Raw genomic sequence first — 105,370 nt, 5'->3', positions numbered from 1 at the left:
GCTGCGGCTTGATCTGGCGGGTGAACTGCACCCGCTCCCGGCTCGCGCGCTCCAACGCCTGACCAGCAAGCAGCCGGGCGGTGCCCTCGTCCTTGACGCCGCCCTGCTGCTGGAATGCCTCCCACCGGCCCCACGGCGCGACAGCGGCCGGGTTGGTGACCTCGACTCGTAGCCCTTCCTCGCCAACGACGAGGATCGCCGATGCGGCGTCTTCGAGCGTCGCGTCGTCAGGGGCCTGGTCGATGTCGCGGCCCAGGATCAGCTCGACCGGCGCCGGTCCGGCGGCCAGTTGGCGACCCAACGCGGTGCCCTCGTTGTAGACCTGCAGAACGCGACCGGTCATCTGCCAGTCGCATACGCCCTGCTCAGACAGGTTGATGAGGAGCTGGAGGAGGTCGGTTCCGGGCTCCAGGCCGATCGTCAGCTCTGCCGACCACGGCTGGCCGGCAGAGTCGTGCGTGGCTGTGAAGTCCACGACCAGGCCGGGAAGGGTTCCGCGGCCGGACCCCTCGGCGATCAGCGTGGTGAGGATGCGGCCGACGCGGACGGCGTTGAACTGGCGCTTGCCGTCGACCATGTCGAGTGACGGGTAGAGGACGAGCTTGCGCAGCATCCACGCCCATCCGGGCAGCGAGAATCGCTGTGCGCCGGTCTGGTCGGTCGCATCTCCTGACCTTTTGATCCTCAGGAACCTGCCGTTGGCGGCCTCGCTCCACGCGCCGCCGTCCACGCTGTACTCCAGCGCAACTTCGCACGGCTCTCGCAGCCAGGCCGCGCCTTGAGCGTGGGCGGTGTAGGTCAGCTCCAGGCTTGGCACATCGTTCAGCGGAAGCCCGGCGTCCCAGCTCAGGGGCGCTCCAAGGAGTCCGAGCCGGGGCCCGTTGGGAGCATGGGCGACAAGCCGGACTCCGAACCGGGGCCGCTCCCCAGGGATGATCACTTGCATGGCGGCTCAGCCTGCGTTCTTCCGGATCGGTGCGCCGAGCTGCTGTTGCAGCTGGTCCACCGCGAGCGACAGGAGGACGTTCTCGTAGCTCAGCTCGTCGACGCGGCGGCGGAGGGCAGCGATGACCGCCTCTGCCTCGACGTTCAGGTCCTGCACTCAGTACTCCTTGGGTTACATGCGCCAGCCCCAGAGCTGGGCGGTGATGGCGACCACCTGCGTCGTGGTGGGGCTCACGAAGACGCTCGTCGTGGTCCTGGCCGACACGCACGCGCCGACGCGCGGACTGCCGGTTGCGCCGACGTCGATGGTGGCCACCACATACGGGGAGCTGGCCATGGTCGGCCCGTAGGTGAAGGTGGCCCCGGCCTGGTTGGCGGGGATTGTGACGGTGCTCATCACGAGTCCGGCGTCGCCGCCGCTGTAGGACCAGGCCCCGGTATGCCGGGTAGAGGTCGGGAGGAAGGTGAGCTGCTGAAGTTGGGTGGTGGCATGCCGGTTGAAGCCGACCCGCGATTGCGACTCCTCCAGCGCGAGGAAGCCGCCGTTGTCGAGCGTGGTCACCGGGTTTCGGACCCTCACGTGGTAGGCGCCCGCAGCGTGCATAACCCTGGTTTCGGCGGTATTGCCGCTGTTGGTACCCGACAAGCTGATCAGGGTCGCTTCACCAGGGAACAGGGAGGCGTCGCTGAAGATGCGCGAGTAGTTGGCTCCAGCGCCGGGGTAAAAGCGCAGCTCCGGGACCATCGCCCCGGACGGATTGATGACGACGCGCGCCCCCGTCACGCCCGAGGCGAGCTGGCCCACGAGCGACACGCTGCCGGTCGCAGAGGAGATGGAGACCGTCTGGACGCCGCCCGAGTCGTAGGCGGCCAGGCCCGTGCTGTTGAGCTCGACCCGAGCCCCGGCCGCGCTGCCCGCGACGATGCGGGTGGACAGCGTCAGCACCGATTCGAGCTTGGCCGCCGTCACCTGGTTCGCTCCGATGTGGGCCGCCTGGATCGCACCGACGTCGATCTTCGCCGCCGTGACGGCGTTGGCGACCAGGTGCCCAGTCGTGATCGAACTCGCCGCGGCGTCCCCGGACACCAGCTGGACGGCTGCGATCGTGGCCGAGCTGGACGGCGCGGACTCGTTGCCCGAGCGGTCCACCGCGGTCAGCCGGAACTCGCGGTCCTGGCCGTACGGCTGGCCGGGTACGACAATCCCGCCCGCCTGCTCCAGGTATCCGACCTCGGACCAGCCGGGCGAGAGCGGGTCCTGCATCCACACCAGGAGATGGGCGAAGTCGGACGGCATGAGAACGCCACCGACGCCGTGCCCGTCCCATCCGACGTGGATGACGCCGAGACGGGTCGAGAGCGAAGGAGGCGTCGGCACGGGTGGCGCATCGATGTCGTCGGGGACCGTGACCACCTGCTGTGCCGAGAATCCGCCCCGCGCACCCTGGTTGGTGGCCCGGACCTTGAACGCGTACTGCTCGCCGATCACGAGCGGGCTGTAGGTCGCGTTCCTGTCGTCGGCCTGGGTCAGCGCGACGAGGAACCACGGTGCGTCCGCCTGGTTGACGCGCATGAACAGCTCGTAGCCGTCGATCTCGACGGCTGTGCCGTTGACGTCGGTGACTACCGCGCCCCAGGTGGCAGTGATCTGGCCTTGGGGGACGCCGGCCGAGTCGATGTACGCCTGCGCGTCCACAATCAGCCCGGCAGGCGCGGTGGGGGAACGCGGCCGGGGTGATGCGGGCGCAGGGCGCGCCCCGGAGCCGCCGGACGCCGTCGAACCGCCGACGATGCCCGCTGTGCGTCGGGCGAGGCGGATGTCCTGTTCGAGCAGCCGGTCGTTGAGGACGACGTTGCCGGAGAGCACCCCTGTCTGGTCCCGGACCAGGGTGACCTGCCGGACCCGCAGCGGCTCTGGCAGACCTCCTGCGCCGGGCGCGAGAACCCGGTCACCGGGCCGGTAGTCCAGGATCGGGAACCAGCGTGCCGCCGCCAGACTGATCTGCCGGGTCCGTTGCACCCGTTCCCGTTCGGCGCGCTTGAGTGCCGCGTCGGCGAGCAGCGCCGCCGTACCGGGATCGGACACGCCGCCCTGGCCGACGTACTGCTCCCACCGCCCCCATGGCGCTACGGCAGAGGGGTTGGTGTAGGTCTGCTGGAACTGGTTATCGCCCACGACCAGGACCGCGGACGCGGCGTCCTCCAGGGTGCCGACGTCGGGCGCGTGGGTGATGTCACGGCCGTGGCGCAGATCTATCGGGGCGGGCCCGGTGGCGAGGTCGCGCGCCAGCTGGGTGTCGGCGTTGTAGGCGCGCAGCTGACGGCCCTGCATGGAGAAGTCGAGCACGCCCTGCTCGGCGAGGTTGATAAGCGTGGTGAGCGCGTCCAGCCCCGGCTCGTAGTAGATCGTCAAGACCTTGGCCCACGGCTGTCCCGCAGAGTCGTGGGTGGAGCTGAAGTTCCACGTCAAGCCGGTCAGCGTGCCGCGCGCGTGCCCTTCGGTCAGGAACGTGGCGAGGATCGCGCCCGGCGTCGCACTCAGAAACGCCCGCTTGCCGTCGACCAACGGCTGACTGCCGGGATAGAGGATTAGCTTGCGCAGCATCCACGCGTAGCCGGGCATGTCGAGCTGTTCGACGGCCGCCTTGTCGGTGAGATCGAGATGCCGCCGAATCAGCAGGAACCGAGAATCGGCAGGCTCAGCCCAGCTAGTTCCGTCTCCCGAGACCTCGACGGCGATCTCGCAAGGGTCGGAGAGCAGGTCGCTTCCTGGCCCGGCCTGGCTGTGGGTCAGCTTGAGGGCGGGCACGTCGTTGAACGGCCACCCGACCTCTGTGCCGATCGTGGTCGGCAGGACACCCTTCCGGGTTCCGTTGGGGGCGTAGATGGCGAGACGGAGGAGCATCTGCACCCCCGTCTCGGCTTTCGCGCAGCAGGACGAAGGTGCGTCAGATACCCCGGTATTCGCGAGACAATAGGCCGGTGACGAAGCCCTCGGCGGGACGATCCCGAGACGACTCTCTGCTCGCGCAGATCGAGCGGGACATCATTGATCCCAGCACGCCACTTTCGAACATTCTTCTAAAGTGTGTGACCTTGGGCGGGCATGCCCGTTCCGGGCCGCTCCGTGACTGGGCGAAGCGCGAGCTGAACGGCTACACCACCACGGAGGACGTTCCTGTCTACAGAAAGATCATCGGCACTCTCTGGGTGGTCCACGTTAATCGAGGCGGGTACAACCCCATGCCCCAGCCGGTAACGCCATCGTGGTTTCCCGAACAGCTTCGCGAGTACGTTACGGAGGAGGTCCACCTTACAGAATCGGTATCCGAGCTAGAAGACCTCGCCGCTCAGGGTAAGGATCTCTCCGTGAAGCGGCCACCGTTTGATGACATAGCGCGACTTGTCACGGAAGCGGGCTGGAAGGCTGGGAACATTCCCCAGATGCAGCGGGTTGGCGAGATCTACATTAAGTTCCAGCCCGTCACGATCAAGGGTGTTGTGAGCCGTATCCGAAGCACCCTGGCTGAGCTCGTCAGCGAGATGCGCGCGAACATGCCCGAAGGTGAGGAGACACCGTCCGCAGATGTCACCAACCAGGCGCTCGCCACTGCGGTGCCAGAAATCCGCATCGAAAACAGCCCGAATACGATCTTCAACTACGCAGGACACGACGCTGGCGGCATTTCGAATAGCGTGAACACCCCCGCAGAACCCAGGAGGGGGCGTTTCTGGCCCATAGTTGGTTGGACTCTCGCTTTCATCGCCACAGCCATCGGGACGTATGCCGGCCTCGGACAGTGGCTCGACTGGCCAGCCCCCTGGAAGTAGCCCTCACAGGTAGGCGCGGCGGGCGCGAACCTCCAACCCGGACGCGCCGGTCGTGGACGTCGCTGAGCTGGTGACCAGGACGACGCGCGAGAAGGGGTCGCCGACGCCCACCGCAGGAGTGAGGTGGAGCCAGTGGAACGCCGAGCCTGGGCCTGTGGCCTGGATCTGGCCGGTCACGTCCGAGCCCGCGCTCATGTCCCAGGTGTCCGTGGTGACCAGGCGTGCTTTCATCTGCCCGCAGTCGATGAGGAGTCGCTGTCCGGCGGTCAGGCCGGAGGGCCTGGTGATGGTGTCTCCCGTGGCCACGTCGGTGATCGCGGGGTTGACGGCCGGGCCGGTGATGCGCAGGAGCGCGTCTGCCACCGGGCCGGTGGACCCGGCGAGGGTAGTGACAGGCTGCTCAGCTGCGTTCGCGCTCCCCGCCCAAGTGGACGTGATCGGGTCACGCCAGAAGACGCCGGGGATCTTGAAGATCGCCGTGAGCCGCCCACGAGCCGAGCCGACGTCGACCTCAGGCTCCGACACCGAATCGAGCGCAACCTCCGCGACGCGGACGATCGAGCCCGCGGTGTAGGAGAGCGTCATCAGCCGGTGGCGGACACCAATCAAGGCGGCGAGTGCTTCAAGATTCGACTCCAGTTGTTCGAACCCGCCGTCCGTGCCGGACGGGGTCCGGCCAGTGAGCCCGAAGACGAGCGCGACCGAGGTGGTCTCCAGGTCCAGGCCCACTATGGGGAGTTCCCCCGACCGGCCGGGCATCTTGACCGACACCGACCGGGCTGCGGGAAACGAACGACGGCGGGTGCCGCTCTTCAGCCTCCAGCAGCCGGCCGGGTGGTCCAGTGCCACGCCGTCGAGTGTGTAAGTCGGCAAGGTCAGAGCACCCCCAGCATGCCCGCGTACGCCAGTCCGCGGTTGATCGTGGACGAAGTTGGTTCAGCTTGCGGGTTGTAGGTGTGGACGGTGATGTTGACCGGCCCTGCCGCACGGCTCGCGCCCGTCGCGACCACCCCGGTCGACCCGATGGACGCGGCTAGGTTGGGGGCGAACGACTTCTCCAATCGGGCCGCGATGTCCCCCGCCGTAGCCAAGACCTGCCTGGTGGAGCTCGTCATGCCATCCGCCATGCCGAGCATGGTGTTGCGGCCGATCTCGGCGAACACCCGGCTCGGGGAACGGATACCGAGAGCGTCGCGCACCCAGTCAGGCAGGATGCTGGAGAAGAAGCTGTAGATCGCGTCCCTGAACCACGCGGCGGCCGAGACGATGCCGTCCCACAGGCCGGTCAGCAGCAGGTAGCCGATGTTGCCCATGCTGTTCACGAAGCCGATGGCCGCGTACCCCGCCGCGGTGAGCGCTCCGGCGAAGTCGCCCGACAGCAGCCGGGCCACGCCGGTCACAAGGTCAGCGATGACCGGCAGCAAGTCGGTGGCGAGCTGGAGCAGCGGCGGCAGCAGCGGCAGGGCCGCGTAGAGCACGTCGGTGAAGGCGTACGCCATCCGGGCCAGGTCCGGCAGAACGTCCTGCACGCCGGCCGCCAGGCTGCGCACGATGATCGACGCCAGGTCGGCGACCACAGGGATCAGCGGGGCAACAGCCGCAAGCAGTTCCGCCAGCGTGATTGCGATGGGTGAAAGTGCGGGGCCGAGCTCCCTCACGGCTAGGCCGATCGCGTCGACGACGGCGATCACTCCTGGGCCGAGGTCGGCGAGCGCGGGCGCGACGGCGGAGATGGCTTCCGTCAGCACCGGCCCGAGCTGTACGGCCAGGTCGGCGACGACGGGCGCCAGCTCGGCCAGGCCGCTGGCTATCGCGAGTACGACCGGGACGAACGCCTCACCGACCCTGCCGAGCGCTGCGAAGACTTCGACGAGGACCCGCTGGCCCTGTGCCGAGTTGACCCACCGGTTGACCCCGTCGAGAACCTGCCCGATCACGCCGAGCGCGCTGGTTCCGGCGCTGCGCAGCGCCCCGAGGACGCCGGTCACGATGCCGCCTACGTCACGGGCGGCAGCGCCGAGCTGTTTGAACACCTCGACTGCGCCGGTCATCCACTCCAGGGCACGGCCGGAGGCGGCGGCCGTGCTCAGGAAGGTGCCGAGCCGGGCCGCGGCGCTCGCGATGCTGGGGGCGAGGCTGGCTGAGAACGACGCGCCGACTACGACAAGGTCTCGCAGACCTGCGGCGACGGGCTGGATCGCGGGGGTGAGCGCGGCGATGGCATCGGCCAGCGACCCGAACACGGCCTCCACAGCAGACGCGGTCTCCGCGGTGCGAAGGAAGTCCGCGACCGCCAGACCGGCGAGGCCGAACTGCGCCGCAACGGCTGACATGCCAGCGGAAACGCTTGCGGAAAGTGCGTCAGCAACGGCTGCGATTTGTCCCGCGAGCGGGGCGAAGAAGGCGTCTTGCACCGAAAGGCGCAGGCCGTCGACGACGGGCTTGAGCTGCCGCAGTTCCCGCGCTGCGCCCTGAGCTTCACGCGACAGGCCCGCGAGCGACTCCTGGAACGCCTCCGCGTCGTCGCCCAGAGCTGCGGTCGCGGCGTCACCGACACCCCGGAAGGCCAGTGCGAGCGTGGCCAGCCCTGCGGCGCCAAGGGCGGCCACCCCCGGGAGCGCGGCGATGATGCCGCCCGCCGGGGCCAGAGCGACGCCGAGGGCCTGGAGGTGGCCGGCGGTCGAAGCCGCGGCGGCGGCCAGGACAGCGAACTTGACCGCCGTGGCGGTGGCCGCCACGGCGGTGGAGGTGAGCGACTGGACCGCGCCGCCGGTCACTCTGCTGAGGCGGGTCCCGAAGTCCGTGGCCGACGTGCGGCTTCGGACGAACGCCCGCTGGAGCTTGGCGGACATGGTGTCGCGCAGGTCGAGCAGGATGAACAGCTCGCCGACGTTGATCGCCATCTCGCACCTCCCGTCCGGGCTGGCGTGGTGGGATCAGGTGAGGCCGAGCGTGGCGGCGTACTGCAAGCCTCGGTTCACTGTGCGGCTGGTGGGTTCCGCCTGGGGGTGGATGTTGGTGACGTTCACCGTCACGCTCCCGGGGACGGTGCTCCCGCTCGGGGAGACCGCGCGGCGCGTTGCCTCTGCGGGGATCTTCCCTGCCCGGCGGCCCCCCGCGCGGAGCGCTGATTTCACTCCGGGCGGGATGATGCCCACCTTGCCCGGGGTCGCGCCGTTGATGGCGTCGCCCAAGCCGCTGGCCTCGCGTTTGAGCCCGGCGCGGAAGGCAGCTCCGAATCCCCTTGTCGCCTGGTCTGCGGCGCGAAGGACGGCAGGCCGCTCGGCGGTGACCCCGTCTGCGAAACCAAGCATCGTGAACGAGCCGATGGCGGCGAACACGCGGCTCGGGGAGTGGATGCCGAGGATGTCCTTGACCCAGTCGGGCAGGAGGTTGCCGAAGAACTGGCCGATCTTGTTCAGGAACCACTGGACCTTGGTGCTGATGCCCTCCCACAGGCCGCTCAGCAGGTTCTTCCCCATGTCGATGATCTTGAGGAAGGCGTCCTTGATGACTTTGCCCGCGTTCGAGAAGGCATCTTGAACGACCTTCAGCGCGCCCTTGAAGTCTCCCTGAAAGAGCTTGACGACCGCCTGGACCAGCGAGATCAGCGGCGGTAGGAGTGCGGTCGTGATCTGGACCAGTGGTGCGATGAACGGCGTGATCGCTCCAACGATCTTGGAGAACACCGTGGCGAGCATGGTCAGAATCGGTGTGAGCGCCTTGACCAGCGTGACCACGACCGGGAGAAGCGCGGTGATCAGCTGAGAGATCGGCGGCAAGATCGGCAGCAGGGCCGTGATGACGGCCCCGAAGACCTCTGCCAGAGCAGCCAGCACGGGCTGGAGCGCCACGAGGATCGGCTGAAGAGCCGAGGCGAGCGCCCCGACGATCTGGGTCAGAACCGGCATCAGCGCCGACGCCAGCGTGGCCGCCAGCTGTAGAAAGGGCGGCAGCAGCGGGATCACGGCTGCCGCGATCTGCGCGAACTGCGTGATCAGCTGTCCGATCAGCGGGCCGAGCTGGATGAGGACCGGCCCAAGCTGCGCGGACAGGGTCTGGCCGACGGTGGCCAGCCCGCTCATGAGCGGGCCTGCGACCTGGGCAGCGAGCCCCACAAGAGCCGCAAGCAAAGGCGCTAGTGACTGAAGCAGACCACCAACACCGGTGACCAGCGTGGCCAGCAGTCCACTCGATTGCGAAAACGCTTGCGAGATGGGAGCAAGAAAGCCAGCGAGTTGCGACCCGAAGATCCCCATGGACCCGGCCAGGGCCGACAGCATCGGCGTGACCGCTGCCACCACGCCCTGGATCGCGGGCAGCATGGGCTTGAGAAAGGCGCCCAGCCCGGTCGTGAACTGGCCGATCAAGGGCGCGAGCGTCTTGAACATGTCCCCCAGCGCTGGCGCGATCTGGCTGGAGAACATGCCCTTGAGCTGGCCAGCAGCGGCGATCAGCGGCCCCTGGAACACCGACGCCGCGTCCGCCAGATCGGCCTGCACGGACGTCTTCAGGTCCGCGAAGGCGGCCTTCACCGCGGGCGCGGACATCGCCGCCTGGATGCCGATCTTCGCGATCCCGGCAGTGATGCCAGCGAAAACGCCAGCGAGAACGCCACCAACAGCGACGCCTGCCACGCCGACGCCCGCCAGCAGCCCGGCGCTCTTCGCGCCAGCCGCCGCCATCTTCGCGCCTGACGAGACGAAGGCGGCTCCGGCCCTCGACGCGCCGGATGCGACCGCGGCGGCCATCCGCGCGGCGGCCATCCCGACCATGACCATCGCCGCGTGGATGCCGGTCGCCTTGACCTTGATCCCTGCTGTGGCCTTTCCCAGCGGACCGGTCAGGCGGTCCTTCAGTTCGAGCGTCGCGTACAGCTCGCCCACGTTCAACGCCACAGCTCACCTCCGGTGGTGACGGTCTTCGGGGGTGAGAGAGCGGGCGGTCCGCGTGTCGGCGGACAGCAGGCCCAGGATGCGCACGCGTAGCCAGCGCCACGTGCGGGTGAGAAGAAGGCCGGGCTGGTCGACGTCGACGCCGTACTCGGAGTGGAGGTCGGCCTCGACGAGAGCCCAGCGTTGCAGCAGGTCGGCCCAGGAGACGGCGGTGCCGTCCACGGCCAGGCCGTCGTCTGCGTCATACCATTCGCGCAGCCCCGTCAGCGGGTCGACCGGCCCGCCCGAGCCTTCGCCTTCGGGGCCTCCGCTTCCGGGTCGGCCCGCCAGTGCTTGGCCGCGGTGTCCTCGTCGGTCGCGATCCACAGGAACGCCGTGACGCCGCAGTGCTTGATCTTCGCCCAGGACACCCCATCGGCGATGAGCTCGTCGTAGACGTCGCCGAGGACCCGCCTGTACAGGTCCTTCTCTCCGTCGTCGTCGAGGTCGGCGGCGTCGATCTCCTGACCGTTGGCGGCGCTGATCCCGGCCGCCATCAGCTTCTGGCAGAACAGGCCGACCTCGGCGGAGGCGGGCGGCACGTGGTAGACCTTGCCGCCAACCGGGAGCGCCAGGCCGTCGTTGAAGAACTCGTTGAGGTCTGTGAACTTCGCCATCGGGGTCAGGCCGCCGCCGGGTTGTCAATCTCGATGGGCTCGCCCTGGCCGGTCAGCTCGCACTCGAACGGCTCCAGATCGGTGACCTCGCCGCCCGCCCCCTTGTACTGCACGGCGGCAGTGCCCTGGAAGGCGTCCGGCGAGCCGTCCTTGCGGTACCAACGCACTTCGACGTTGGCGTTGATGCCGACCACGAGACCGGCCTTGCGCAGGAACTCCTGACCGGGGTCGGGCACGAAGGAGGCCGAACCGGTGTCGCGCTTGCGGCGCCCCTCGATCTCCAGCGCCCACTTGCGCTGGGTGACGACCTCGGACGCCCAGCCGTTGCTGTCGAAGTCGCTGTCGTCCTCGGTCTCGCTGTCGAGGGTGAATTCGAGCTTGGTCAGGCCCTTGACCGTGGTCCAAGCCGGTACGGCGGTGCTGGACGTGTTGACCTCCAGCGTCCAGTCCTTGGCGAGGAGGCTGCGAAGCGCCATGTGCTTGCTCCTTCAGGCATGCGGAGATCCCGCATGCGTTTTCGCTTGCGGTTTTCGTGTGGGTTACTCGGTGCGGTGGGGTGACGGGCGGTCGACGAGCAGCTCGTAGGAGTCCGCTCGGCCCCAGCGCCCGTTGGCGTCCCGGTCGATCGGCGCGACGATGCGGCGTTGCGCGAGCAGGACGTGCACGCCAGTGTCCAAGGTGTGGTTGGACAGCCCGTGCAGTGCGTCGAACACGAGGTCGGCCAGGTCGTCGACCACGCGGGGATCTGCCTTGCCGCGGATGCGGACCTGGATCTGGGTGTTCGTGTCGGACTGGGTCAGGTCGTCGCCGGCGCGGCCTGTGCCGTACACGGTGAGCGTGATAGCCATGTCCGGGCTGGCGGGCAGTCCGCCGATGGTGATGGCGGTCTGCTCGTCGCTGTAGATGCCGGACGGGTTCCAGTCGCCCGCTCCGGCGTCGGCCAGCAGGACGGCCAGCCCGGAGAGAAGGTCTCGGGTGAAACTCACGACAGCGCCCGCCGGATCTGCGCCGCGACCAGGGCCCGGACCGTGTCGGCCTCGTCCCGCGCAGGGTCCTCCAGGTACTTGGCCTTGCGGCCTGATGCGTGCTTGAGGTCCAGGTCCTCGTGCTGGACCACCGCGTAAGGCGTCTCATAGGAGACCGCGGCCGTCAGCTGCGACTCATCAACGGTGGCCGCGCCGGACCTCTCCAGCGTGGCCTCGTCGATCGGGACCTGCGTCCGCGACACCTGGAGCACGTGCTCGGCGCCCAGACGGAGGCCGCGTGCGGCGGCCCGGTTGACCTTGGTAGTCAGCTCCAGGGGGGTGACGTCCGCGTTGAACTCGGCACGGCTCATTGGCACACCACCTCCACGTGATCCGGAGTGGGGAGCCCGCCGCCGTCACGGGTGTAGGAGGCAAGGACGGTGGTCGTCCTGCCGTTGACCGTGACCTGGGACCCGGAAGGGCACCGGGTGCCCGGCAGCATGTAGATGGTGATCTCTGAGACGACTTCGAGGCCCTTGTCGTCTCGGACCATGCGGCGTTCGTCGTCGGCCAGGCATTTCACGGTGACGGGCGGGCCGTAGACGGGGCCGTAAGCCGAGTCGCCCTCGAACGGCTTGATCACAGCGGTGTGGCGCAGCAGCCAGCCAGGCAGGGTCGTCACGTGAGCACCCGCCCTTCTACCAGCGCGGGCCGTCGATGACGATGCCCGGCAGCAGGCCCGCAGTGCGCAGGATCGACAGCGCGTCCTGTGCGTACCGGGGCGGCCCGTCGCCCGCTCCCCCGCTGGCTCGGTCGAGCTTGACCGAGCCGATCGAGACGGACTTGAACGCGCTGGCCACGCCGTACGGGTCACCGACCGCGATCGACCAGGCGGCTTGCGCGCAGGTCGCCTGCCGTACCGCTTGCCGGACCTTCACATCCGTGGGCATCTCGCTGGCGTCGACCGCGTAGACCGCGCCCATCAGCAGCTCGTCGATGCGTTCCGACGCCCGTGCGAGGGCCTGCTCGATCCCGTCCGGAGCGTCCTGGCCGGTGTAGTCCGCGTAGTCCTGCGCGGTCGCGTACACCAGCACGGCTCAGGCCGGGAGCTCGTAGACGGCGACGGAGACGCCGGTGATGGCGGAGAAGTTGATCCACACCTTGCCGTCGGGGTGCCGGTAGACGGCGGGAAGCGGCGGGATCAGGACGTCCCCGGTGCTGGCCGGGATGATGTAGTCGCGGTCAGGGATCTCCTGGCCGTCGATCGCGCCGGGGATGACCAGGGTGACGGTCTTCGGTGCGGCGTCGGTGTTCTTGATGCGGATCATCCGCTTGTCCGACCAGGTGACCATGAGGCCGTCGACGACCGCCGGGTTGGCCGGCGCCGTGGCGACCGCGAGACCTGCGCGGGGCAGCGGTGTGATGGTGGCCTCAGCGCGAGCCATCAGTCATCCTCCTCGTCGTCGCGGCCGAACTCCTCGACGAGCGCGGCCTTGGACAGGGACTTGGCGTCGCCCTCGGCCATGCCGCGGGCGACCGCGTAGGCGACCCAGGCCGCCTTGGTGTCGTTCTCGGACGGCCGCTCGGGCCGGGGCTCCGGAGCAGGCTCGATGACCTGCTCGGGGAGGTCCTCGGGGGCGGGTTCAGCGATCAGTAGCCACACGTCCAGGTGGTCGAGCCGTACATCCCGCTCGGGAAGCTCGACCACCTGGCCGGTGCTGGAGTTGCGGTAGACGAACATCAGCCGTTGGCGTCCAGCTCGACGTCGATCTGGATGGTGAGGTCGGTCGGGTTGCCGTCCGCCGTCACGATCACCGCAGCGAGCGTGTCGCCTGCGGCGAGCTTGCCCACGGCCGCGGTGGGGCTGGCCGAGACCCAGGTCGCCGCAGGGGCGGCCGACAGGGGCGCAGCGAGCAGGTTGCCGCCGTTCTTCGTGGCGTTGACGGTCGCTCCGGTGCCGCCCACCCGGTAGGCGCGGACCGCCTTCACCTTGCAGGCGACCGGCGCTCGCCACAGGACGTGGGTGCCAGCCGCAGGGGTCTTCAGGGTCAGGACCCGCTCGGTGAGCCGAGCCTTGTACGACATCGCGTTTTCTCCTTAGAAATGCGAAAAGCCCGCCGGGTGGGCAGGCACAGGTGCGCGTGGGGGCGCTGACTACGCGACGTTGGGGCCCTTGATGAGCACCGCACGGTTGGGGTCGATGGTCTTCGTGCCGTAGAGGCAGTCGATGCTGACCACGTCCTGCTTGAGATCGATGTCGTAGTCCATGACCACGCGCAGACCGAACCCCTTGTAGGAGGCAACTGCGGCATTGGCCGCGCCCTGCGGCAGCACCAGCGGGCGGGTGACCAGCGCGAAAGCCGTCCGGTGGAAGGCGACGCCGACCTCGGTCGTGGACGCGCCGGTCACCTGGTCGGGAACCTTGATGTTCTGGGTCTGGTACGGGTCGAAGCCGAAGACCCTGCGACCCAGCGACGCCTCACGGAGACCGTCCGTGTCGCCGCGGGCGTCAGCGCGGTGGAACAGCTCGTCACCCAGCCACTTGGCCTCGATCTCCGGGCCGACGACCAGGTGTCGGTCAGCGGCCGGCACGTTGCGCTGGTTCAGGACACGCCGAGCGTCGATCGCGGTGCGCGGGTTGTCGTAGACGAAGACGTTGGCACCGGGCGGGTTCGCGGCATGCTGGCCGGTCCGTCCGACCTCCTGGACGATGTCGTTGCGGAGGGCGAGGATGTCTCGGTCGATCTTCTGGCTGATGGCCTCCATCGCCGGGTTGAGCAGCTGGACGCCGAAGTCCTCGATCCGCAGGGTCAGGTCCTCGGCGGTCACGGCAAAGGACACGTCTGCGAAGTGGTTCAGGGTGACCGGGATGCCCGTTTCCTGGGCGTTCTGGATCTCGATGCCGTTCGCGCGGGAGAACTCCTTGGCCTCGAAGACCGCGGGCTTCCTCACGTTCACGGTGTCGCCGACCTTGGACGCGAAGTCCTCGTCGTAGTCCCTGTGGACCAGCTGGGCCATGACGCAGGTCTCGTACAGGGTGGCAAGCGCCGCTCGCGCGATCACGTTCGGCGTCAGAAAGTTGTTAGGCACGAATGCCCCTCCTAGAAATCAAGAAAGCCGCGAGCGGAACCGCTTGCGGCTTAGTCAGAGGACTTCTTGTTGCGCCGGAACGCGCGGAAGTCGTCGGTGGTCATCTGCTCGGGATCGCTGGCCCGCGCGCCGGGACCGCCGGTGAATTCGCCGCCGCTCTTGGCGGGCGGACCGGACGTTCCGGCCGCCTTGAACTTGGGGTTGTCCTCGACGGCCTTCTGAATGGCCCCGGTCAGCGTGGCGCTGAACCCCTCGCCGTCCGGGTCCATGTCGCGCACGTTGCGCAGGAACGAGCGCGAGTCGAGCAGCGCGTCAGGGTCGGCGCCGAGCCGTGTGCTCGCCCGGTGCACAGCCAGCTCGATCAAGGCGCGACGATGCCGGTCCTTCTCCGCGTCCCGTTCCTTGGCCGTGCTGTCCTTCTCGGCAGTCAGCTTCTCGATCACCTGCTGCGGGTCGAGAGACTTCTCCTCCTCGGCTACGAGGCCGAGCGCCTTGCCGATCTGCTGGGCGAGGTCCTTCTGCGCCTGAGCGACCAGGTCTTCGGGGGACGGCCCCTGCTCGGTCTTCTGCTCCTCGGCGGCCTTGCGGGCGTTGACCGCTTCCATGCGGGCGCGGCGCAGCTCCGCCTGGGCCCATGCGGGCAGGTCGTCGATCTTGCGGGCGTCGGGCTTGGCCTTGTCGTCCGGCGCGGGAGCGGGCTCGGGCGTCGGCTCGGGCGCCGGTTCCGGGGCGGGAGGGTCCTGCGGCTTGTCGTTCTCGTCGGGGTCCAACTGTGCTCCTTGTTCAGTCAGTGCCGCCCGGCCAACGGGCTGCGCACGCCGCCCGGCCAACGGGCAGCCTGAAATACCGCAAGCGGAACCGCTTGCGGGAAGCCGCGCCCGGCCTACGGGCTGTCCGGCATCGGGGGAGACTGCTCGCCGCCGTCCAGCGTGCTGCGCGAGCAGGAGGCCGCCAGATCGTCCGGCGGCGGACATGCGAAAGGCCCGCACAGGGCGGGCCTTTCAGGGATGGACTCTACTTCTCGTTGTCGGCAGAAGGTTCGTCGTCCATCCAGTTCTCGATGGTCTTCTCGGGCTCGCTTGTCACGATCAGCGTGCCAGGCTTCTCGGCATCAGCCCACCGGTCCTCGATCGACCTGGGCTCCTGGTCCGGAGTGCTCATCGGGGGGACACCTCCACGTCCAGTTGGCGGATTCCACGTTCGTCGAATCCATGATCGGTCACCACCCGGTACTTGATGTCCCGCTGGTGCATGAGCTCCGCTTCCTCCTTTGTACCAGGGTCCGGAGCGCGGTCGGGGGGTGCGAGGTCGGACAAGCGGATCGCCGAAACCCCCGGCGGGGTGACGATTCGCATGATGACGGGCGGATCCCCGCCCGCTGCGAATCGCTCAGCGATGCGTAGATCCACGGTGGTGCTGGCGTAGGACAGATCGATCCACTCCAGCCCGGCGACATCGACGTCATCCCAGGCAGACCCGAATGCCTTGGTGTCGCGGATGCCCCGGTACGACAGCACAGTCTTCTTGAGCTCCGACAGGGGCATGACCTTGTCGATGTCTCTGATCTGGCTGTGGTCCGGATCGTTCTCTCGCAGCCGCTTGTTGATGTCCTTGTAGTCGGAGCCCCGATAGCCGCCAAGTGCAAACGTGCTGCGCCTGACCTGCTCGTCAGTCCACCCGGCAGGTTGAGGAACCAGCTTGGACGGATTTCCGTAGGAGTACACGGTCAGCCGTGTAGGCGCGGCGTCCAGTGCGTCCCGACCTGTCGCTGCCGTGGCGCGCTTCTTATCGTAGGCGCGCTGCCGTTGAGCAAGCTCCCGTACCTTCTTGAGGCGCCGCATGAGGTCCGCACGACGGGCGATGAGCCGATCGGCTACGTCCTTGTCGAGCCCCGACTCGGAGATGATCCGGCGGATCTCAGCGGGTGTGACCTGCTCAATTCGTTCGAGCGCCTTTTCCTGCTCGACCGGCGTGAGCCCTCCGAACAGCTTTTCGGCCTGCGGGGCCTGCTTGCGATGGCGCAGGGTCCGCCACTCGGGGACGGTGTTGCCGAACTTGTCGCCCTTCGGGCCGCCCTGAGCACGGAACAGCATCGAGCCGCCCGTGTCGATCCGGGTCACGGACCCGTCTGGCGACAAGAGCATGTTGTCGAACGTCAGGCCCGCGGTGTCCCAGTTGGCCAGCCAGGCGTCGGCGCCGAATCCTTCACGGGCAGGCCCGCGAAGCTCCTTGGCCGTGACCTGCTTGCCTTCCACGACTCGGCTTGCCGTCTGCGGCCCGTCCGGAAGGCCCGGTGCGCCACTCCCCCGGCGAACGTCGGGAGTTCGGATCCCGGCCGCCCGGTACAGGCGGGCTGAGGCGACTTCGTTGGCGGCGTGCGTCTCGGACTGCTGGGTCTTGACGTACCAGCGGTTGCCGTTCTCGTCCTCGAACATCCCGCCGGGGTTCGATCCGCCCTGTTGCCCGACCTGGCGCAGTTTGCTGAAGTCGCCGGCTTCAACCCCAGTGGCGTTCTCCTGCTCCTCGACCTCTCGGCGTGCTCTCTCCTCCGCGACCAGTTGCTCACGCTGGGCCTGCTCGTCGACCTCTCGGCGCACGGTGGCTTCGGCGTTCGGGCGCGGCTGTTCTTGAGCGGCGAGCTGCGGCTTGTCAGGCTTCTTCGGCGTCGGCTTGGGCTTGCCCGCTGACGGCTTCGGCTTGGGCTTGGTCGGCGGAGCGGTCGGCTTCGCCGGAACCGTCGTCACACCCGGCAGGTACGCCGACAAGCTGTGACGGCACTGCGGGTGGAAGAGCCCCGCGATGCGGGCCCCGCTCACCGTCGCGGCCACCTCGACCTCGACCTGCACACCGTCCTCGAGGGCGTGCTCCACCGAGATCTTTCCGGCCGCACCGGACTGCGTGAGGACCTTCCCCTCCCAGGGGTCGCACTTCTCGCAGTTCCACGGCGTCGTCGAGACGATGACCAGGTCGATGCCCGCGTCCTGCATGACCGCGAGATGGCCGTCGACGGCCGCGCGCGCCGTGGCGGTGCGCATGGCCATCTCCACGTAGGTGGACATCCGCCACTGGCGGCCCGACTTGTCCCGAAACGGCGCCACCGGGGTCAGGCGCTTCAGCGCGTCCCGAGCGGCCTCCTTCCGGGTGCGGGCACCGGTCAGAACCTGGCCAGCGGTGTCGGCGACCACCTTGCGGTAGATGTCGTCGACCACGCGCAGCGCCGACAGGTGGACGGCAGACAGCTTCTCCACGGTCTGGCGGGCGAGCTCGTTAACGCCCTGGCCAGGGTTGATCAGCTTCTTCGCCCCCAGTTTCCGGGCATCCCGCAGCACCTGGTCCAGGCGCTTGCGGACCTTGTCGTCGTGCACCTGCGACAACGCGGCCACCACGGCGGAGTCCATGCCATCGGCCCAGGACTGGAGCACTGCCTTCTCGGCAGCCTTCTTGGCTACCGATTCGAGCCGCTTGATGATCTGCTGGGCTTCCTTGCGGAGCTGCCCGATCTCGGCGAACCGGCCTTCTTGCCACCGGCCAGCGTCCTGCTCGTCGTCACCGCCTGTCGCGCGCTTGGCGATCTTCTCGGCGAGCAGCTGCTCGGCCTCCGCATACATGCGGGCCACGAGCTTGGCCTGTTCCAAAGCCTGCTCGATGGCCTGCTCGGGCGTGGGTCCGCTAGTCGTCGTCGCCATCGCCCGGGACGTACGTCTCGTCCAGCTCGGCCGGGTCCGGCAGGTTCAGCCCGAGTTCGTCGCGCAGGCGCCGCACCTCGGCCTTGACCTGGGTGTCGTCCCAGTCGGGGTGGAGCATCCGGACACGGGTGTCGAGGCTGGCGGACTGGGCCCGGTTGAGCATGTCCAGCGTCCGGCTCAGGCTCTCCGGATCGGGCATGACCCCGTCTGGCCACTCGATGGTGGCCTTCTCCGCGACGACCTTCGTGCCGAACACGGCCAGGTCGATCGACAGGAGAGCCTCGGCGAGCCACGCCAGGGCGGGCGTCCAGTAGTTCAGCTTCTTGCCACGGGTGACGAACGACTTGCGCTCACGGGAGTGGATCTCCGTCGCTGTGGCCGCCTGGCCGTCGCCCGCCTCGCCGAAGGATTGCACCGAGTAGCCCGCGCCGCGCAGAATCTGCGCCAGCAGGGTGCGAGCGGTCTCCTTGTGCTCGGCGACGCGAATGTCGAACTGGGAGATCGTGATCATGCTGGGCCCGCCATTGGCGGGCGGCATCATGCCCAGGCCGGAGTACACCTCGCGGTCCGGATCCCACGTCGACCCCCGGCCGCGACCGGTGTTGGCCAGGTAGACCTCCGGCACGATGATCCGGCCCTTTCCGAGCCGCAGGTCCCGCATCCAGGACGTGTAGGTCTCGTCCAGCGCGTCCATGAGCGGCTCGACGCCGCTGTAGTCGCTGCGGCCGAGCGAAGTGCCGCGCAGCAGCCGGTGAGGCTTGATGTTCGGCACGTAGTAGGTGAGCAAGCCTTGTCGTAGCCGGTGTCCAGGCCGCCCTCGGCGTCTACGATCTCCGCGAATCCGGCGGTCTCGGGGTGATCCTCCAGAGGCACCTGCATGCCGAGCCGCTCACGGTCACCGCGGTACAGCCCGTGGTAGATCCGGCCGGTCTCGTGGCGTTCCAAGTGCCGCCAGACCGCCTTCTCCTCCTCATGAACGACCTTCCAGAAGGTCACCGCGCGGAGCCTGTTGTTGGCGAACTCCGGCACCGCCGCATCGGCGGGGACCAGGTCGAGGATGGGGTAGTCGGCGATCTCGCTGTTCCAGCCGACGCGCAGGTAGACGCCGCCGTACGCGGAGCCGATCTCGGCGGACTCCAGCAGCATGCTGTAGACGCCGCCGTCAGCGAGGATCCGGTCTAGGCGCGACTGGCCCTTCTTGCCCGGGACGCGGAGAGTGGGCGGCTCGGAGAACAGCAGGTCGGCGCTGGTCGCGCTGATGTCGGCGGCGATCGGCACGTGCAGCTTCGTGCTGCGCGACTGGCCAGCCGGAATCGGCGAGCCCCAGAACCAGCGGGCCACGCGACCGACGACGCCGCCGGCGTATTGGAGCGGCCGGTCCCAGCCCTTCAGATCCAGGCCGAGGCCCGGTGTCACGCCCGCGCCGTACACCTGTGACAGCCGGTCGGGGTCGCCTGAGTACCAGGCCCCCCACTGGGCGTAGAGCTTGTTCTCTTGCCGTGTGTGGGGCGGGGGCCATTCCATATCACGGTCGGGAAGCGGCACCGCCACCTCCCTTCTTGCAAGCTGAACCGCTTGCGGGAATGGCGAGCCGGTAGAGCTCGTGCTACGAGATGGGAAAGGGGATCAGGCTGCGGGTCAGACCTGCTCAGGCCAGTGCCAGGTGCCGCCGCGGCGGGCGGGCGGGTTCACGCCGTACGTCTCGTGGTGCTCGCAGCCGCCTTGCGCGAGGGAGTGGAAGAACAGGCCCGTGGGGCTTATGACGGCCAGGCCCACGGTGTTCCCGTCGGGCGCGACCTCCGTGATCTGTGCGGCCCGGCACTGGGAGGTGTACTCACCCCCCGGCGTGCCGTAGGAAACGTAGTGGACGATGCGGCCAATGCTCGGCGTCGCGTACATGAGTGGACTCCAGTCAAATGATGGGGATGAGACCGCTGGGAAGCACGGGCCGCTCGTCCTGCCGGACAGTGCGCACCCATACCTGGTAGGTGCCGTCCGCCAGCGTCACGGTGCCGTTCGGGCCGACGAGGATGTGTGCGATCGCACCTCTATTCTTCGTCTCGGCCCAACTGGCGGTCTTCCAGTCCGCAGGCCCTGGCTCGACGCCGGGTGTGGTGAAGGCGATCTCCACGGGTTCGGTTCCGCGAGCGTGCTTGACGAAGACGCGCACGTACTCCAGCGATAGTGACGAGATGGGGTCCACAACGACTCCTCTCAGCAGCTCAGGCGCGCTCACGCCCCACAGACGGTGAGGTAGGTCAACCGCGAGTGGCGGAAGGAAGGGCGAAAAGACGCCCGGCAGGCTCCGGTCGAGCACGAACCCGACGGTCTGGGTCTTGGTCCAGCGCAACCTTGTGGCGATGTCGTTGGTCACCGTTTGGCCGGGGGCGCGTCCGCGTCCCAGTGGGAGCGGTTGAGCAGCATCGGCATGCACGGCGGGATGGAGCGTCTTCACCCGTCTGGGGACGAGCGGCAAGGCTCGGGATTGATCGTGGGCCAGCCCGAGGCTGATGTCAGCGAACAGGCGCCGTCCTTCATTGACCTCGACGACCGTGCCCAGTGTGAAGATCTTCGTTGCGTGCAACGGGCGGGCGTGGTCCAGGTTCCTAGCGGCGGCGAGCCGCCAGCCCTTGCTTCCGTGCAGCATCCGCGCTGCGGCAGCATCGGTCGAGGCTGGCAGCAGACGCTGCCTAGCGCCGTGCAACGACTGCGCGACCTCGGCGCCGCTGGCGGACCCGATGTCGCCCTTCGCGAGCCGAGGAAGGGGTTGCGACGTGTCCGACGCGACCACCGCGGCGATGGCTTCGGTGGCGGGCGGCCCGACCGGGCCCAGTTTGACCGACCCAACGGCGATGTCGTCGAGGAGCCAGTGTTTGCCCAAGCTGTCGCGCTTGACGTAGAAGGAGTATTGGTTGGGACGCGGGTCCTCGAAGGTGATAGTCCCGCTGGTGACATGCACGTCGGGAACTGTGGCGTCGTGCTGGTAGTAGACCCAGGCTTCGGCGTGGCCGACACCCGGGGAGTCGAGCAGGAGTGCCAGTTCGATGCGGATCCACTGCCCGGCAGGAGCCTCGCCCACCGTCAAGCGTGAGGCACGGACATCCAGGTACAGGCTGCCGCCGCTGGCCCAGAGGTCGAGGAACCAGATGGTCGGGCCGTACAGGGTGAACACGGACGAGCTTGTGTCGACGTCTTCAGCGCGGTACCAGTAGGCCCGCACGTAGAACGCGTTGCTGCTGCTCATCCCAGGCGGGTCAGCCCAGGAGAAGGTCGCCGAGAGGTCGGGGCCGGGGTTGACCGCCGCAAGCCCGCCGGGCAGGCGGGGAGCCTCGTCGGTGTAGTGGACGTTTCCGGATACAGAGAAGGGGAGGCCGTTCTCGCCGCCGGAGCTGTCCGGGGTGAGGGGTTGGCCTGCTACGCCGTGATTGAAGTTGTTGGCCACGGCCGCAGGTGGTGAAGGCGCGGCGGTGAAGAAGACAATGTCGTCGACGAAGACGGCGTTTTCGCCCCCGCCGTCGCTGCTGTCCCTCGAGTAGCGGAAGGCGACTGCGGTGTACGAGTCGACGGGAACGGCAGTGAGCCACGTGTACCAGTCGAGCACGCCCCACGCCTCATCGAGCAGGACGTATGAACCGACCGCATCGATTCCGTAGAGCTCGAACGGGTCGTAGGCGCCGCCCTCAGTCGACAAGCGGATCTTGAACGATAGGTGCGTGGCGCCAGCCGGGACCTGGACGACCATCTCGGTCATCTGGTTGTGGTCGATGGGCGCACTGCGCATCGACCAAGAGCCGGTCCCCGCTGTGGCGTTTGTCCTGGTCCACGTGCCGGTGATGGCGAGGTCGAGGGTGTCGTCCTCAAAGTTCTCAGTGACGAAGACCATGACGCCGTCAGGTGGCGCGGTAGAAGCCGATGGCGTCGGTCTGCACCACGATGTTGGCGCCGTCCGGGTTCATGGGGAAGTCGTGCGCAGTCAGCGGGATGATCTGGGAATCGGGGACGACCGAGCCCGGCCTGTGGCAGATGAGGATCTTGCCCCAGGCGCCGCCGGCTGCCTGGACGTTGATGTACGTCTGGTCGGGGATGTCGAGGTCAACCCGGTCATTGGCGTTGTCAACTGTGACCTCAGCCAAGTCCGCGGCCAGCAGCGACTTTCGCTCGTATCCGGCGTTGGACGCCTCAGTGGAGGCCGACAGCACGTCGGCGAGGGTGGTGCGATTGTTCATCAGGCCGTCTGCCTCGATGGCGGCGGCGGCGATGACCACCATGACTAGTGCCGATCCGCTGGGAGTGTTCGCTTTGATCTGCCGGTAGAACTCGACCACGCGGCCCTTGGCGATATTGAAGGTGAAGTCAGCCACGCGGGCCCTCTCCTTGATGTGTGCGGTGATGGTGGATGCCTGGTCGCGCGCTGCCCCTCAACAGCACGCGGCCAGGCACCCGGCGGCTCGACGCGCGGACTGGGAAGGGTCCGGCGGAGCAATCCCGCCCAGGGCCGCGAGACTCTGGGCGGGCGTCTACTTGTAGTTGGGGACGGGCTCCAGCAGCTGCGCCCATGCTGCCTGCGTGGTGTGCAAGCCGTACCGGGCGGCGTCCAAGGAGTGGTCGTCGAGCTTGATGGGTGCGTCGTCGCCGCGTTCGGCCTTCTTCTCGTCCCAGCTGTAGGAGCCGACTTCGCCGAGGAAACCTGCGCAGGAGCGGTGCACCCGCAGGTGGTCGGCGGCGATGAGGTTGCTGACCGTGCGGATACCGTCCAGGACGGAGTTGTCGCCCATCATCGGCAGGAGCCCGTCACGGTGCAGCTGCGTGATGAAGGAGGCGGCGGACGGGTCGACGATCAGCCACTCCGGCCGCACTCCTCGGGTTCCGGGACCGTAGGAGTCCGGCATGCCGTCGAGCCATTCCTGAAGCCGGGATGAGTACTCGGCGTCGGTCAGCTGCTGGCGTTCGACGCGGGAGTCCCACCGCAGTTCGGAGGCCAGGTAGAGGCGCCGCTGGCCCACCTTGTCCGGGGTCGAGACACCGATGAGCAGCGCCGCGAAAGGATTGACCGTGCCGTAGTCGACGCCCACCGACAGCCAGCGCTCCATGAGCGGGATGTGGTCGACGATGTGCCGATCCGGATCCCACATGTCATAGATCGCGCCCTCGGCCATGCACCACTCGCCGAGCACGTACCGGCGGTACCAGAGCCCGGTGTACTCGGCCTTGAGGTTGGTGACGTAGACGGGGTCCAAGCTGTGGTTGTCGTCGAGTTGGAACTGCCACCACCGCAGGTCCAGCTCGTGACTCCGCAGGAGAAAACGCTTGCGAAGCCAATGGTTCGGAGCGTCGGGGTTGGTCGTGCAAAAGATCTTGGAGCCGGGTACCGAGCAGCGGGCGAGGAGCTGGTCCCAGAAAGCTTCCGGGATCAAGGTGGCCTCGTCCACGTACGCGCCCGCACAGGTCATGCCTCGCAGGCGGGACTCGGCCCTGACATCGTTCGCGCTGATGATCTCGATCCGGCGGCCCAAGATGTTCGCGGTCGGCGCGCCCCGGTTGTAGAACACTCTGCGCGCCACCGGCCCGGTCAGCGCAGGGTCCATCAACGGCTCGAAGACGTTCCGGCTGATCGTGTCGCTCGTCTTGCCGACGATCACCAAACTGCCTCCGCGCGGCGCACGGGAGACGTACATCAGCCACCTGAGTAGCGATGCGATGGTCTTGCCCGACCTGACCGCGCCCGTCCAGATGTTGATGCGCGCGGTGGACTCCGCGATGGACTGCTCCTGCTTGGGCGACAGCCGGACCAGACCCAGACTCACCCGTCGTCCTCGTCGTCCAGGTCATCCTCGTCACCGGACTCGATCTCGCCGACCACGTGGGCCTCGACGACCTCGTCCGGGGTGTGACGGCCGCGCAGCGAGTCGAACAGCGACCCGAGCAGAGACAGGACGTCGCCGTCCTGGGCGCCGTTGCGGTTCATCTGGTCCAGGCCGAGCAGGTAGCTGCGGCGGGTGATGAGCTTCTCGCACGCCTCGACGGCCTTGACGTCGCCGTCGAGGGCCTTCGGCCAGAGGGCCTGCATCAGCCGGTCCAGCCGCTTGATCTCGATGTCGAGCAGCTGCTCCGACGACTCCTGCTGCGCCTTCGCCGCGGAGGCCAGCGCGCGCGTCATGTCCTTGGACACTGCGCGGGCACCGCCCTTGATGCCGAGCTGCCGTGCGATGGCGTCATGGCTCATTCCAGCCAGACGCATCTGAACGATTTTCGCTCGCCGCTCAGCGACCTCAACTCGCTTTGCAAGGGGAACACTCATTGAGCAGCACCCCCTAAAAATGTCAAGGTTGGTCTGCGTCTAATTCGCTTACCGGTGAGCTATCCTGCGATAATGCGAATGATTAAAGCGATTACCATTAAGCAGCCCTGGGCGGCGCTGATCGTCGCCGGCCTGAAGGACGTCGAGAACCGCTCATGGGACACCCGCTACCGCGGTGAGCTGCTCATCCATGCCGGCCAGAAGGAAGACTCCCGCGGCTGGGCTCGGGTGGCCGAACTCGGGGTGACGCTCCCGGAGGAGCTGCTCCAGTTCGGCGTGATTCTGGGGTCGGTCGAGCTCAACGACATCGTGCGCGAGCACGACTCGGCGTGGGCCAATCCCTACCAGTGGAACTGGGTCCTGTCCGGCGCCCAGCCCGCGACCCGGTTCGTCGAGGTCAGCGGCAAGCTCGGGCTGTTCGCGCCGCCGCTCGACTGGCGGCGCGGCTTCACCGACGTGGACGCGCCCGGACTGACGGGCTGGTCGAAGGTGCGGGACCTCGCGGTCACCGGGGGCTGATCGGGGCGTACTCGAACGACACGGTGCCCAGCCGCCGCGGGTTGAGGGAGTGCGCGTGCAGGTGCTTCTCCTTGCTGGTGGTGCGCAGGCTCTTGTCCTGCCCGACCAGCCTCCAGCGCGGCGACCGGGAGCGGTAGGCGATCAGCGCCGGATGCGACAGCACCGCGCGCAGGCGATAGCCGCGCTCGTACAGATGTTGCCCCATCCATTCCGTCAAAGCGCCGCCAATCGACAGCCCCTGATAATCCGGCAACACCACAGTCCGATGAGCCATTTTGATATTGCGTGTCTTCGGGTGCGGGAAATGTCGGTACGAAGTAAACGCCACCAATTCTCCGGCGATAAATCCGCCGAAGCATCTTGCGGCCTTATGCAGGGTGCCGGTCAGATAGTGATGACGGCGAAAGACTTCCCAGGCCGACCGATCGACCTCGCGGACGTCGAGCTGGAGCGCGGGCCGGGGTTGAACCGACCTCCACTCGAAGGTGCTGGTGGCGACGTCGAGCATCCAGTCGGGCTGCAACCAGTCGAGCACGTCGTAATGGCAGGTCACGGCCACGAGCTGACGCTTCCCACGTCGCACGGCCTTCGCCACGGCGTGGCTGGCGACCTTGGCGACCTGCCGGTCCACGACGCTCGTGAACTCGTCGACGACGACCAGGCCGTCAGTGTCGGCCAGCGCGCGGGCGATCGACGCTCGAAAGGCTTCCCCGTTGGAGAGCGTGCCGTACGGCCGGAGCCACGCCGGCGGGCTGGACAGGCCAACCGCACCGAGAAGCGCGACGATGTCCTTGATGCCCATCCCCTGCGGGAAGTCGTCCACGAGGGCCTGGTCGGTCCAGGTCTGGGCGCCCATGATCTTGTCCGGCCATAGGTGCCGGGCGATCGTAGACTTGCCCGCGCCGGATGGCCCTACGATCAGTCCGACGTTCCACGGCTTCTGCTCGATGGGGAGCTCGATCGCCCAGGAGTTGGCCAGTTTCTCCTCGATGGCGACGTCGAACATGCCTTGTAGCTGGAGGACTCGGGCCGACGGCTGGACCGGGGACGACAGGGTGATGTCAGCGCGCACCGCGCACCGCCTTTCGAGGGGATGAGGGATGGAACAAGCCGTAGCGAACCCATTCGCGCCGTTCGAGCTGCACGGCCGGTGCCCCCGCGGCCACTACTTCGGCCCGATCGGCTGGGACTGGCCGGAGCGCTGCCCGACCATCGACTGCGATCAGCCGGGCGAGCTGCTGCGGAAGATGCGGGTCCGGGAGAAGGTCACATGAGGGCGCGGACCTTGTATCCCTGCTTGACCATGCGCTGGAGCAGCTCGACCTGCTGATCTTCGTTTTCGCAGGTGACGACCACGCCCCATACGGTCGGGCGGTCTTCCTCGTCGGCGTCGCCCGGCTCGGGGAGCGGCTCATCGTCCTCGTCGAATGTGGGCCGGTCAGCGTTCAGCGCCTCTTCGAGGTCGGCCAAGTCGTCGGTGTTGTAGCCCGTCGCGGCCAGTAGCTGCGCGTCGATCGCCGCAATTGAGGCGAGCATGTCCGCAAGGCCCTGCTCATGCCAGCCGCCCTTCTCGGACAGGTGGTTGTTGGCGATCAGGTATGCCTCGGCGTCGGCGTCGGACCGGGACTCCCAGCCGCGCAGGATCGGGACCATCCACTCGCCATCGTCGGCCAGTTGCACCCCGGAGGGCGCGCCCGCGCGTTCCGCCTTCATCGTCTCAAGGACTTCGAGCCGGCCGTGGCCGACGACCAGGCGGCCGGTCCGGTCGTCGAGTTCGCCCGCGATGAGGAGGCCGAACTGCTCGATCGCGGCGCGGATTCCCTCGAGGTCGTGGTCCTTGGGGTTGCGAGGGGCGCGCGGGATAGAGGCGAGCGCCATGTGCTCGATGTAGCGGGATGCCGTCAAGGTCCACCTCGTTCGTGCAGAGGGGCGATGTTGGGTTCCCGGGCCGGTCGCGCGCTTCACTCCCCCAAATGAGCAGCGCGACCGGCTCAGGACCACTGTGCAGGACATGCCCGCGTCCATGGTGAGGGCCCCGAACCTGTGCAGGTCCGGGGCCCGTTCAAGGGTTAGATCATGGCCGTGGAGACAGTCGTCTCACGATGGGCGTTACCCTACGCACGCTTGTCAAGTCGCCGCAATCGCGATTGCGCGTGAACCCTGCCGAACTGTCGGATTCCGCGGCGAGAACGGCGATCCCACCTCTAGCGTTGACTGAAATGACGCCACTGTTGGGCGACCAGACTCTAATCGTGCCGTCAGAAATCGGGGAAGAGCCAACAACTCGAGGCACGATGCCTGGTCCCAGAAGATTGATCACAACCGCGGGAGGACATGGTGAGCAACGATCGGCGGGGCTGGGTAGACGACGACAGCACCGTCAACGCGCGTACCGCTGAGGGAGAACGCGCCCTCCAGGCGCGGCGGGCCGACGAGCCGAAAGATGAGCTGGCTTCACGGCGCAGATACGACGAACTGGCAAGGCAAGTGCAGCTGCTTGGGTACGCAATTCGAGGTCATGGTCTGGACCTCATCGATGCTCCCGCTCGCATTGCAGCGCTACGCCAAGCAGTAGCCGCCGCCGAGGGCATCGGCGATCTGACCAGGCTAATAGGTCACCTCGACAGGCTGTCGGAACAGGTCATGTCTCGCCAAGCGTACGAAAGGGAGCAAGAGCGGGCCGCCCGTGAGCTGGACCGCATCGTAGCCAAGGCCCAGGAGTTGGCATCGTCCACCGATTGGAGCACCACCTCCGACGCCTTCGACGAACTCTCACAACAGTGGGCGACTGCTATCAAGAAAGCCCCAAATAGGGTTCAGACGGACACGTGGCGTGGTTTTCGCTCCGCCCGCGACCGCTTCCGCAAGGCACGCGACGCTGCTCTCGCCGAGCGCGAGTTCTCCGACACGCTCCGAGCCTGGGCAGCAACGTTCTCCCCGAAAGGGGAGTATTCGTCGCATTCCACTTCGACATCGGTTACCGCCGAGACAGCCGCCCAGTCGATGATCGAGGAAAACATGGCGGCCCTCCTCAACCGCGATTTCGTTCAGGAGCCCAGGATCCTGGTGTATGTCGGAGGTGAAGCCGATGACGCTTCCCTGGCACCCATCGAGGAGGCATTGGAAGAGGTTCTCAACGCCTATGGGTACGACATACGTACCTGCAAGGGACCGTTCCGTGGTTCGATCACGAAGCTGTTCAAGGGCCTCTGGCGTCGCACCAAGGAGATCCGCGACTGTGACCTTGGACAGGACCTGGCCGCCGAGATGCAACGCGCCATTCAACTCCGTGCGGTAGATCTTGAACAGGCCAAGGTGGATGACGCCAAGGCAGCCGCAGTTGCGAAACTCATGGAGGCTGCTGCTCCGCATGCTGTCGTAACAATACAGGTAGGAGCAATGCTCCTTCTGAAGGCTCACGACATGCTAGTGGTTCGAGATCTGACGCCGCGAGAAATGCTCTACGTCCGGAGAAACTCGCACTTGGTCACGGAGCCCAGGGCGCTCCTGGCTGGTCTTAACTCCTGCGATCTGCCCACAAGCGTCGAGTTCAGCGATGCGCATGCCCCGTTGTCTGGGGAGCGTAGGGCGGCGCTGGCCGAAGAAGTCGAGGAGTTCAAGTAGGAACGAGGGCCCCGCATCCTTGCCGAGAAGCCTGTAGAGTCGTACTCGACATAGGTCGAGAACGATTCTCGGAGGGTGAATGCCTGTCCCGATTCGCCTCACTACACCAACCCGCGACGTGCTCGGCGTTCTGCTTGAAGCAGCAGCGGAGAGCACGCCCACGTACGGGCTTGAGGTCATCCAAGCCACCGGCCACGGTTCCGGCACCGTCTACCCGATCTTGCGACGGCTAGAGAGCATCGGCTGGGTCCGCTCTCACTGGGATGAAACCGAAACGACCGGTCCTCGCCGACGCCTTGTTGAGCTGACCGCGGAGGGCGAGAGCCAAGCTACTGCGGCATTGGCGAATCGCCAGCGTCCTCGCCCAATACTTCGATGGATTGAGGCCTTGTGAGCAAGCGCTTGATTGCTGGCGGCTATGCCTACACGTTCTCTATCTGGACAACTGCCGAAGCAGAGGACCAGGCACGGATCAGTCCTGGAGTTCAGCAGGAACTCGGTGATCTGGCGCGCAAGGTGATCGAGTTTGCGGTGGCGCGTGGGTTCGATGGGCGGGGCGGAGAATCCTTTGTCGTAGGCGAACAGGGCCTCGTCTCGGAGTCCAGCCCCCTCTTTGGGATGCGCATTCGCCGTGCCTCCGACCAAACCCATCGTGGACCCACGCCTTGGATGCACGGTTACGTGCTCGTTCTTGAACGCCGAGCCACAGTTCGGTGGGAACCCCTTGCCTACCTATTGATCGACGAACCGCGGTCGCTAGCCGAGGACCGCTTCAAGAGCGCCATCGACAAACAAGCGATGAAGAAGCTCCGCGCGGACCTGCATAGCCTCGGCGTCACCAGCACATACAAAGTGGACGATGACCCTACCCTCTCGGTCGGGATCGGCTTGGTAGTGCGCTCCAGCCATGGTTTCTACCGATGGCAGGAAGGCTCGGTGACACGTCGGCATCTGAATACGGATCCGATTGGATGTGCCATAAGAGTGGCGCGTCGCTACACGGAACTGCAGGCTGAAGACACGGAAATCCCGCTGCGCCGGACTGCCGCCGGTCGCATCTCGCACATCGCGTCGTACCTTGCAGCCGAGCCCGAAGCTGACGAGATATGGCGGCGGGATCTTCTGGAGATCGCGACAGGCGGATCACGTACGCAGTTGCTCCGCTACTCGGCCGGGCTCCTGTGGGCAGGGCTGGAATCCCGCTCGGCGTGGGTTGGGCGACGCCTCGCCCACCCTGCCAGGTGCCTGCTGATGTGGCTGCTCCGATCTCAGAAGCGCACGTGGTTCCTGATCTCCGGTCTTATGCTCTGGGGCGGCCTGGAGACCATCTGGGACACTGGACTGGGTGCTGCGATCCTTGTTGTGATGACCAGCGGCTTGGCTCTTCACCCCCTGGTGGAGTGGGCACGCAAGAGGCTCAAGATCGAGCCGAAGGCGCCCGACCGGGCGGCTGAGTAGGGCCTGAACAAGCCCTACTCAGCCATGGTCACAGGCCGAGTCCCGCTGCGGCGTTGTCAGCCCAGCGATCTACGATCTGCATGTAGCCGAATAGGTCCCTTGACGTGGGTGACCAACCACCCTGTGCAGCGATCGACACCGAGTCATGCCCGGCGCGACGGGCCTCTGTCGCCAGGCCCGAGCGCAGGCCATGCGCCGTCCGGCCTGCCAGCCCGGCCCGTCCAGCAACGCGGGTCACCACGTCCCCGACAGCCTGACCGGACAGTTCCCGATCCCGGAGCTTGTCGTGCCGGTCGATCCACCGGAACGCCGGGCCCTCCACGAGCCCGGACGCGGCCAGCCACGCCCGCCACGCCCGGACCGGGCACGTCAGCGGATTCGACCCGTACGGCACGGCCACCTCGCGGGCGCCGCGCTTACCGAACCGGACCGTGACGATCAGGCCCTCCTCGACCTCGACGACGTCGGACACGTGCAGCGAGGCCAGCTCGGACCGTCGTGCCGCGATGGCGAACCCGATCAGGAGCAGCGCCCGGTCGCGGATCCCGGCGAGCGTGTCGCTTGGGCAGGCCCGGCACATCAGCCGCAGCTGCGCGACCGTGACTGCGGGGGCCTTCCCCCGGCCACGTCGCTCGTTGGCACGGGCTAGGTTGTCCGCCTCCGCAGCCATCGCCTTCCGGGCGGCCTGCATGACCGGCTTGTCGATCGGCCTGCCCGCGTCCCGGAACGTCACCGACACGCCCGCCAGCCGCCGGTCTACCGTGGAGGGCGCGTTCCCGGCCGAGTACAACCAGTTGACGAACCCGACCAGCGTGCCCAGCGTCGCCGCGCCGGCCGGGATGCGCAGCTCGGCGCAGAACCTGGTCCACGTCCGCCAGTCGTCGCCGTAAGCGCGCCTGGTGTTCGGCTTCGTCGTCGTGTCCAAGTAGGCGACGGCCGCCTGGTCGAGCGCGGCCAACCGCTCCGCCACCTCGTCGTCAAGGAGTAGGGCACCGTCTCGCAGCGGCGCAAGCTCTGCGGTCATTGGAGATCCACTAATGACCGCCTCGCGCCGAAGCCTCATCCATGCCGTACCAGGGGTGCCACTCGCTCATCGGTCTCATTCCCCGCTTTCGTTCATCAGCGGCCACACGCCGGTCCCGATGAACCTGACCGCCATGTCGGACACTTCTCGCAGCGCGGCCTCCTTGTCATGGGCGGGACGGCGGGCCAGTTCCTCCCGGATACGCCCGGCCAGTCCGGCCGCTTTGGTCAAACCGGTCTCGTCGGCGCGCAGCAGCTGGTCGAGCAGGATCAGGTCGGTCGTGGTAACGCCGTCGAACGCTCGGTACGGCTGAGCCTTCGTGTCCGGGCTGGCAACGGTGCGGCCATCGCGGACCAGGAGCCGGAGCGGACGGGTCGGATAACCCTCTTCCACAGACCCCTCGGGCACATACGCTTCGCCGTCGAATCCCCTGGCGGCAGTCGAGGTGTAGCCCCAGGGCCACCCTTTCGCCTCATCGTGCGCCGACGCTCGGGCGAACAGACTGCCCTGGTTGTCGAGCACGACGTCGCCCGGCTGCCACTCCTCGGGCGTGGGCACGAGGGTGCCGCGCTGAGGCTGTATCTCGTTCATGTGATCTCGTTTCGGGGGGAGACCGGCGCCCGTGCTGGGCGCCGGTCGGAGGGGCTGGTCAGGAGGGGAGCCCGGAACGGGCTGCGCGGACGATCTCGGCGACGATCTCGTCCTCGGTCAGGGTCGTGCCGCCCATCAGCTTCATCACCAGCAGGTGCGCGCCAGCCCGGACGAACGACTTCTGCTCAGCGGCGCTTCGGTCCTTCACAGGCGTGAGGTCGAGCCGGGTTCCCCTCACGCCGTGCCCTGGGCGGCCAGTTCGACGCCGGCGCTCGGGAGCGGCCGGTAGTGGAGACGAGTCCAGCCGCTCCCGTAGAACTCGTCGCCTCCCCCGGTGAGGCTCTCGTGCAGGATCGCGGCAAACGCTCGGAGGTCGTCTTCCGTGCCTAGCTCCATGTCGCCCTGCCACACGTGGTCCGCCTCGACGAGCGTCTCGTACACCGGACCGTCGTCGTAGAAGTTGCCCGGGGAGGCCGGGCCGTAGAAGTGGAAGCCCCAGAGGGTGTCCGGGTAGAGGGTTATGTCGAGGATCTCCAGCACGCCCACGTGGTCCGGGTTCGGACGAACGTACAGCGAGTTGAACGGCAGGAAGCGAGCGTCGCTCATCAATGGCTCCAGATTCGGGTGAGAGGTGGGAGATGAGTCGCGGGCATGGCTAGTGCCCGCGACCCGACGGGGCTGACGGGGTTAGGCGGACGTGACCGAGACGAACCGGTCGAGGGGGACCTTCACGAGCGCGCAGTTGCCGAAGGCGATGCGCGCGTACTTGCGTGCCGAGCGGACCTCGGTGACAAGGTCGGGATCGGGCAGGGCGCAGGGACAGTGCCGGATCGACGTGGCGATGATGTCGCGGTCTAGGATTCGCATCCCCGGACGGAGTTCCGTGACGTTCAGGCGCTGGTGCGTGTTGCTCATTGTTGCCTCTTTCGGGTGAGGGAACATCCCGTGGCTAGCGAGATGATCAAGGTTTCTAACCCATGATAAGGGAACCCTATCGTGACTTACTAGCATTTCGCGAAAATTGCGAACATGGGTCGAGCGTTGCTCAGAGCTCTCAATTTCATCACTTCATTGCGCACACACCCGGCCGCCAGGTAGCCAATGGAGCATGTCCGACCAGAACACCCCCCCACCCAGGCCCGAACCGCCTGCGCCTTCACACCAAACAGCGGGCACGCTCGCTGCCATTGCCAGCCTCGTTGCCGCCTCGGTCGGCGTCGCCGTCCAACTCATCGGCGACGACATCCTCACCACAATCCCACCTTGGGTTGCAATTGCCGCCGGCGCCGTCGGAACGCTCACCACGGCGGGACTCCTCTATGTCACCAGACGAGCCAGGCTCCCCAGACCGAAGATAGAAGTAGATCCAAGCGAGCGGCTACAGCAGCGCATCAACGCCGTAAACGACGCCTTCAGCCAAGCCAACACCGCCTTCGCCGAAGCCGGCGTCCTAGCCGATGAGCTACGCCAGGAGATCGCCACCCAACAAGCAGCACATCAGAAACTCACCGAAGAAGCCGAGCGCCAACGCACGCTGATCAACATGGACCGCGAGGAAGCCGAAGCCGTCCAAGCCCTCATCCTCGGCGACACCAAATCCGACAGGAAACGCCAACGCCTCCGCGAATGGGCGTTCTTCCTGGTCGGACTACTTCTGGCCATCCCCCTCAACATCGCCTCCAACCTCATCGGCGATCAAGTCGCGCCCCCGGCCGCCCCCGCGCCCTCCTCCGTTCCCGCTCAACCCTCAGCAACTCCGACACGCTGACTACCCCACCCCCCTCCCCCGGACGACGCAACCGAGGCACCCCCGACACCCCATCAACCACCCAACACCCAAGCGCACCCGACGCCACCCACCGATTCACCGTCGAACGAGACACACCAACACGCAACGCAGCACCATCAAGATCCACCCACACACCAACCATCATGCGGCAACCCCGGCGAGGTGCGACGCCAACAGCAGCGCGACCAGCGGCCGGCTCCTGGGGGGTACCCCCAGACATGCGAAAGCCGCCGCAAGCGGTGATCGCCTGCGGCGGCTTCGCGCGGACTACGCGCGGCGGCGCGGCGCGACGTCGCCAACGTGCGTCGCGAGAGCTGCCTTGGTCTTGGCCATGTCGTCAGCCAGCGTGGCAACGGCGTCGGCGTAAGCGCTCTCCAGGTGCTTCGGCGTGCGGCGAGAGTAGGACTTGGCGGCAAGGCCAGTCGCGTCGGCCAGCTCACGCCAGATGGTGACAGCCGTGTTCGTGACGATACGCACCTCTGCGGGCTTCTTGGTCAGCCACGTGCAGACCTGCACAAGCCAACCGTCGTCGGCGACCACGTGACGCACGCCGTTCCGCTCTTCCATGGTGAGGACCGGCGCGACCACTCCCGCCATGTGCAGGATGTCTGCCCAGTCTTCCGCTGCCGTCGCAACGCATAGGTTCGCGACGGCGATGCGGTCGGACACCTTGACGGGCGCGACGGCTTCCGCCTTGGCCACGGCGGCGGCCAACGCGTCGTGCATGACGCGGTGAACTGAGATGCCGTAACGCTCCGCCTTGCGGAGTAGTGGCGTCTTGACGTTGACCAGGATTCGCATGGTGTTGCTCCGTTCGGGTGAGGTTGGCTGACTGGCTAGGTCGTGAGGGGTGGCGCGCGGTCCCCGAACCGCGCGCCGGTTGTGCTACTTCGCGGCGGGCTTGGCGGCGGGCTTGGCGCTCTTGAGCGCGGCCAGCTCCGCCTTGGCGGCCTCCAGCTCGTCCCTGATGCGCTGGCTTTCGGCTTCCGCAGCGTCGGCGCGGATCTTGTCGATCACGGCGCGGAACTGCGCCGGGGGCATGGCCGTGAGGTAGGCGGCGTCTCCGCCCAGCTTGGCCAGACCGCGCGCAGAGCGCTTGATCCACTTGCCGCCCTTGGCGTCGGTGAAGACGTGCGCGGCGTCGTCGTCGTCGCCCGCCTTGACCAGCCCGTCAACGGGCATCGCGTCGCCCGTGAGCTCGCCAATGGTGAAGTAGTAGGCCCAGACAGCGGGAACCAGGGGAACGTACCGGGTGAAGCGGTTGAGCTTGTCGAACGCGGCAAGCGCGTCGCCGATGCCGGTAAGGATCTCGCTTGGGGTGAAGCTGGTCATGATCTCTCGCCTTTCGGGCTGAGGTGGCACTCCCGCCCTGTACGGGAGCGCCGGGGGTTGTTACAGGACTTGCGTCTCGTCGCCCGTGTCCGTGGACGTGGCGGGCTTGGAGGCGCTTACCGGCTTGCGCTTCCGCTTGCGGGTTCGGATCGTGAGTCCGACTCCGATTGCGAGAGCCAGCAGGACGGCACCGACCGTCAGGCCGACCGTGGGCGGGATGCCCTTGTCAGCGCTGGCGAGTCCGGCACCCGCGAGGGGTTTGTCCCTGCTAGTGGAAGCCACTTGCGGTTCCGCTTGCGGCTTTCCAGCAACGCTGAATGGTCCGGGCGAACCGGGCGGACCTGTGAGTCCGGGGTCACCCTTCGGACCGGCGATGCCGCGCGGCCCCGCCTGCCCTTGCGGGCCGGTGCTTCCGGGCGGACCGGTAGGTCCGGGCTTCCCGTCCGCGCCGGGCTTGCCGGACGGGCCGGTGTCGCCCTTTGGCCCTTGGGCACCGGGCTTGCCGTCCGCCCCCGCCTTGCCGGGTTCGCCGGGCCTGCCGGACGCGCCGACCGGACCAGGGGAACCCGCCGGACCCTGGGGTCCGGGAGATCCCGCCGGGCCCTGGGGGCCGGTGTCGCCCTTGGGTCCGGGCGGACCCGTGACCGGAACGAACACCGTGACCGTGGTGGTCACGGTGACCTCCGGTCCCGGCGTGCCGCCGGGCGGGTCATCCTGTGCCGCTGCGAGAGCGGCGAGTGGTGTGCCCGTGAGTGCGAGTGTCGCGGCCAGTGCCGCGAGTGCCCGCCGGGCGTTGGTGAATGTCATCACGACACAAATTGTGTCGTGATCTACACAGGCAATGAAGCACGAAGTGATCTCAAATAAGGAACGAATTGATCACAACGAACCTGGGCGGCTAGCTGACTTTGTAGGGCGGCATTCCCTTGTCTGGCAGGCTTTTCCGTCGCCGTGCGTCAATGTAGGTTGACTCTTGGTGCGGGGCTTGGGGTGGCACCCCTGGTTGACGCCTCTTCCGCGTGGGACATTTTGTGTCTACGCTTGCGGGGTGGCTGAGCGGGAGTTGTCTGATGAGCAGCGGGTGGCGCTGGCGGAGTTGAAGCATGTGTCGGCCGAGCTGGCGAGGTTTGAGCGCCGGCAGCGGGAGTTGGTGCTTCAGTGCCGTGGGGAGTTGGGGATTCAGGCGCGGGATGTGGCGTTGGCTGCGTATGGGGAGTGGTCGGAGACGACTCGTCGGCGGATTCAGCGGATTCAGGGGACGTCTTGATCTTGGTCCGACCAGGGTCAAAGCACTGTAGTCGTCCCTGAGCATACGAAAGGGTCGGGGGTATCCAGAGATACCAACCGACCCTTGTTTGTGTCCCAGCGTCGATTCTGGGACCGTCTAGCGTGCGTCTCGTGTCAAGCTTTGCGCGCATTGCGCGAATGATTCGTAGAAGGTCAACCCCAGCAGCGACGAGGTGTGAAGCTGGGGGCGTGTTTGTTTGTGCTGGTCAGCGCCGGGCGATGGCGACGCTGGGCACGGTGATGCGGCTCACGGGGTGATCACGGTGATGTTCGCCAGAGCGGTGAGGGCGACGGGCCCATGCTCGACCGGCTCGAAGATCGGGGAGCCGTGCTCGTCATAGACGCCGATCCAGTTCTCGTTACGGGCTTGGCGGGTGTTCAGCCGCCAGTTCTTGCTCTCGCGTCCGGTGGGTTGGACGATGACGCGGGTTTCGCGGTCGCGGCCGGTGATCGTCTGGTGGTTGGGGTTGTCGGGGTCGGCGCGGGCCCACCGGTTCGTGCGGGCATCGCGGACGGCGTCGTAGATGTCGATGACGACGCCTTCGGCGATTTCGCAGCTGGTGCTGATTCTGCGCGCGTAGAGCACGGTGGTGCCGGTCGTGTAGGGGTTGCCGCGCCAGTCGGTGCGGGTGGGTGTGGTCATTCCTGCTCCTGGTGGTCGTTGGTGGGTCGGCGGAGGAGGTCGCGGGCGAGTTCGGCGCCGCGGCGTGCGGTTTCGGTGCCGGGTGGCCGGTGGTCGGTGGTCCAGGGTTCTGGCCGGCGGGCGTTGGTGGGTCGCCAGCCTTGGCCGCGGAGTGCGTGCAGGTATTCGAGGGCGAAGATGTCGGCGTCGGTGGGGTCGTCTTGGTGGTCGCGTTCGCGGATGCGGTGGGCGAGTGCGGCGACGGCGACCCGGGTTTGACGGTCGAGGCTCTCGGGGTCGGTCATGGGCGTTCCTTGCTGGCGATTCTGCTTGCGGGTTGTCCACATATCGCCGGGTGTGATCTTGTCCCCTTCCACCTCAGGTTGTGAGACCCCGGCCCGCGTTAGGGATAGAAGGTGTTAGAGGGATAGGTCTTATAGGGATGGGGTCACGCTGTGGCGTGACCTAAGAGCGTCTTTGGTCACGTTGTGGCGTGACCTATCGGGCCCTTAGGTCACGCTGTGGCGTGACCTACCGGTCGCGTTCCGGGGGTCCTGACGACCCGCTATCCACAGGTCGCGGGGGTAGCTCGACTGACGCGGGCAGGAACGGAAGCTCGTAGTCGACCGCGTGACCCTTCCGCGCGAACACCGGTCGGCCACGCGTGTCCGTCGCGATCTGCACCCGCACCTCCAGGCCCCGCCGGGCGAGCCGCTGCAACGCGTCGTTCAGGCCGCGCGGCGTCAGCCCGGCCCGGTCCGCGATCAGCTCGGTCAGCGTGATCCGCGTCCCGTCGTCGCGCCGGTCGCCACGGTGCGTCCACATGCGCCTGCTGTGCTCGTTCGCCCGCTCGGCGACGATCAGCAGCACCAGCCGCTCGGCCGCGGTCAGCCCTTCGGCGGCAGCCGTACCGAGCCAGCCGGCGACCTCGCCCATCAGTCGAGCGCTCACCCGCTCCCCTCCCCCTCAACGTGCCGAGGGCCTTGAGGGAAGGTCTCTCTTTACTGATCATGCATACCGTCACGCAAGCACCCGCCGCACCAGCAAGCCCCTGCTCTCGGCGTAGCGCGCGCACTGAGTCGCCCCCGGCGACCCGTCGCGGATGAACGCGAGCACGAGGTCCGCGCCCAGATCGACCATCGCCCGGTTGCGGATCGGGCCCGCCGCGTCGCCGAACTTCGCCCAGTTCGCCGGGTAGTACTCCTCGACAACGTCCCGCCCGATCGCTGCCATCCGCATCACCCAGGCCGACGCGTAGCCGTCCGCGCCGCTTGGGCAAGCGCCGTGCACGACGACGAGCGACCCGTGCTCAACCCGCAACGCCGACAACGCGCGATCAATGAGGTCACCTTGACGCCACGTCCGCGACCCCGTGACGAGCACCCGGAACCGTGCCGCCGCCGGGGCTTTCCGCTCGTCGCTCACCGGGCCACCTCGCCGTGCTGGCCGCGGCCGTCCTCCAACGCGGGACCCTTCTCGCGCGCAGCGAGCGCCGCATCCCGATCGAGACGTGTCCCGAGCAGCGAGAACGCCAGCGCGGCGACCATCAGCTTGTTCACCACGTCACCGACGTCCAGCTGCACAACGTCCATCAGGCCGTCCGCAAGAGCGGCGAAGGCGAGACCGGCCAGCAGCACATTGACCATGCCGAGCCGGTCGAACGCCAGAATCCATCGCGTGATCATCGCTTGTTGTCCCCGCTCCCTGAGGGCGCCTCCACCACGGTGTAGGCGACGTGCGGCTTCCGCTCCAGCTCCGCCTGGGCGCGACGGCGTCGCGCGTCACGCTCGGCACCGGCCCGCGTCCAGAACCGGCGAGGCCGCAGATACCGGTCAACGCTCGGCTCAGTGAAACGGCCCCCGAGCCTCATCTCTGCCATGACCTGCCAGCGCTTCCAGGTCTTCACGCGTCAGCCTCCTCGGGGTCAAACTCGACGAGTTCGAGTAGCTCGACCGGCCGAGCGATGCCCTCCAGCAGCGTGCCCATCGTCCGGTTATGGCGGGCGTCGGCCAGAGCGTGGTGCTCATCCCCATCCCGGGACGGCAACGGCGGTCGGCCCAACCGGACATGCTCCTGCTTCAGGTCACACGTGAACATCGGGACACCAGTCGGCAGATTCACCATCGGCCCCCACAGCTGCGCGAGAACGACGTGGTCGTACGCCGCGTAGTAGGCCCACAGCTCCGGCTCCAGCGTCGACAAGATGAACTCGCGCACCTCGTTGGCGATCACCCACTGCGGCTTCACGGCCACGTTCGTCGGGTCGATCTGAAACTGCGGCTGCCCACCGAACGGGCCCCTCCGGATCCCGTCGACCAGCGGAAGATGCGGGACGACGTTCTCCATCAGCCAGTCGTGCTGCGCGACCTTCTGCCACGGCGCATCGAAGTTGACGGCGTAGTACTCGCGGCCGTCGTCGACGACGATTCCTATCGAGATCAGCTCGATCGTGGTTCCCGTGTCGAGAAACTCGGTGCCGTAGTAAATGCGCATCAGGTGCTCTCCCATTTCTTTCGGATGTGGTCTGCCATGCCTGGCGCCCAGAGGCGACGGACTGACTCATCGGCCTCGGGCGGGCCGCCGTTCATGTGGGTCTCTTGGCCGCGGTGCTCCCAGGCCGGTTCGCCGCACCGGTCGCACGCGTTGTACGGCTGGCCGACCCACACGAACCACTCGCATAGCGGCTGCTCCGGCTGGGCTACGTCGTCCGCGAACACCTCGTCGGGGTTGTCGAGCGTCGGATCGACGTGCTCGGGCCCACCGAGGTAGTAGCCGACCCAGTCCGTCTCGACGTACGTCCACGACCGGCAGCCCAGGCAGATGCAGTACACCCGGGCGGCCGTCGTGTTCGGCTGGCGGATCCGGACCCGGCCATGCGCGTCGAGCAGCTGGCACTCGAACACGAACGACAGCGGCTTCCACGCGTGGTCTTCGCTGTCCACGCATTTGTTGTGCGCGCCGCGGGGCTTCGCGTTGAGCTGCCGGTCGGCGTAGCTGGGACGGCGATTCACGCGCTGCCCTCGCCCTGCGACACATAGCGGATGCCGAAGTTGGCGCCGCGCTTACCGACTGTCCAGGTGCCGGTGGCGACGCCATTCTTGATCGTGGCCGAGCTGATCAGGTGGTCGAGGTCGGCCAGGAACATCGGCCACTCGTGTCCGTCCTGGTCGGTCCACATGAAATAGGCGGCCGACCGGCCACGGCGGCGACCTGTCATAGTGAGGGTCGCGGTGAACTCGGTGATGGGCCTCCAGTCCGGCGGCACCACGGCATACTCGCCGGTCTCGACCCGCCGGTAGTCGTCCTGCGGGTAGTGCATGAGGTTGCCGCGCCGGTCGTAGGGCGCTTCCTTGAGTGCTTTCACGGGTCTCCGATCGGTGGACGTCAGGCGCTGGTGGCTGCGGCGCGGGCTCTGGCCTTCTGTAGATAGCCGCGGGAAATCTGGAGGCGCTCGGCCACCTGGTTGGGGGTTAGGCCCTGCTCGGCGAGGAACGCTGCGTCCTCAGTGATGGCCTGGGCCCGTGGAACAGTGGTGCCGAGGTCGGGTTCTACGTCGGGGTCGTCGATGTCGTCCCAGGCCGCCAAGGGCACCCAGCCGTTGCGTCGCGCGCGGTTGCGGACGATGGCAGCGGTATGCCGTTCACTGCGGGTGGTGAGTGGCGGGTCCTGGTCAAACAGTTGGGCGGTCACGTCGCGGATCGCGCGAGCCTGGAAGACCCGCAGGATCAGCGCAACGTTGAGCACCTTGTCGAGCTGCCAACGGGGTACCTCGCACCGTTCGGACACCAGCGGCATGGCCCAGCCGCGCAGCATGAGCGCCTGGAGGCGGCGGCGACTGCCGGCCACGCTGATCCGCATCTCGTCGGGCATCTGGTCAAGGTCGATGGAGACCGCGAGCAGCCGCGTTGCGGTCTCCGTCCTCATCCGGGCTGACCCCGGCGAGCCAGCCTCGCCGTACACCAGCAGGTCGATGCTGCGTGCAGGGACTTGCGCCAGGAGGGCGATGGCGTCATAGGAGATGTACCGGCGCAGGTTCAGCACATGGGCCCGGACGGCTTCGGTGTCGGCGAACGGCTTCCACCTGCCGTACGCCAGGAGCCGGTGTCGTTCGCGTGCGTAGGCGGCGGATGCTGCTTTGCATTCCGTGCAGCGGCATTTCTGGACGGTGTAGGTGGCGTACTCACCGTGTCGCATTTCGGCGGGCTCCTTTCAGGGCGCGGCGCTGGCGGGCTAGGTCGAGCCGGACCACGTTGGGCGGAAGGACAGCGGGCAGTTCGGTCTGGACGGGGTTGGCGCGGGCGCAGGTGGCGACGTGCGGCATGAACACGTCCTCCCAGGGCTGTCGGGGCAACGCCTCGACCCCGTGCAGGGCTCTGGACTTCCACGCGCGCGGCCCGGTCCGGTAGCACGCGGTGTTCCCTGTGGCGGCTGGGTTGGGATCGACGGCGAGACGATTGCCCGCTTCGGTGACGGTCCACAGGATGGGTTCGCGGCACAGCCCGCAGAGGGAAAGCTCACGACCGGTGGGGATCATCGATTTGGCCCTTCCTCAATTGGCTCGTGGTGGCATATGTCGAACAAGGCGTATTGGTAGCCGACGACCTCGCCATCCACGACGACCGGGGCGCCCTCCTCGTGGGGAGGCTTGAAGGTCATGACGTGGCCTGGCTGTTCTTGTGGGCGTCGCGTTTCTGCTGGACGCGCCGGTCGTATGCGGCCTTGGACTGCTGCCTGCTGCAATCCAGGCAGATCGACTGCCTGCCGCCTTTGCCTTTGCTTCTGCGCCCGAACTCGGTGAACGACTTGACCTGCTGGCAGGTGTTGCACCTGCGCTCGCCGGACGGCACGCCTTGACGGCGCTCCAGCCAAGTGAGGCCGCCGAGCACCATCTCGGGGTCCTTCTCCTCTCTGAGCTCGCCAGCCCATGCCCGGCAGTCGTTGAGCACCGGGCAGCGGGCGCAGATCGCCTTAGCCTGGGCGATGCCGCTGTCGTCCCTGGATGACATGACGGTGGCCTTGCCGCCGCAGGCCGCGCGGGCGTGGAAGTCGGGGACGTCGCCTAGGAGGGTCCGGATCAAGCAGTCACACCCTGCCGGTTGGCGTGCCGCTTCTCGCTTTGAAGCCGGATGTACTGCGTGGACTTGGCGTAGCCGTGGGGGCGTTCAACCACGAGACTCCCCCGCTCCCATATTGGCTGGATTGGCGCGCCAGCAATCTCGACACCGACCACCGCGCCTGTGAGACAAGGGCTTGCCGCATGTCGCGCAGTTGCTCGGTGGTCCGCCTCTGCTGCGGTTTCGGCCGCGAACACTATCCGCCCGGCACTCGCGTGAGCACAGAATCTGAGCTTTCGTCGTCCGGCGGAATAGCTGCCCGCACTGCTTGCACAAGATCGGCTCGGACAGGTCATAGCCTCTGGCCTTGTACGAACACGCTGCGGTGCAGAACCTCTTCGTCGTGCGCCCGACAAGCTCGAAGGGCGTACCGCAGTACTCGCAAGGGCGAACGTTGTCGGTTCCTCGAGTGAGGGTCGAGCGATGCTGGGCGAAGATGAGAACGGTTCGAGGGCTCTGCTGGTCGAGTTCGGCCACTCCGTACACCGCTGTGACTTGGGAATCGTCGTTCCAGGCGATGCCGTTGGCCGCATCGCACACGTGCTTGATCATGTTGTCCACGTCGATGCGCTGCTTGTTGGGCCGGAAGAAGATGCAGCCCAGTGCGATATTTCCGGTCCACGGCTGGTCGAAAATGCGTCGAAGATGCTGCGCCGTGCGCGCTTCGGCATCGACGTCTTCCTTGGTTCGGTATGGCTTCCCGTTTCGTGTGAACCGCGGGCGGCTCTTACTGGGCGGTTCGCCGTCAATCACGGCCATCATCATCTGGCCGGTCCCAGGGGCGAGTGCTTCGCACAGAAGCAGAGCGCGCTCGGCGTCCTCCTCTCTGCCGCCCGCAGGAAACAGACTGTCCGGTGTGAGTTCCAGCGGCTGGGAGTCGTTGATCACCGACGCCACTCCTTCGGGGCCTTGATGCTGGTCAAGCCCTGCTCGCGGATGTACAGGTCCCAGACGCGGTCATCCACGCCGTCTGGGCTCGACTCGATGGCTCGGGCCTGGGCCTTCGCGGCCAGACGGTCCGCTTTGCGGCGGCGGTGTTGAGCACGGCGGTGGTCGAGCCATGCTCCGGCGATGAAGAGCACCCACGCTGCGACTACGAAGCCGCCGATGACGGCGAGAATGTCCTTGATCACGAAGACTCGTCCCCCTGGGTTTCGATATCGGTGTGCGGGCGCTGTGACTCGACGTCGAGCCACAGCGCTGCGGCGGCGAGGATCGTGAGGATCAGGCCAAGCCCGGCGAGCATGACCACCAAGTACGGATCAGCGGTCCACAGCGCGGCGAGCACGGGCTTCACCTACTTGGCGGCATCAGCGCGAAGCGCCAGCGTCCGGTCATAGTCGGCGAAACGGACCTTCGCCTTGGTCCGCCGGTCTGTGCTGGACAGCACCAGACCCTCGCTGCGTCCAGGCGCTCCATTCAGTTGCGCCGCCGTGGTGGCGTAGCGCTCCATGAACACGCGCATGTCGGCGACCGTGGTCGGCAGCATGTGGGATGCTAGGGCGAACAGCTCCGGAGCCCGCTGCACGCTCTGGTCCTCGGCGAAGCCGTCCAGCTGCCCCTCGTCCAGCCATTCCTGCCCGCCGTGGTCCCGCCAGCGGGCCACAGCCTCGACGTCACGATCGAGGATTGAGACGGGCACGAGGGACACGTCGAACAGCCGTGCGCTGGATACGCTTCGGTTGCCGTACTGCGCGGCGGCCTCGCCCTGCTGGCCGTAAACCTCCAGATACGCGGTGACGACCATGTCCCGGCGGGGATTGGTTAGCCGCTCGGCGATGCGGCTCAGCGTCGCGACGATGCCGAGTGCGTCGCGCACCACCAGGTCACCGACGGCGGTCAGCAGCTCATCGCGTGAGCCGATCAGCCAGCCGGAGTTCTCTGGCAGCAGAACGATTCGCCCGTTAGTGCCGTCCACCTTCTCGTAGCCCCAGACGGTGCCGCGGAACGAGATGGGGTCCTCGTCGAGCAGCGGCGACTTGCGCCGCGACTTGTCGAGTGTGTGGTAGGTCGGGATCGCGGGATACTTCGTGGCCGAATCGAGCGCGCGCAGGCGCGGCCCGTACAGGTCGGACAGTTGGAGAGTCACTTTGTTGATCGCTTTCATGCGAGCGTGGGACGGTGGAGGACGCCGCCGGCCGCCGCGGTGTGATCCGCCGCGGCCGAGCAGCGAAGTGGGGTGCAGCGCGGACTACGGCTTGCCAGGAGTGACGTTGACCTTGCCGTCGCCAGTCACGTACACCTGGAGCTGGCCCTTCTCGACAGCCCGCCACAGGACCGCGCCCTCGATGCCCAGCACATCCTTGAGCGCCTTGATCTGGTCCAACTCGGTGAGCGCGCGGGTGTTCTCAGCCTTCTGCGCCTCGTTGCGCTGGTTGGCGACTTCCTTGGCCGTCTTCGCGTCCTGGAGGCTTGGCGGAGCCATCGGCATCTGGAGCGTCAGCTTGAAGTTGGTGAAGTACTGCTTGCCGGTCTGCTCCTGGATGAAGCCCGGCAGCGAATCGGCGACTGCCTTCTCCCAGTTCTGCTTGACGGTGTTGTCGCCGGAGAGCTGCTCCCACGTGTACGCCTTGGCCGCGGCATCCATCGCACGGTCTAGCGGCTGCTGAACGACGACGCTCAGCATGCGCCGCCAGCCGTCAGGGGTGTCGGCGGCGTACTTGCGGCCGATGTTGCGCCAGAACTCGTCGAGGGTGGCGCAGTCGGTGGTGAGGTTGAACGAGGCGACACCGCTGACCAGCATGGTGATGTTCCCGGCAGCGGAGACCGTGATCGGGCCGGTTTCTGCCCCCTCCTTGACGACGACCGCGTTCGGGTTCTTCGGATCGGCCGACCCGGCGAACTCGAACGTGCGCAGGTCGGCGGGTAGGACCACGCCGTAGTCGTTGATGTCGAGCATGGAGCGCTGGCCCGGCGCGACACATGATTCCTTCTTCGTGGTGCCGGAGAACATGTCGTAGTCGTAGTCGATGGCCTGCTCGTTGGTCTCGGTGGTGACCGAGCAGGCGGTCAGGGCTGCCAGGGCGAGGATGGCGGCGGGGATGTACTTGCGGGTCATGAACGAGCTTCCTTGCGGGTTGAGGGGGCGGTGTGGAATTTGCGGATCTTCAGTTCGAGGAGCTGGGCGGTGGGGTCGACGCCGAGTTGGTCGATGGCCAGCTGGTGGAGTTCGGCGACGAGCTGGCGGTGCCGGGCGAGTTCGCGTTGGCTTTCGCGGGCGCCCTTGACGCGGGACTGGATCCACACGACGGCGACGTAGGCGATGGCGATGATGGCGACGAGGGTCAGAACGATGAGGGCCCTCACGAGGGCCGCCGGGCGAGCTCGGCATCGATGCGCGCCTGCTGGGCGTCGTCGACGATGGGGCGGACCAGGTCTGCGATGAGCGCTGCCGCCGGCCGGGTGGAGAATCGGTGGCCTTCACGCTCGCGGTCCTGGACGAGGGCGTAGGCGATCGGCGCGGTGACGACGAGGTTGTGCTTGGCGAGCAGCACGTCGAGCGCCTCGACGGTCGGCACCTCCGCCGGGGTGCAGCCGTACCAGAACACTTCGGTGTCGTCGCCGTCCGCACCGTCTCCGGGCTCGAACGCCGACAGGAAGTAGGTGGACAGCGGCGCGTCCCAACCGACCTCGGTCGTGCGACCTGCGGAAGCACCAGGCTCGTTGGCAATGGTGTATCGGCTCATCGCCGCCGACCCTTGGAGATGGTGGCGACCGCCGGGACGGCGATCGCGTGCAGCAGGAGGGAGGTGACGACGGCGTTGCCATAGGTCATCTCGGGGATGACGGCCCACCACTGGTGGTGAAGGTAGGCGACCACCAGCATGATCAGCCAGGAGTTGATCAGCCAGTACGCCGCCGCAAGCAGAATGGCGAGGAACATGGTCACTCACCCCCGTTAGCGGCACCGGTGACGCCCGCCCATTCGAGGTCATCGGGGGTGCACGGGCGCAGCTCGACGCTCTCGCCGTCGTCCTCCTCGATGGCTTGCCGGGCGCATCTCTCGAACTCGCGGAGCGCGTGGGTGAGCGGCAGTGGCCTGTCCGGTGCGACCGGGGTGTCGTCGATGAAGACGTACCAGTACGGCCCGGTCTCCTCGTCGTAGTCGATGACGCTGTAGTCGGCGCTGCCGTCGCCGTTGAGCACGATCTGCGCCTTCGTGGGTCCCATGGCGGACTCCTTCTTCGGGTGAGGTGACTTTCGCAAGCGGTTTAGCTTGCGGGTTGAGTGGCTTCGTGGGTGGGGGTCGCGAACACGCGATCCACCACCTTGGCTAGGTGCGGGTCGATGTCGCCCAGGGCGCTCTCCGGCTCGAGTGTGGCGGCGGTGCGGGACTCGTCGCGGTAGCAGGGCGCGTCCGTCTGGTGCGTGATGCCGGGCTCGGCCGGCTGGCCGCAGGCGCACAGCGCGGGGGCGGTCGCTCGCTGCTCGTCCGCGCGCTGGAGCTGGCCGATCCGGATCTTCAGGTCACGGTGGTAGGCGGCAACCACGCGCCCCAGCTTGTCGGCGATCCGCTCGGCGTCGACGAGGGCGCTCAAGTCGCCTCCCGAGGCCGGGACACGGAGCTGGCCCACAACGAGGGTGAGCTCCGTCAGGCTGACCTGGTGGTAGATCTGCTCGGGACTGAACGGCGTGTCCGCGACGAACACCTGTCTGATCATGATGGGTCTCCGTTCCAGATCACGTGGTCTTGCGGCGAGTGCGGGCCTTCTGGGCGGACTTGCAGGTATCGCAACGGCACCCCCAGTTGTGGTAAGCGCCGGAGGTGCCGTGCGGCACCAGCTCCGGATGGGAGATCGCCCTCGCTCGGAGGTTGGCCCGGGTCATGCGCAGCCGCTCGGCCACCGCCGCAGTGCACGACACGCAGCGGCAACCGCCGTTGTAGGTTCCGGCCTTGCCGTGCTGAGGAGCCCTCGCGCGGGCCATCAGTGCTGACCGTCCTCACCGCGGGCGGCCTCCACCTGGGCGATGAGTGCGGTCCAGGCATCGATGACGCCTCCGGCCGCGTTCAGGCCCTGGAGGAGCGTGGCGAGGTCGGCCGAGGAGAGCTCGTCCGGCTTGGTGATGGTGCGGCCGAGGAGGGCGGAGGTGTCGCGGAGCCGGTCCTCCTTGGATTCGACGCCGAGGCCCTGGAACAGGCCGCCGATCTGGGAGAGCTGAAGGTTCCGCTCCGCCTCGATCTCGGCTCGCAGCTGCCGCAGCGCGGCGACCACGCCCTGTGCTTCCTCGTATGTGAGTTCGCTGCTGGAGGTGATTGGGCGGTTGAGGAAGTGGGAGAGGTAGGTGAACCGCTTCTCGTCGTTGATGGCCTTCGAGCCCGCCCCGGTGGCGGAGGTGATCTCGCAGTCCTTGAGCAGGGCGTGCATCTCGGCCTGCTGGCCCTTGCTGATCATCACGACTGGCTCGGCCTCGTGCGGCTCCTCGTCGTCGACCAGCTCGCCCTCGTGGATGTCGTCATCCGCTGCGGCCTGGGGCTCGGATTCGGGCTGGGCCTCTGGCGCGGTCTGGGCCTTGGCCGCCATGTTGAGGGCGTGCATGACCTGGGCGGCCTCTGCCCCCGTCAGCTCCTCGGACTTCTGCACCGGCCGTTGCGCGACCTTCGACAGGAAGCCGGGCGCGGTCTCCTTGGTGTATCCCTGGGCGACCATCGCCGCGCCGATCTCGTTGCGCTGCTTCTTGCTGGCCTTGTCGGTGTCCTGGGAGTCGTCACCGTGGCCGGGGTTGACGCCGAGCGCGTCACCGAGGGACTGGCCCTGCGGCGTCCTGGCGTCGGTGATGACGATGGAGCCGTCTTCGTTGACCTCTGCGCCGAGCTCTTCGGGGGTGTAGCCGACGCCGCGCAGGGCCTCCTCGCAGGCTTCGCGGGCCACTTCAGTGATCGCGCGAGCCTTCAGCATCCCTTCCCGATAGTTCTGCCACACCTTCTTGCCCGTGACCCCGGCAGCGACGGCGCGGTCCCACGTCCATTCGGCGCGGAACTCGAAGTCGGGGTCGTCACCACGGACGATCGTGGCGACCGCTTTCACCAGCGCCCCGTTCTGGGGGTTACGTTCGACCCAGATGCGCAGCCTGTGGCCGGCGTCCCGCACGAGCGCGGAGATGAGCCCGGAGGAGGCACAGGCCCGGCCTTCGATGATGTGCACGCCAAGGATGGCGGCCATCGGGGAGATGCCAAGAGAGCGGCCAAACTCGACCGCGTACAGCACATTGCCCGGCTTGTTCCGGTACTGGGCGGGCAGGAGGTCCGACACAGCCAGGGCCTTGGCGTACTCCTGCCGCTCGACGAGGGTGTCCTCGCGGCGAATCACGGCGGGCAGCGTTTCAGTGGTCATCAAAATGCTCCTACGAGGTCGGAAATGTCGGGCAGGGCCTTCTCAAACTTGAGGAAGGGCACACCTTCGGCGCCCTTGGCCATGCGGATAGCGACCAGGTCGCCGTTGAAGTAGGCCCGGCGGGCGGTGCCCATGGCGACCAGCAGTTTCCCTTTGGCCGTCAGCACTGCTGCTTCTGCGGATTCGAGCTCCTGGAGCGCGTCGATCACCTCGATGGCCAGGCCGGGCTCCATGAAGTACTTGCCAGCCCGGTCGATCAGGGGGTGCTGGCGACGCAGCGACTCGTACGTGGCCTTACGGTCGTCGAGGTCGGGCATGTCTCCCAGCAGGAGGGAGGCCATGAACGACTCGCACCGCTCGCGGATCACGGCGGCGTAGTGCTCGTCGTAGTCCACCACGTACTCGCGGAATTCGAGCCTGCCGGTGAGCAGGCCGACGCGGGTCCGGCGGGCGCCGATGGTGTCCATCTGGAACAACACCTGGACGAGGTAGTACAGCGGGATCTCGTTGGTGCCGGGCTTGCCCCATTCGCGGCCGTCGGCGTCGGTCTTGCACTCGATCAGCTCGGCCAGCTCGTCCCCGGCGTAGAAAAGCCGGTCCGGCGAGGTGAGCTGCCAGGGCCGATCGTTGCTGACCCAGGTGCCGCCGGGCAGCATCCGGTACTCCGGGTGCCGGTCGGCAAGCCAGTTCGCGACCGCGGGCTCGAGGTAGTGGCCGCGGGCCTGCTCCTTGGTCTGGGGTTCCGGTTCGACCAGCCCGGCCATGAGGCACCACAGGGAGAACGGCGACTCCCATGGCGACAGGCCGAGCACAGCGGCGGCCTTGGAAGCGGACATGTAGCGAAGCCACTCCGTGGAGCCGGGCTGAACGTCCGGGATCTGGTGAGCGGTCAGGACCGTCACAGACCACGCTCGCGCTCGTACTCCCACTCGCCGTAGGTGCCCAAGGCCGGCCCGCCGCGCCACGACGGCGCGTGGAGGTACGGGTGACGCCGCTGCTCGGCGGGCTGCTCTTCGCGGAGAGCGCCGATGAAGGCGTCGAGTTCGTCTTCGTTGGGCGGTTGCTCGCCCGGGGGGTTCAGGGTGGTGCTGGTCACGCGGTGGGCTCCGGGGCGTACTCGGCGATCAGGATGTGGCGGCGGACCTGGTCGATCAGCTCGTCGGCCAGGTCGGATGCCTCTCGGGGGTCGAGCTCTTCGGGGAGGCTCTCAACCAGCGCGGCGCGCAGCGGGCCATAGGCAGCGCACGTCTCGTGCTGGTGGGCGTAGAGGGCGAGGATCGCGGTGGGCTTGCCGTACTGCCCGACGATGCGGCGGATGGCGTGCGTCTCGGCGTCGAGGGGGGCGCTCATCGGTCACCACCGGCCGCGATGGGAAGGGGCTCGGTGCTGAGCGGCTGGGTCTTGGCCGCGAGGTCGAGCAGAGGCGTCAGCAACTCCCAGACGGTGATGCTGGCGGATTCGCTTGCGAGAGCGACGCGGGCCTGGTCGAGCCGGTAGAAGTGGCCGGGGATCTGCATCCACGTGAGCCCAGCGATGTGGCGGTAGGCGTAGAAGCGGGGGTTGCGGTTGTCCGGCGTGCGCCGGATGACCACGTCCAGCTGCTGGGCGTGGACGACGGTCCATGTGCTGCGGCGGGTACGGAGGCTCAGCGTAGAGGGGGTGAGTCGAGGCACGACGATTCCTTTCGGGTGGGGGCTATGGGGCGGGCGCGTCGCTGGCTTGGGCGAGGCGTTTGGTGACGCGGTCGAGCTCGGCCTTGCGGCGCTTGAGCTCCAGCTGCACGAGTGCGAGTTCTTGCGTGGCCGCCGCGAGTTCGGAGGCGACGTATCGGTGGAACAGGTGGTCTCGGAGGGCTTGGCGCGGGATGCGGAAGCTCTTCTTGTGGATCGAGATGTTGGCCAGGCTCTTGTCTCGGATGAGCCCGAGGACGGTGGATGGGCTCACGCGCATCGCTAGTGCGGCTTCTTGGACGGTGAAGAGCTTCTTCCTGGGGGGAGCCGCTGCGTCGAGAATGCCGTTGACCAGGTCTTGCACGCTTTCGATGAGGTCGTTCACGGGGTTCATGTCCCCCATCGCGACCTTGGTTGGTGATGATCTACTAGCACAATCAGACGCTAGTCGATCATTCGAGAAAGTCAAGGATTTTCGAGAAATTCGCGAAAATCGCGCACGTCATCGTGATGCTGAGAAGTGTCTGTAGGTACTGGCATTCCGCGTACTCCCTGGTACGGTTGGCGCAGCAAGCGCAAAAACCGCAGGATCACGGAAATCACGAAGGAGCCGGGCTGTGGCCACCAACAAGAGCGCCTCACCAGCTCTGCCACCCGAAGCCAGCCTCATACGCCAGCTACGGGAACGACCTGCTGCGCTAAGCCGCAAGATGAGCCTGTCGACCGCGATGAAGCGGCTGACGGAGATCGCCCCCGATGGGTACGGCTTCAGCGACGGAACGTGGCGCAACATCGAAGCCGGCCGGAAGATCGCGGAGGACTGGGAGCTCGTTCTCATCGGGCTCGTCCTCTACGCCACCCCCGAGCAAATCGCGGCGACTGGACGCACCGACGCTGCGGAACTGCTCCGCAAGGAGATCGACGCGCGCGCCAAGACCGAGCTGGCGGCCTCCAAGGTCAGCTTGGACGACATTCCCGCGGGGACCAAGCAGAAGCTCCTCCGCCAGCTGGCAGAGATCGACAATGTGCCCGGCGCGACGGAGCAGGACCGCCAGGAGATGCGCGACGTGCTGTTCGGCCAGATCGATGCCCTCATGGATATGCACGCCGCGACGCTCCGATTCAGAGCTCGCTAGCGGACCTGCTTGCGGAGCCGGGCTACGACGCCTGGCGCTTCGGCATCCACTCGCTGGTCGCCGCGATGAATCCCAGCTGGAATCGGCTCCTCGCGCCGCAGAAATCCAGGAACTGGCCGATCCGGCGGGTCAGGTTGCGCTGTGACACCCCGGTCGCTTTGACGATCATCGAGTCCGTCGCCCCGTCAGCCAGCATGCTGAGGATCTGCAATCCGTCCTCGTCGAACAGAACGGCCTTGGGTCGGCGCACTCGCGTGCCTGATTCGGCGCCAGTGCGCCGGACGAACGCGCGGGCCGGTACGCCTTGCGCCCACCGGGCGTCGAAGGCCGCCAGGACTAACGACATCATCAGGCCGGGCTGGATCACCAGGACAGCGCCGGTCTCTCGGTCGCGCGGCATGATCGCCAGCTCTCGGTCCTTCACCAGCATCTTCGTTGGGAGATCGTCGTCCGGCGCGACTCGCACCTCGCACCCGCTGTTGTGCGACTTGGTGATGTCCCGGCGGGCGGCGGGGTCAGAGAAGACGCTCGGCTCGACCAGGATTCGGCACGTCGTGGTGTGCTCCACGACGTCGTCAACCAAGGGTGTGACGAACTGGTAGGGGTAGGTGTACATGGCCCTCAGTTCCCGCACCGCAGTGTCCCGGATCTCCGAGAACGTTTTCGTGATGATCGCGGGATCGCGGATGACCTCAACCGGGTTGTCCGCCGACTCCCAGTTGTTCGGGTTCTCGTTGAAGCGGCTGACCAGGTCATCCAGTGCGGACTTCGCGGTGGTGTACTCCTTCTGGATGCGGAGCACACCACCGCTCAAGGCCAGCGCCGGGTTGCACGCGCTGATCAGCTCATCGCCCATGGTGAGATGGCGTTCCGCCAGGTTCCCTAACAGCCTCTCCGCTGGGCCACCGAACCTCTCGATGACCTCGCCGCGGGGTATGGGGCTGTTGGCCAGAACGAACTGGTAGACGTGGCTCTCCTCGTGGTCGAGCCCGAGCGCCTTGTACACCTGTTTCTCCTAGTCGGCTTATGCGTTGCGTCGTTTCACCGGAGGGGCATCGTGGGGGCGAGGTCCTGTTCGTGGAGAAGGCCGAGTTCGTAGGCGAGCCGAGCTGTGGCTGCTCGGGCTTTTCGGTGGCGCTGTTGTGCAGCGCATACGGAGGCCGGGATCGGCACGGCGAGAAGCCACATTGTGAGCAGGCTGAAGGCGTGGGTGCTCGGCCCGGCCGGGCCGAGCACCACGAGCGCGCCGGCGAGCGAACTTAGGCCCCAACCAGCGGTTGCGGCGACCATGCATGCGCGCATGCGCCTGTTCTGTCGTGTCAGCATGCGCTGCTTCCGGAGCGCGAAGGCGCCTGTATCAGCTCTACCAGCCGCTTCCGTGCGCGTTCCGCTCGGCCACCGGGGATGTCGAACGCGGCGTCGACGTCGGGCTGCTTGTCGAGGCCGGGCCCTGCAAATCGTCAGATGAAGCGCTGGCGGATTCAGACTCAGGGCTCGGGATCGGCTCTGCCGTGGTCGAACTCAGCGGCGCGCCGGGGTCGCTGTCGGCGGCGCCTGGGAGCGCGCCCGCCAGGATGATCGCGACGACTGCCGCCCCAGCCGCAAGGTACAAGCCGATCTTCGTCCTGAGATTGGAGTCCATCGTGGACCGTTCCCTTCTCTTCCTCGCTCTGTGCACCTGCAACTGACATGCGGCAGTGCAAGAGTCAACTTTCTGCGTGAGCGTCAAGAAAAACCGCTCTCGCCGTGTGTGTCCATGGATTCGTTCGGCCTGTTTTGGCCACGGCCATAACCCGCCACTCGCGAGAGCCTTGCCCCGTAAGCCCACTGCGGATCGTAACCTCTAGATCAGCAAGAAAAGATAACGATCACCTATCGTCGCTAATGGAGGGCATGGTGCGGGAATCCCGGCCGGTGTCATAGTGTGATCTTCACCCAAAACGGGAAAGGTTTCGAACTATTTCAGGGGGCCCCAATGAGGCGAGCCATCCAAGTCACGGGCGCTGTAACCGCGTTGTGCGGAGCGGCCACCGCCATGCTCATCAGCGTCACAACGCCAGACACCGCCGAACACCCCGCTCTCACCGCCGCGTTCGTAGCGTTGATCCTGGTGGGAGCACTCCTGGGACTCCTCGCCCTGCCATACGGCCTGCCGGAACCCCAGACACTCTCAGAGGCGTACCGACAGGGCCGAAACGACGCTCGCGCCGAGGCCCAGGGAATGCAACGTTCCAGCTAGCCGGAAGCGCTCACGCCTCCCGTCTCGTGCCACTCCTCCAGGTCGAACTGGCCGGCCACGAAGCCCTCGCGGAAGCACAACCACTCCAACGGAGTGAAGGACAACACCAGCCCCGCCCCTTCCGGCTTCGTATCCCCCACCTCGACACGGTCACCGTTACGTCGCACCATGACGCAGCCGTCAGCGGTGTCCGACCACGAACTCTTCTGCCACTCCTGGGACAGCAACTACAGCTCCTTGAGGATCTCCGAGACGAAGACGGCGGACTGCTCGGGAGTCAACGCCAAGGCCGCGAGACGCTCGAAGCAGCGCTCGTACTCACGGACGGTGTCGATCTTATCGGCCACCCGTTCATCCGGCGGCGTCTCGAAGTACACGTAGTTCGCCCCACCAGGCAAGGACAGCAGAACGAAGGGGCCGCTCAGCCCCGGGTGAGCACCCACTGAATCCTCAAGCACTTGGATGACCACGTTGGGCCAGGAGGCCATGACGACCAGCCTCTCGAGCTGCTCGAACATGGTGTCTCGGGTGCCGATCCTGCGGCGCAATGCCTGCTCACCGATAACCCCATGCAATTCGACTGGAAGATCACAGCCGAGAAGTTCACGCTGCCTGGCGAGACGTGCCTTGAGCTGGAGCTCTACTAGGCGAGGCGAAGAGCCGTGCTGGCCCGCAGTGAAGATCTCCCGCGCGTAGTCCGCCGTCTGGAGCAGACCCGGAACCAGCAGAGGTTGCCAGGAGCGTTCAATCGTGGCTTCGGTCTCAAGCGCAACGTACTCCCCTACTACGGCTGCGTACTCCTTCCACCAGGGCTTCAGGCGGGCTTGGCGGGCAAGCTCCTCGCATGTCGCCCGCGTGTCGGAGTTCACCTCGTACACGTCCAGCAGATCGGCCAGGTCACCGGGAGTTGGCAGGCTCTCCCCTGTCTCGACTCTGGAAAGCTTGGTGCGGCTCCATGCCCGTCCGAGCTGTCGGAGCTGGGTGATCGCGTCGCTCAACGTCTGGTCTCGATCGGACCTCAGGTCGCGAAGGATCTGAGCGAGGTGGCGCTGGCGCAGTGGAGGGCTGATGCGCTGCATCTTGGGATTGTCCATGCTGGCGAGAGGGGGTTGTGCAATTCTTGCACATCTTCATGCGAACGTGACGAAAGCCATCTATCAGTCATTAAGGGCATGGCCGGACAATCTCCCGCGAGGGAGCGTAACGGACAAAAGACTGCGCCCATGTCGTGAAGGTTGGGCTAACTGGCGTTGAGCACATTATTCAGCCCAGTGCGCGTTGCCGCCAGCGACACGCACAGTGACCACAGAACGGATATCACTGGTATAGCCGTCGAACCTTACGGGCTCATCTCCTCGCACCGGTGAGTGATTTCCATACGTCCCGTGCCCTCGCATGCGACCCTCTGCCGGTCTCCTCGTAGCGGGTGTCGTTCCAGCGCAGGACGAGGTACTGGCCGCCTTCGTGGCAGAACTCGTAGGTGCCTCCGGAGGAGGTTTCGAGCACTCGCGTTGTCGGCGTCCGCGGGACATGCGGTTCCCATCTGGTCATGGCAAGTCGCTTTCGGTGGGCGCGGCGCCGGCCTCTCGCCTGGGGCAGCTCGCCGCCGCGCCCGCTCGCAGCCCGGCCCCCACGGATTCGGGAAGTTCCGGGTGTTGAAGCCCCGACCCGCCAACTGCGGCACCGGCAGCAACAGGTCGGGGAGATCTAGGTGTGCGGTGGTCATAACTGCGCCTTGGCGAGTAGTCGGCCGACCCGCGCGCAGTCCTGGGGAGACACCGCCCCGTGTCCCTGTATGAACAGCAGAGGTTGAGCTTGGGCCCACGGTTGCCACATCCGCCGGAACGCCTCAACGTCGGCAACCCCGAGCGCGGCCACGATCGCAGGGATTGACGCACCTTGGAGCAGCGCCCTGGTCGCCGATGCCATCGCGTAGGCGTGGGTGGTCTGGTTCATCGCCGACACCCACGCCACCTCGGCCAGGCGGAATCTCGCGTCCCGCTCCCCGTGCATGCCAAGCAACCCGCGCCAGCGCTGAACCTGCTCAGCGAGGGTGTAGTCCATCGCTTCCCGGCAGGTCAGCATCATTCTCGGGTCAAAACCAGTGTCGTTAGAGATCTCGCTCATGCGTCTATCACAACGGTGAGTAACGATGCGCGAACAGATGCCGATGGGGGACACTGAGGGACACGAGCGTGTCCCCTCCTTGCTGACGAGGTGCTGCGGCATGAGCGATGCGGGCGAACTCCCGGCCTGGGCCGAGACCATCCGCGACGAAAGGCGCACAGCGGGCTGGTCGCAGAAACAGCTGGCTGCGGAGCTGTACAAGGCGGCGCGTAGTTGTTCCGTTGTGCTATCTGAGTTCGATTCCGTGGTTCGGCGGATCAAGTCTCACGAGGCCGGAACGAACAGGCCCAAAGACCCGTATCCGCTCCTGTACTGCCGCGTGTTCGGCATCGACGAGGTCACCCTGTTCCAGGGTCCGACCCGATCCGCGGCACCCGCGGTAGATGATCTCATCGAGCACGCCTCGTGGGTCGAGCGGACCAACGTGGGTGACTCCACCATCGCCATGCTCGATGAGACCCGCTACCACCTCGGGGAGAGGCACACGCAGATACCGCCCGCCCAGATGCTCGCCAGCGTGCTCCGCTACCACCGCCAGATTCACGCTCTTCTGCGCGGTGGCAAACAGCGGCTACGGCAGACCCGCGAGTTGTTCCGCATCGACGCCGACCTTCTCGCGCATGCTTGCATCCTCATGGGCGACCTCTACGACGACGAATCGGCCGCGGTCTACGGAGAAGCTGCGCGGCTGTGTGCTGAGGAAGCCGACGCGAGCCCGGCCGCGGCGCTCAGCGCCCAAGCAAAGACGGAGCGCTGGCGCCACCGATATGCGATCTCGGCCGATGCGGCTCGTCGCGGGTTCGATTGCAGTCCGGCCACTCCGCTGCGCGTTCTCCTGGCGTGCCAGGAGGCGAACGCGGCGAGCCTGCTGGGGGACTTCGTGCGCGCGCAGGCGGCGCTCCTTCGTGCGGACGACGCTGCGCAGGTAGTCAGTGACGACTCCGGAGTGACGCCCTGGTCGTGTCCCGCTCCGCGCCGGTCGCTGTACGCCCTATCCGTGGCTTTGCAGGCCAGGGAGGCGAGAGCGGCCTTGACCGCGGCGGACGCGGCGGAGAGCGCATGGGCCGATGGAGCTCCACGGGTTGTCGCCTCGTGGGCTCAGGTGCGGTTCGGCGCCGGGATCGCTTACGTGATGATGAACGACGTCGAAGCGGCGGCCGAGCACATCGCTCCTGCCCTGCTCTTGCCGCCCGAACATCGGTTGGCCACGATCACCAGCTATCTGGTCCGCATGGACTCGCGCCTGCAAGCGCCTCAGTTTCGCGGCTCCGATACGGTGTCCACGTTGCGCGAGCAGATCAGCGCGTTCACCTCGGCTCGCGCTCTTCTTCCAGCGGCGGAGGACGCGTGAGCCCCTTACCTGAGCAGATGGCCAACCGTTGGGAGCTTCGCCGGCCCCTGATGCTGCCGCCCGGCCAGGGTTTGCTCTACTGGCACGTGTTGCTGGGCGAAGAACCGGAGGCGGTGGCCATCGTGGAGGAAGCCCAAGCTCGCCTCGGCGGGCTTTCTGGGCTTGACCTGGTACCACTCAGCCATATCCATCTGACGGTGCTGATCGCTGGCTACTCTCACGAGACCACCAGCACACAGGCAGCCGAAATGGCTCAGGCCGCCGGGCACCAGCTGGCCGACGTCGGCCCCATTTCGGTGACGTTGGGTCGCGTGCTGTACCACCCTGAGGCGGTCGCCTTGGAAGCACAGCCGGCCGAACGGCTCACGCCGCTGCTGGAAGCGGCCAAGACGGCTACCCGAACGGTCACCGGGCAGGAAGGACGGCTCGCTCACGACCTTTGGACGCCCCATGTCACTGTCGCCTACAGCAGCGCCGACGGCCCGGCCGCACCCATCATCAACGCGCTCGGCAAGCGGCTTCCCGACCGAGATGTGACCATCCGCAGCCTCAGCCTCGTGGCCCAAGACGGACCTGAGACGACTTGGGCGTGGCAACCCTTGACAGAGGCGCGTCTTGACTCTCTGTGATCGACGGTATCCGTTCAAGGGTTGATCGCCGGAGGAATCGGGCATCGTGCATGTCGCACACCTTCGCGGGCGGACTTCTCCCAGCTCAGATACCCTGTCGCATCTACCCCATAATGCGAACATATGCTCTAATGTGTGGACTAGCCGCGCACTTGGAGGCCCCCTATGCCGTTCCTGGACTACGCCGACGCCGTCCTCGCTGCCGTGGCGGCAGGCGGATGGATCTTGGCCGGCGTGGTCACCTGGCGGCATCGCCGGAATGAGGCCAGCCGCAGGCAGGCATACGAACTGGGCATACTCCACGCGCAGGAGATGGCAGCAGAAGACTTCCGTGCCATACCGCGCAGATGAATACGGCCCCCGGCGAATCGCCGGGGGCCGGTGCGGATGTGATGACATTCAACGCCCGCAAGCTCGAATCTAACGACTGATGCCGCCGTCCACAATCTGCCGAATCTCGTAGATCGTCAGACCTACCGCAGCCGGGTCGGCCGCCTTCGTCATGTCTACGATGTCCTGCCGCTTCACCAGCGGCCGACTCGTCGACGGCTCCACGCGGGGCGGCTGGCAGGCCGCGATGATGGCCTCCTCCATGCTGGCCCGAGCCTGGTAGAAGGCCCCGATCGCCGCCGACAGCTTGTCGGCCGCTTCCTGCTGCTGTTCGGCCACCGTCGGCAAGTTCTGTTCTCTGGCCCGCCGGTCTTCGGCTTCCCAGCGGTAGGCGGTGGCAATCGGAACGTCCAGCTCAGCCGCGGCCTCCGGCACGCTCTTGCCCTCACGGAGGCGTACGGCCAGGGCTTCCCGCGGAGAGACCTCTATCATGATCGTCATGATATTGCCTTTCCCTTGAGAATCTCGCTGACGTGGTCGTTGTAGTACGCCAGACTCCACAAGCCCCCGCATCCGCCCACCGTGGCGTCACACTCGATCCACTCCTCCCCGGCCGTGCGGATCAGCGCGCGAAGATCACACCCAGGACACGGGCCGACCAGCTCCTGCACATGCACTGTCCACGGAGCCAGTCCGTGGGCGGCCCTGCGCAGGGCACCGATCTCCTCCATGAAGTCGACGATCCACTCTCTGCTCGCGGCCCACTCGACGTGACGAGCGAGGAAAGCCGCCAGCTCCGCAACGCCGGCAGTGGCCGGGTAGACCAGGCCGCGATGCTCACAGATGAGCCACGTCCAGTTCTTCAGCGTGCTGGGTATCGACGGCGGACCCACCTGATCGTCGTCATCGCCGCGATAGGCCACAGCTCCATCATTGATCATGCACAGCACATCAAGGCGGGCTGGCACAGGCGCTTCGACGCGCCCGCCGGAAACTCTGTCCCCGCCGCTCGTTCCAGGCATCACGTGCTCGCCGAGCCAACGGTGCAGCGCGGGCGCCGCGCCGAGATCACGGCGCAGCCGGTTCGAGCACGGCAAGCAGATCAGCAGCCCATCTGCGGCCTGGCGAGGATCGCCGTCTCCGCCGCAGGTGGGCGCTACGCACAGGGTGGTTTGGGTCAAGGGGCTCCCTCCAGTCATGGGCGAGGTCTTATCGCAAGCGAAACAGCTTGCGATAAGACCCCGCCATTGTGGCTGGTCACCCCAGCCGCAGCGCCATGACGAGATAGCGGTAGACCGGCTGCTCGGAATCCTCGGTCACCATAACGGGCTTGGCCGATCCGTTCATACCGAGACGCGCCCTTGGCGTGTCCACGCCGGTGAGCCCGTCCAGCAAGAAAGTCGGCAGGAACCCCACCGTGACCGGCGGCCCCGACACCTCCGCCTCGACCGTCTCCGCCGCTCGGCCAAGGCCGCCGCCACCGGCTTCAACGAGCACCTGGCCGTCGCTGAACGACAGACGCACGGCCGTACTCTTCTCCGCCACCAGCCCGATGCGCTTCACCGCCGCGATGAGCGGGGCAACATCGACCTGAACCCACGTCGAGTAGTCCAGGTTGAGCCGGGCGCGGTAGTCGATGTAGTCCTCCCCCATCAGCCGGATCGTGGTCAGGCGCCCGCCCCCGGCGATCGACACCAGCTTGTCGTTCCAGCCGATCTCCACCTGGCCCGCGCCGTACCCCTTCACGGTGCCCTCCAGCTCCGCGGCCGGCACCATCATGAACGCCGGACGAATCGCCTTCTTGGCCTGTGGTGGAATCGCGGTCCACGCGAAGGTGCGGCTCGCGATCCGGTAGCGGTCGGTGGCGGCAGCCCACGCGTTTTCACCCTCGATGTCGAAGCGGACGACGCACAACATCGGGATGGTGGTGTCCCTCGACGCCGCTGAGGTGACCTGGCCGGACACCTGCTGGAGCAACGCGCCGTCGATGACCGCGCTCGGACGCGGCGGCGCGGGCAGCTTCGGATAGTCCTCGACCGGCATGGTCAGGAGCCCGAACTCGGCCGTGCCGCAGCGCACGACCAGCTCCGCCCCGGACAGCGACAACTCCACCGGCTTGCTCGGCAAGCTCTTGCACACCTCGACGAGCAACCGCGCGGGCAACAAGGCCCGCCCCGGCTCCGCCACCTGCGCGCCGATGTCGCACTGCGCGGACACGTCATAGTCGTAGGCCGACAGCCGCAGCTTGTCGCCCTCCGCCTCCAGCAGCATGCCCGACAGGACTGGCGAGACAGGCCGGGATGAGACGGCCCGGCCGGTCCAGGCGACAGCGTCCCGCAGGAGCACCAGGTCGAGCGTCACCTTCATGATGTCGACATCTCCTTCCTCCTCTTCCGGGGCTTCTTCGGCTCCGGCTCGTCTGGCTCGCCGAACAACTCCGCGGCCATGGACGGGTCATAGCGCCGCACACACTCCTCGCACGAGGAGAAGCCTCCGGGCGAGGAGGCAGCGCGGAGATTCAGCCAGCCGCTCCCTTCGACCAGCGACAAGCCTTCGGCGATCCAGTGGCAGTCGGCGTAGGCGTGACCGACGGAGCCCTCGGGGTACCACGGCCTGACCCAGTCGTTGTACTGGGCCCAGCTTGGGCCAGCCAGCGTTTCGGCTTGCGGTTGTGCCGTCACGCCTGAGGCCCGTCGCTCTCGACGGCCAGGGCAACTGGCAGGTCCAGCGCCCATACGTAGACCTGCTGTCCCGGCAGCGGTCTACGGAGGTACTCCATGGCCATCGACAGGCAGCCGAGCATGATGTGTTCGCCCACCCTGTAGTCCACCCTCACCACGTGCGTGACCGGGATGGCCTCATCACAGTGTTCGCACAGAATCGGCAGGCTCGCCTCGCTCATGATCGGTCCTTCCTCGCGCGGCGCTTGACGAGCCGGAAGCCCGCTCGTGCCACAGTGAAGCTCGCGACGAACGAGCGAGTGTCATCCCAGCCGCCGCTGTCGGGTTCCTCGACCAGTTCGGCGTCGTACTGCACCCCGCAGTACGGGCACATGATCGCGGCTAGTTCCTCAACATCGGCTTCGAGCTCCACCAGTCGACCGCAGCACGGCACTGCCGCCACATGCCGAAGACCGACGAGGTGCTCCACCTCCCGGAAGATCGTCCTACCGGCTAGCAGGTCCGCAGGGCGAACCGTCTCACTCCACTGGATTGGCGGGAGCGCCGGTGCCTGCTCTGGCGGTTGGTCGCGCTTGACGATGTCCAGGTCAGCGCGGAGCAGGGCCATGTCGATCTGGTCAGCCAGCAGCATCGCACGGACCGCGTCCATCCCCTCCCCTGCCGTTGCCAGGACAGCGGCGATCACCTCGACGGGGAGACTGAGGTTTGGCATGACCCGGGCGCCGCTCCCTTCCAGCGCGGTTCGAGCGGCGCCGACAATGCGTCGTATCAGATCGGCGATCTGGACGTGGTTGCCGCCTACCACGAACTCGTCGCAGTTGTACGGCGCGGCCAGCACCAGGACGTGACTGACGTCTGGAGGCGGCGCACCGTCGAACAGGTCCTTCCGCTGGTCGGCGCGCAGCAGCGCGACGGTGACTCGATCCGCGTCCGCCGTCATCGTGTGGGTCCCCATCAGGGCGCCTTGGGACTGGTGATGGCGTCGAAGGTGTCGCGGGCCATCCGCGCGTCGTCGAGCGCGGTGTGGGCGTCGTACCGATGGAGATCCACGAAGGCGTCATATAGCTCCCGCGGCTTCCACTCGACACCTGGTGTGATCGTCGAGGGGTCGCCGCTGCGTGCTTGCAGGTAGCCGAGAGCGACAGAGCGGATGTCGATCAGATGGGAGTTCGCGGTCCAGCAGTGCCCGTATTGGTCGAGAAACTTGCGGCCGAATCGGTGGTCGGAGCTCGGGTTGCTGCCGACAACGGTGGCCCCTGCGAGATGAAAAGCAAGCTGGGTGGCCACCGTTGGGGCTGAGACCCAGTCGAGCACCTCGCCTGGGTTCAGGCTCGGGCAGAGGTCGCTCTTCGACTCGATACGCGCAGGAGCGAGCTCGGCCGCGTGGCCCACCTCGCCTCGGCTAACCCGGCACCGTTGGTAGTAGCCGCTCACGTTGAGCGAGACAGGGTCTGCGCCCGACATATCCGGCTTGATCTGCCACCAGAATTCGGTGTCGTCTTGGCCAGGTTCACGGAGGATGAGGCCGATCTCCCACAGGTGGCCAGCCCGATCATCGAGGGAGGTGGTTTTCACGTCGAAGAAGACGAGCTTGGTCATGAAGTGCCTCTCAGGTCAGGCATGGACGGCCGGCCGGCCGGATGCTCGGTGCAGCAGCTTCCTGCCTCGCGCAGCAGCGAGTCGCCGGGATCGTCGGCGAACCGGGTCTTGCAGGCACAGCACGTATAGATCCACCCGGCCTGCGGGTGACCGTCGAGATCGACGGCGATGGTATGGCAGGCAGGGCATCGGTGCGGTTTGTCGTTGTTCCACTCCATGACCGGTTCCGGCAGTCGCGTCCATTCCTTGCCGGGGTTGGCCCGGTGCCATTGACGGTGGTGCGCAGCGGCCTCTTCGGCTGCGACCTTCACGACCTGCCGCGGCGACACGAAGATGCAGACGCCGGTCCGGCAGATCGCGACGTGCCAGCGGTTGGAGAACGGCTCCACTTTGACGACGAGACGAGGCATCACGCACCGCCGCCGAGGGTTGCGAGCGCTTCCTTGAGCTTGGTCAGGCGGCCCGGCCCGAACCCGGTGTAGCGGAGCATCTCGTCGTCGCAGTGATCGGCGAGATCGCCCAGCGTGCGTATGCCCACCCTGTCCAGTGGGTTCGCGATGTGCCAGGTCACGCTGGGCAGCTGTCTGATGGGGTGCGAGGCGGGGAGGCCGGTGGCCGCGACCAGTTCGGCGAGGGTACTCATGATGCTCCGTTGATCGTGAGTGGCAGGGTGGTCCCGCAGCAGACCACCGTGTGGTCGCCGCGGATCTTGGGGGCGTGGCTGTTGTGGCCGAACTCGGCAGCCAGGTCGCCGAGCAGGTCGGCGTCGGCCTGGAGCTGGGCCCAGTCGACGCGAATCTCGTCAGGGGGCGGCCAGTGGATGCCCGCGCAGGAATCGCACGGGCATCCGGCCGGGTGCGCCGTCACAGCGGTTCCCACGCTCCGGTGTCGGGGTTGAGGTAGCGGATCTCGGCCGATCCGGTGTCGGCGGCGGCCCAGTCTTTCGGCGCGAACCAGAGCGCTCCGCCCTCCTCTCCCGGCGGGACCACGAGGGTTCCCTCGTAGTCGAGCCGCCCGTCGCCGTCGTAGATCCGGAACGGGGTGCCCTGGCCGGTCCGGAGCGCGGCGCGCACCCGGGCTCGTGCGGCGCGGCTCCCAGATCCGCGGAGGAAGAAGCGCCCGGCGTACTCGCCGCCGCAGTGGTCGACGGCGATGGCCCAGCCATACGGCTCACGCATCCGGTTGCCCCTCCTTCTGGTTCAGGTAGGAGCAGCACACGATGGTGCCGGTCAGGGACAGGCTCGGCTCATTCCAGGGCTTCACCTTGAGGACGAAGCCGTCTTGGTGGCGGCTGATCGTGACGTAGGCGGCGTGGGCCTCAGTGAGGTCCCAGGTGTAGAAGGGCGTGCCGTTGGTGAAGGCGAGCGCTACGGTGATGGGCTTGTCGATGTGGAGCGTCAGCCACTTGAGCGCGGCGAGTCCACCGGCCTCGTTGCGCAGGTCAAAGGTGACCTCGGGGCCGATGCGGTTCTCCAGCTCGGCGATGAGCGCCAGGGCGAAGGCGACGACCATCGCGTCCGGCACGTCGCTGGCGACGAGCATGTGTGCGCCGTCCGGGGAGGTGGGCGAGCTGGTGGCGTAGCCGAGCTCCCATCCGTTCGCTGTGGCCCAGAGCCAGATCTCGGTGTCCGCGGCGACAGCGATGAACACGCCGGTCCCGTCGGGTACGGCGGTCAGGCCGTGCCCGGTCAGGATGGCGCTGAGCTGGTCGGCGTCATACATCGGCGCGTCCCCCGATGCGCCTAATCTCGTCGCCCTGGTCGGGCAGCATGCCGAGTACGGCGCCGGAGTCCCAGCGGACGGCGACGCCGCCCATCGGGTCCACGCGGATGACGTTTCCACGATCGCCCGGCTGGAGCCGCGAGTAGGGGTCGGTCGTAGCGATGAACTCGACCCGGTCGCCGGGCACGAAGTCGGCGAGCTCCATCACGCGTCCTCCTGGCTGACGGTGATCGTGAAGCGGCGGGTGGGGTAGACGACGGTCACAATGTCGCCGCCGTTGTAGACGAGCTCATCGGGTGTGGGCAGCTTCTCTGAGTCGTCGGTGGCGATGAGCGCCTGGAGCAGGCCGTCGTGGATCTCGGTTGCGATGTCGTCGACAGTTGGCAGATACATGAGTGGGCCTCCGTTGCAGGGGTGCTGGCTCCGCCTTGCGGCGGAGCCAGCGGAAGATCAGGGGGTGGGAGCGGGCGCTTCGCGCAGGGTGATCTGGTACGGCGTGCTGCCGAACCGGATGTGTACGCCGTGATTGGTGACGAGGAAGGCGTAGAGGGCTCCGTAGCTGTCGCAGAGGTTCCACCAGACCGGCTCGAAGGGGCCGATCGGGTCGGAGCCGTGGCGGAACATGCGTGCGATCGGCCGCTCGCTCTCCCAGACCGGAACGGCCAGCTGCTCGCGGGAGTAGGCGGTGTAGGCGGCGAGCGTCATCAGCTCGATCCGGGTGTCGGTGCGGACCAGGAAGACCACAGGGTTGTGCTCGTCCAGCGGCAGGGCGTGGCGCTTCACCGAAGCGAGCCCTGCGCCGCGGTGGCGGATACGCGGTTACTGCCGCCGATGTCGGCCTGGGTCGCCGGCCGCGCGCCCGGCGCTGTAGCCGGAGGCGTTGGTCAGCGTCCGTTTCGGCGCCTTGCCGAGTTTCGGGTATCGCTTCTCGAAGGACGCCTGGACCGCCTGTTCGCGGCTGGCCAGGACCAGTTCTGTCGAGCGGCCCGTGGCCGACGCGGTGTCGGCGGGGCGCGGTTCGCTCGTCGCGGCGCGTTCGGCGTCCATCATGCGTTCGTAGACACGGGTATAGAAGCCGAGCATCCAGCCCTTCCTGAACCCAGTGGAGCTCTTGCCGCTGCTGTCGCGAGCGGTGCGTGCGCCCTTGCCCATCTGGAGCTGGAGGGAGGCGTTGAGCAATTTGACCTGCTCCAGGTCGGAGGCGTGGCCGACGATCGTCACCAGGTAGCCGTTAGGCATCTGCCTGTAGACGGGTCGGCACCGCTTGGCGCGGGCGATGTTGACGAGCAGGGCACGCCGGTCGACGCCGTAGGAGGTTCCGATGAGGACCTCGAAGGTGGTGACTTCGTCGGCGACTTGGCCGCTGTCGGCGAGATGGGCCATCTCGACGCCGTACTTGGCCATGAGCTTCAGGGCCGCCGCCATGTAGGTGTCGGCTTCGGCCTCGAAGTTGGTGGCCTGGGCCTTGGCGAGAAGGCCCTGGATGCGCTTGAGCATCTTGTCGGGCACGTCTGTCACGTGGACTCCGTTCGCAGGCTTGGTTCGGGTGAGGGCTGGCGATGGCTAGTCGCCAGCGTTTTCGCTTGCGTTCACCGTTCTGACCTGCCGGTTTACGCTTAGCGATCACTCAAAGTCTCTCAATTTCCATGCGTTTTTGCAACTCACACGAGAACACTCTGAGAGCTCCAGAGACAGCGACAGACGCAATCCGAAGGGGATGGGACCCGACAGGGAGTCAGGGACCGTCACGGACTCTCACAGACGCATACAGACCCCTTTCCCGATCCATCGTGCAAGCGCTTTCGCATGCTGAATTCGGCGTTGCGGTTTGCGCAAAAACCGGAAACGTGGGATCACTTAGGGGAGACGACTCCTGAGCCGGATGGAGAAGGCCACCCTCATGGCAAGGGCAAAGCCGCAAGAACAGCCCGACGAAGCAGCTCCGCGAGCCCTGTTCGTCGAGCCCGGCGACGATCACAGCACCCCGGGAGCCGAACAAGCGAAAGCGCCAGCGCGGACCGGCCGAAGCCGTGAGATGGAGACGACGCCCCGTCGTATCAAGCAGCCCACCGAACGTGTCCGTCTCGCCGTGCGGATCGAGCCAGCCGTCAACTCCCGCCTCAGCGCAGCCTGCGCCGTCACGGGCGGCGGCCCTCAGAAGGTCATCGAGGACGCCCTCAACCTCTACTTCGACGCCCTCGGCGTCCCCAAGGACCTGCCCCTGCCAAAGGGCGAGAGGGAACCGCGGGAGCGCACCCCGCGCAAACGCACCCACGGCACCGCACACCTCGACCTGGTCCCCATCGGCGTCCGTGTGCTGCCTCTGACGGACGCGAGGCTGACCTACGCCTGCGAGAACATGGTGATGGGCCCCCAGGACATGGTCGAGACGGCCCTGAACGCCTATTTCATGCGCATGAGGATTCCGCATCACATCTAAGTCCCGGCTTCGGAGATTGAGGTAAAGGCTTGTCGCAGCCCGATAGAGGCTCTGGGGTCTTCAATAGAATGTGAAAATTCTTCATCGAAGAGACATGGCAGCGTTCCAAACGCCTGCAGCGCCATGGTCTTTGCGTCTTCTTCGATAAGGCAATCCTGGCCTCATCACCCTATTCCTTGAGCTCGGCCTGATCGCCTGGTCAATCCTCAAGATAAAGGGCACCTCCACCCGCAGCACGATCAGCAGTGCTTCGGTAGAGACTGCACACTCTCAACATTGGCCTCTCCACTCCCATGCGGGGCATTCGCATCGACATCCTCCATTGTCTTGGCGACCAGAATTGGTTGGAGTTGATTGATTGGCTCTCGCGCTCTGACTCCGATCAACCTTCGTGGTGTACAGATAAGGCCATAAGCACCTCGCCTACCAGGCCTTACCGCACTTATCCATAGAAGGGGCGGAGACTTGAACGTCAAGAAGATCGGCATCACGTTAGGCGCAGCCGCATGCCTGGCCATCTCCGGAACGCCGGTTCCCAGTTCAGCGACATCTGTATCGGCTAACACCCCACAAGCGGCTTCTCTCCGGCAGAAGCCGAATGCCGCAACAGCGGCCAACCCAACTCAACGCTGCCAGGCTGCACCTGGGCAATACAGGACGGGATGCATGATGCAATTTCCGGACTTTCCCGGAGGAACCATCGCCATCGACATCGACGCGGACGGGAATGGGCCAGCTCACTGGCAACTTCGACGAAGGTGGGGATACCAAGTGGTCTGCGAAATCGACTTCCAGCTTGAGGCTCCGGCTCAGTCCTGGGTGTGCAATGGCATGCCCGCAGACAACTACACACTCCATGCCTTCTCCTGGCATCCCCCGTCAGGCGTGACCTGGTTCGAGCTCGGCGCTCGATGGTGATCTGCTGTCACCGCGCGACCCTCGTAACCAGCTGAGCGGCGACGCAGCGGAGCCGTTGTTGTTGGCGCGCAAAAGAGCGGGTGCGAGCGTGCCCTACGCTCGCACCCGAGCGGTGCTAGCTGTCGGCGGCCCGGCGGCCGTTAATGTTCACCAGTTCCTTGAAGTCCGAACCGGGCCGGAACTTGGGCGCCCAGCTCTCCGCGACCTCGACCTCGGCCCCGGTAGAGGGGTTGCGAGCGGCGCGGGCAGGCTTGTGGACCTGCTCGAACGAGCCGAACCCGGTGATGCTCACCTTCTCGCCAGTGGCCACGGTGTTGGTGATCACATCCAGCACGGCGTTGACCGCCTCGGCCGCAGAGCTCTTGGTCAGTCCGGCTTCCGCGGCCACGGCCTCGACCAACTCACGCTTGTTCATGATCGATCTCCTGTTTCCCTTTGTAGTGCGGACATTCTTACCGCCAGCGTTTCCGCTGGCGGCCTAGTCGGCCGGTCCATCCGGCGCGACAACTCCAGGACGTGAACCCGGCGACGGGACAGCCGCGCCATGGGCGCATCGATCCCTCCGCCGAGCTCCAACCGCCTCACGTCAGCCTGTGCGGCGTCGGCGAGGGCCCTGGAGAAGCCATCGGGGCTGTCAGAAAACGGCAGCTCAGGACTCCCCCCATGAAGGATGATCTTGTGGGCGAGGACGCTGCCGTAGGTGGCGATGTAGTCGGCGCGGAAGCGGCGACGCAGCGACGGCGACCACTTCGGGTCGTGCTCGGTGTCCGGCAACGCCCGGAGGTGGACGTTGTAGATCTTTACTGCGGCCTTCGACGCCTCGTCGATCTCCGCGAGCAGGTCAGGCAGCCTCAGCGCGACCTGCTCGGCCAGGCCGCCGAGTCCGCCGAAACGCAGCAGGTAGCCGCCCCACCGATCGCGCGGCGAGTCTCCCGGGCCGTACGTCGGCAAGATGCAGCCGTACGCCTTCACGATCGACACCATCGCCAGGTAGCGGGCCTTGCCGTACCCGCCGGTCTCCGGGATGGCGAGACTGCGCCACTCGTACCACTCTTGCGCGCGTTCCTGCCGCAACCTGCGGCGCAGCGCCTCGGCCCGCTCGTCGGCGGCGGCACGTTCGTGCTCCGTCGTACCGCGCCGCGCCAGATCTTCCCAGGCGGCGAGCCGTGCGGCGAGCTTCGCGATCGGGTGCACGTTCGCCTCAGCCGGGGATGACGACGAGGAGAGCTCTGACCAGAGTCCCCGACGCCTTGAACGTCTCCGCCGGCAGCTGCTCGATCCGACCGGCGCGGGCCTCTACCATGCCGCGGAAGGCGACGGCAGCGGTTCTCGTACCATGCGCCACTCCCGCGCTCATGACGGCGACCAAGGTCCCGCCCGGCTTGACGAACCTGAGCGCGTGGTTGACGTGCGCGATGTCCTTACCGGATCGGAACGGCGGGTTCATGATCACGGCGTCGTAGCCATCCGGGCGGAGCTCTTCAAGTCCGGGGTCGACGGTGAGGAAGTCCGCGGCCAGGACCGCCCGAGCAAGACCGGCGTCGGCGAGCTGTCCCGCCATGCCCGGGTGGAACTCCACGCAGTCCACCAGCCCGCCGCACGCCGCAGCCGCTCGCGCGATGTTGCCCGTACCCGCCGAAGGTTCCAGCACCGTGACCCCTGCCCGAACTCCGGCCTGGGCCGCAAGCCGGACGGCGAGTTCCGGAGGGGTGACGAACACATCCAAGTGCGCCGACGCCGTGGTGTTCACCGCGGCGACCTTCGACTTGAGGGCGGCCATCGCCTCCTGGTCCACGATCGGGGCGACCGCCACCTTCTCCCGCTTCGCCACTGGCCGGCTGCTGGTGGCTGCGACGACCGGCCCATCGTCGGCGTGCGGACACTCCACCTTCAGCACGTCGGTGAACGGCACCTTCGGCTGCCAGTGGTCGCGGAAGTCCAGCCGCACGGTCACCGTGTTGACCCTCATGGCCAGCCCGTTGTAGCCCCACGCCCAGACCCGGTCGCCGACGTGCACATTGTGCTTGCCGTACTCGACGAGCACGCCTTCCTCGACGGCGGCGGCGACCTGCTGCTTGTCGTAGGCGAGCTGGTCCTCCAGCTGTGCCTTGCGGGCGAGCAGCTGCTCGCGCTGCTGGCCGGTGACGGGCTGGTGGGTCTCGATGTAGTACGGATCGCCCTTGTAATCCCGGAACACCCGCTCGTATCCGTCCAGGCTCCGCTGGATGCCGCGCAGTTCGGTCTCCGCCTTCTTGATGCGGCGGGCGGTCACCCTGGGCCTGGCGGAGTGGGCGGCAGCTGAGCCGACTGCGTTCGCACGGCGTGCCGTCTCGTGCGCGAGGTCGCTCTCCTGCGCCCCGGTCTGCATTGCCCGGTCGATCTTCTCCCGATCCTTACGGGCTCGCCGCTCGGAGTGGTGCCCGATGAGGATCGGCTGGCCCATCGGGATGCCGTCCGCGATCTCGTGGGCCCTGCCGTACGCGGAGGCGGCCCGGCCAGCGTGACGCTCTGCTTTGTTCTCCAACGCGTGGCGACGGTCCTCCAGCCGGTCGGCCTGATCGGCGAGCACCGTCGCCCGGTCGCGGTGCTCGTCGTCGATCTCGACTGCCACCTCGAATCCGGCCTCGCGCAGCTTCTCCGCGCCTCGGTTGATCTTCCAGCGGTCGGCGACCCGGTCGCGGGAGTGCCGGATGCCGATGGCGCGGATGGACGGGAAGTAGTGGAACCCGATCGGCTTGAGGATCTCCCAGGCTCCGTCGCCCTTCCTCGTGCCCTCGACCAGCGTGCCGTCGACGTGGGTGTGCCTGATCGTGATCACAGGTCGGCCTCGTCTTCCCCCGCCGCGACGATCTCCTCGGCGAGCGTCAGCGCGGCGCCGGGGTCGACCACAGGGCCGGAGCGCAGCGCGAACACTTCGCATGTGGCGGGGCACTCAGTGGTGGTGTCGTCGGCGCTGGCCGGGGTAGTGCCGCAGAACAGGCAGGTCTCGATCGGGCGGGTCTGGCGCACGTCGAACGTGCCGCCCTTGACGAACCAGCGCACCTTGGGCGGGATCGTGATCTCGCCCTTCTCGCGGGCCTTCTTGTCCTCCTCGCTGTCTTCGTTCTTGCGGCCTGCGCGGCGGAAGGTGACCATGCCTTTCTCGCCGCTCTTGACGCAGCGGCCCTGGGCGAGCCAGTAGCTGAAGCTGCCGCAGTGGGAGATGGGCCTGCGCTGCGCGGCGAGCAGCATCACGTTCTTCGCCGAGTAGCCTTCGGCACTCTCGTCGGCGGGGTCGTTCTTGACGCCGATGCTGGCCGCCATCGCGCAGAACAGGTCCAGCTCGCCCGGGTCAGCGATAAGCAGCTCTGCGTAGCTTTCCAGCAGAGCGTTGGCCACCGCCTTCTTCTCGGCAGCCTTGTTCTTCATGTCGTCGGTGACGCGTCGGCGCTGACGCCGGGCCTTGGTTCTTGGTGCCATGTTCGGGTGAGGTCCTATCGATAGCGGTTTCGCTTGCGGGTTTGCGCGGGCGGCCCGTGGCTGTCGAGCCGCCCGCATTCGGTCAAGGCGTGGGAAGCGGGGGCGTCTCGGAAGACGCCGCGGCGGTCCGGTTGTCGAGGAGCTCGGGGTCGAAGCTGGGGTACCGCTCCGCATCGGCCCAGCACAGGCCATAGCGCCAGCCGTCGGCGGTGATGGCCACCTCGGCGGGGTCGGCGCAGCCGGGGGCCGCGCACGGCCAGTTGGACTCCAGCGGCCGGATGAGGTTCGACCAGACGACGGCGGTCATACGGTGATCCCAGTCAGCTTCTTCAGCGCGGCGATGGCGTCCAGCCATCTGTCTGCCTTCGCGAAGTCGATGGCATGGTTTTCGCAGGGCAGGTCAGAGATCCCGGATTCCCTGACCGTGCGGTTGCAGTCGGCGCAGAATCCCACCTCGTGATACTCGGCGGCGGCCTGCTCTAGGCCGTACAGGATGTCCAGCACCAGGCCCTCAGTGAGGACGACAGGGATGGACCGGTCGGGGTTGAAGGTGGGCACTTCAGTCATGATGTTCTCCACCTAGATCAGGTGTTGTTGATGGCGGTTTCGCTTGCGGGTTTGGTGTACTCGTCCACCCAGGCCAGGCCGCCCCGGTCGAGGACGAACTGGGCGCGAGTAACCGTGACGTAGGCGAGCATCGCGTCGGCCGCGCTGACCTTTCCCGGCTTGTCGTCGGCCGTACGCTTCGGCTCCGGGAAGTCGTCAGCGATCCGCACGCGGTGCCACTCCCGGCCCTTGCTCTTGTGCGCGGTGGACAACACCACGTCGGCGCGGTCCTCCGCAGCCAGGCCCTCGATGAGCGAGATGATCTCGTCTGGCCCGAACTGGTCGATCAGCCGCACCATGGGGGCCAGGTCCGAGCCGGATTCCTCCTGCTCGACATAATCCTGAACCTGGCCCCAGGTCTGGAAGGCGAACAGCTCGGGGTGCGCGCACCCGGCCCCCGCCTTCAGCTGGATCGCGGCTTCAGCCAGCGACTTGATCTGACTTCCGCCTCCGACGATGGCCACCCGGCGATGTGCCTCCATCTGCTCGACCGCCTGTCGCAGGGTGGCCGCGTTGGTACGGCACAGGATCGCGTCCGGGTCAGGCAGCTCGTCGAGGCGGGAGTTGATCTGGTCGAACCCGGTCAGCCGAAGGGGGGCGTCGAGGAGGTCGAGCCACTTGTTGGCTTCTTCGGCAACCGCTTCGCCGAAGCGGAAACTCTGTGACAGCGTGAGGCGCACCCCGTCGAAGGAGGCCATGGCGTTCACGCTGCCGCGCCAACCGTAGATCGACTGGGCAGAGTCCCCCACGATGATCTTCTGGGCGTTCCGCTGCCCCTCCACGATGGAGATGACCGGCGGGTTGGAGTCCTGCGCCTCGTCCAGGAGCACGTAGTCGTAGGGCAGTCGCGGCTCGGACAGCGACCAGATCTTCAGGTAGGCGTCATGGGAGAACGGGAGCCGCCCGTCCGTCCGGCGAATATCGGCCCACGCTGCTGCCGCGAGCGGCGGCACCACCGTCCGGAGGACGGCCATCGTGTCGTAGTCGTCCAAGCCGGTGAGGCGAGGCACAGGCTGGTTGGTGATCTCGGTGTATCCGGACTGGCAGAAGCGGGCGACCGTCACCATGACGACGCGGGCCAGCATCTGCGGCGAGATCAGCAGATCGTTGACGCGGATCGGCTCATTGATCTTCAGCGCCTTGGCGATGTCGAAGGCTCGCATTCGAGGAGCCTTGAGACGACGGGCGTACAGGCGGCCCACCGCGCCGAAGGCCAGGGAGTGAGCGGTCTTGCACGTGACGTCCGGCGGGAACGACTTGGCCGCGTCAGCCTGGATGCTCTTGTTGTAGGCCAGGTACAGGCCCTTCCTGCCGCGGGTGGTAGCGGCGCACATCTTCAGAGTGGAGCTCTTTCCCGCTCCGGCGCCGGCCTCGATCACGAGGTTCTTGCCGGTGAGGTAGGCGTCGATGACGGACTGCTGCTCGATGGTGGGGGTGGGGGCCATGGCCATCTCCTTCGGGTGGGGCCGCCCCGGCCTGTAGCGCCGGGGCGGAATCGGCGAGCGTCAGGCTTGAACGGAGAGCATCGCGTCGCGGATGTTCACGCAGTGCTCCAGGGCGAAGGCGACCGCCTCAGCGGCCATCTCCGGACCCCAGTCCTGCGTGCCGAGAACCTTGATGAGGGCCTGGCGGACGTCGCCGAAGGCGTGGTCCTCGCCGGTCAGGACCGGGTCCGCTGCCTGCTGGAGGGCGCGGAGGTTCAGCAGCAGGCAGTCGGCGAGGACAACGGCGGGCAGCTCGTTGCCGCTGCCGAGACCTTCCGCCATCGTTCGCAGGGGGATCAGGCTGTACATCGGGGCTCCTTGTCGGGTGAGGTCGGGCCGTGCTGGCTGGACGCGGCCTGGAAAGCGGTTTGGCTTGCGGGTTAGTGGCCAGTGTTCCGGCAGACCGGCTGGCCCTGGGAGACGGAAACTGCGATCCCGTCGCAGGTCCGGCAGGACGCGGGCTCGGCAGCCAGCAGCTCGTAGGTGGCGTCGATCGCGGCCGAGACGATCAGCTGGGCGTCCCGGCCCGTCGCCGTGCCCACCGTCGTGTTCAGGGAACCAGCGGCGATGGCGGCGGCGTCGTGGGCGCTGTCCTCGATCCGGTGGTAGAGCTCCGTCCAGGTGAGGGCGTAGCGGTCAAGGTTGGCGCTTTCAGCGGCGGCCCAGGCCACGGCGTCGATGATGTACTCCGTGCACGTTCCCGCGGCTCGCGCCTCGGCGGCCTTCACGTACAGCGGGAGCGGCTCGCCGGCCTCGTACTCCACCGGCGGCGGGACCTGGGCGGGGTCGTCGGCGACGACTTCGGTGTGGAAGCAGCCGCCGCTCTTTTCCCAGGTCGCGTTGCCGGGGCGCTTCCAGCCGTGGCCAGCGAGGAACTGGTCCCAGTCGGGGATCGGCCGACAGAGGCAGGTGAGGGTGTCGAGGACGGCGACGACCATCTCGCTGGCGAAGAGGCTCTGGCTGTCGGTTTCCGGCTCGTCGGTGTCGGCCTGGGTGATGACGACCAGGTAGTGCTCGTGCAGCTTCTCACCGTCGAGGTCGGCGAGGAAGGTGTTCGGTTCGACGATGCCGGTAGCGACGTAGCGGGTCTGGGGCATGGCGTTCCTTCCGGGAAATGCCGCAGGGACCGGCGTTTGCCGGTCCCTGCTGGCGGTTTGGCTTGTGGGTTGTGTTCTGCTTCTAGGTTCGGAGCCGGTTGGCGCGGCCCCTTCGTGCGGCGTTTTCGCAGCTCAGACTGTGTTTGGTCTTCGGTGATCTTCTCATGACGCTTGCGTTTTCGCAACTAAACCAAATGTCGTGCTGTGACCAGCTCAGACGGTCCCCAAACGCACCGACAACCCGACCAGACCCCCAAGGTTCAACCCGTCCCGAAACTCCCCCAGCGACCCCTACAGACGTTTCTGGCCAGCGATACGGCTTGCCTTATGAGCCAGACGATAACGCGACGACTTACCCTTCCCCTCACGCGCCAGGACGTCCTCAGCCGCCAGGACCATCACAGCCCGACCGAACGTCGGCAACGTCGCCCCGACTCGCACCCGCAACTCACGAGCACCGAGCGACTCCCCCCGAGCCTCCACCAGCGCCCGGACGATCTCCGTCTTCACGGCATCGAGCGTGGGCTGCGCAGGCATCGGCTTCAACAGCCGGTACCGAGTAATCGGCCCCTTGCCCTCCCGAGCGACAACACCCAACGACATCAGGTCCTGCATCGCCCGGCCGAACGTCGGCTGCGAGACCCCCACCGCCGAACGCAACTCCCCCGCCCCCAGCGACCGGCCGCCTGCGTCCGTCAGCATCCTCAAGACCGTCTCCGTGGTCCGCTCAAGCTGAGCCTTCCCGCCCAGACGGACCCGCTTGGCCTCCCCCTCGAACGTCGGGTAGATCCACAGCCACGCCTGCTCATACGAAGGCTTCTCCACCGCCACACGCTCGATCACCTGCATCAGCAAGGAGCGACGCTCCAGCACACCCAGACTCGGCCACTCCGCCACGAGGCCGTCCATGACCTGCCGGGCGGCATGATGCGAGATCCGAGTCTCTTCGGAATCCACCTCCAACTGCCGGAGAGACTCCCGGAACCTCTGCTGCTCCGCCAGCAACGCGTCGCGGGTACGCAGATACGAATCCTCAGGAATCAGGCGGCGGGTCAGCAGGAGGGTCTGGTGGTCGAGATCTGCCGCGACCCGCTCCACCTCCTTCGTCAGCCGACGCACGTCCTTCTCACGCTGCGCGGGCTCGACAGTCACGGCCGCGGCGGCAGCCTCGATCTCCGGTGCCCACCCCCGAAGGACGCTCACCACCGCCTCATCCACTGCGCGCTTAGGCACATGCCGCGATCCGCACACCTCCTCGTCGTGGCGAGCCCTGGATCCGCAGAAGAACGAGGCAGAATGCTGCAACAGGTGCATGCCACCGCCGCAGTGCCAGCAGGTGATGAACGACACGTAGTGATGGACAGAACGGACCCGGCGAATGACCCTCCCAGCTCGCAACGCCTGGTACTTCGCCCACAGCTCCGGGCTGATGAGAGCTTCGTGAGCTCCAGGCCGAAAGACCTTGCGCGGGCAGCGGGAGGGCCTACGACAAGCGCACTCCGGATCGTGGATGCGGATCAGGCCAGCGGCGAAGCCCCTGTCCATGAGCTGCAAAACGGTCTCGGCGCTCCATAGGAGACCGCCGGAGGTCCTGAAGCCCCTCCGATTCAGCTCCCGGGCCAGGGACGCGAAGTTCTGGTCCACGACCCACGTCTCGTACAGCTCGGCGTGCATCTCGGCGGCGCCCGACTCCATGTCCGGCTCGTAGCGCTCTTCGCCGTCAGATGGATCTCGTAGGGTGTGCGTCGGCGAGAGAGGGTGAGGCATGCGCCCGCGCCGGATGTACCCGAAGTAGGCGCGACCGTAGGGCGGCAGACCACGCGCGACCCGGTTCTGATACGCATCGGCCCACGACTCGCCAGCCCGATCCGACTCGAAGGCAGCGATCTCCATGAGCACGCCGCGGGTCAACTTCCCCACCGCAGTACGCGCGTCCACCTCTTCAGTGGAGGAGATCAGCTCACCGCCGGCTGCTTCCACTCTGGCGAGGTTGAGCTGGTTCCCGGTCCGGTTCCGGCCGAACCGGGAGTACTTCCAGACGAGGATTGCTTTGGACGTCCCCTTCTCGACCTGGGCAATCGCGTCCATGATCTTGCGCTGAAATGTCCGTCCGGACACGTCCAGGTCTTCTATCCAGCCGCCTTCGGGCCACATGCCCGGCGGGATGTAGTAACCCCGCCGGGCGGCGTAGGACTCAATGGAGTCACGCTGAATGGCTGGCGAGATTTTCTCTTCCAGCATCATCGAGACGCGGATGTACCCGATCGCCGGAATCAGACCCGCCACGGCCAGCGCGCCGCTTCTTGATTCGCTCATGCGTCATGCTTGCACCAACGTAAAGCGTGGGCACCAACACGAGGGTCAACAGGGTCGAGGAGATCAGGCCGCCGATGACCACGATGGCCAGCGGCTGCGAGATGAATCCGCCCGACCCGGTCACGCCCAGCGCCATCGGGGTGAGGGCGCAGATCGTCGCCACCGCCGTCATCAGGATCGGCCGCAACCTGCGCCGGCCGCCTTCGACGACCGCCTCGACGATGCCCATGCCCTGCTCGCGGTACTGGTTGATCAGGTCGATCAGCACGATCGCGTTCGTGACCACGATGCCGATCAGCATCAGCATGCCGATCAACGCCGGCACGCCCAGCGCCGTGTCCGTCGCCACGAGCAGGCCGATCGCGCCCGTCGCCGCGAACGGGATCGACACCAGCAGGATCAGCGGCTGGATGAACGAGCGGAACGTCGCCACCATGATCATGAAGACGATCGCGATCGCCGCGAGCATCGCGATGCCCAGGTCCGAGAACGCCTCCGCCTGGTCGGCCGAGACGCCGCCGATGGTGTAGGAGGCGCCGGCGCCCAGGGCCACGCCGTCCAGCTTGGTCGTCAGCGTCTGCGTGACGCTGCCCAGGTCGCTGCCGGCCGCCTTGGCCGAGATCGTCGCCGAGCGTTCGCCGTCGATGCGCGAGACCTGCGTCGGCCCGGCCACCTCTTCGACGTCGGCCACCGACGACAGCTTGATCAGGCCGGCCGCGGTCGGCAGCTTCAGCTTCTCGATCTCCTCGATGTCGGCGGGCGCGTCGTCGCCGCGGAGCACCAGGTCGGAGGAGCGGCCGTCGAGCGTGATCTCGCCCAGCGGCGCGCCGCGGAAGGCCTGCGCCACGGCCTGGCCCACCTGGGCCTCCGACAGGCCCTTCTCGGCCGCCTTCTCCCGGTCCACCCGCACCTCGACGCGCGGCGCGCTGGCCTCCAGGTTCGAGGACACGTCACGCAGGCCCGGCACGTCGGCCATCGCGGTCTTGACCGCCTCGGACGCCGTGCGCAGCGACTCCGCCTCCGGCGCCTGGACGATCACGTCGATCGAGTCGGAGGAGAACCCGCCGCTCTGCGCGCCGACCTTCACCTCGCCGACGCCGCTCAGCCCTTCCAGCCGCTCGCGGATGCGCTGCTCCACCGCGACCGTGTCGACGTCCTCCTTCAGCGTCACCGAGTACGAGGCCCGGTCGGCGCCACCGCCGACGCCACCCTGCATCTGGTTGCCGCCACCCACGTTGACCTGGTAGGACTCCACGCCGTCCAGGCCGGACAGCGAGTCCTCCACCTTCTTGGCCGCCGCGTCGGTCGTCTTCAGGTCGGTGCCGACCGGCATCTTCTGGCTGATCGAGATCGTGTTCTGCCCGGAGGAGTCCAGGAAGTTCGTGCGCATCTGCCCGGCCAGGCCCATCGTGCCGACGAACACGGCCACGCCGATGAGCAGCGTCACCACCCGGAAGCGGGTCGCGAAGCGCAGCACCGGCAGGTACATGCGCTGCAGCGGGCTGCGCAGCTCCTTCGCCTCGGCCTTCTCGCGGTAGGCGCGCGCCTGCTCGGGCGTCAGCTTCGGCGTCTTCAGGAACCAGTACGCCAGCACCGGCACCACGGTCAGCGACACCACGAGCGAGGCCAGCAGGGCGACGGCCACCGTGACCGAGAACGGGCCGAACAGTTCGCCGACCATGCCGCCGACGACCGCGATCGGCGCGAACACCGCCACCGTGGTCAATGTGGAGGCGGTGACCGCTCCCGACACCTCGCGGACCGCGGTCAAGATGGCTTGGAGTTTGGCCTCGCCGTACGCGAGATGGCGTTTGATGTTCTCCAGCACCACGATCGAGTCGTCGACCACGCGGCCGACGGCGATCGTGAGCGCGCCCAGCGTCAGCATGTTGAGCGAGTAGTCGCCCGCCCAGAGCGCGATGAGCGCGATGACCACCGACAGCGGGATCGAGACCGCGGTCACCAGCGTCGAGCGCACCGACAGCAGGAAGACCAGAATGACCAGCACGGCGAAGGCCAGGCCGAGCAGGCCCTCGGTGGTCAGGCTCTTGATCGACTCCTGGACGTAGGGGGCCTGGTCGAAGACCACCTCGACCGCGGTGTTCGAGGAGTCGCCCAGCGACTTGGTCAGCTCGGGCAGCTTCTCGCGGATCTCGTCGGAGATCGTCACGGCGTTGCCGTCGGGCGACATCGTCACCGACACGCCGAGGCTGGTGTGGCCGTCGGTGCGGGTGATCGTGCTCGCGTCGGCCAGGCCGCGCTCGACCGTCGCCACGGAGCCGAGCTTGACCGGCTTGAGCGGCTTCGGCGTCGGGATGGCCTGCGGCGGGGCTTGGCCGGTCTGCGGGCGGCCCTGCGGCTGCCCCTGGGGCTGACCCTGCGGCCGGCCCTGCGGCTGTGCCTGGGCCGGGTTCTGCGGCTGAGCCTGGGGCTGGGCCGGGGTGAGGTAAAGGTCCTTGAGCTTGTTCAGCGAGTCGACCCGGGCGCCCACCTGGACCGACAGGGACTTGCCGTCATCGGTCAGCGAGCCGGCCGGGATCGGCGTGCCGTTGGCCTTCAGCACCTCGGGGATCTGCGCCGCCGACACGCCCGCCTTGGCCATCTTCTTGGCGTCGGGGGTGATGGTGACCACCTCGTCGCGGGTGCCGGTGACCGACGCCTCGCGTACGCCCTCGACGGCCTGCAACTCCGGCACCATGATCGTGCGCAGCTTCTCGGCCATCGCCCGGGAGTCGCCGCCGTCGCCCACCGACAGCACCATCACCGGGATGTCGTCGGTGTTGCCGGCCACGACCTGCGGATCGACGTTGTCCGGCAGCTGTGACTGGATGCGGCTGACCGCCGTCTGCATCTTGTTGAGCGAGGCCTCGATGTCGGTGCCGAAAGCGAAGGCCACCTGGATCTGGGCCAGGCCCTCCTTCGAGGTGGAGGTGATCTGCTCCATGCCCTCGATGCCCTTGAAGGAGTCCTCGATGGGCTTGGTGACCTGGTCCTCCACGATCTCCGGCGAGGCGCCCGGATAAGGAGCGACCACGAACGCGCCGGGGAAGGCCAAAGAGGGCAGCAACTGCTGCTTCAACTGCGGAATCGTGAATGCGCCGAACGCGCTGAGCACGATCGCGACCAAGATCACAAGGCTGCGGTTGACAAGGCTCAACCGGGCGAAAGCGGTCATGGGGGTCCCTTCAGAGTTCGCCCCAGACTAACACTTCGCCTTGCACGAATATTTAACGACCTATGGACTTCCTGATAACCTTCTCAGGAAGCAAGGGGTGAGTGTGGACGACGAACGCGCCGAACTGATCCGCCGGATCACCGAGACTCATCGTGAGCTGGGACGATTCCTCACCCAAGATCGATCACCCCTCTTCGACAGCAACCTGACCCTGCGTCAGCTCAAGGTCGTCATGATCGTGTCCTACCACGGCTCGGCCTCCGGTCAGGACCTCGCGCACAGCCTCGGCGTCGGCCTGGGCACGGTCACCGGCATCGTCGACCGCCTCGTCGCCCACGGCCTGGTCAGCCGCTACGAGGACCAGCACGACCGGCGGGTACGCCGCATCCGGCTGACCGACGCCGGCCGCGAGCTGATCGAGCAGATCAACGACACCGGCCTCGGCCACTTCCGCCGCATCATGGAACGCCTCGACCTCGACACCCTGAAGACACTCGCCGAGGTCACCGAGAAGATCCACGAAGTGGCCCACTGTCTCTGAACCCGGCTACTCCAGCCGGGCCAGCGTCCTCGGCAGCGGTCCTTCGTGCACCACCGTCAGCCGCCGCGTCGCCCGCGTCACCGCCACATAAAGGTCGCGCCCGCTCATCCCCGCCGGATCGACCACCACCACCGTGTCGAACTCCAGCCCCTTGGCCTGCGTCACCGTCAGCACCGCCACCGGCGCGTCGAGGTCGTCGCCGCCCGGGAACAACGCCGCCACCCGCGCGTGCCCGGCGTCGGAGACGATCACCCCGGCCCGGCCCTCCCCGATCGCCGCCAGCTCGGCCGCCACCAGGCCGGGCAGCACCTCGGGCCCGCCCGCCACCGCTCTGGGCTCGGCGCCGCCCTCACGCACCGACTCCGGCGGCTCGTGCCCGGGGTCGATCTCCCGCAGCACGTCGGCGGCCAGCCGCATGATCTCCACCGGCGTCCGGTAGTTGACCAGCAGCCGCTCCTCCCGCCACCGGCCCTCCAGATAGGGATCGAGCATCTGGGCCCACGTGCGCGCCCCGGCCGCCGAGCCGGTCTGCGCCACGTCGCCCACCACGGTCAGCGAGCGGGCCGGGACCCGGCGCATGACCAGCCGCCAGGCCATCGCCGACAGTTCCTGCGCCTCGTCCACGATCACGTGGCCATAGGCCCACCTGCGGTCGGCGGCGGCCCGCTCGGCCAGGCTCTGCCACGGCCCGTCGTCGTGGTGGCGCTCGGCCAGGCCGCCGCCCTCCAGCAGGTGGCCGACGCCGGCCAGCCGCACCACTTCGCTCGCGAACAGTTCCTCCTCCTCGCGCTCGCCGTCGCCCTCGCGGGCGGCCGCGCGCCGGGCGGAGTCGTCCTCGCCCAGGAGTTCGGCCGCCTCGTCCAGCAGCGGGACGTCGCCGACCGTCCACGCGGCGTCCAGGGGCCGCAGCAGAACTTGGCGGTCGAGCCCTTCCGGCACGGTCCTGGCCAGCGCCTCCGGGTCGGCGAACGTCTCGCCGATCAGGCGCTGCGGAGTCAGCTCCGGCCAGAGCTCGTCGACCGCGCGGCGTACCGTCTCCTCCGCCCACAGGCGCTCGGAGCCCAGCCTGAGATCGGTCTCGTCGAGGTCGCGATCCAGCTCCAGCGGCGTGTACTCGGGGTCGTCCAGGTCCTCGATGCGCAGCGCCGCCTCCAGGGCCCGCGCCTCGGCCACGACCAGTTCCTTGAGCAGCTCGGTCACGAACAGCTTGCGTGCCATGTTGTGCGGCAGCCGGACCGCGCGGGCCCGCCGCCGCAGCGCGGCGCACGTCTCGTGCGCGACCCGCAGCGGCAGGCCGTCGTAGGAGATCTCCAGGTCGCCGTCGGGCAGGCGCTGGCGGTCGCGCACCGCCGCCGCCACGAAGTCGGCCATCCGCAGGTCGCCCTTGACCAGCGCGACAGGAGCCGGGTCGTGGACGGTGGCGCGCACGCCGGGGAACAGCTCGCCCACCGTCGCCATCACCACCTGCGTCTCGCCCAGCGCGGGCAGCACCTGGCCGATGTAGCGCAGGAACATCGGGTTCGGGCCGACCACGAGCACGCCGCGCCGGTCGAGGGCGCCGCGGTGGGTGTAGAGCAGGTACGCCGCCCGGTGCAGCGCCGCGACCGTCTTTCCGGTGCCGGGTCCGCCCTGCACCACCAGCGCCCCCTGGAGCCCGGCCCTGATCACCCGGTCCTGCTCGGTCTGGATGGTCGCCACGACGTCGGTCATCCGGCCGGTGCGCCCCCGGCGCAGCGCCGCCAGCAGCGCGGCCTCCCCGACCAGGTCGCGGCGGTCGCGCTCGCTCATCCCGGCCAGGTCGAGCACCTCGTCGTCCAGGCCCACCACCGTGCGCGCGCGGGTGTGCAGGTGGCGGCGCCGTACCAGACCGGCGGGGTCGGCGGGGGTGGCTACGTAGAAGGGGCGCGCGGCCGGCGCGCGCCAGTCGATGAGGACGGACTCGTGCTCGTCGTCGCGCAGGCCGATGCGGCCGATGTAGATGGTGCGGCCGCCGGTCTCGTCGATGCGGCCGAAGCACAGGCCCCGCTCGACCGCGTGGAGCTGGGCCAGGCGGCCGGCCTGCTCCCCCGCGGTGACCTCGCGCTCGACCAGCATCCGGGCGGTCAGGCCCGCTCCGCCGCCGCCGTGCACCTCGCGCAACGCCCGCTCGGCCCGCTCGCGCGCGAGGTCAAGCCTGCCGTACAACATCGAGACCTTGACCTGCTCGGACTCGATCGCCTCAGCCAGAGCACTTTGACGATTGGACATCGCGTGGTATACTCCTAACTGGAGATATGTAGCTGTCGGCCGATTATCAGGCCAAGCTTCCACCATACCACCGCGTGCGATCGCACGCGGTTTTTGCGTCTTACGACCGTTTTACGGCGTGCGGCATTGACTCCCCGGTAGATCGAGGAGGCATGCCATGACCGACATAGATCCTGTCCGCGTGTTCCCGCGCAAGCTCATCATCGGCGCCGTCGCCGCGCTGGTGATCACCACCACCGGCGGAGCGGGCGTGGCCACCGCGGCCAGCGCCTCGCCCACCCCCGCCCCCAGCGACAGCGCCACGCCCACCGAGACCCTGGCGCCCACCGAGACCCCGACCGCCGAACCCCCGAGCGCCAGCGCGGAACCGCCCAAGCGCGCCCACCTCAGGGCCATGGGCGGCATCCGCAGCGAGGTCGTCGTGCCCAAGGCCGGCGGCGGCTACCAGACCATCGCCACCCACACCGGCGAGGTCACCGCCACCGACGCCGACAGCATCACCGTCAAGAGCGAGGACGACTTCTCCCGCGAGTACACCGTCAACGACACCACCCGCGTCAACGCCGGCCGCGAGGGCCTCGCCGGTGTCAAGAACGGTGACACCGTCCACGTCACCGCCACCGTCGAGGGCGACAGCGCCACCGCCCAGCAGGTCACCGACCTCACCCGCCCGGAAGCCGGGCCCGAGACCCTGCCCGGCCACTTCAAGGTGCTGCCCGGCATCATGCCGCCCGACATCGCCGTCAAGAAGCGTCTGCCCGAGAGGGAGTGACGGGCGCGCTGCTAGCTTCGAGGCCGTGTCCGCTTACCTGACCGAACTGTTCTCCCTGGCCGGCCGTCGCGCCCTCGTCACCGGCGGCAGCTCCGGCATCGGCTACACGATGGCCGAGGCCATCGGCCGCGCCGGCGCCGAGGTGGTCATCGTCGCCCGCCGGCGGCCCGAGCTGCGCCGGGCCGCCGACCGGCTGGCCGCGCACGGGGTCAAGGCCTCATGGATCAGCGCCGACCTCGGCGACCGGGCCGACCTCGACCGGGTCGTCGAGGAGGGCGGTGAGATCGACATCCTCGTCAACGACGCCGCCAACAACATCCGCAAACCCATGGCCGAGCTCACTGACGAGGACTACGAGCAAACCATCGCGCTCAACCTCACCGCCCCCTACCTCCTCGGCCAGCACCACGGCCCGCGCATGGCCGCGCGCGGCTGGGGCCGTATCATCAACATCGGCTCGCAGCAGACCAACAGCGCCTTCGGCAACAGCGGCGTGTACGGCGCCGCCAAGGCCGCCATCGCCGGCCTCACCCGCTCCCAGGCCGAGGCCTGGTCCCGCGACGGCGTGTGCGTCAACACGATCATCCCCGGCTTCGTGCTGACCCCGCTCACCGAACCCGCCCAGGCCATCCCCGGACGCACCGAGGAACTCGCCGCCCGCCACATGAGCGGCCGCAACGGCCTGCCCGCCGACTTCGCCGGCGCCGCCGTCTTCCTCGCCTCGTCCGCCTCGGCCTTCGTCACCGGCCAGCAGCTCTTCGTCGACGGCGGCTTCTCGGTGCACTGACGGCGGCGCGTACGCCCTCGGCATCGTCCCGTCGGCGGAGGGCGCCTCCAGGGGTTTCGTCCCAGGTGAGGACGCCCGCGCGGCCCGCCGCTGGAAGGGTTTTGAGCACACCCACCGACACGAAGGCGGTTGCTTTGCTCAGATCCCCGGGCGCGCCCCTGCTCGCCGGAGCCCTCCTGCTCACCGGGCTCGCCGCCCCGGCCCAGGCGGCGGCCACACCCGCCATCTCCTGGGGCGCGTGCGCCCAGAAGGTGGCGGGCATGGAGTGCGGGACGCTCACCGTCCCCCTCGACCACGCCAACCCCAGGGCCGGCACCCTCGACGTCGCCGTCTCCCGCTTCAAGGCCACCGGTAAGCGCATCGGCTCGCTGGTCATGAACTTCGGCGGCGGCGGCAACGGCGTCGCCATCCTGGGCGCCACCCACGCCCAGTACCAGGCGCTGCGCGCCGGATACGACCTGATCGGCTTCGACCCGCGCGGCTCCGGCGGCACCGCGCCGGTGCGCTGCGGCGACGGCCGCGCCTGGGCCCGCCTGGTCGAGCTCGACCCCGGCTACACCAAGGCGTTCCGCCGCGAGACGGCCGCGTTCGTCCGCGCCTGCGCCAAGGACTCCGCCCGGATCCTGCCGCACGCCGGCACCGCCGACACCGCCCGCGACCTCGACCGCCTGCGCGCCGCACTCGGCGAGGACAAGCTCCACTACTACGGCAAGTCCTACGGCAGCGCCCTCGGCGGCGTCTACGCCACCCTCTTCCCCGGCAGGCTCGGCAGGATGGTGCTCGACGCCGGCGTCGAACCCCGCCAGAGCCTCCTCCAGCTGGAACGCGGCGTCACCCTCGCCCTCCAGTCCAGCTACGAACGTTTCCTCGCCGACTGCGCCCGCCGCGCCTGCGAACTCGGCAAGAACCCGGCCAGAACCGTCGAACGCCTGCTCAAGCGCCTGGAGCACAACCCGCTGCGGGTCGGCGAGCGCCGCCTGGGCCGCGCCCTGGCCACCTCGGCGCTGACCTTCGCCACCGCGCCCGAGGCCTGGCCCGGCCTGTCGGCGGCGCTCGGCCAGGCGGTCAAGGGCGACGGCGAGACCCTGCTGGCCGTCTCCGACTACGTGACCCAGCCCCAGCCCGGCGGCACCTACGGCTCCTACGCCAGCACCGCCACCAACCTCGCCGTCTACTGCCGCGACCGGATCCGCCCCAGCGAGAAGGAGCTGCGCCGCGACCAGGCCGAGCTGACCCGCCTGTCGCCGGTGTTCGGGCCGATCGGGGTCACCAGTGGGTTCCTCGCCGCGGGCTGCCGTTACTGGCCGGTCGGGGCCGACGCCGAAGGCCGCACCGTCACGCACACCGGCGCCACCCCCGTCGTCGTCATCGGCTCCCGCAAGGACGTCGCCGCCCCGCTGAGCGGCGCCGCCGGCCTCGCCAAGCAGCTGCGCACCGGCATCCTCCTCACCTACGAGGGCGACCTGCACGGCGCCTACCCCGGCGGCGGGCCGTGCGTCACCGGCGCGGTCGAGGGATACCTGCTGCGCGGCGAACGGCCAGGCCGGAACCTGTCCTGCCCTGCCGTACCGTGAACCCATGGACGAGCGCCCTCTGCTGCTGGTGGGACGGCTGCGCCACCGGCACTGGGTAGCGCTGGACGTCGCCATGGCCGCCGGTCTCACCCTCCTGCTGGGCGGCGCGGCCGTGGCGCTCGGGACACCGGCTGCGGCGCCTTACGTCGTGTGCATGTACGCGCCGCTCGCGGTGCGGCGGCTGTGGCCCCTGCCGGTGCTGGTCGCCATCTCCGCGGCGGCCGCCCTGTCGTTGCAGGCCGGGATCGTGCCGACCGGGCCGCTGGAGGTGGACGGGTTCCCCGACGCGCTGCGGGTGCTGGCCTGGAACCAGCCGATGGCGGTGACCATCGCCCTGTACACGGTCGCGGTCAACTGCCGGCGCGGCACCGCCCTGGCCGCGCTGCTGGTCGTGGGCATCGGGCTGAGCGCGATCATCCTGGGTACGCGGCCCGCGTCCGAGGCGGTGGGAGCTGTGCTGATCTGCTGGTTCCTGTTCGCCAGCCAGTGGGCCACCGGGCTGGTCGTGCGCGAGCGCCGCCTGTACATGACGCGGCTGGCGGCCAGGACCGCGCGCGAAGCCGTACTCGATGAGCGGCTGCGCATCGCCAGGGACCTGCACGACAGCGTGGCGCACAGCATGAGCGTGATCACCGTTCAGGCGTCCGTGGCCGCGCACGTGGCCGAGGCGCGGCCGGCGGCGGCGCGCGAGGCCCTGGCCCTGATCGAGGCGACCGGCAGGGCGGCGCAGGTCGAGATGCGGCGCATGCTCGGGCTCCTGCGCCGCGAGGACGACGGCGCCCCCGGCGACGCGCCGGGGCTCGCCGCGCTGCCGGAACTGGCCGGCGCCGCCGGGGCCGCGGGCGTCGAGGTCACCCTCGACGTGGACCCCGGGCTGCGGCTGGGCAACGGGCCGGGGCTGACCGTGTACCGGCTGGTGCAGGAGGCGCTCACCAACACGGCCAAGCACGCCGCGCCCACCCGCTGCCTGGTCACCGTCGCCGCCGCCCGCGACGGGGTGCGGGTGCGGATCACCGACGAGGGGCCGCGATCCGGACGGCGTGTGGAACCGCCCATGAGTGGCGGCCATGGGCTGGCGGGGATGCGCGAGCGCGTCGCGCTCTACGGTGGCGAGCTGACGGCCGGGCCGCTGCCCACGGGTGGGTTCGCCGTGGAGGCCTTCCTGCCCGATGAGACCGTGGGCGCGCGGCTCGCCCAGGAGGAGCGGTGAAGCGGCGCACGGTCCTCGTCGCCGACGACGAACGGCTGGTGCGGGCCGCCTTCCGCATGCTCATCGACAGCTCGGACGACCTGGTCACGGTCGGCGAGGCGGGCACCGGCGACGAGGCCGTCGCGCTGGCCGCCGAACTGCTTCCGGACGTCGTGCTCATGGACATCCGCATGCCCGGCATGACCGGCCTGGAGGCCACCGGCCGCATCCGCGCGCTGCCCGGGGCCGAGGGGGTGCGCGTGCTGGTTCTGACCACCTTCGACCTCGACGAGTACGTCTACGGGGCGTTGCGCGCGGGGGCCAGCGGGTTCCTGCTGAAGGACACGCCCGCCGCCGACCTGCTGGCCGCGCTGCGTGTGGTCGCCGACGGGCAGGCGCTGCTCGCGCCCAGCGTCACCACGCGCCTGATCGCCGAGTTCGCCCGCCGCCCCGGGGGCGCCGCGAAAGGCAGTGCTGTGAAAGGCAGTGCTGTGAACGGTCGTGACGGGAGCGGTGGTGGGAGTGTGGGGCGCGCGAGTGTGCCGATGGCCGAGCTGGCCGGGTTGAGCGAGCGCGAGCGGGAGGTGCTGCTCCTGATCGCCCGCGGCCGCACCAACGACCAGATCGCCGAGCACCTGGGCATCTCACGCGTGACGGTCAAGACCCATGTCCGCCGCCTGCTGGCCAAGCTCGACGCGCACGACCGGGCCCAGCTGGTCGTCGTCGCCTACGAGTCCGGCCTGGTGACGCCGGGCCACTGAAGGCCTCCTTTACGTTGTAGATTTACCGCGCCGGGCCCGGTACGCGGCGGCCTTGGCCCGGTTCTGGCAGGCCAGCCCGCAGAACCGGCGCGAGGCGTTCCGCGTGACGTCGAAGAACACCAGCTCGCACCCCGCCGCCTGGCACGAGGCCAGCCGCTCCCCCTGCCCGACGCCGATGACCATCGCCAGCGCCGTCCCCGCGTCCGCGGCCATCGCGCCGGCCACGTCGGCCTCGACCGCGTGAAAGGCCAGCACCGGAGGCTCACCGTGGAGGTTGGGGACGGCGCCGTGCCGTACCAGGAGGGCGTTGAGCTCGGCCACGCCCGCGTACGGCCCGTCCGTGAAGGCGGGTCGCAGGGCGGTGGCCACCTCGGCCAGCCGGTCGGTGTCGAGCGGGCCGCCGCCGCCCGCGCCGCGGGGGTGGCGGGCGCGCCAGTCCGCCAGCGCGGGTTCGAGCGCCGCCAGCCGTTCGGCCGCCGTCGCGGGAAGCGGCCGGGTACGGCCCTGCGCGTGGTCAACGGCGAGGACGTTCACCAGCACGACGGCCAGCTCCGCCCATCGCCCGACATAACTGTCTATTTGGGATTGACCAGTGATGCGCCAGGCGTCTATCGTCACTGTCATAATCTTATTAGACAGTGAGAGGTCACCTCATGTCCACGATCTCCAGACTTGCCCGCAGCATGTGGCACCAGTTGGAGCCCGTCCACGCCGCCGTCTACTTCGCCTGGCGCACCGCGCCTCTGGGCACGGCCGGCCCGCACCTGGTCAGCGCCGCCTACTACAGCTTCAGCCCGGCCATGATCGCCGAGCACGTGCCGGCCATCTGGGCCACCGCCTCCCCCGCCGAGGTGCTGACCGCCCGTCTGGAAGCCGTTGACCACCTCTACCGCGACTGGCTGGGCGACCAGCTGACCTCCCCAGCCCTGGCCGAAGCCGCCGAGCTGGCCCGGTCAGCGGCCGAGAGCATCACCACGCCCGGACGCCCTCTTGCCGCCGCCAACCTCGACCAGCCCTGGCCCGCCGAGCCGCACCTGGCGCTCTGGCAGGCGGCGACCATCCTGCGCGAGCACCGCGGCGACGGGCACCTCGCCGCGCTCCAGGCGGCCGGGCTGGACGGCTGCGAGTCGCTCGTCTCCTTCGCCGCCATCGGCGCCGCGCCGGTCGAGACCTTCGCCGGCCGCGGCTGGAACTCCGAGGAATGGGCGGCCGCCGCCGAACGGCTGCGCGAGCGCGGGCTCATCGACTCCGACGGCCTGGCCACCGAGGCCGGACGCGCGCTGCGCGACCAGGTGGAACGCATGACCGACGAGCTGGCCGCCGCGCCGTGGCGCGGCCTGGGCGAGGAGCGTGCCCAGCGCCTGGCCCAGCTCAACGGCCCGGTCCTCGGCGCGGTCTTCGAGGCCGGTGTCCTGCCCATGACCAGCACGCTGGGCATCGCCACCGTCAAGGCCCCGGACTGACGATGATCGAGCGACTGACGGGTGAGTCCGCGCGGGCCCGCGTCGAGGCCCTGGTCACGGTGTACCGGGAGGCGTTCGGGCCGCCGCCGTGGAACGAGGGCGAGGACGAGATCGAAGCCTTCCGCGTGCGGCTCGCCGAGGACTCCCGGCGGGCGGGGTTCGTGGCGGTGCTCGCCACCTCGGACGGCCGCCCCTGCGGATTCGGCACCGCCTTCACCACCCCTTCGCCCCTCCCCCAGCGCCGCTCCTACACGTGGGCGGCGGAGATCGCCGGAGCCGAGCGGCTGACCGGGGCGCTGGAGGTGACCGAGCTGGCCGTCTCGCCGCAGGCCCGCGGCCGGGGCCTGGCCGGCCGCATGCTGGACGAGCTGTGCGCCGGCGCGCCACGCCGCTGGCTGCTGACCTCCACGCAGGCGCCGGACGCCGTGCGGCTCTACGAACGGCTGGGCTGGTGGCGGCTCAACGACGGGCCGGGGGCGATCGTGTTCACCTGGGATATGGTTGCCTCAGACGTTAACGGTTAAGGGCTGGGGACAGTGAACGACCTGGACGCCACGCTATCAGCGCTCGCCGACCCGACCCGGCGCAAGGTCGTCGACCTGCTCCGGGAGGGGCCGCGACCGGCCGGGGAGCTGGCCGAGGCGGTCCAGATGAGCGCGCCCGCGCTCAGCCGGCACCTGCGGGTGCTGCGCGTCGGCGGGCTCGTCCAGGCCGAGACCGGCGACGACGACGCCCGCCTGCGCCTCTACTCGCTGCGCCCCGAGCCCTTCACCGCGCTGCAGGCCTGGCTGGACCAGGTCCAGGCGTTCTGGGCCGAGCAGCTCGGCTCGTTCAAGGACCACGTGGAGCGCGAGCGGTGAGCGGGGGCACCGACTCGGTCACCGTGAGCGTGACGGTGGCCGCCGATCCCGGCACCGCGTTCCGGGTGTTCACCGACGAGATCGACGCCTGGTACGTGCGCGGGCCGTACAGCTGGGTGAACGCCGAGCGGGCGGCCGGGATCAGGTTCGAGGACGGTTACCTGCGCGAGGTCTGGAAGGACGGCGGGCACGTCGACACCGGCCGGATCCTCTCCTGGGAGCCGCCCCGGCGCCTGGTGTGGGCCGACCTGCTCAACGACGGGGCGATGGAGATCGAGGTGGAGTTCCGCGGGGTGGCCGGCGGCACCGAGGTCGTGCTGGTGCACCGCGGTCTGGACACGCTGCCACCGGACGTGGCGGGGCGGATCCGCCGCGGGTACTCCTGGAACATCGGCCTCAAGTGGTACGCCGACTTCCTCGGCCGCTGACGGGTCAGCGTCTGCCGTACTTCTTGTGCGCGGCCTGCTTGCTCACCCCGATCGCGTCGGCGATCGTCGCCCAGGGCAGGCCCGCGACCCGCGCCCGGCGGACCTGCACCGCCTCCATGCGCTCGATCTCGCGCCGCAGCGCGGTCGTGGCCCGCAGGGCCGCCAGCGGATCCTCGTCCTGTGCCTGCCGTACCAGGGCTGCCAGGTCGTTCGTCATGGACTAAAGGTAGTCCAGCAACAGCGTTGTGATCACCTTCGGACGTTCCAGGGACGGCAGATGACCGGCCCAGTCGAGCTCCACGAGCCGCGCGTCCGGCAGGTTCTCCGCCAGGTGGCGGGCGCTCTGCCGGAAGTGGAGCAGGTCGTGGGCGCCGCCGACGACCAGGGCCGGCACGCCGATCCCGGCGAGCGTGAAGTCGGGCTCGAACTCGTCCACCTCGCGGCCGAGCTGCAGCGAGAAGGCCCGCGCCTGCATCTCCGCGACCAGGGCGCGCACCTCGTCCGTGGCCTCGGGGCCGAGCCAGGTGGCGGCGTTCAGCTCGGCGGCGGCCTGGATGTCGCCCAGTTCCAGCAGCCGGTCCTCCTCGGCGCCGAACGCCCTGAGGTCGTCGGTCCTGGGCAGGTCGGAGCCCGGGTTGAGCAGCACCAGGCGGGTGGCGCGGCCCTGCTGGGCCAGCTGGAGTGCGATGCGGCAGCCGTAGGAGGATGCGACGATCGCCGCGCGCTCGTGTCCCTCCGCGTCCAGCACGTCCGCGACGTCCCCGCAGGTGCTGAACGGCTCCGCCGACTCGTAAGGGGTACGGCCGAAGCCCCGGTAGTCGGGGGTGATGACGCGGAAGCGCTCGGTCAGCTCCGCCAGCTGGGGCTCCCACATGCGGGAGTCGGCCACGCCGGCGTGCAGCAACAGCACCGGGTCGCCGGATCCGGCCGCGCCGTACCAGATCGTCATCGTGACTCCAGGACCAGGCGCAGACCGAGCCCGATGAGCACGACGCCGGAGATCTGCTCCAGGCGGCGGCGCACGGACGGGCGGGAGAGCAGCGCCTTGGCGCGGGCGACCGTCCAGATGACCAGGCCGTACCAGATGGTGTCGACGAGCACCCAGATGACGGCGAGGGCGACGAGCGTGAGCGGCACGTTCTGGCCCTGGGGCACGAACTGCGGCAGGAACGACAGGGCGAACACCGCGGCCTTGGGGTTGGCCAGGCAGGTGCCGAGGCCGGCGAGGTAGGACCGGCGCCAGCCGTCCACGGCCACGGGTTCGGCGAGCGCGGGATCTGCCGCTGCCTGGCGGCGCTTGCGGGCCTGCCACAACGACTGCGCGCCCATGTACAACAGGACGCCGGCGCCCGCCACGCGCATCACGTCATAGGCGAACTGGGAGGCCAGCAGCAGAGCCGACAGGCCGAAGGCGGCGGCCAGGGCCCACAGGAAGATGCCGGTCTCGTTGCCGAGCGTGGCGGCCATGCCGGAGCCTCGGCCCGCGCGCAGCGTCTGGCGCAGGATGATCGCGGTGCTCACCCCGGGGACCATCGCCACCAGGACGCACGCGCCGATGAAAGCGAGAAGATACATGGCGGCCATACTCGCACGCGTCCGGATATGTCAGCCGTAGATTTTTCCCAGCTCGGCGACCGCCTCGGCCATCATCTCGCGCAGCTCAGGCGGCCCGAGCACCTCCACGCTCGCGCCCATCCGCAGCAGCAGCCACCGGGCGTGGGTGATCGACTCGATCGGCACCGTGAGCGTGCGCCAGCCCTCGGCGTCCGGCTCGCCCGCCGCCGCCATCGCCCCGGCCACCACGTCGTCGCCCATCGTGTAGGCCAGCAGCTTCTCGATGCCGGGCGCCGTCCTGATCACCGCCTCGGCCTTGTACATGCGTTCGCGGAACTCCTGCGCGTAGGCCCGCCAGAAGCCGCCCAGCTCGAAGTCCTGCGGCCGCTCGAAGGAGTGCCCGCCCGGCTCGGCGGTCAGGACACGCGAGACCCGGTAGGTGCGCGGGTCGCCGCCCCCTGCCGGAGCCGCCACCAGATACCAGGAGCCGCCCTTCAGCACCAGCCCGTACGGATGCACGAGGCGCTCGACCACCTGCTGCCCCCAGCGCCGGTAGGTCATCAGCACCGCCCGCTGCTCCCACACCGCCTCGGCCACCACGCTCAGCAGCGGCACGTCGTCGGCCCCCCGGTACCAGCCCGGCACGTCGAGCAGGAACCGCTCGCGCATGTGGGAGGCGTGCGAGCGCGGCTCGGGCGGCAGCGCCGCCAGCAGTTTGAGCTCGGCGTTGGCCACCACCTCCGACAGCCCCAGCTCCGCCGCCGGGCCGGGCAGGCCCGTCAGGAACAGCGACGAGGCCTCCTCGGCGGTCAGGCCGTTGAGCCGGGTGCGGTAGCCGTCGAGCAACTGGTAGCCGCCGGCCGGGCCGCGGTCGGCGTAGACAGGGACGCCCGCCGCCGACAGCGCGTCCACGTCGCGGTAGACGGTCCTGACCGACACCTCCAGCTCCTCGGCCAGCTCACCCGCCGTCATCCTGCCCCGGGTCTGGAGCAGAAGAAGCAGGGAGAGCAGGCGGCTGGCGCGCATGCCAGCACCCTACGCGATAGGTTTCTTGCCGCATTTAGCCGGACAGAAGGGATGCCCCATCGTGGTTGATGACAGCGGCCTGCAGGCGCTGCGCGAAGCGGCGCGCCTGTCCCCCGACAACCTGCCCCTGCGCCGGCACCTGGCCGACCTGCTCCTGGACAAGGGCTACCTCGCCGAGGCCGAGCGCGAGTACCGCGCCGCCCTCCTGCTCGCGCCGCGCGACCCGGGCATCACGGCCGGACTGGCCGAGGCGTTCGCCCGGCAGGGCGCGTACGGCGCTGCGCTGTCGGCCCTGGAGCCCTTCCTGGCCCAGCCCGGATACCCGCCGCGCATGGGCGTGATCGCCGCCCGCGCGCTGCTCGACGAGGGGGACGTGGCCCAGGCGGGGTTCCGCTACCACGAGGCGGTCATGCGCGCGCCGGAGGCCGCCGATCCCGAGCTGGCCGCCCGCCTGGCCGCGCCTGTGCCGCCCCGGGTTTCGCAGCCGGTAGAGGAGCCGTTCGGCAAGCGGGCGGAGGAGCCCGCGGAGCCGTACGACCAGCGGGTCACCTTCGCCGACGTGGCCGGGATGGAGGGCGTCAAGGAGGCGCTGCGGGTCAAGCTGCTGCTGCCGGTGCAGCAGCCGGAGCTGTTCGCCGCCTTCGGCAAGCGCGCCGGCGGCGGGGTGCTGCTCTACGGGCCGCCCGGCGGCGGCAAGACCCACCTGGCCAGGGCGGCGGCCGGCGAGCTGGGCGCGTCGTTCGTGAGCGTGGGCCTGTCCGACGTCCTCGACATGTACGTCGGCCAGAGCGAGCGCAACCTGCACAACATCTTCGACGCCGCCCGCCGCAGCCGGCCGTGCGTGCTGTTCTTCGACGAGGTGGACGCCCTGGCCGCGCGGCGCTCCGACATGCGCCAGGCGCACAACCGGCAGATCGTCAACCAGTTCCTGGCCGAGCTCGACGGCGTCGACGACAAGGCCAACGAGGGCGTGCTCGTGCTCGCCGCCACCAACGCGCCCTGGTACATCGACGTGGCCTTCCGCCGTCCGGGCCGCTTCGACCAGCTCGTGTTCGTGCCGCCGCCGGACCTCGCGGCGCGGGCGGCGATCCTGCGCATCCTGTGCCGTGACAAGCCACTGGCCGAGATGGACTTCGACGCCGTCGCCAAGGCCACCACCGACTACGTGGGCGCCGACCTCAAGGGCCTGGTCGATCGGGCCGTGGAGGACAAACTGCGCGAGTCCATCGCCGCCGGGCGCCCGGTCCCGCTGACCACCCGCGACCTGCTCGCCCTCACCAAGTCGCAGCGGCCGAGCTCGGTACGCGAATGGCTGGCCACCGCCCGCAACTACGTCATGCACGCCAACGACTCCGGCGCGTGGGACGAGCTCCTGCCCTGGGTCAACCGGACATGGTGACCGCGGAGGACGGCATCCGGCGCGCCCGCGCCCTGCTCGACCTGCGCCGCGCGCCCGAGGCGGCCCGCGAGCTGCACGGCGTCCTGGCCCGGGACCCCGGCAACTCCCACGCCCACGCCTACCTCGCCCTCGCCCTCAGCTACCAGGACCGGTGGGTGGAGGCGTCGGACGCCGCCGGCGAGGCGATCAAGCTGGCGCCCGACACCTGGTTCCCGCACTACATCGCCGGCCAGGTCCACTACCGGGCGCGCCGCCTGCACGAGGCCCTGCCGCCGATCCAGGTCGCCCTCGCGCTCAACCCGGAGTGGGCGCCGCTGTGGGAGCTTCTGGCCCGGGTACGCCTCAGCGCCGGCCAGTACGACGAGGCCGTCGCCGCCGCCCGCCAGGCCCTCGCCCTCGACCCCGAGGACGCCGACCCCGCCACCCTGCTCGCCCTCGCCCTCACCGGCCTCGGCCAGGTGCCCGACGCCCACGCCGCAGCCGCCCGCGCGCTCGCGCTCGACCCCGAGAACGCCAACGCCCATCTGGCACTCGGCCGCCTCGAACTGGCCCACGGCGACCCCGCGCGCGCCGCCGACGCCTTCCGCGAGGTGCTGCGCCTGGCGCCCGGCTTCGACGACGCCCGCGACCTGCTCGTACTCGCGCTCAAGCGGCGCAACCCGCTGCACCGGGCGCTGACCCGGGTGCGGGAGCGTTACCGGGGCGGCTGGCGGCTGCTCCTCCTTCTCCCCGCGGTCCCGCCGATCATCCTCGTCTTCGTCGTCATCGCGTTACTGCACTGGGCGGCGTGGCTGGCCGAGGCGTGGGCGACGCTCCGCCTGCACCTGGGCGCCCGTACCCGCCTGCTGCTGTCGGCCGCCGAGGCCCGCACCGCCGCGCTGAGCTGGGCACTGGCCGTCGTCGGGCTGGCGACGCTGGTGACGGGCATCGCGCTCGGCCACGAACCGCTGGGCACAGCGGGGTTCGCGGTGATGGCGCTGGTCACGCCGCTGCAGGAAGCCGCCCACACCTCCGCCCGCCGCGGTCGCACCATCCTGTACGGCTGGACCGCCCTGCTGGCCACCACCGTGGTGACCTCGGCGGCACTTCCCTCGGGGCAGACGCTGGGCTTGCCGGCGGCGTACGCGGCGCTGGGCACCATCTGGATCGCCGGCGCGGTCCGCCGCCTGGTCAGGCGAACTGTTGCCAGGCCAGGCGGGTGACCATGGCGGCCACGACGATCAGCAGCACGACGCGGACGAACGAGGCGCCGCGTTTGAGTGCCATGCGGGCGCCCAGGCGGGCGCCGGCGATGTTGCACACGGCCATGCCGAGCCCCAGCGTCCACAGCACGTGCCCCTGCAGCCCGAAGACGACGAGGGCGCCCACGTTGGTCCCGATGTTGATGATCTTCGCGGTGGCGCTGGCGTTGACGAAGTCGAGGCCCAGGATGGTGGTGAACGCGATGATGAGGAAGGTGCCGGTGCCCGGCCCCATGATGCCGTCGTAGAAGGCGATGCCCACGCCGCCGACCGCGACCGCCGCGACCACCCGGGCGTTGGTGCGCAGGTGCGGCTTCGGCACCTGGCCCATCGCGGGCCGCAACGTGACGAACGCCGCCACCCCCAGCAGCACCACCATGACCACCGGCCGCAGCACCTCGGCGCTGATCGCCACCGCCGCCGTGGCCCCGAGCCCGGAGCTCAGCACCGCCAGCGCCCCCGCCGGGATCGCCACCTGCCGGTCCAGCTTGGTGGAGCGCACGTACGTGATGGCGGCGGTGGTGGTGCCGAAGACGGACGACAGCTTGTTGGTCGCCATGGCCTGCACCGGCGGGATGCCCGCCACCATGAGCGCGGGCAGTTGGAGCAGCCCGCCCCCGCCCACGACCGCGTCCACCCACCCCGCTCCGGCGGCGGCCACGAGCAACACGACGACCTGTTCCAGCGACACGCCACTCCCCCGTCACGGCCCACACGGACCGCCATGAGGGTACAAACCCCACCCAAACTCCCCGCACTCGGGGGTAACCCCCAACTCCCCCAGCCCGGTCAGCATCCCCAGAACCCGAACGTCTCCAGGACCCGGGAGGCGGCACACGGTGCGGCACCGGAGATCGGCCCGCTGAGACCACGGGCCGCCCGGCGGCTCCGCAGCCGGAGCGCCGGACGGACCCTGGTGCGATGGTCTCTCCCTAGTGAGGGTTCCCCGGCACTCCGGCACATGTGCGGCTGCCGGAATGCCGGGGAACCTGGGTGGGCAGCCGCGCCGCCGTACCCCCGGAATAGGGGGGTTAGCGGGGGACGAGCATGCGCTTGCGGCCCGCGAAGACGTCGTCGATCAGGCCGTAGGTGCGGGCCTGTTCGGCGGTGAAGATGCGGTCGCGTTCGAGGTCGCGCCGGATCTCCAGGTCGTTGCGGCCGGTGTGCCGGGCCAGGATCTGCTCCTGCTGGTCGCGCATGCGCAGGATCTCCCTGGCGTGGATCTCCAGGTCGCTGGACTGCCCGCGCCCGCCCTCCGTGGACGGCTGGTGCAGCAGCACCCGGGCGTGCGGCAGCGCGGCCCGCTTGCCCGGCGCCCCGGCCGCCAGCAGGACGGCGGCGGCCGAGGCGGCCTCGCCGATGCAGACGGTCTGGATCTCGGGGCGCACGTACTGCATGGTGTCGTAGATGGCGGTCATGGCGGTGTGGGAGCCGCCGGGCGAGTTGATGTAGAGCTGGATGTCCTGGTCGGGGTCGAGCGACTCCAGCGTCAGCAGCTGCGCCATCACGTCGTTGGCGCTGGTGTCGTCGATCGGGGTGCCGAGGAAGACGATCCGGTCCTCGAACAGCTTGTTGTAAGGGGTCATCTCCTTCATGCCGTAGGAGGTGCGCTCGGTGAAGGAGGGCAGGACGTAGCGTCCGCTCATGGTCAGTTCACCCCGCTGCTGGAGATGTGGTCGACGAATCCGTACTCCAGGGCCTCCTGCGCGGTGAACCAGCGGTCGCGGTCGGAGTCCTCCCTGATGCGCTCCAGCGGCTGCCCGGTGTGGAAGGCGATGAGCTCGGCCATGCGCCGCTTGGTGTACATCAGGTTTTCCGCCTGGATCTGGATGTCGGTGGCCGAGCCGCCGATGCCGCCGAGCGGCTGGTGCATGACGATCCTGGCGTTGGGCAGCGCGTAGCGCTTGCCCGGCGCGCCGCCGCACAACAGCAGCTGCCCCATCGAGGCGGCGAAGCCCATCGCGACCGTGGCCACGTCGCAGGGCACGAACTGCATCATGTCGTACAGCGCCATGCCGGCGGACACGGAACCGCCCGGTGAATTGATGTAAAGGGTCACGTCGCGCTTCGGGTCCTCGGCCGCGAGCAAAAGCAGCTCACCACAGAGCCGATTGCAAATCTCGTCGTCGACCTCCTGGCCGAGAACGAGGATGCGCTCCTTCAGCAAACGCTGGCCCAACTGCTCCGGCCACTGCTTCGTCTCTGTCATGACCTGCCTTTCCGTCGAAGTGCAATTGCTTCCGACGGTAGACCCGGCGGCCCTGAATTCGGCTTTCTTTTCGCTCACGGGGGATTTCCCTAAAGGCGTATTATGCCGTGCGCGAATTTTCATCGACATACAATGCACCCTGTGAGAAAGAACCTCGCCAGGCGGTGGGCCTGCCTGGTGCTCGGGGGCGCGCTGCTGATGCCGTACATGATGGCCGGGGTGCTGATGTCGGGCGTGCTCAGCGGCGGCAGCCGGGTGCCCGACCTGATGCTGCCGGTCGAGCTGGGCGTGTTCGCGGCGGTCATGCCCGTCGTGGCGCTGACCGGGCTGTTCCTGCCGGTGCGCGCCCTGGAGGTCAACGCCGCGCAGGGCCTGCTCGGCGTGCACGTCGACACCCCGCCGCGCCAGGCCCGCCGCAGCTGGCAGGAGCGCCGCCGCACCGCCGCCTGGTTCACGCTCCACCTGGGCGTCGGCGGGATCATGAGCGGCTGCACGCTGGCGATCGTGCCGTTCACGGTGTGGACACTGGCGCTGCCCTGGCACGGCGCCACCTGGCTCGGCTACTCCATCGGGCCTGGCTGGGCCGCGCTGCCCTGGACGCTGGCCGGCGTCGCGCTGCTGGTCGTGCTGGTGTTCGCGGTGGCGGGGGCCGGGGCGCTGCTGGCCAGGCTGGCCCCCGTGCTGCTCGGCCCCACCCCGGAGGAGCGGCTGGCCGCCGTCGAGGAGCAGGCGCGCGGCCTGGCCGAACGCAACCGGCTCGCCCGCGAGCTGCACGACTCGGTCGGCCACGCGCTCAGCGTCGTCACCCTCCAGGCCGCCGCCGCGGGCCGCGTCCTGGACCGCGACCCCGACACCGCCCGCGCCGCGCTGGCCGCCATCGAGCAGTCGGCGCGCTCGGCCCTGGACGACCTCGACCACGTGCTCGGCGTCCTGCGCGAGGACCGCGCCGGTAGCGGCGGCCGTGGCGGCACTGAGCCACAGGCCACGCTGGCCGACCTCGACGCGCTGGTGCGCGCCTCGGGCGCCGAGGTGCGCGCGGAGGTGGGCGATCTGAGCGGGGTGCCCGCCGTGGTGTCGCGCGAGGCGTACCGCATCGTGCAGGAAGCGCTCACGAACGCCATCAAACACGGTCATGGTCCGGTACGGCTGGCGGCAGCCGTACAGGGAGACGATCTTAAACTCGAGGTCAGCAACCCCGCGGCGGCCCGGCGGGGACGCGGCGGCGGGCGGGGCGTGACCGGGATGCGTGAGCGCGTCCGGCTGCTGCGCGGCGAGCTGGAGGCCGGACCCGCCGAGGGCGGATGGCAGGTCTCGGTACGGCTGCCGCTACGGTCGAGCCCATGACAGTCAGGATCGTGATCGCCGACGACGAGGACCTCATCCGCGCCGGCCTGCGCATCATCCTCGACTCCGAGCCCGATCTCAGCGTCGTGGGCGAGGCGGCCGACGGGGCCGCGGTGGTCCCGGTGGTGCGCAGGGAGCGGCCCGACGTGGTGCTCATGGACGTGCGGATGCCCGCCGTGGACGGCATCCAGGCCACCCGGCAGCTCGTGGCGATGGAGGAGCCGCCGAAGGTGCTGGTGGTGACCACGTTCGAGAACGACGACTACGTCTACGACGCGCTGCGGGCCGGCGCCGACGGTTTCCTGCTCAAGCGGACCAGGCCGGAGGAGCTGGTGAGCGCGATCAGGACGGTGGCCAGGGGCGAGTCGCTGCTGTTCCCCGCGGCGATCCGGGGTCTTGCGGGCAGCCGTCCGCGGGTGCCGGTGCCGGGGATCGAGCGGCTGACCGGGCGCGAGGGCGACGTGCTGCGGCTGATGACCAAGGGGCTGTCCAACAGCGAGATCGCCGCCGAGCTGGTGGTGAGCGCCGAGACGGTCAAGACGCACGTCGGCAACGTGCTGACCAAGCTCGGCGCCCGCGACCGCACCCAGGCCGTCATCGCCGCCTACGAGTCGGGGTTCGTCAGCCCGTCCTGAGGCGTCACCTGCTGTGGCGCAGGATCTCGGCGGCGGGCAGGCCCGAGCTGTCGGCGGCGCTCATGCCGGTGGCGGCCAGGTGGGCGTCGACCAGGCGCAGCCCGACCGCGTATCCGGCCATGTCGGGGATGCCGCGCGGCTCCCCGCCGAACTTGCGCGTGGCGCTGTCGCCCAGCACGTACGCGGGCGTGTGCCGCATCCCCTGCAGATCGATGTCGGCCATGATCGTGCGATAGGCCTCCTCCAGCGGCTCGCCGCTCACCATCGACGACCACGGCCCCATCGCCTCCGGCCCGGACAGCTCGCGCACGAACGCCTCGGCCAGCCCCTCGGCCACGATGTGCTCACCGACCGTGACGGTCGCCGGGTCCCAGACGACGTTCTGGTAGCGGATCTGGTGGTGCAGCTCGTGGACGGCGCAGTGGGCGATGCGCTCCACGTTCTCGTCCGTGGGCCAGGCCAGCAGGTAGAGCCAGCCGGGCGCGCCGCCCATGCCGTAGTAGCCGCGGGCGGTGGTCATCAGGTGTTCGTTGTCGGGGTTGCCGAGGACGAACATGACGCGTACCCGCTCGGGCTGCTTGAGGTGGGCCAGGCCCGCGCTCGCGCGTTCCAGCTCCTTCTCGATGCGGCCCTTGAGGTCGATCGCGACCAGCCGCTCGACGGCAGGCAGGTAGCGCGGGTCCTCGGCGTCGGTACGGAAGCCGCCGCCCTCGTGGTGGATGTCGACGATGTCGCCGGGGAACGGGATGATCTCGCGGACCGGGGCGAGCAGCTCGCGCAGCATCTCCGGCCGCTCGGACAGCGGGGCGCGCAGGATCGCCGCCATCGCGTCCAGGTTGTCGTGAACGATGAACTCCATGCCCGCGACGCTAAACCCTCCCGTTACGGGAGGGTCAAACCGGTTTCAGATGGGGTCGCCCTCGCCGGAGTCGTCGCCGGGCGTCGGCCCCGGGGTGCCGCTGCCGCTCTGGCTCGGCGACGGTGACGGCGTCGGCTGCTGCGGCTCCGGCGTGAGCGGCGTCGGCGGCGGCGTCGGCACCTGCACCGTCGGCGGCAGCGGGCGCGGCAACGGCTCGCTCTCCTGCCTGCCCAGCAGCAGGACCAGCGCGATCACCACCCCGACAAGCAGCAGCGTCAGCAGTACGGCCAGCGCCAGCAGCACCCGCCGCGCGGTCTCGGTCAACGGCCTGGCGGCACCCGGCCGCCCCGGCAGCGCCGGAGCCCGGTCCCCCAGCCAGTACGGCACGAAGTCCGGCCCGTGCGCCTGCCCGATCAGCGTCCCGCCGACCATCACCGGCTCCAGGAACCGCTCGGCGCCCGGCCGCCCCGGCAGGTACGGCACCACCACCCAGGGCGCCACCCCCGCGTCCATGGCCAGCACCTGAGGCGAACCGTCGAGCACCGCCGCCCGGCCCGTGGCCCGGCCCAGCCACCCCCGCACCCCGGCGGGCGCCGACTCGCGCACGGCGGTGACGAACCGGTCGCGGGCCGCCGCGTCCAGCGCCGCGCCCTTGGTCAGCACGGCCAGCGACACCGCCCGCCCGTCCTGGGCCTGACCGAGATAGACGAACCCGGCGGGCAGGACATGCAGGCGCGCCTGCACCGTGAAAGGGCCCAGGGAGGGCGGATCACCGTGCTGCAGCGGACTGGCCACCCACCCATGAAATCACAGCCGACTGTAGATCAGATTGGAACGGGTGACTTGTCGGCGCTCCCGCCGACGTTGGCGCCTTGGACGCCCTGCTGCTGGTCGCCGTGGTGTTGTCACCCGCCGGGCGCGCCTGTCTCTCGCTCCGTCAGGCGTGGGCAGGCACGTAACCCTGTCTCGAAATGGCCCGGAATCCGCGACAAGCTGGGGCCACAACATCTACGCGGGAGGATGTACCGGGCAGGGGTCGGGCGATGGTCCTGTCACGATCACGTCGGGCTACTACGCCGGTACGTACTACTGCCTCGACACGCGATTCTTCGGTAACGGCTTGATCGGCTTCCACTGCTGACGAACCTCCCTCACCGGAGGGGGTGAGGGCGACGCGGTTTGATCCGTACCTTACTCATCGGCCTCCGCTCCCTCAGGAACGCCTCAGCTGATGCCTACCTTGCGCACGATGGCTCAGCTGCCCTCTCGCGGGTCTTGCAGCCAACGGTGGAGCCAGCCCAGCCATTTCGGGCCGAGAGCCACGGGTGAGGCGTTGGCGGGGTTGTGGGGGGGGCGGGAGCCCACCTCGGTGTGGCCGCGGGCAGCCTGCCGGGTACGGGCGATGGCGAAGGGCGGATCTGCGCGAGCTGCTGGTCTGCCAGGCCTGGTCGCTGACGGTGGCCTGGAGGCGGGGCCAGGGTGATGCCGGCGTCGGTGAGCATGCTCAGGTCCAGCGTCCAGATCGTCGCCGAGCGGGTGCGCCCGGTGGCGAACGCGGTGGCGATGTGGGCTTCGGCCTGGGCGTCGGTCATGCCGGTGACGGCGGCGCGGCTGCAGGACCCGCATCGGCTGCGCGGGCTGGCGTTGTGGTGGCGGTTGCGCTGGCGGATGTTTCTGGGGCGGGGCGAGGCCGTCGCGGTGGGCGAGGATCATCTGCGGGCAAGCCATGGGGCGTGCCGGCGTCAGCGGCCGTACTCGGCCTGGCTGGCGGCGCCGGAAGCGGGCCTGAGCGGATCGTCGGACGCCTCGGCGCCCTCATAGGCGATGGCCGCGATCCGCTCGGCGCTCATGTACTGGGTGAACAGACCGACGCCGGTCATGCAGTGCCTGCGGCGTGCTGCGCGCTCCCCGCGTGCAGGACTGACACCCCACAGCCGGGTGAGTCACCCCCGCTCAGCCAGGGGAGTGGCGGCTGCCGTATCAGGCGGAATTCGGGCCGAATTCGTGGTAGATGTCGGCGAGGAAGGTCGACAGGTGGGTGAACTCGGTCTGGTCGTGGATGACCATCTCGTAGGCGAAGGACAGGGCCGCGTTGTGCGCGCTGTCTCCTGACGAGTTCGCGGTGGCTATTGATTTGTCGAAGTAGTAGCGGCTGCGCAGTTCGAACCCGTCCTCGGTGGCACGGGGGAGATGGATCATCCAGCTCTTGTCGTTGATGATGCCGCAGGCTTGGGAGTACTCGGGCTCCTTGATGCGGCTGCTGTCGATCCCGAGGTCACCGGCGTCGTGGAACTCGATGACCAGTTCGGCGCGGGTCGGGCCGACGTACTCGACGATGTCGTGGGTATTGCCGATGTAGCGTTCGGCGTCGGTGAGTCCGGGTTGGGTGAGCACATCCCGGTTCCGGGGGTTGGCGTGGTCGTGGTTGAAGGGATACCACAAGGAGTAGCGCTCGGGTTCGACCGAATGCCACCAGAACCACCAGGTGAACATCTCGATCCTGCAGCCGGGGTAGCGGACCAGGCTGGTCACGTACGCGTCGTTGTCCTTGGTGGCGCCGAAGCCCGTCTCGACCCGGTGGTATCCGGGGTCGAGAAGCGCGTTGAGATCGGACTTAGGCAGGATGTCGGCTTCGTCCATCGGCTTCTTCAGCTGAGGGAGCACCTCGTCGTGCAGCCACAGGTCCCCGTTGAAGTACTTGGCGTAGGGCTTGCCCTTGATTCGCTCAGCGTTGGACCGGAACAGGTCCTGGGTGGGAATCGGGTAGTAGGTGATGGGCATCATGCCGTTTCAGTCCTTTCCGGTGGTTCGATCCGATGGCGCGGGCGTGCCCCGGCCCCGGCGACGCTGGAGCCGTTCACGCAATCGCCTGACGCAGGCCTCGCCGAAGAGAATCCCGAGCAATCCGCACAGCGCCTGCCAGGGCGGAGCCGGGGTCGCCACCCCCATGAGCCAATACAAGAGTCCCGCGAGGATCCCGGCGCCGAGGGAGATGACATAGGCCAATACCGTGCGGGTCATCCGAACAACCCCGGTAGCCCATAGCCGATCAGCATCCCCGCCAGCCCCACCAAGGCCACCGTCGGCGGAGCCGGCGAAGGGACCTTGATCAGTCCGTACACGCCTCCCACGATCACCCCGGCGACCAGCGACTGGAGGTAGGGCAGCATCGCTCACCTCCGCACATCAAGCGCCTCATTTCCGAGCCGCTCCCCCGAAAGCCCCGTCTCTGCGGATGTCCTTTCCGACCGCGGTCACGCGCTAAGCCATGACCAGCCCAGATCTGGGGCAAGAGGACAAAACTCTGCTCCCGGAGCCAGCTTCCGCGCACGGGCTGGTGTACGTCGCGCGATGCGTCTCGCAGAAACGTAGTTCTGCGAGGCGCGACCAGGGTCGAGAACGTGTCCGATTCGCCGTTGATCGTCACTCTCGGAACCTCTCGCAAAACCAAGTTCTCAGAACCCGGCCCGCGATACGTTCTGCGACATCAGCGAGCTCACCGACCTGGCCGCCGCTGTCCAACGCTTCGACTGCCCGAGGTGCGGGCGTCGGGTCTCTCGCCAACTGGTGTGTAGCTCATACGGTAAGGCGAGCGGCGCCAAGGAGATCGCTTTCAGAGCGGCCGTTGGGCGTTCCCCCGAGGACGGGAGACCTGAAAGGCGATTGCCGATCACCAGGCACGCTGACACGATTCCGACATGATCACTATTGAGGCGACAGACTGCCTGATCGTGACGGGAATGCCAGGGGCCGGGAAGTCGACGGTGACCAGGCGCGTCGCTGAGCGCTTGCAGCGCGCCGCCCGGCTCGACGGCGATTTCATCAGCAGGCTGATCGTCAGCGGTCGTGTCGGGGCACTTGGCGAGCCCGCCGACGAGGCGGCGCGGCAAGTCGAGCTGTGCAACCGTAACCTGTGCACGCTCGCGAACAACTTTTCCGACGCCGGCTTCACGCCCGTGATCGACTGGGTGATCCCCAGCCGCGAGCAGCTGGACTTCTTCGCATCTCTCCTTCCAGCTCGGCGGGTCTTGTTCGTCGTTCTCGCACCGGGCATCGAGGTGTGCCGGTACCGCAACACCATCCGTGATCCACGGGAGCGGTTCGACTTCGACGGTTATGAGGATCTCGATGCCGACATGAAGCGGGAGCTCGGCGACGCCGGCTGGTGGTTCGACACCGCAGCCCTTACTCCCGAGGAGACCGCCGACCGCATCATCAGGGAAGCTCCGCATCACGCCCTGGTGAGCTGACTCCAAGCCCAGGGCGCACTGGCCGCCGGACTGGCGTACTGGTGACCGCGTCCTCCCGGCCACAAGATCGCGACGGTTGCCGGCGCCGATTTGGTCAGCAGGACGCCGAGCACGACCTCAATGAGGACGGCGCCTCCTTCGGCCTCGTGGCGGCCGTGATCGGCCACCATACGCGAAGGTCTTCCCGCACCCCTGCCGGACGCAGAGGGCCATCTCGCCGGGCCCGCGGGCGGCTGGGCCGTAATGACGATCGAGGTGTCGGACGGCGGCGCCGGCAGACGGTGCCGCACCGGTCGGATGATCCGGATCTTGTGTTGCTGCCGCAGCCGTATCGGGATGTGCTGGAGGACTCCGGGCGCGCATCACCGATAGATGAGTCACAAGCGCGCGGTTTACGCGTTCGGGTCCCAGCCTGCGAGCTGCTCCATCGGCTCGGTGTCGCCGGTGCTCTCCAGTCCGTCTAGCGGGACGCGATCGTACAAATAGAGGACCAGTTCGCTCGCTGAGCCTCGCATCGCCAGGTCGCCCGGCTCCGCGTCGGCGGAGAGGTCGTCGCAGCGGACGCCATCGGCGTTGAGGGTCAGGCGCCAGGAGCGGCCCTCGGTCGCGCGCAGGTCGATGGTCGCCGGCTTGAACGGCCAGGGGACAGTCGTCGCCGCGACGGTCGTCAGGGCCTGCGCCGCATCGGAGAGTACCGAGCCATGTTCCACAGCTTGACTGTCCTGCGGCGTACGTCCTGCGATCGCGTTTCATGGGTGCGGTTCAGCGGCCCTTGCCGCTGAACCGACCTCTGAAACGGGTCAACGCCTGGACGCTCGCCCGCGCGGGACATCCCGGGGACAGCGGGGCCGCAGAGGAGCGGGTCTGCGAAGGACACGGGCCGGGCGGCTGGCGGGCGCTCGGGGCTGTTCCAGTCCGGCAAGGCCTGCGCGCCCAGTTCCTCGGCGAAGCCGGTGAGGCGCTCGCCGAGCGCCTGCAGTTCCTGAACCGCCACCGGGTTGACCAGACCCAGGCGTGCCCGCGCTAGCTCGGCTGCTCACGTTCGGTCTCGTGCTCGGTCGCGGTCGGTCGGTCGTACCGTTGGGCGGGCTCGAGCTCGGCGTCGCGGTCGAGGCTGGCGGGTGGTGCCGACGATCGGGGCTGTTCGCGGGTGAGCAGCCGGTCGGGCCGATCGGCTTCCTTCGAGTGCCGGGG

The 105,370-nt window shown here is 68.2% G+C and carries 141 protein-coding genes (1 of these 141 cut by a window edge); 31 read left to right on the top strand and 110 right to left on the bottom strand.

Translation table 11 applies throughout. The features are described from left to right. The 3 genes in view from HNR40_RS34020 to HNR40_RS34010 are tightly spaced (at most 15 nt apart) and all read right to left on the bottom strand, a layout consistent with a single transcriptional unit that may run on beyond the window. On the bottom strand, positions 1–946 hold the 5' portion of the coding sequence (locus HNR40_RS34020) for a fibronectin type III domain-containing protein (protein ID WP_184968715.1). 1,829 nt of this gene lie to the left of the window's left edge; 946 of the gene's 2,775 nt are visible here — the first part of the coding sequence; the start codon lies at positions 944–946; the stop codon falls past the left edge of the window. A 6-nt stretch (positions 947–952) separates the two neighbouring features. Then, on the bottom strand, positions 953–1,102 hold the full coding sequence (locus tag HNR40_RS34015) for a hypothetical protein (protein WP_184968713.1): 150 nt from the start codon (positions 1,100–1,102) through the stop codon (positions 953–955). Between the two features lie 15 nt (positions 1,103–1,117). Continuing rightward, positions 1,118–3,850: a fibronectin type III domain-containing protein gene (locus HNR40_RS34010; RefSeq protein ID WP_184968711.1), complete on the bottom strand. Its 2,733-nt coding sequence runs from the start codon at positions 3,848–3,850 to the stop codon at positions 1,118–1,120. Between the two features lie 77 nt (positions 3,851–3,927). Between HNR40_RS34010 and HNR40_RS34005 the strand changes: the two genes are divergently transcribed. Further along, positions 3,928–4,776, top strand: coding sequence for an AbiTii domain-containing protein (locus tag HNR40_RS34005; RefSeq protein WP_184968709.1), 849 nt, complete (start codon positions 3,928–3,930; stop codon positions 4,774–4,776). A gap of 3 nt (positions 4,777–4,779) precedes the next feature. Here HNR40_RS34005 and HNR40_RS34000 read toward each other — a convergent pair whose 3' ends face one another. The 18 genes from HNR40_RS34000 to HNR40_RS33915 all read right to left on the bottom strand — a co-directional run bounded on the left by HNR40_RS34000 (position 4,780) and on the right by HNR40_RS33915 (position 18,855). Further along, entirely contained in the window at positions 4,780–5,625 is an 846-nt protein-coding gene (locus tag HNR40_RS34000) for a phage tail family protein (protein WP_184968707.1), read from the bottom strand. A gap of 26 nt (positions 5,626–5,651) precedes the next feature. After that, a complete protein-coding gene (locus HNR40_RS33995; protein ID WP_184968706.1) occupies positions 5,652–7,679 on the bottom strand; it encodes a phage tail protein in 2,028 nt (675 codons plus the stop codon). 33 nt (positions 7,680–7,712) lie between these two features. Beyond that, the gene (locus HNR40_RS33990) at positions 7,713–9,674 is read right to left on the bottom strand and encodes a phage tail protein (RefSeq protein WP_184968704.1); all 1,962 of its coding nucleotides are present in this window, start codon (positions 9,672–9,674) and stop codon (positions 7,713–7,715) included. A 3-nt stretch (positions 9,675–9,677) separates the two neighbouring features. Beyond that, positions 9,678–9,893: a hypothetical protein gene (locus HNR40_RS33985; RefSeq protein WP_184968702.1), complete on the bottom strand. Its 216-nt coding sequence runs from the start codon at positions 9,891–9,893 to the stop codon at positions 9,678–9,680. Between the two features lie 41 nt (positions 9,894–9,934). Further along, positions 9,935–10,327, bottom strand: a complete 393-nt coding sequence (locus tag HNR40_RS33980; protein ID WP_184968700.1) for a DUF7426 family protein — start codon at positions 10,325–10,327, stop codon at positions 9,935–9,937. A 5-nt stretch (positions 10,328–10,332) separates the two neighbouring features. Then, the gene (locus HNR40_RS33975; RefSeq protein ID WP_184968698.1) at positions 10,333–10,803 is read right to left on the bottom strand and encodes a phage tail tube protein; all 471 of its coding nucleotides are present in this window, start codon (positions 10,801–10,803) and stop codon (positions 10,333–10,335) included. 63 nt (positions 10,804–10,866) lie between these two features. Further along, positions 10,867–11,313 (bottom strand): minor capsid protein, encoded by a 447-nt coding sequence (locus HNR40_RS33970; protein WP_184968696.1) that lies wholly within the window; start codon positions 11,311–11,313, stop codon positions 10,867–10,869. Then, complete coding sequence (locus HNR40_RS33965) at positions 11,310–11,663, bottom strand: hypothetical protein (RefSeq protein WP_184968694.1); 354 nt, start codon at positions 11,661–11,663, stop codon at positions 11,310–11,312. Before HNR40_RS33965 ends, HNR40_RS33970 begins: the two co-directional genes overlap by 4 nt. Then, positions 11,660–11,974: a hypothetical protein gene (locus tag HNR40_RS33960; RefSeq protein ID WP_184968692.1), complete on the bottom strand. Its 315-nt coding sequence runs from the start codon at positions 11,972–11,974 to the stop codon at positions 11,660–11,662. The genes HNR40_RS33965 and HNR40_RS33960 overlap by 4 nt, the downstream gene beginning before the upstream one ends. Positions 11,975–11,990: 16 nt before the next feature. Beyond that, complete coding sequence (locus HNR40_RS33955) at positions 11,991–12,386, bottom strand: hypothetical protein (RefSeq protein WP_184968691.1); 396 nt, start codon at positions 12,384–12,386, stop codon at positions 11,991–11,993. 3 nt (positions 12,387–12,389) lie between these two features. Then, positions 12,390–12,737 carry a hypothetical protein gene (locus HNR40_RS33950; protein ID WP_184968689.1) on the bottom strand — a complete coding sequence of 116 codons (348 nt, stop codon included), beginning with the start codon at positions 12,735–12,737 and terminating at the stop codon, positions 12,390–12,392. Next, entirely contained in the window at positions 12,737–13,033 is a 297-nt protein-coding gene (locus tag HNR40_RS33945; protein ID WP_184968687.1) for a hypothetical protein, read from the bottom strand. The genes HNR40_RS33950 and HNR40_RS33945 overlap by 1 nt, the downstream gene beginning before the upstream one ends. Then, entirely contained in the window at positions 13,033–13,377 is a 345-nt protein-coding gene (locus HNR40_RS33940; protein WP_184968685.1) for a hypothetical protein, read from the bottom strand. The genes HNR40_RS33945 and HNR40_RS33940 overlap by 1 nt, the downstream gene beginning before the upstream one ends. Positions 13,378–13,446: 69 nt before the next feature. Further along, on the bottom strand, positions 13,447–14,382 hold the full coding sequence (locus tag HNR40_RS33935) for a major capsid protein (protein WP_184968683.1): 936 nt from the start codon (positions 14,380–14,382) through the stop codon (positions 13,447–13,449). A gap of 50 nt (positions 14,383–14,432) precedes the next feature. Then, on the bottom strand, positions 14,433–15,152 hold the full coding sequence (locus HNR40_RS33930) for a hypothetical protein (protein ID WP_184968681.1): 720 nt from the start codon (positions 15,150–15,152) through the stop codon (positions 14,433–14,435). Between the two features lie 244 nt (positions 15,153–15,396). After that, positions 15,397–15,543, bottom strand: a complete 147-nt coding sequence (locus tag HNR40_RS33925; protein ID WP_184968679.1) for a hypothetical protein — start codon at positions 15,541–15,543, stop codon at positions 15,397–15,399. Then, on the bottom strand, positions 15,540–18,068 hold the full coding sequence (locus tag HNR40_RS33920) for a phage minor capsid protein (protein WP_184968677.1): 2,529 nt from the start codon (positions 18,066–18,068) through the stop codon (positions 15,540–15,542). Before HNR40_RS33920 ends, HNR40_RS33925 begins: the two co-directional genes overlap by 4 nt. Further along, positions 18,052–18,855: a phage portal protein gene (locus HNR40_RS33915; protein WP_184968675.1), complete on the bottom strand. Its 804-nt coding sequence runs from the start codon at positions 18,853–18,855 to the stop codon at positions 18,052–18,054. The genes HNR40_RS33920 and HNR40_RS33915 overlap by 17 nt, the downstream gene beginning before the upstream one ends. Positions 18,856–18,923: 68 nt before the next feature. On the opposite strand from HNR40_RS33915, the gene HNR40_RS33910 reads away from it, so the two are divergent. Next, positions 18,924–19,250: a hypothetical protein gene (locus HNR40_RS33910; RefSeq protein ID WP_184968673.1), complete on the top strand. Its 327-nt coding sequence runs from the start codon at positions 18,924–18,926 to the stop codon at positions 19,248–19,250. A gap of 456 nt (positions 19,251–19,706) precedes the next feature. Here the strand turns inward: HNR40_RS33910 and HNR40_RS33905 are convergent, their stop codons facing one another. The 5 genes from HNR40_RS33905 to HNR40_RS33885 all read right to left on the bottom strand — a co-directional run bounded on the left by HNR40_RS33905 (position 19,707) and on the right by HNR40_RS33885 (position 24,306). Then, positions 19,707–19,967: a hypothetical protein gene (locus HNR40_RS33905; RefSeq protein ID WP_184968672.1), complete on the bottom strand. Its 261-nt coding sequence runs from the start codon at positions 19,965–19,967 to the stop codon at positions 19,707–19,709. A 13-nt stretch (positions 19,968–19,980) separates the two neighbouring features. Continuing rightward, positions 19,981–21,951 (bottom strand): hypothetical protein, encoded by a 1,971-nt coding sequence (locus tag HNR40_RS33900; protein WP_184968670.1) that lies wholly within the window; start codon positions 21,949–21,951, stop codon positions 19,981–19,983. A 7-nt stretch (positions 21,952–21,958) separates the two neighbouring features. Continuing rightward, complete coding sequence (locus HNR40_RS33895) at positions 21,959–22,429, bottom strand: hypothetical protein (protein WP_184968667.1); 471 nt, start codon at positions 22,427–22,429, stop codon at positions 21,959–21,961. A gap of 156 nt (positions 22,430–22,585) precedes the next feature. Continuing rightward, positions 22,586–23,872, bottom strand: a complete 1,287-nt coding sequence (locus HNR40_RS33890; protein WP_184968664.1) for a PBSX family phage terminase large subunit — start codon at positions 23,870–23,872, stop codon at positions 22,586–22,588. Next, positions 23,869–24,306 carry a hypothetical protein gene (locus HNR40_RS33885; RefSeq protein ID WP_184968661.1) on the bottom strand — a complete coding sequence of 146 codons (438 nt, stop codon included), beginning with the start codon at positions 24,304–24,306 and terminating at the stop codon, positions 23,869–23,871. The genes HNR40_RS33890 and HNR40_RS33885 overlap by 4 nt, the downstream gene beginning before the upstream one ends. 138 nt (positions 24,307–24,444) lie before the next feature. Here HNR40_RS33885 and HNR40_RS33880 point away from each other — a divergent pair, with 138 nt between their 5' ends. Further along, positions 24,445–24,885 (top strand): ASCH domain-containing protein, encoded by a 441-nt coding sequence (locus HNR40_RS33880; RefSeq protein WP_221341166.1) that lies wholly within the window; start codon positions 24,445–24,447, stop codon positions 24,883–24,885. Here the strand turns inward: HNR40_RS33880 and HNR40_RS33875 are convergent. After that, positions 24,872–25,891: a GNAT family N-acetyltransferase gene (locus HNR40_RS33875; RefSeq protein WP_184968658.1), complete on the bottom strand. Its 1,020-nt coding sequence runs from the start codon at positions 25,889–25,891 to the stop codon at positions 24,872–24,874. The two genes, HNR40_RS33880 and HNR40_RS33875, sit on opposite strands and share 14 nt — an antisense overlap. A gap of 94 nt (positions 25,892–25,985) precedes the next feature. Between HNR40_RS33875 and HNR40_RS33870 the strand changes: the two genes are divergently transcribed. Further along, on the top strand, positions 25,986–26,159 hold the full coding sequence (locus tag HNR40_RS33870) for a hypothetical protein (protein WP_184968655.1): 174 nt from the start codon (positions 25,986–25,988) through the stop codon (positions 26,157–26,159). On the opposite strand, the gene HNR40_RS33865 is transcribed toward HNR40_RS33870, so the two are convergent. Next, complete coding sequence (locus tag HNR40_RS33865; protein ID WP_184968652.1) at positions 26,152–26,790, bottom strand: ParB N-terminal domain-containing protein; 639 nt, start codon at positions 26,788–26,790, stop codon at positions 26,152–26,154. The two genes, HNR40_RS33870 and HNR40_RS33865, sit on opposite strands and share 8 nt — an antisense overlap. A 429-nt stretch (positions 26,791–27,219) precedes the next feature. On the opposite strand from HNR40_RS33865, the gene HNR40_RS33860 reads away from it, so the two are divergent. From HNR40_RS33860 to HNR40_RS33850, 3 genes are all read left to right on the top strand, one after another. Beyond that, entirely contained in the window at positions 27,220–28,509 is a 1,290-nt protein-coding gene (locus HNR40_RS33860) for a DUF349 domain-containing protein (protein ID WP_184968649.1), read from the top strand. A 79-nt stretch (positions 28,510–28,588) separates the two neighbouring features. Then, entirely contained in the window at positions 28,589–28,903 is a 315-nt protein-coding gene (locus HNR40_RS57910; protein WP_184968646.1) for a PadR family transcriptional regulator, read from the top strand. Beyond that, entirely contained in the window at positions 28,900–29,967 is a 1,068-nt protein-coding gene (locus HNR40_RS33850) for a hypothetical protein (RefSeq protein ID WP_184968643.1), read from the top strand. The genes HNR40_RS57910 and HNR40_RS33850 overlap by 4 nt, the downstream gene beginning before the upstream one ends. 28 nt (positions 29,968–29,995) lie before the next feature. On the opposite strand, the gene HNR40_RS33845 is transcribed toward HNR40_RS33850, so the two are convergent. The 5 genes from HNR40_RS33845 to HNR40_RS33825 form a co-directional block, all read right to left on the bottom strand. Further along, on the bottom strand, positions 29,996–30,991 hold the full coding sequence (locus tag HNR40_RS33845) for a site-specific integrase (RefSeq protein ID WP_184968640.1): 996 nt from the start codon (positions 30,989–30,991) through the stop codon (positions 29,996–29,998). Positions 30,992–31,066: 75 nt separating this feature from the next. Beyond that, positions 31,067–31,582: a hypothetical protein gene (locus tag HNR40_RS33840; protein ID WP_184968638.1), complete on the bottom strand. Its 516-nt coding sequence runs from the start codon at positions 31,580–31,582 to the stop codon at positions 31,067–31,069. 58 nt (positions 31,583–31,640) lie between these two features. Next, on the bottom strand, positions 31,641–31,790 hold the full coding sequence (locus HNR40_RS33835; protein ID WP_184968636.1) for a hypothetical protein: 150 nt from the start codon (positions 31,788–31,790) through the stop codon (positions 31,641–31,643). Between the two features lie 26 nt (positions 31,791–31,816). Further along, positions 31,817–32,188 (bottom strand): hypothetical protein, encoded by a 372-nt coding sequence (locus HNR40_RS33830; RefSeq protein WP_184968634.1) that lies wholly within the window; start codon positions 32,186–32,188, stop codon positions 31,817–31,819. An 81-nt stretch (positions 32,189–32,269) separates the two neighbouring features. Then, a complete protein-coding gene (locus HNR40_RS33825; protein WP_184968631.1) occupies positions 32,270–32,497 on the bottom strand; it encodes a hypothetical protein in 228 nt (75 codons plus the stop codon). Between the two features lie 193 nt (positions 32,498–32,690). Here HNR40_RS33825 and HNR40_RS33820 point away from each other — a divergent pair, with 193 nt between their 5' ends. Continuing rightward, positions 32,691–33,350: a hypothetical protein gene (locus HNR40_RS33820; protein ID WP_184968629.1), complete on the top strand. Its 660-nt coding sequence runs from the start codon at positions 32,691–32,693 to the stop codon at positions 33,348–33,350. Between the two features lie 288 nt (positions 33,351–33,638). On the opposite strand, the gene HNR40_RS33815 is transcribed toward HNR40_RS33820, so the two are convergent. The 31 genes from HNR40_RS33815 to HNR40_RS33660 form a co-directional block, all read right to left on the bottom strand. Then, positions 33,639–34,172, bottom strand: a complete 534-nt coding sequence (locus tag HNR40_RS33815; RefSeq protein ID WP_184968626.1) for a hypothetical protein — start codon at positions 34,170–34,172, stop codon at positions 33,639–33,641. Between the two features lie 84 nt (positions 34,173–34,256). Further along, on the bottom strand, positions 34,257–34,703 hold the full coding sequence (locus HNR40_RS33810) for a hypothetical protein (protein ID WP_184968624.1): 447 nt from the start codon (positions 34,701–34,703) through the stop codon (positions 34,257–34,259). Positions 34,704–36,237: 1,534 nt separating this feature from the next. Continuing rightward, positions 36,238–36,633 carry a hypothetical protein gene (locus tag HNR40_RS33800; protein ID WP_184968622.1) on the bottom strand — a complete coding sequence of 132 codons (396 nt, stop codon included), beginning with the start codon at positions 36,631–36,633 and terminating at the stop codon, positions 36,238–36,240. Continuing rightward, positions 36,630–36,917: a hypothetical protein gene (locus tag HNR40_RS33795; protein ID WP_184968619.1), complete on the bottom strand. Its 288-nt coding sequence runs from the start codon at positions 36,915–36,917 to the stop codon at positions 36,630–36,632. Before HNR40_RS33795 ends, HNR40_RS33800 begins: the two co-directional genes overlap by 4 nt. 226 nt (positions 36,918–37,143) lie before the next feature. Continuing rightward, complete coding sequence (locus HNR40_RS33790; RefSeq protein WP_184968617.1) at positions 37,144–37,563, bottom strand: hypothetical protein; 420 nt, start codon at positions 37,561–37,563, stop codon at positions 37,144–37,146. A 69-nt stretch (positions 37,564–37,632) separates the two neighbouring features. Then, complete coding sequence (locus tag HNR40_RS33785; RefSeq protein WP_184968615.1) at positions 37,633–38,037, bottom strand: SLOG family protein; 405 nt, start codon at positions 38,035–38,037, stop codon at positions 37,633–37,635. Continuing rightward, on the bottom strand, positions 38,034–38,297 hold the full coding sequence (locus tag HNR40_RS33780; RefSeq protein WP_184968613.1) for a hypothetical protein: 264 nt from the start codon (positions 38,295–38,297) through the stop codon (positions 38,034–38,036). Before HNR40_RS33780 ends, HNR40_RS33785 begins: the two co-directional genes overlap by 4 nt. Further along, positions 38,294–38,518: a hypothetical protein gene (locus tag HNR40_RS33775; protein ID WP_184968611.1), complete on the bottom strand. Its 225-nt coding sequence runs from the start codon at positions 38,516–38,518 to the stop codon at positions 38,294–38,296. Before HNR40_RS33775 ends, HNR40_RS33780 begins: the two co-directional genes overlap by 4 nt. After that, positions 38,515–39,105, bottom strand: coding sequence for a 3'-5' exoribonuclease (locus HNR40_RS33770; RefSeq protein ID WP_184968609.1), 591 nt, complete (start codon positions 39,103–39,105; stop codon positions 38,515–38,517). The genes HNR40_RS33775 and HNR40_RS33770 overlap by 4 nt, the downstream gene beginning before the upstream one ends. Beyond that, positions 39,105–39,623, bottom strand: a complete 519-nt coding sequence (locus tag HNR40_RS33765) for a hypothetical protein (protein ID WP_184968608.1) — start codon at positions 39,621–39,623, stop codon at positions 39,105–39,107. The genes HNR40_RS33770 and HNR40_RS33765 overlap by 1 nt, the downstream gene beginning before the upstream one ends. Continuing rightward, entirely contained in the window at positions 39,620–39,976 is a 357-nt protein-coding gene (locus HNR40_RS33760) for a hypothetical protein (protein WP_184968606.1), read from the bottom strand. The genes HNR40_RS33765 and HNR40_RS33760 overlap by 4 nt, the downstream gene beginning before the upstream one ends. Positions 39,977–39,996: 20 nt before the next feature. Beyond that, positions 39,997–40,806, bottom strand: coding sequence for a hypothetical protein (locus tag HNR40_RS33755; RefSeq protein WP_184968604.1), 810 nt, complete (start codon positions 40,804–40,806; stop codon positions 39,997–39,999). Continuing rightward, positions 40,793–41,146: a hypothetical protein gene (locus tag HNR40_RS33750; RefSeq protein ID WP_184968602.1), complete on the bottom strand. Its 354-nt coding sequence runs from the start codon at positions 41,144–41,146 to the stop codon at positions 40,793–40,795. The genes HNR40_RS33755 and HNR40_RS33750 overlap by 14 nt, the downstream gene beginning before the upstream one ends. A 118-nt stretch (positions 41,147–41,264) precedes the next feature. Next, positions 41,265–41,690: a WhiB family transcriptional regulator gene (locus HNR40_RS33745; protein WP_221341165.1), complete on the bottom strand. Its 426-nt coding sequence runs from the start codon at positions 41,688–41,690 to the stop codon at positions 41,265–41,267. 84 nt (positions 41,691–41,774) lie between these two features. Next, on the bottom strand, positions 41,775–42,614 hold the full coding sequence (locus HNR40_RS33740) for a RusA family crossover junction endodeoxyribonuclease (RefSeq protein ID WP_184968600.1): 840 nt from the start codon (positions 42,612–42,614) through the stop codon (positions 41,775–41,777). Next, entirely contained in the window at positions 42,611–42,859 is a 249-nt protein-coding gene (locus HNR40_RS33735) for a hypothetical protein (protein WP_184968598.1), read from the bottom strand. Before HNR40_RS33735 ends, HNR40_RS33740 begins: the two co-directional genes overlap by 4 nt. Next, positions 42,856–43,014, bottom strand: a complete 159-nt coding sequence (locus tag HNR40_RS33730; RefSeq protein WP_184968596.1) for a hypothetical protein — start codon at positions 43,012–43,014, stop codon at positions 42,856–42,858. Before HNR40_RS33730 ends, HNR40_RS33735 begins: the two co-directional genes overlap by 4 nt. Positions 43,015–43,023: 9 nt before the next feature. Beyond that, entirely contained in the window at positions 43,024–43,833 is an 810-nt protein-coding gene (locus HNR40_RS33725; protein ID WP_184968594.1) for an RNA ligase family protein, read from the bottom strand. Between the two features lie 84 nt (positions 43,834–43,917). After that, positions 43,918–44,784, bottom strand: a complete 867-nt coding sequence (locus HNR40_RS33720; RefSeq protein ID WP_184968592.1) for a hypothetical protein — start codon at positions 44,782–44,784, stop codon at positions 43,918–43,920. Then, positions 44,781–45,032, bottom strand: a complete 252-nt coding sequence (locus tag HNR40_RS33715; RefSeq protein WP_184968590.1) for a hypothetical protein — start codon at positions 45,030–45,032, stop codon at positions 44,781–44,783. Before HNR40_RS33715 ends, HNR40_RS33720 begins: the two co-directional genes overlap by 4 nt. Next, on the bottom strand, positions 45,029–45,412 hold the full coding sequence (locus HNR40_RS33710) for a hypothetical protein (RefSeq protein WP_184968588.1): 384 nt from the start codon (positions 45,410–45,412) through the stop codon (positions 45,029–45,031). Before HNR40_RS33710 ends, HNR40_RS33715 begins: the two co-directional genes overlap by 4 nt. After that, positions 45,409–45,609 (bottom strand): hypothetical protein, encoded by a 201-nt coding sequence (locus HNR40_RS33705; RefSeq protein ID WP_184968586.1) that lies wholly within the window; start codon positions 45,607–45,609, stop codon positions 45,409–45,411. The genes HNR40_RS33710 and HNR40_RS33705 overlap by 4 nt, the downstream gene beginning before the upstream one ends. A gap of 2 nt (positions 45,610–45,611) precedes the next feature. After that, positions 45,612–45,896 carry a hypothetical protein gene (locus HNR40_RS33700; protein ID WP_184968584.1) on the bottom strand — a complete coding sequence of 95 codons (285 nt, stop codon included), beginning with the start codon at positions 45,894–45,896 and terminating at the stop codon, positions 45,612–45,614. A 41-nt stretch (positions 45,897–45,937) separates the two neighbouring features. Beyond that, entirely contained in the window at positions 45,938–46,387 is a 450-nt protein-coding gene (locus HNR40_RS33695; protein WP_184968582.1) for a hypothetical protein, read from the bottom strand. Positions 46,388–46,406: 19 nt separating this feature from the next. Further along, positions 46,407–46,652 (bottom strand): hypothetical protein, encoded by a 246-nt coding sequence (locus HNR40_RS33690; RefSeq protein ID WP_184968579.1) that lies wholly within the window; start codon positions 46,650–46,652, stop codon positions 46,407–46,409. Continuing rightward, positions 46,652–48,058 carry a recombinase family protein gene (locus tag HNR40_RS33685; protein ID WP_184968577.1) on the bottom strand — a complete coding sequence of 469 codons (1,407 nt, stop codon included), beginning with the start codon at positions 48,056–48,058 and terminating at the stop codon, positions 46,652–46,654. Before HNR40_RS33685 ends, HNR40_RS33690 begins: the two co-directional genes overlap by 1 nt. Further along, complete coding sequence (locus HNR40_RS33680) at positions 48,058–48,894, bottom strand: YqaJ viral recombinase family protein (protein WP_184968575.1); 837 nt, start codon at positions 48,892–48,894, stop codon at positions 48,058–48,060. Before HNR40_RS33680 ends, HNR40_RS33685 begins: the two co-directional genes overlap by 1 nt. A 62-nt stretch (positions 48,895–48,956) precedes the next feature. After that, a complete protein-coding gene (locus tag HNR40_RS33675) occupies positions 48,957–49,154 on the bottom strand; it encodes a hypothetical protein (protein ID WP_184968573.1) in 198 nt (65 codons plus the stop codon). Continuing rightward, on the bottom strand, positions 49,151–49,408 hold the full coding sequence (locus HNR40_RS33670) for a hypothetical protein (RefSeq protein ID WP_184968571.1): 258 nt from the start codon (positions 49,406–49,408) through the stop codon (positions 49,151–49,153). Before HNR40_RS33670 ends, HNR40_RS33675 begins: the two co-directional genes overlap by 4 nt. Beyond that, complete coding sequence (locus HNR40_RS33665) at positions 49,405–49,731, bottom strand: hypothetical protein (RefSeq protein WP_184968569.1); 327 nt, start codon at positions 49,729–49,731, stop codon at positions 49,405–49,407. Before HNR40_RS33665 ends, HNR40_RS33670 begins: the two co-directional genes overlap by 4 nt. 22 nt (positions 49,732–49,753) lie before the next feature. Continuing rightward, positions 49,754–50,122 (bottom strand): helix-turn-helix domain-containing protein, encoded by a 369-nt coding sequence (locus tag HNR40_RS33660; protein ID WP_184968567.1) that lies wholly within the window; start codon positions 50,120–50,122, stop codon positions 49,754–49,756. A gap of 223 nt (positions 50,123–50,345) precedes the next feature. Here HNR40_RS33660 and HNR40_RS33655 point away from each other — a divergent pair, with 223 nt between their 5' ends. Continuing rightward, a complete protein-coding gene (locus HNR40_RS33655) occupies positions 50,346–50,864 on the top strand; it encodes a nucleotide exchange factor GrpE (RefSeq protein ID WP_184968565.1) in 519 nt (172 codons plus the stop codon). A gap of 22 nt (positions 50,865–50,886) precedes the next feature. On the opposite strand, the gene HNR40_RS33650 is transcribed toward HNR40_RS33655, so the two are convergent. The 4 genes from HNR40_RS33650 to HNR40_RS33635 all read right to left on the bottom strand — a co-directional run bounded on the left by HNR40_RS33650 (position 50,887) and on the right by HNR40_RS33635 (position 55,230). After that, positions 50,887–51,870 carry a hypothetical protein gene (locus tag HNR40_RS33650; protein WP_184968563.1) on the bottom strand — a complete coding sequence of 328 codons (984 nt, stop codon included), beginning with the start codon at positions 51,868–51,870 and terminating at the stop codon, positions 50,887–50,889. A gap of 1,229 nt (positions 51,871–53,099) precedes the next feature. Then, the gene (locus HNR40_RS33645; RefSeq protein ID WP_221341164.1) at positions 53,100–53,330 is read right to left on the bottom strand and encodes a DUF397 domain-containing protein; all 231 of its coding nucleotides are present in this window, start codon (positions 53,328–53,330) and stop codon (positions 53,100–53,102) included. After that, positions 53,331–54,182 (bottom strand): helix-turn-helix domain-containing protein, encoded by an 852-nt coding sequence (locus HNR40_RS33640; RefSeq protein WP_184968561.1) that lies wholly within the window; start codon positions 54,180–54,182, stop codon positions 53,331–53,333. Positions 54,183–54,825: 643 nt separating this feature from the next. Next, positions 54,826–55,230, bottom strand: a complete 405-nt coding sequence (locus tag HNR40_RS33635) for a hypothetical protein (protein ID WP_184968559.1) — start codon at positions 55,228–55,230, stop codon at positions 54,826–54,828. Positions 55,231–55,330: 100 nt separating this feature from the next. Here HNR40_RS33635 and HNR40_RS33630 point away from each other — a divergent pair, with 100 nt between their 5' ends. The 3 genes from HNR40_RS33630 to HNR40_RS33620 all read left to right on the top strand — a co-directional run bounded on the left by HNR40_RS33630 (position 55,331) and on the right by HNR40_RS33620 (position 57,561). Continuing rightward, on the top strand, positions 55,331–56,581 hold the full coding sequence (locus tag HNR40_RS33630; protein WP_184968557.1) for a helix-turn-helix domain-containing protein: 1,251 nt from the start codon (positions 55,331–55,333) through the stop codon (positions 56,579–56,581). Continuing rightward, the gene (locus HNR40_RS33625) at positions 56,578–57,210 is read left to right on the top strand and encodes a 2'-5' RNA ligase family protein (protein ID WP_221341163.1); all 633 of its coding nucleotides are present in this window, start codon (positions 56,578–56,580) and stop codon (positions 57,208–57,210) included. Before HNR40_RS33630 ends, HNR40_RS33625 begins: the two co-directional genes overlap by 4 nt. Positions 57,211–57,375: 165 nt before the next feature. After that, entirely contained in the window at positions 57,376–57,561 is a 186-nt protein-coding gene (locus tag HNR40_RS33620) for a hypothetical protein (RefSeq protein ID WP_184968553.1), read from the top strand. A 69-nt stretch (positions 57,562–57,630) separates the two neighbouring features. Here the strand turns inward: HNR40_RS33620 and HNR40_RS33615 are convergent, their stop codons facing one another. The 16 genes from HNR40_RS33615 to HNR40_RS33540 all read right to left on the bottom strand — a co-directional run bounded on the left by HNR40_RS33615 (position 57,631) and on the right by HNR40_RS33540 (position 65,060). Further along, positions 57,631–58,041, bottom strand: coding sequence for a hypothetical protein (locus HNR40_RS33615; protein ID WP_184968551.1), 411 nt, complete (start codon positions 58,039–58,041; stop codon positions 57,631–57,633). After that, complete coding sequence (locus HNR40_RS33610) at positions 58,038–58,721, bottom strand: hypothetical protein (RefSeq protein WP_184968549.1); 684 nt, start codon at positions 58,719–58,721, stop codon at positions 58,038–58,040. Before HNR40_RS33610 ends, HNR40_RS33615 begins: the two co-directional genes overlap by 4 nt. Positions 58,722–58,797: 76 nt before the next feature. Continuing rightward, positions 58,798–59,907, bottom strand: a complete 1,110-nt coding sequence (gene dnaN, locus HNR40_RS33605; RefSeq protein ID WP_184968547.1) for a DNA polymerase III subunit beta — start codon at positions 59,905–59,907, stop codon at positions 58,798–58,800. Beyond that, complete coding sequence (locus tag HNR40_RS33600) at positions 59,904–60,221, bottom strand: hypothetical protein (protein WP_184968545.1); 318 nt, start codon at positions 60,219–60,221, stop codon at positions 59,904–59,906. Before HNR40_RS33600 ends, dnaN begins: the two co-directional genes overlap by 4 nt. Beyond that, positions 60,218–60,442, bottom strand: coding sequence for a hypothetical protein (locus tag HNR40_RS33595; RefSeq protein ID WP_184968543.1), 225 nt, complete (start codon positions 60,440–60,442; stop codon positions 60,218–60,220). The genes HNR40_RS33600 and HNR40_RS33595 overlap by 4 nt, the downstream gene beginning before the upstream one ends. Then, on the bottom strand, positions 60,439–61,161 hold the full coding sequence (locus HNR40_RS33590; RefSeq protein WP_184968541.1) for a hypothetical protein: 723 nt from the start codon (positions 61,159–61,161) through the stop codon (positions 60,439–60,441). Before HNR40_RS33590 ends, HNR40_RS33595 begins: the two co-directional genes overlap by 4 nt. A gap of 14 nt (positions 61,162–61,175) precedes the next feature. Beyond that, positions 61,176–61,820 (bottom strand): 3'-5' exonuclease family protein, encoded by a 645-nt coding sequence (locus tag HNR40_RS33585; protein ID WP_184968540.1) that lies wholly within the window; start codon positions 61,818–61,820, stop codon positions 61,176–61,178. Beyond that, positions 61,817–62,230 (bottom strand): hypothetical protein, encoded by a 414-nt coding sequence (locus HNR40_RS33580; protein WP_184968538.1) that lies wholly within the window; start codon positions 62,228–62,230, stop codon positions 61,817–61,819. Before HNR40_RS33580 ends, HNR40_RS33585 begins: the two co-directional genes overlap by 4 nt. Beyond that, a complete protein-coding gene (locus HNR40_RS33575) occupies positions 62,230–62,463 on the bottom strand; it encodes a DNA-directed RNA polymerase subunit alpha C-terminal domain-containing protein (RefSeq protein WP_184968536.1) in 234 nt (77 codons plus the stop codon). Before HNR40_RS33575 ends, HNR40_RS33580 begins: the two co-directional genes overlap by 1 nt. Beyond that, the gene (locus HNR40_RS33570; protein ID WP_184968534.1) at positions 62,460–62,687 is read right to left on the bottom strand and encodes a hypothetical protein; all 228 of its coding nucleotides are present in this window, start codon (positions 62,685–62,687) and stop codon (positions 62,460–62,462) included. Before HNR40_RS33570 ends, HNR40_RS33575 begins: the two co-directional genes overlap by 4 nt. Beyond that, on the bottom strand, positions 62,684–62,998 hold the full coding sequence (locus HNR40_RS33565; protein ID WP_184968532.1) for a hypothetical protein: 315 nt from the start codon (positions 62,996–62,998) through the stop codon (positions 62,684–62,686). Before HNR40_RS33565 ends, HNR40_RS33570 begins: the two co-directional genes overlap by 4 nt. Further along, positions 62,991–63,542: a hypothetical protein gene (locus HNR40_RS33560; protein WP_184968530.1), complete on the bottom strand. Its 552-nt coding sequence runs from the start codon at positions 63,540–63,542 to the stop codon at positions 62,991–62,993. The genes HNR40_RS33565 and HNR40_RS33560 overlap by 8 nt, the downstream gene beginning before the upstream one ends. After that, positions 63,535–63,747 carry a DUF4314 domain-containing protein gene (locus HNR40_RS33555; RefSeq protein WP_184968960.1) on the bottom strand — a complete coding sequence of 71 codons (213 nt, stop codon included), beginning with the start codon at positions 63,745–63,747 and terminating at the stop codon, positions 63,535–63,537. Before HNR40_RS33555 ends, HNR40_RS33560 begins: the two co-directional genes overlap by 8 nt. Further along, on the bottom strand, positions 63,747–63,935 hold the full coding sequence (locus tag HNR40_RS33550) for a hypothetical protein (protein ID WP_184968529.1): 189 nt from the start codon (positions 63,933–63,935) through the stop codon (positions 63,747–63,749). The genes HNR40_RS33555 and HNR40_RS33550 overlap by 1 nt, the downstream gene beginning before the upstream one ends. Positions 63,936–63,992: 57 nt before the next feature. Beyond that, positions 63,993–64,325, bottom strand: a complete 333-nt coding sequence (locus HNR40_RS33545) for a hypothetical protein (RefSeq protein ID WP_184968527.1) — start codon at positions 64,323–64,325, stop codon at positions 63,993–63,995. A 36-nt stretch (positions 64,326–64,361) separates the two neighbouring features. After that, the gene (locus HNR40_RS33540) at positions 64,362–65,060 is read right to left on the bottom strand and encodes a DUF2786 domain-containing protein (RefSeq protein ID WP_184968525.1); all 699 of its coding nucleotides are present in this window, start codon (positions 65,058–65,060) and stop codon (positions 64,362–64,364) included. 364 nt (positions 65,061–65,424) lie between these two features. Between HNR40_RS33540 and HNR40_RS33535 the strand changes: the two genes are divergently transcribed. Beyond that, positions 65,425–65,982, top strand: coding sequence for a hypothetical protein (locus tag HNR40_RS33535; RefSeq protein ID WP_184968523.1), 558 nt, complete (start codon positions 65,425–65,427; stop codon positions 65,980–65,982). A gap of 465 nt (positions 65,983–66,447) precedes the next feature. Then, a complete protein-coding gene (locus HNR40_RS33530) occupies positions 66,448–66,900 on the top strand; it encodes a hypothetical protein (RefSeq protein WP_184968521.1) in 453 nt (150 codons plus the stop codon). A 115-nt stretch (positions 66,901–67,015) separates the two neighbouring features. Here the strand turns inward: HNR40_RS33530 and HNR40_RS33525 are convergent, their stop codons facing one another. The 11 genes from HNR40_RS33525 to HNR40_RS33475 all read right to left on the bottom strand — a co-directional run bounded on the left by HNR40_RS33525 (position 67,016) and on the right by HNR40_RS33475 (position 79,037). Continuing rightward, entirely contained in the window at positions 67,016–67,315 is a 300-nt protein-coding gene (locus HNR40_RS33525; RefSeq protein WP_184968519.1) for an HU family DNA-binding protein, read from the bottom strand. Beyond that, positions 67,312–68,094 (bottom strand): hypothetical protein, encoded by a 783-nt coding sequence (locus HNR40_RS33520; RefSeq protein ID WP_184968517.1) that lies wholly within the window; start codon positions 68,092–68,094, stop codon positions 67,312–67,314. Before HNR40_RS33520 ends, HNR40_RS33525 begins: the two co-directional genes overlap by 4 nt. A gap of 7 nt (positions 68,095–68,101) precedes the next feature. Continuing rightward, on the bottom strand, positions 68,102–69,718 hold the full coding sequence (locus HNR40_RS33515; RefSeq protein ID WP_184968515.1) for a DUF3560 domain-containing protein: 1,617 nt from the start codon (positions 69,716–69,718) through the stop codon (positions 68,102–68,104). Further along, the gene (locus HNR40_RS33510) at positions 69,715–70,308 is read right to left on the bottom strand and encodes an ArdC family protein (RefSeq protein WP_184968513.1); all 594 of its coding nucleotides are present in this window, start codon (positions 70,306–70,308) and stop codon (positions 69,715–69,717) included. Before HNR40_RS33510 ends, HNR40_RS33515 begins: the two co-directional genes overlap by 4 nt. 133 nt (positions 70,309–70,441) lie before the next feature. Next, a complete protein-coding gene (locus tag HNR40_RS33505; RefSeq protein ID WP_184968511.1) occupies positions 70,442–70,666 on the bottom strand; it encodes a hypothetical protein in 225 nt (74 codons plus the stop codon). Then, the gene (locus tag HNR40_RS33500) at positions 70,663–70,926 is read right to left on the bottom strand and encodes a hypothetical protein (protein ID WP_184968509.1); all 264 of its coding nucleotides are present in this window, start codon (positions 70,924–70,926) and stop codon (positions 70,663–70,665) included. The genes HNR40_RS33505 and HNR40_RS33500 overlap by 4 nt, the downstream gene beginning before the upstream one ends. 17 nt (positions 70,927–70,943) lie before the next feature. Beyond that, entirely contained in the window at positions 70,944–72,410 is a 1,467-nt protein-coding gene (locus HNR40_RS33495) for a UvrD-helicase domain-containing protein (protein ID WP_184968507.1), read from the bottom strand. A 60-nt stretch (positions 72,411–72,470) separates the two neighbouring features. Further along, positions 72,471–72,758, bottom strand: a complete 288-nt coding sequence (locus tag HNR40_RS33490; protein WP_184968505.1) for a hypothetical protein — start codon at positions 72,756–72,758, stop codon at positions 72,471–72,473. Positions 72,759–72,829: 71 nt separating this feature from the next. Then, complete coding sequence (locus HNR40_RS33485; RefSeq protein ID WP_184968503.1) at positions 72,830–73,546, bottom strand: hypothetical protein; 717 nt, start codon at positions 73,544–73,546, stop codon at positions 72,830–72,832. A 291-nt stretch (positions 73,547–73,837) separates the two neighbouring features. After that, positions 73,838–75,862 (bottom strand): recombinase family protein, encoded by a 2,025-nt coding sequence (locus tag HNR40_RS33480; RefSeq protein ID WP_184968501.1) that lies wholly within the window; start codon positions 75,860–75,862, stop codon positions 73,838–73,840. After that, positions 75,750–79,037: an efflux RND transporter permease subunit gene (locus HNR40_RS33475; protein ID WP_184968499.1), complete on the bottom strand. Its 3,288-nt coding sequence runs from the start codon at positions 79,035–79,037 to the stop codon at positions 75,750–75,752. Before HNR40_RS33475 ends, HNR40_RS33480 begins: the two co-directional genes overlap by 113 nt. A gap of 103 nt (positions 79,038–79,140) precedes the next feature. On the opposite strand from HNR40_RS33475, the gene HNR40_RS33470 reads away from it, so the two are divergent. Continuing rightward, positions 79,141–79,578 (top strand): MarR family winged helix-turn-helix transcriptional regulator, encoded by a 438-nt coding sequence (locus HNR40_RS33470; protein ID WP_312896622.1) that lies wholly within the window; start codon positions 79,141–79,143, stop codon positions 79,576–79,578. Between the two features lie 6 nt (positions 79,579–79,584). Here the strand turns inward: HNR40_RS33470 and HNR40_RS33465 are convergent, their stop codons facing one another. Continuing rightward, on the bottom strand, positions 79,585–81,825 hold the full coding sequence (locus HNR40_RS33465) for a HelD family protein (RefSeq protein WP_184968495.1): 2,241 nt from the start codon (positions 81,823–81,825) through the stop codon (positions 79,585–79,587). A 157-nt stretch (positions 81,826–81,982) separates the two neighbouring features. Between HNR40_RS33465 and HNR40_RS33460 the strand changes: the two genes are divergently transcribed. From HNR40_RS33460 to HNR40_RS33440, 5 genes are all read left to right on the top strand, one after another. Next, positions 81,983–82,597, top strand: coding sequence for a hypothetical protein (locus HNR40_RS33460; protein WP_184968493.1), 615 nt, complete (start codon positions 81,983–81,985; stop codon positions 82,595–82,597). 25 nt (positions 82,598–82,622) lie between these two features. Continuing rightward, a complete protein-coding gene (locus tag HNR40_RS33455) occupies positions 82,623–83,384 on the top strand; it encodes an SDR family NAD(P)-dependent oxidoreductase (protein ID WP_184968491.1) in 762 nt (253 codons plus the stop codon). Positions 83,385–83,518: 134 nt separating this feature from the next. Next, positions 83,519–84,958: an alpha/beta hydrolase gene (locus HNR40_RS33450; protein ID WP_184968489.1), complete on the top strand. Its 1,440-nt coding sequence runs from the start codon at positions 83,519–83,521 to the stop codon at positions 84,956–84,958. A gap of 4 nt (positions 84,959–84,962) precedes the next feature. Beyond that, complete coding sequence (locus tag HNR40_RS33445) at positions 84,963–86,168, top strand: sensor histidine kinase (RefSeq protein ID WP_221341161.1); 1,206 nt, start codon at positions 84,963–84,965, stop codon at positions 86,166–86,168. A 56-nt stretch (positions 86,169–86,224) separates the two neighbouring features. Further along, positions 86,225–86,908, top strand: coding sequence for a LuxR C-terminal-related transcriptional regulator (locus tag HNR40_RS33440; RefSeq protein WP_184968957.1), 684 nt, complete (start codon positions 86,225–86,227; stop codon positions 86,906–86,908). Positions 86,909–86,917: 9 nt separating this feature from the next. On the opposite strand, the gene HNR40_RS33435 is transcribed toward HNR40_RS33440, so the two are convergent. Then, positions 86,918–87,532, bottom strand: coding sequence for a CGNR zinc finger domain-containing protein (locus HNR40_RS33435; protein WP_221341160.1), 615 nt, complete (start codon positions 87,530–87,532; stop codon positions 86,918–86,920). A gap of 29 nt (positions 87,533–87,561) precedes the next feature. Between HNR40_RS33435 and HNR40_RS33430 the strand changes: the two genes are divergently transcribed. From HNR40_RS33430 to HNR40_RS33415, 4 genes are read left to right on the top strand one after another with little or no spacing between them, the layout of a single operon-like run. Beyond that, positions 87,562–88,371, top strand: coding sequence for an SCO6745 family protein (locus HNR40_RS33430; RefSeq protein ID WP_184968487.1), 810 nt, complete (start codon positions 87,562–87,564; stop codon positions 88,369–88,371). Between the two features lie 2 nt (positions 88,372–88,373). Next, positions 88,374–88,895, top strand: a complete 522-nt coding sequence (locus HNR40_RS33425) for a GNAT family N-acetyltransferase (RefSeq protein ID WP_184968485.1) — start codon at positions 88,374–88,376, stop codon at positions 88,893–88,895. Between the two features lie 12 nt (positions 88,896–88,907). Then, positions 88,908–89,231 (top strand): ArsR/SmtB family transcription factor, encoded by a 324-nt coding sequence (locus HNR40_RS33420; RefSeq protein WP_312896620.1) that lies wholly within the window; start codon positions 88,908–88,910, stop codon positions 89,229–89,231. Next, positions 89,228–89,659: an SRPBCC domain-containing protein gene (locus HNR40_RS33415; protein ID WP_184968483.1), complete on the top strand. Its 432-nt coding sequence runs from the start codon at positions 89,228–89,230 to the stop codon at positions 89,657–89,659. The genes HNR40_RS33420 and HNR40_RS33415 overlap by 4 nt, the downstream gene beginning before the upstream one ends. Positions 89,660–89,663: 4 nt before the next feature. Here HNR40_RS33415 and HNR40_RS33410 read toward each other — a convergent pair whose 3' ends face one another. The 4 genes from HNR40_RS33410 to HNR40_RS33395 are packed head-to-tail and all read right to left on the bottom strand — an operon-like array spanning position 89,664 to position 92,239. After that, positions 89,664–89,876, bottom strand: a complete 213-nt coding sequence (locus tag HNR40_RS33410; RefSeq protein WP_184968481.1) for a hypothetical protein — start codon at positions 89,874–89,876, stop codon at positions 89,664–89,666. Between the two features lie 3 nt (positions 89,877–89,879). Then, on the bottom strand, positions 89,880–90,608 hold the full coding sequence (locus HNR40_RS33405; protein ID WP_184968479.1) for an alpha/beta fold hydrolase: 729 nt from the start codon (positions 90,606–90,608) through the stop codon (positions 89,880–89,882). After that, on the bottom strand, positions 90,605–91,234 hold the full coding sequence (locus HNR40_RS33400; protein WP_184968477.1) for a LysE family translocator: 630 nt from the start codon (positions 91,232–91,234) through the stop codon (positions 90,605–90,607). Before HNR40_RS33400 ends, HNR40_RS33405 begins: the two co-directional genes overlap by 4 nt. Positions 91,235–91,264: 30 nt before the next feature. After that, entirely contained in the window at positions 91,265–92,239 is a 975-nt protein-coding gene (locus tag HNR40_RS33395; protein WP_184968475.1) for a helix-turn-helix transcriptional regulator, read from the bottom strand. 61 nt (positions 92,240–92,300) lie between these two features. Between HNR40_RS33395 and HNR40_RS55220 the strand changes: the two genes are divergently transcribed. Next, entirely contained in the window at positions 92,301–93,638 is a 1,338-nt protein-coding gene (locus tag HNR40_RS55220) for an AAA family ATPase (RefSeq protein WP_312896619.1), read from the top strand. Further along, positions 93,632–94,840 carry a tetratricopeptide repeat protein gene (locus HNR40_RS33385; RefSeq protein ID WP_184968471.1) on the top strand — a complete coding sequence of 403 codons (1,209 nt, stop codon included), beginning with the start codon at positions 93,632–93,634 and terminating at the stop codon, positions 94,838–94,840. The genes HNR40_RS55220 and HNR40_RS33385 overlap by 7 nt, the downstream gene beginning before the upstream one ends. Here HNR40_RS33385 and HNR40_RS33380 read toward each other — a convergent pair. The 3 genes from HNR40_RS33380 to HNR40_RS33370 all read right to left on the bottom strand — a co-directional run bounded on the left by HNR40_RS33380 (position 94,809) and on the right by HNR40_RS33370 (position 97,088). Beyond that, on the bottom strand, positions 94,809–95,570 hold the full coding sequence (locus HNR40_RS33380; RefSeq protein WP_184968469.1) for a TSUP family transporter: 762 nt from the start codon (positions 95,568–95,570) through the stop codon (positions 94,809–94,811). The genes HNR40_RS33385 and HNR40_RS33380 overlap by 32 nt on opposite strands. 340 nt (positions 95,571–95,910) lie before the next feature. Continuing rightward, positions 95,911–96,525, bottom strand: coding sequence for an ATP-dependent Clp protease proteolytic subunit (locus tag HNR40_RS33375; RefSeq protein ID WP_184968467.1), 615 nt, complete (start codon positions 96,523–96,525; stop codon positions 95,911–95,913). A gap of 2 nt (positions 96,526–96,527) precedes the next feature. After that, a complete protein-coding gene (locus HNR40_RS33370) occupies positions 96,528–97,088 on the bottom strand; it encodes a ClpP family protease (protein WP_184968951.1) in 561 nt (186 codons plus the stop codon). A 141-nt stretch (positions 97,089–97,229) separates the two neighbouring features. Between HNR40_RS33370 and HNR40_RS33365 the strand changes: the two genes are divergently transcribed. Together HNR40_RS33365 and HNR40_RS33360 are read left to right on the top strand one after the other, a co-directional pair. Next, positions 97,230–98,432, top strand: coding sequence for a sensor histidine kinase (locus HNR40_RS33365; protein ID WP_312896618.1), 1,203 nt, complete (start codon positions 97,230–97,232; stop codon positions 98,430–98,432). After that, positions 98,429–99,067, top strand: a complete 639-nt coding sequence (locus tag HNR40_RS33360; RefSeq protein ID WP_184968463.1) for a response regulator transcription factor — start codon at positions 98,429–98,431, stop codon at positions 99,065–99,067. The genes HNR40_RS33365 and HNR40_RS33360 overlap by 4 nt, the downstream gene beginning before the upstream one ends. A 4-nt stretch (positions 99,068–99,071) precedes the next feature. Here HNR40_RS33360 and HNR40_RS33355 read toward each other — a convergent pair whose 3' ends face one another. Together HNR40_RS33355 and HNR40_RS33350 are read right to left on the bottom strand one after the other, a co-directional pair. Continuing rightward, positions 99,072–99,926, bottom strand: coding sequence for a DUF2268 domain-containing putative Zn-dependent protease (locus HNR40_RS33355; protein ID WP_184968461.1), 855 nt, complete (start codon positions 99,924–99,926; stop codon positions 99,072–99,074). Positions 99,927–99,971: 45 nt separating this feature from the next. Beyond that, positions 99,972–100,721, bottom strand: coding sequence for a hypothetical protein (locus tag HNR40_RS33350; RefSeq protein WP_184968459.1), 750 nt, complete (start codon positions 100,719–100,721; stop codon positions 99,972–99,974). Between the two features lie 699 nt (positions 100,722–101,420). Between HNR40_RS33350 and HNR40_RS33345 the strand changes: the two genes are divergently transcribed. Next, a complete protein-coding gene (locus tag HNR40_RS33345) occupies positions 101,421–101,747 on the top strand; it encodes a hypothetical protein (RefSeq protein WP_184968457.1) in 327 nt (108 codons plus the stop codon). 159 nt (positions 101,748–101,906) lie between these two features. On the opposite strand, the gene HNR40_RS33340 is transcribed toward HNR40_RS33345, so the two are convergent. From HNR40_RS33340 to HNR40_RS33330, 3 genes are read right to left on the bottom strand one after another with little or no spacing between them, the layout of a single operon-like run. Beyond that, positions 101,907–102,710, bottom strand: coding sequence for a DAPG hydrolase family protein (locus HNR40_RS33340; protein WP_184968455.1), 804 nt, complete (start codon positions 102,708–102,710; stop codon positions 101,907–101,909). Between the two features lie 6 nt (positions 102,711–102,716). Further along, a complete protein-coding gene (locus tag HNR40_RS57905) occupies positions 102,717–102,947 on the bottom strand; it encodes a DUF1427 family protein (RefSeq protein WP_184968453.1) in 231 nt (76 codons plus the stop codon). After that, positions 102,944–103,096: a DUF1427 family protein gene (locus HNR40_RS33330; RefSeq protein WP_157245379.1), complete on the bottom strand. Its 153-nt coding sequence runs from the start codon at positions 103,094–103,096 to the stop codon at positions 102,944–102,946. Before HNR40_RS33330 ends, HNR40_RS57905 begins: the two co-directional genes overlap by 4 nt. Positions 103,097–103,624: 528 nt before the next feature. Here HNR40_RS33330 and HNR40_RS33325 point away from each other — a divergent pair. Further along, complete coding sequence (locus HNR40_RS33325; protein ID WP_184968451.1) at positions 103,625–104,176, top strand: AAA family ATPase; 552 nt, start codon at positions 103,625–103,627, stop codon at positions 104,174–104,176. A 392-nt stretch (positions 104,177–104,568) separates the two neighbouring features. Here HNR40_RS33325 and HNR40_RS33320 read toward each other — a convergent pair whose 3' ends face one another. After that, positions 104,569–104,886, bottom strand: coding sequence for a hypothetical protein (locus HNR40_RS33320; RefSeq protein ID WP_221341159.1), 318 nt, complete (start codon positions 104,884–104,886; stop codon positions 104,569–104,571). A gap of 41 nt (positions 104,887–104,927) precedes the next feature. On the opposite strand from HNR40_RS33320, the gene HNR40_RS33315 reads away from it, so the two are divergent. Beyond that, positions 104,928–105,203, top strand: coding sequence for a hypothetical protein (locus HNR40_RS33315; RefSeq protein ID WP_184968449.1), 276 nt, complete (start codon positions 104,928–104,930; stop codon positions 105,201–105,203). The last annotated feature ends 167 nt before the right edge of the window (positions 105,204–105,370 follow it).

It is taken from the genome of Nonomuraea endophytica (assembly GCF_014203235.1).
GTDB lineage: Bacteria > Actinomycetota > Actinomycetes > Streptosporangiales > Streptosporangiaceae > Nonomuraea > Nonomuraea endophytica.
Note: the sequence above shows the minus strand (reverse complement) of the source record. Positions and strands in the feature narration are given on the sequence as shown.

Excerpts from the sequence above, each read along its gene's own strand:
- HNR40_RS33660 (WP_184968567.1), bottom strand. The coding sequence starts at position 50,122 with ATGAACCCCGTGAACGACCTCATCGAAAGCGTGCAAGACCTGGTCAAC.
- HNR40_RS33825 (WP_184968631.1), bottom strand. The coding sequence starts at position 32,497 with ATGAGCAACACGCACCAGCGCCTGAACGTCACGGAACTCCGTCCGGGG.
- HNR40_RS33725 (WP_184968594.1), bottom strand. The coding sequence starts at position 43,833 with ATGAAAGCGATCAACAAAGTGACTCTCCAACTGTCCGACCTGTACGGG.
- HNR40_RS33840 (WP_184968638.1), bottom strand. The coding sequence starts at position 31,582 with ATGAACGAGATACAGCCTCAGCGCGGCACCCTCGTGCCCACGCCCGAG.
- HNR40_RS33465 (WP_184968495.1), bottom strand. The coding sequence starts at position 81,825 with ATGTCCAATCGTCAAAGTGCTCTGGCTGAGGCGATCGAGTCCGAGCAG.
- HNR40_RS33830 (WP_184968634.1), bottom strand. The coding sequence starts at position 32,188 with ATGAGCGACGCTCGCTTCCTGCCGTTCAACTCGCTGTACGTTCGTCCG.
- HNR40_RS33635 (WP_184968559.1), bottom strand. The coding sequence starts at position 55,230 with ATGAGCGAGATCTCTAACGACACTGGTTTTGACCCGAGAATGATGCTG.
- HNR40_RS33445 (WP_221341161.1), top strand. The coding sequence starts at position 84,963 with ATGGACGAGCGCCCTCTGCTGCTGGTGGGACGGCTGCGCCACCGGCAC.
- HNR40_RS34010 (WP_184968711.1), bottom strand. The coding sequence starts at position 3,850 with ATGCTCCTCCGTCTCGCCATCTACGCCCCCAACGGAACCCGGAAGGGT.
- HNR40_RS33630 (WP_184968557.1), top strand. The coding sequence starts at position 55,331 with ATGAGCGATGCGGGCGAACTCCCGGCCTGGGCCGAGACCATCCGCGAC.
- HNR40_RS33820 (WP_184968629.1), top strand. The coding sequence starts at position 32,691 with ATGTCCGACCAGAACACCCCCCCACCCAGGCCCGAACCGCCTGCGCCT.
- HNR40_RS33395 (WP_184968475.1), bottom strand. The coding sequence starts at position 92,239 with ATGCGCGCCAGCCGCCTGCTCTCCCTGCTTCTTCTGCTCCAGACCCGG.
- HNR40_RS33640 (WP_184968561.1), bottom strand. The coding sequence starts at position 54,182 with ATGCAGCGCATCAGCCCTCCACTGCGCCAGCGCCACCTCGCTCAGATC.
- HNR40_RS33475 (WP_184968499.1), bottom strand. The coding sequence starts at position 79,037 with ATGACCGCTTTCGCCCGGTTGAGCCTTGTCAACCGCAGCCTTGTGATC.
- HNR40_RS33800 (WP_184968622.1), bottom strand. The coding sequence starts at position 36,633 with ATGACCACACCCACCCGCACCGACTGGCGCGGCAACCCCTACACGACC.
- HNR40_RS33870 (WP_184968655.1), top strand. The coding sequence starts at position 25,986 with ATGGAACAAGCCGTAGCGAACCCATTCGCGCCGTTCGAGCTGCACGGC.
- HNR40_RS33770 (WP_184968609.1), bottom strand. The coding sequence starts at position 39,105 with ATGCGCATTTACTACGGCACCGAGTTTCTCGACACGGGAACCACGATC.
- HNR40_RS33975 (WP_184968698.1), bottom strand. The coding sequence starts at position 10,803 with ATGGCGCTTCGCAGCCTCCTCGCCAAGGACTGGACGCTGGAGGTCAAC.
- HNR40_RS33555 (WP_184968960.1), bottom strand. The coding sequence starts at position 63,747 with ATGGAGCTCGCCGACTTCGTGCCCGGCGACCGGGTCGAGTTCATCGCT.
- HNR40_RS33920 (WP_184968677.1), bottom strand. The coding sequence starts at position 18,068 with ATGGCGACGACGACTAGCGGACCCACGCCCGAGCAGGCCATCGAGCAG.
- HNR40_RS33590 (WP_184968541.1), bottom strand. The coding sequence starts at position 61,161 with ATGACGGCGGACGCGGATCGAGTCACCGTCGCGCTGCTGCGCGCCGAC.
- HNR40_RS33710 (WP_184968588.1), bottom strand. The coding sequence starts at position 45,412 with ATGAGCCGATACACCATTGCCAACGAGCCTGGTGCTTCCGCAGGTCGC.
- HNR40_RS33370 (WP_184968951.1), bottom strand. The coding sequence starts at position 97,088 with ATGACAGAGACGAAGCAGTGGCCGGAGCAGTTGGGCCAGCGTTTGCTG.
- HNR40_RS33410 (WP_184968481.1), bottom strand. The coding sequence starts at position 89,876 with ATGACGAACGACCTGGCAGCCCTGGTACGGCAGGCACAGGACGAGGAT.
- HNR40_RS33585 (WP_184968540.1), bottom strand. The coding sequence starts at position 61,820 with ATGACCAAGCTCGTCTTCTTCGACGTGAAAACCACCTCCCTCGATGAT.
- HNR40_RS33560 (WP_184968530.1), bottom strand. The coding sequence starts at position 63,542 with ATGTATGACGCCGACCAGCTCAGCGCCATCCTGACCGGGCACGGCCTG.
- HNR40_RS33860 (WP_184968649.1), top strand. The coding sequence starts at position 27,220 with ATGGTGAGCAACGATCGGCGGGGCTGGGTAGACGACGACAGCACCGTC.
- HNR40_RS33360 (WP_184968463.1), top strand. The coding sequence starts at position 98,429 with ATGACAGTCAGGATCGTGATCGCCGACGACGAGGACCTCATCCGCGCC.
- HNR40_RS33330 (WP_157245379.1), bottom strand. The coding sequence starts at position 103,096 with ATGCTGCCCTACCTCCAGTCGCTGGTCGCCGGGGTGATCGTGGGAGGC.
- HNR40_RS33620 (WP_184968553.1), top strand. The coding sequence starts at position 57,376 with ATGCCGTTCCTGGACTACGCCGACGCCGTCCTCGCTGCCGTGGCGGCA.
- HNR40_RS33690 (WP_184968579.1), bottom strand. The coding sequence starts at position 46,652 with ATGGCCCGCGCGAGGGCTCCTCAGCACGGCAAGGCCGGAACCTACAAC.
- dnaN (WP_184968547.1), bottom strand. The coding sequence starts at position 59,907 with ATGAAGGTGACGCTCGACCTGGTGCTCCTGCGGGACGCTGTCGCCTGG.
- HNR40_RS33945 (WP_184968687.1), bottom strand. The coding sequence starts at position 13,033 with ATGTTCGTCTACCGCAACTCCAGCACCGGCCAGGTGGTCGAGCTTCCC.
- HNR40_RS33525 (WP_184968519.1), bottom strand. The coding sequence starts at position 67,315 with ATGAACAAGCGTGAGTTGGTCGAGGCCGTGGCCGCGGAAGCCGGACTG.
- HNR40_RS33880 (WP_221341166.1), top strand. The coding sequence starts at position 24,445 with ATGATTAAAGCGATTACCATTAAGCAGCCCTGGGCGGCGCTGATCGTC.
- HNR40_RS33695 (WP_184968582.1), bottom strand. The coding sequence starts at position 46,387 with ATGATCAGACAGGTGTTCGTCGCGGACACGCCGTTCAGTCCCGAGCAG.
- HNR40_RS33795 (WP_184968619.1), bottom strand. The coding sequence starts at position 36,917 with ATGACCGACCCCGAGAGCCTCGACCGTCAAACCCGGGTCGCCGTCGCC.
- HNR40_RS33510 (WP_184968513.1), bottom strand. The coding sequence starts at position 70,308 with ATGAAGAACAAGGCTGCCGAGAAGAAGGCGGTGGCCAACGCTCTGCTG.
- HNR40_RS33490 (WP_184968505.1), bottom strand. The coding sequence starts at position 72,758 with ATGTACAGCCTGATCCCCCTGCGAACGATGGCGGAAGGTCTCGGCAGC.
- HNR40_RS33580 (WP_184968538.1), bottom strand. The coding sequence starts at position 62,230 with ATGCCTCGTCTCGTCGTCAAAGTGGAGCCGTTCTCCAACCGCTGGCAC.
- HNR40_RS33845 (WP_184968640.1), bottom strand. The coding sequence starts at position 30,991 with ATGACCGCAGAGCTTGCGCCGCTGCGAGACGGTGCCCTACTCCTTGAC.
- HNR40_RS33565 (WP_184968532.1), bottom strand. The coding sequence starts at position 62,998 with ATGCGTGAGCCGTATGGCTGGGCCATCGCCGTCGACCACTGCGGCGGC.
- HNR40_RS57905 (WP_184968453.1), bottom strand. The coding sequence starts at position 102,947 with ATGACCCGCACGGTATTGGCCTATGTCATCTCCCTCGGCGCCGGGATC.
- HNR40_RS33995 (WP_184968706.1), bottom strand. The coding sequence starts at position 7,679 with ATGGCGATCAACGTCGGCGAGCTGTTCATCCTGCTCGACCTGCGCGAC.
- HNR40_RS33900 (WP_184968670.1), bottom strand. The coding sequence starts at position 21,951 with ATGGTCTTCGTCACTGAGAACTTTGAGGACGACACCCTCGACCTCGCC.
- HNR40_RS33440 (WP_184968957.1), top strand. The coding sequence starts at position 86,225 with ATGCTCATCGACAGCTCGGACGACCTGGTCACGGTCGGCGAGGCGGGC.
- HNR40_RS33680 (WP_184968575.1), bottom strand. The coding sequence starts at position 48,894 with ATGTCCGCTTCCAAGGCCGCCGCTGTGCTCGGCCTGTCGCCATGGGAG.
- HNR40_RS33425 (WP_184968485.1), top strand. The coding sequence starts at position 88,374 with ATGATCGAGCGACTGACGGGTGAGTCCGCGCGGGCCCGCGTCGAGGCC.
- HNR40_RS33405 (WP_184968479.1), bottom strand. The coding sequence starts at position 90,608 with ATGACGATCTGGTACGGCGCGGCCGGATCCGGCGACCCGGTGCTGTTG.
- HNR40_RS33550 (WP_184968529.1), bottom strand. The coding sequence starts at position 63,935 with ATGTATCTGCCAACTGTCGACGACATCGCAACCGAGATCCACGACGGC.
- HNR40_RS33340 (WP_184968455.1), bottom strand. The coding sequence starts at position 102,710 with ATGATGCCCATCACCTACTACCCGATTCCCACCCAGGACCTGTTCCGG.
- HNR40_RS33755 (WP_184968604.1), bottom strand. The coding sequence starts at position 40,806 with ATGCGACACGGTGAGTACGCCACCTACACCGTCCAGAAATGCCGCTGC.
- HNR40_RS33670 (WP_184968571.1), bottom strand. The coding sequence starts at position 49,408 with ATGAGCGCCCCCCTCGACGCCGAGACGCACGCCATCCGCCGCATCGTC.
- HNR40_RS33780 (WP_184968613.1), bottom strand. The coding sequence starts at position 38,297 with ATGATCACGCGATGGATTCTGGCGTTCGACCGGCTCGGCATGGTCAAT.
- HNR40_RS33810 (WP_184968624.1), bottom strand. The coding sequence starts at position 34,703 with ATGACCAGCTTCACCCCAAGCGAGATCCTTACCGGCATCGGCGACGCG.
- HNR40_RS33750 (WP_184968602.1), bottom strand. The coding sequence starts at position 41,146 with ATGATCCCCACCGGTCGTGAGCTTTCCCTCTGCGGGCTGTGCCGCGAA.
- HNR40_RS33435 (WP_221341160.1), bottom strand. The coding sequence starts at position 87,532 with ATGACAGTGACGATAGACGCCTGGCGCATCACTGGTCAATCCCAAATA.
- HNR40_RS33925 (WP_184968679.1), bottom strand. The coding sequence starts at position 15,543 with ATGAGCACTCCGGACCAGGAGCCCAGGTCGATCGAGGACCGGTGGGCT.
- HNR40_RS33480 (WP_184968501.1), bottom strand. The coding sequence starts at position 75,862 with ATGAGCGAATCAAGAAGCGGCGCGCTGGCCGTGGCGGGTCTGATTCCG.
- HNR40_RS33940 (WP_184968685.1), bottom strand. The coding sequence starts at position 13,377 with ATGTCGTACAAGGCTCGGCTCACCGAGCGGGTCCTGACCCTGAAGACC.
- HNR40_RS33950 (WP_184968689.1), bottom strand. The coding sequence starts at position 12,737 with ATGGCTCGCGCTGAGGCCACCATCACACCGCTGCCCCGCGCAGGTCTC.
- HNR40_RS33460 (WP_184968493.1), top strand. The coding sequence starts at position 81,983 with ATGACCGACATAGATCCTGTCCGCGTGTTCCCGCGCAAGCTCATCATC.
- HNR40_RS33430 (WP_184968487.1), top strand. The coding sequence starts at position 87,562 with ATGTCCACGATCTCCAGACTTGCCCGCAGCATGTGGCACCAGTTGGAG.
- HNR40_RS33535 (WP_184968523.1), top strand. The coding sequence starts at position 65,425 with ATGGAGAAGGCCACCCTCATGGCAAGGGCAAAGCCGCAAGAACAGCCC.
- HNR40_RS57910 (WP_184968646.1), top strand. The coding sequence starts at position 28,589 with ATGCCTGTCCCGATTCGCCTCACTACACCAACCCGCGACGTGCTCGGC.
- HNR40_RS33965 (WP_184968694.1), bottom strand. The coding sequence starts at position 11,663 with ATGAGCCGTGCCGAGTTCAACGCGGACGTCACCCCCCTGGAGCTGACT.
- HNR40_RS33355 (WP_184968461.1), bottom strand. The coding sequence starts at position 99,926 with ATGGAGTTCATCGTTCACGACAACCTGGACGCGATGGCGGCGATCCTG.
- HNR40_RS33885 (WP_184968661.1), bottom strand. The coding sequence starts at position 24,306 with ATGCGTCTGGCTGGAATGAGCCATGACGCCATCGCACGGCAGCTCGGC.
- HNR40_RS33485 (WP_184968503.1), bottom strand. The coding sequence starts at position 73,546 with ATGCCCCAGACCCGCTACGTCGCTACCGGCATCGTCGAACCGAACACC.
- HNR40_RS33980 (WP_184968700.1), bottom strand. The coding sequence starts at position 10,327 with ATGGCGAAGTTCACAGACCTCAACGAGTTCTTCAACGACGGCCTGGCG.
- HNR40_RS33505 (WP_184968511.1), bottom strand. The coding sequence starts at position 70,666 with ATGACCGCCGTCGTCTGGTCGAACCTCATCCGGCCGCTGGAGTCCAAC.
- HNR40_RS33400 (WP_184968477.1), bottom strand. The coding sequence starts at position 91,234 with ATGTATCTTCTCGCTTTCATCGGCGCGTGCGTCCTGGTGGCGATGGTC.
- HNR40_RS33325 (WP_184968451.1), top strand. The coding sequence starts at position 103,625 with ATGATCACTATTGAGGCGACAGACTGCCTGATCGTGACGGGAATGCCA.
- HNR40_RS33385 (WP_184968471.1), top strand. The coding sequence starts at position 93,632 with ATGGTGACCGCGGAGGACGGCATCCGGCGCGCCCGCGCCCTGCTCGAC.
- HNR40_RS33875 (WP_184968658.1), bottom strand. The coding sequence starts at position 25,891 with ATGTTCGACGTCGCCATCGAGGAGAAACTGGCCAACTCCTGGGCGATC.
- HNR40_RS33495 (WP_184968507.1), bottom strand. The coding sequence starts at position 72,410 with ATGGCCCCCACCCCCACCATCGAGCAGCAGTCCGTCATCGACGCCTAC.
- HNR40_RS33705 (WP_184968586.1), bottom strand. The coding sequence starts at position 45,609 with ATGTTCCTCGCCATTCTGCTTGCGGCGGCGTACTGGCTGATCAACTCC.
- HNR40_RS33575 (WP_184968536.1), bottom strand. The coding sequence starts at position 62,463 with ATGAGTACCCTCGCCGAACTGGTCGCGGCCACCGGCCTCCCCGCCTCG.
- HNR40_RS33700 (WP_184968584.1), bottom strand. The coding sequence starts at position 45,896 with ATGGGACCCACGAAGGCGCAGATCGTGCTCAACGGCGACGGCAGCGCC.
- HNR40_RS33315 (WP_184968449.1), top strand. The coding sequence starts at position 104,928 with ATGGGTGCGGTTCAGCGGCCCTTGCCGCTGAACCGACCTCTGAAACGG.
- HNR40_RS33905 (WP_184968672.1), bottom strand. The coding sequence starts at position 19,967 with ATGTACGCGACGCCGAGCATTGGCCGCATCGTCCACTACGTTTCCTAC.
- HNR40_RS33815 (WP_184968626.1), bottom strand. The coding sequence starts at position 34,172 with ATGCGAATCCTGGTCAACGTCAAGACGCCACTACTCCGCAAGGCGGAG.
- HNR40_RS33615 (WP_184968551.1), bottom strand. The coding sequence starts at position 58,041 with ATGACGATCATGATAGAGGTCTCTCCGCGGGAAGCCCTGGCCGTACGC.
- HNR40_RS33685 (WP_184968577.1), bottom strand. The coding sequence starts at position 48,058 with ATGACCACTGAAACGCTGCCCGCCGTGATTCGCCGCGAGGACACCCTC.
- HNR40_RS33375 (WP_184968467.1), bottom strand. The coding sequence starts at position 96,525 with ATGAGCGGACGCTACGTCCTGCCCTCCTTCACCGAGCGCACCTCCTAC.
- HNR40_RS33500 (WP_184968509.1), bottom strand. The coding sequence starts at position 70,926 with ATGACTGAAGTGCCCACCTTCAACCCCGACCGGTCCATCCCTGTCGTC.
- HNR40_RS33720 (WP_184968592.1), bottom strand. The coding sequence starts at position 44,784 with ATGACCCGCAAGTACATCCCCGCCGCCATCCTCGCCCTGGCAGCCCTG.
- HNR40_RS33595 (WP_184968543.1), bottom strand. The coding sequence starts at position 60,442 with ATGAGCGAGGCGAGCCTGCCGATTCTGTGCGAACACTGTGATGAGGCC.